The sequence below is a fragment of the Mycobacterium sp. 20KCMC460 genome (assembly GCF_022179425.1).
GTDB classification, from domain to species: domain Bacteria; phylum Actinomycetota; class Actinomycetes; order Mycobacteriales; family Mycobacteriaceae; genus Mycobacterium; species Mycobacterium kiyosense.
The window spans coordinates 1,032,450-1,145,590 of record NZ_AP025524.1; the positions used below are offsets into that span (position 1 = coordinate 1,032,450).

General features: G+C 67.6%; 107 protein-coding genes, 3 pseudogenes and 2 riboswitches (2 of these 112 cut by a window edge). Of the genes and pseudogenes, 58 read left to right on the top strand and 52 right to left on the bottom strand.

What is annotated here, in order from left to right:
- Together MKCMC460_RS04710 and MKCMC460_RS04715 are read right to left on the bottom strand one after the other, a co-directional pair.
- On the bottom strand, positions 1–544 hold the 5' portion of the coding sequence (locus MKCMC460_RS04710; protein ID WP_236980531.1) for a site-2 protease family protein. The gene continues 209 nt to the left of window position 1, outside the view; the window shows 544 of its 753 coding nt (coding positions 1–544); the start codon lies at positions 542–544; its stop codon lies beyond the left edge, outside the window.
- Positions 545–553: 9 nt separating this feature from the next.
- Positions 554–1,207, bottom strand: coding sequence for a peptidase M50 (locus tag MKCMC460_RS04715; protein ID WP_238305362.1), 654 nt, complete (start codon positions 1,205–1,207; stop codon positions 554–556).
- 105 nt (positions 1,208–1,312) lie between these two features.
- Here MKCMC460_RS04715 and MKCMC460_RS04720 point away from each other — a divergent pair, with 105 nt between their 5' ends.
- The 5 genes from MKCMC460_RS04720 (at position 1,313) to MKCMC460_RS04740 (ending at position 6,307) form a co-directional block, all read left to right on the top strand.
- Positions 1,313–2,611, top strand: coding sequence for an adenylosuccinate synthase (locus tag MKCMC460_RS04720; protein WP_236980535.1), 1,299 nt, complete (start codon positions 1,313–1,315; stop codon positions 2,609–2,611).
- Entirely contained in the window at positions 2,608–3,255 is a 648-nt protein-coding gene (locus tag MKCMC460_RS04725; RefSeq protein WP_236980537.1) for a PaaI family thioesterase, read from the top strand. The genes MKCMC460_RS04720 and MKCMC460_RS04725 overlap by 4 nt, the downstream gene beginning before the upstream one ends.
- A 165-nt stretch (positions 3,256–3,420) precedes the next feature.
- Positions 3,421–4,698, top strand: a complete 1,278-nt coding sequence (purT, locus tag MKCMC460_RS04730; RefSeq protein ID WP_238305364.1) for a formate-dependent phosphoribosylglycinamide formyltransferase — start codon at positions 3,421–3,423, stop codon at positions 4,696–4,698.
- A complete protein-coding gene (locus MKCMC460_RS04735) occupies positions 4,695–5,114 on the top strand; it encodes a rhodanese-like domain-containing protein (RefSeq protein ID WP_236980539.1) in 420 nt (139 codons plus the stop codon). The genes purT and MKCMC460_RS04735 overlap by 4 nt, the downstream gene beginning before the upstream one ends.
- On the top strand, positions 5,114–6,307 hold the full coding sequence (locus MKCMC460_RS04740; protein ID WP_236980541.1) for an O-succinylhomoserine sulfhydrylase: 1,194 nt from the start codon (positions 5,114–5,116) through the stop codon (positions 6,305–6,307). Before MKCMC460_RS04735 ends, MKCMC460_RS04740 begins: the two co-directional genes overlap by 1 nt.
- A 22-nt stretch (positions 6,308–6,329) precedes the next feature.
- On the opposite strand, the gene MKCMC460_RS04745 is transcribed toward MKCMC460_RS04740, so the two are convergent.
- The gene (locus tag MKCMC460_RS04745) at positions 6,330–6,446 is read right to left on the bottom strand and encodes a PE domain-containing protein (protein WP_236980556.1); all 117 of its coding nucleotides are present in this window, start codon (positions 6,444–6,446) and stop codon (positions 6,330–6,332) included.
- A 218-nt stretch (positions 6,447–6,664) separates the two neighbouring features.
- The gene (locus MKCMC460_RS04750; protein ID WP_236980558.1) at positions 6,665–8,077 is read right to left on the bottom strand and encodes an NAD(P)/FAD-dependent oxidoreductase; all 1,413 of its coding nucleotides are present in this window, start codon (positions 8,075–8,077) and stop codon (positions 6,665–6,667) included.
- 179 nt (positions 8,078–8,256) lie between these two features.
- On the opposite strand from MKCMC460_RS04750, the gene MKCMC460_RS04755 reads away from it, so the two are divergent.
- Positions 8,257–9,810, top strand: a complete 1,554-nt coding sequence (locus MKCMC460_RS04755; RefSeq protein ID WP_309297869.1) for a cytochrome P450 — start codon at positions 8,257–8,259, stop codon at positions 9,808–9,810.
- Between the two features lie 71 nt (positions 9,811–9,881).
- Here MKCMC460_RS04755 and MKCMC460_RS04760 read toward each other — a convergent pair whose 3' ends face one another.
- The 8 genes from MKCMC460_RS04760 to MKCMC460_RS04795 form a co-directional block, all read right to left on the bottom strand.
- Positions 9,882–12,815, bottom strand: a complete 2,934-nt coding sequence (locus MKCMC460_RS04760; protein ID WP_238305366.1) for a thiamine pyrophosphate-binding protein — start codon at positions 12,813–12,815, stop codon at positions 9,882–9,884.
- Positions 12,808–13,809, bottom strand: a complete 1,002-nt coding sequence (locus MKCMC460_RS04765; protein ID WP_236980570.1) for a histidinol-phosphate transaminase — start codon at positions 13,807–13,809, stop codon at positions 12,808–12,810. The genes MKCMC460_RS04760 and MKCMC460_RS04765 overlap by 8 nt, the downstream gene beginning before the upstream one ends.
- Positions 13,806–14,903 (bottom strand): UbiA family prenyltransferase, encoded by a 1,098-nt coding sequence (locus tag MKCMC460_RS04770; RefSeq protein ID WP_236980572.1) that lies wholly within the window; start codon positions 14,901–14,903, stop codon positions 13,806–13,808. Before MKCMC460_RS04770 ends, MKCMC460_RS04765 begins: the two co-directional genes overlap by 4 nt.
- Before the next feature lie 3 nt (positions 14,904–14,906).
- A complete protein-coding gene (locus MKCMC460_RS04775) occupies positions 14,907–17,411 on the bottom strand; it encodes an FtsX-like permease family protein (protein WP_236980573.1) in 2,505 nt (834 codons plus the stop codon).
- Positions 17,408–18,082, bottom strand: coding sequence for an ABC transporter ATP-binding protein (locus MKCMC460_RS04780; RefSeq protein WP_236980575.1), 675 nt, complete (start codon positions 18,080–18,082; stop codon positions 17,408–17,410). Before MKCMC460_RS04780 ends, MKCMC460_RS04775 begins: the two co-directional genes overlap by 4 nt.
- A gap of 79 nt (positions 18,083–18,161) precedes the next feature.
- Positions 18,162–19,295, bottom strand: a complete 1,134-nt coding sequence (locus MKCMC460_RS04785; RefSeq protein WP_236980577.1) for an FAD-dependent monooxygenase — start codon at positions 19,293–19,295, stop codon at positions 18,162–18,164.
- 202 nt (positions 19,296–19,497) lie between these two features.
- Positions 19,498–20,094 (bottom strand): hypothetical protein, encoded by a 597-nt coding sequence (locus MKCMC460_RS04790; protein WP_236980579.1) that lies wholly within the window; start codon positions 20,092–20,094, stop codon positions 19,498–19,500.
- 10 nt (positions 20,095–20,104) lie between these two features.
- The gene (locus tag MKCMC460_RS04795; RefSeq protein ID WP_236980581.1) at positions 20,105–21,286 is read right to left on the bottom strand and encodes an acyl-CoA dehydrogenase; all 1,182 of its coding nucleotides are present in this window, start codon (positions 21,284–21,286) and stop codon (positions 20,105–20,107) included.
- Between the two features lie 35 nt (positions 21,287–21,321).
- Here MKCMC460_RS04795 and MKCMC460_RS04800 point away from each other — a divergent pair, with 35 nt between their 5' ends.
- The 6 genes from MKCMC460_RS04800 to MKCMC460_RS04825 are packed head-to-tail and all read left to right on the top strand — an operon-like array spanning position 21,322 to position 26,616.
- Positions 21,322–21,693, top strand: a complete 372-nt coding sequence (locus MKCMC460_RS04800) for a DUF3054 domain-containing protein (protein WP_236980582.1) — start codon at positions 21,322–21,324, stop codon at positions 21,691–21,693.
- A gap of 13 nt (positions 21,694–21,706) precedes the next feature.
- Positions 21,707–22,621, top strand: coding sequence for an SAM-dependent methyltransferase (locus tag MKCMC460_RS04805; RefSeq protein WP_236980584.1), 915 nt, complete (start codon positions 21,707–21,709; stop codon positions 22,619–22,621).
- Between the two features lie 11 nt (positions 22,622–22,632).
- Positions 22,633–23,142, top strand: coding sequence for a GNAT family N-acetyltransferase (locus tag MKCMC460_RS04810; RefSeq protein ID WP_236980586.1), 510 nt, complete (start codon positions 22,633–22,635; stop codon positions 23,140–23,142).
- Positions 23,139–24,182, top strand: a complete 1,044-nt coding sequence (locus MKCMC460_RS04815) for an LLM class flavin-dependent oxidoreductase (protein ID WP_236980588.1) — start codon at positions 23,139–23,141, stop codon at positions 24,180–24,182. The genes MKCMC460_RS04810 and MKCMC460_RS04815 overlap by 4 nt, the downstream gene beginning before the upstream one ends.
- Positions 24,179–25,294 (top strand): LLM class flavin-dependent oxidoreductase, encoded by a 1,116-nt coding sequence (locus tag MKCMC460_RS04820; protein WP_236980590.1) that lies wholly within the window; start codon positions 24,179–24,181, stop codon positions 25,292–25,294. Before MKCMC460_RS04815 ends, MKCMC460_RS04820 begins: the two co-directional genes overlap by 4 nt.
- The gene (locus MKCMC460_RS04825; protein WP_236980598.1) at positions 25,291–26,616 is read left to right on the top strand and encodes an NtaA/DmoA family FMN-dependent monooxygenase; all 1,326 of its coding nucleotides are present in this window, start codon (positions 25,291–25,293) and stop codon (positions 26,614–26,616) included. Before MKCMC460_RS04820 ends, MKCMC460_RS04825 begins: the two co-directional genes overlap by 4 nt.
- Here the strand turns inward: MKCMC460_RS04825 and MKCMC460_RS04830 are convergent.
- On the bottom strand, positions 26,613–27,365 hold the full coding sequence (locus MKCMC460_RS04830) for an MBL fold metallo-hydrolase (protein ID WP_236980600.1): 753 nt from the start codon (positions 27,363–27,365) through the stop codon (positions 26,613–26,615). The two genes, MKCMC460_RS04825 and MKCMC460_RS04830, sit on opposite strands and share 4 nt — an antisense overlap.
- A gap of 300 nt (positions 27,366–27,665) precedes the next feature.
- Here MKCMC460_RS04830 and MKCMC460_RS04835 point away from each other — a divergent pair, with 300 nt between their 5' ends.
- From MKCMC460_RS04835 to MKCMC460_RS04850, 4 genes are read left to right on the top strand one after another with little or no spacing between them, the layout of a single operon-like run.
- The gene (locus tag MKCMC460_RS04835) at positions 27,666–30,431 is read left to right on the top strand and encodes a helix-turn-helix transcriptional regulator (protein ID WP_238305368.1); all 2,766 of its coding nucleotides are present in this window, start codon (positions 27,666–27,668) and stop codon (positions 30,429–30,431) included.
- Positions 30,432–30,451: 20 nt separating this feature from the next.
- On the top strand, positions 30,452–31,462 hold the full coding sequence (gene fgd / locus MKCMC460_RS04840; RefSeq protein ID WP_236980606.1) for a glucose-6-phosphate dehydrogenase (coenzyme-F420): 1,011 nt from the start codon (positions 30,452–30,454) through the stop codon (positions 31,460–31,462).
- Positions 31,463–31,472: 10 nt separating this feature from the next.
- Positions 31,473–33,551 (top strand): phosphate acetyltransferase, encoded by a 2,079-nt coding sequence (gene pta, locus MKCMC460_RS04845; protein ID WP_236984633.1) that lies wholly within the window; start codon positions 31,473–31,475, stop codon positions 33,549–33,551.
- 7 nt (positions 33,552–33,558) lie between these two features.
- Complete coding sequence (locus MKCMC460_RS04850; protein WP_236984635.1) at positions 33,559–34,692, top strand: acetate kinase; 1,134 nt, start codon at positions 33,559–33,561, stop codon at positions 34,690–34,692.
- Here MKCMC460_RS04850 and MKCMC460_RS04855 read toward each other — a convergent pair.
- Together MKCMC460_RS04855 and MKCMC460_RS04860 are read right to left on the bottom strand one after the other, a co-directional pair.
- Entirely contained in the window at positions 34,681–35,868 is a 1,188-nt protein-coding gene (locus tag MKCMC460_RS04855) for a DUF1501 domain-containing protein (RefSeq protein ID WP_236980608.1), read from the bottom strand. The genes MKCMC460_RS04850 and MKCMC460_RS04855 overlap by 12 nt on opposite strands.
- Before the next feature lie 11 nt (positions 35,869–35,879).
- Positions 35,880–37,196, bottom strand: coding sequence for a DUF1800 domain-containing protein (locus MKCMC460_RS04860; protein ID WP_236980610.1), 1,317 nt, complete (start codon positions 37,194–37,196; stop codon positions 35,880–35,882).
- 117 nt (positions 37,197–37,313) lie between these two features.
- Here MKCMC460_RS04860 and MKCMC460_RS04865 point away from each other — a divergent pair, with 117 nt between their 5' ends.
- On the top strand, positions 37,314–38,195 hold the full coding sequence (locus MKCMC460_RS04865; RefSeq protein ID WP_236980612.1) for a hypothetical protein: 882 nt from the start codon (positions 37,314–37,316) through the stop codon (positions 38,193–38,195).
- A gap of 1,201 nt (positions 38,196–39,396) precedes the next feature.
- On the opposite strand, the gene MKCMC460_RS04870 is transcribed toward MKCMC460_RS04865, so the two are convergent.
- The 3 genes from MKCMC460_RS04870 to glnX are packed head-to-tail and all read right to left on the bottom strand — an operon-like array spanning position 39,397 to position 44,002.
- On the bottom strand, positions 39,397–41,724 hold the full coding sequence (locus MKCMC460_RS04870; RefSeq protein ID WP_236980614.1) for a serine/threonine-protein kinase PknG: 2,328 nt from the start codon (positions 41,722–41,724) through the stop codon (positions 39,397–39,399).
- Positions 41,724–42,683 (bottom strand): glutamate ABC transporter substrate-binding protein, encoded by a 960-nt coding sequence (locus MKCMC460_RS04875; protein ID WP_236980616.1) that lies wholly within the window; start codon positions 42,681–42,683, stop codon positions 41,724–41,726. Before MKCMC460_RS04875 ends, MKCMC460_RS04870 begins: the two co-directional genes overlap by 1 nt.
- Positions 42,683–44,002: a protein kinase G-activating protein GlnX gene (gene glnX / locus MKCMC460_RS04880; RefSeq protein WP_236980617.1), complete on the bottom strand. Its 1,320-nt coding sequence runs from the start codon at positions 44,000–44,002 to the stop codon at positions 42,683–42,685. Before glnX ends, MKCMC460_RS04875 begins: the two co-directional genes overlap by 1 nt.
- 116 nt (positions 44,003–44,118) lie before the next feature.
- Here glnX and MKCMC460_RS04885 point away from each other — a divergent pair.
- Positions 44,119–44,604 (top strand): annotated as a pseudogene (locus MKCMC460_RS04885) (NUDIX domain-containing protein); the annotation flags it as partial.
- Positions 44,605–44,615: 11 nt separating this feature from the next.
- Here the strand turns inward: MKCMC460_RS04885 and thiE are convergent.
- A complete protein-coding gene (gene thiE / locus MKCMC460_RS04890; protein WP_370653073.1) occupies positions 44,616–45,293 on the bottom strand; it encodes a thiamine phosphate synthase in 678 nt (225 codons plus the stop codon).
- 30 nt (positions 45,294–45,323) lie between these two features.
- Positions 45,324–45,466: riboswitch (TPP riboswitch) on the top strand.
- Between thiE and thiO the strand changes: the two genes are divergently transcribed.
- From thiO to MKCMC460_RS04910, 4 genes are all read left to right on the top strand, one after another.
- Entirely contained in the window at positions 45,457–46,473 is a 1,017-nt protein-coding gene (gene thiO, locus MKCMC460_RS04895; RefSeq protein WP_236980619.1) for a glycine oxidase ThiO, read from the top strand. Its footprint overlaps the riboswitch before it by 10 nt.
- Positions 46,473–46,688, top strand: coding sequence for a sulfur carrier protein ThiS (thiS, locus tag MKCMC460_RS04900; RefSeq protein ID WP_236980621.1), 216 nt, complete (start codon positions 46,473–46,475; stop codon positions 46,686–46,688). Before thiO ends, thiS begins: the two co-directional genes overlap by 1 nt.
- On the top strand, positions 46,681–47,454 hold the full coding sequence (locus tag MKCMC460_RS04905; protein WP_370653074.1) for a thiazole synthase: 774 nt from the start codon (positions 46,681–46,683) through the stop codon (positions 47,452–47,454). Before thiS ends, MKCMC460_RS04905 begins: the two co-directional genes overlap by 8 nt.
- Before the next feature lie 11 nt (positions 47,455–47,465).
- A complete protein-coding gene (locus MKCMC460_RS04910) occupies positions 47,466–48,233 on the top strand; it encodes an SGNH/GDSL hydrolase family protein (protein WP_236980623.1) in 768 nt (255 codons plus the stop codon).
- A 10-nt stretch (positions 48,234–48,243) separates the two neighbouring features.
- Here MKCMC460_RS04910 and MKCMC460_RS04915 read toward each other — a convergent pair whose 3' ends face one another.
- Entirely contained in the window at positions 48,244–48,762 is a 519-nt protein-coding gene (locus MKCMC460_RS04915; RefSeq protein WP_236980625.1) for a serine/threonine protein kinase, read from the bottom strand.
- Positions 48,763–48,865: 103 nt separating this feature from the next.
- On the bottom strand, positions 48,866–49,366 hold the full coding sequence (locus MKCMC460_RS04920) for a serine/threonine protein kinase (RefSeq protein WP_236980628.1): 501 nt from the start codon (positions 49,364–49,366) through the stop codon (positions 48,866–48,868).
- Positions 49,367–49,848: 482 nt separating this feature from the next.
- On the opposite strand from MKCMC460_RS04920, the gene MKCMC460_RS04925 reads away from it, so the two are divergent.
- The 6 genes from MKCMC460_RS04925 (at position 49,849) to MKCMC460_RS04950 (ending at position 55,677) form a co-directional block, all read left to right on the top strand.
- Positions 49,849–50,172: a CD225/dispanin family protein gene (locus tag MKCMC460_RS04925; RefSeq protein WP_236980630.1), complete on the top strand. Its 324-nt coding sequence runs from the start codon at positions 49,849–49,851 to the stop codon at positions 50,170–50,172.
- 13 nt (positions 50,173–50,185) lie between these two features.
- Positions 50,186–50,608, top strand: a complete 423-nt coding sequence (locus MKCMC460_RS04930) for a DUF2752 domain-containing protein (protein WP_236980631.1) — start codon at positions 50,186–50,188, stop codon at positions 50,606–50,608.
- 39 nt (positions 50,609–50,647) lie between these two features.
- The gene (locus tag MKCMC460_RS04935) at positions 50,648–52,153 is read left to right on the top strand and encodes a M28 family metallopeptidase (protein ID WP_236980633.1); all 1,506 of its coding nucleotides are present in this window, start codon (positions 50,648–50,650) and stop codon (positions 52,151–52,153) included.
- Entirely contained in the window at positions 52,150–53,619 is a 1,470-nt protein-coding gene (locus MKCMC460_RS04940) for a M28 family peptidase (protein WP_236980635.1), read from the top strand. The genes MKCMC460_RS04935 and MKCMC460_RS04940 overlap by 4 nt, the downstream gene beginning before the upstream one ends.
- 127 nt (positions 53,620–53,746) lie before the next feature.
- Positions 53,747–55,201: a peptidase gene (locus MKCMC460_RS04945; RefSeq protein WP_236983747.1), complete on the top strand. Its 1,455-nt coding sequence runs from the start codon at positions 53,747–53,749 to the stop codon at positions 55,199–55,201.
- Between the two features lie 11 nt (positions 55,202–55,212).
- Positions 55,213–55,677: a DUF4190 domain-containing protein gene (locus MKCMC460_RS04950; protein ID WP_236980637.1), complete on the top strand. Its 465-nt coding sequence runs from the start codon at positions 55,213–55,215 to the stop codon at positions 55,675–55,677.
- A 179-nt stretch (positions 55,678–55,856) separates the two neighbouring features.
- Here the strand turns inward: MKCMC460_RS04950 and MKCMC460_RS04955 are convergent, their stop codons facing one another.
- The 5 genes from MKCMC460_RS04955 to thiC form a co-directional block, all read right to left on the bottom strand.
- The gene (locus MKCMC460_RS04955; protein ID WP_236980639.1) at positions 55,857–56,198 is read right to left on the bottom strand and encodes a hypothetical protein; all 342 of its coding nucleotides are present in this window, start codon (positions 56,196–56,198) and stop codon (positions 55,857–55,859) included.
- Between the two features lie 45 nt (positions 56,199–56,243).
- Positions 56,244–56,468, bottom strand: coding sequence for a hypothetical protein (locus MKCMC460_RS04960; RefSeq protein WP_236980641.1), 225 nt, complete (start codon positions 56,466–56,468; stop codon positions 56,244–56,246).
- A 99-nt stretch (positions 56,469–56,567) separates the two neighbouring features.
- Entirely contained in the window at positions 56,568–57,206 is a 639-nt protein-coding gene (locus MKCMC460_RS04965; protein WP_236980643.1) for an alpha/beta family hydrolase, read from the bottom strand.
- 24 nt (positions 57,207–57,230) lie between these two features.
- Positions 57,231–58,058, bottom strand: a complete 828-nt coding sequence (gene thiD, locus MKCMC460_RS04970; protein WP_236980645.1) for a bifunctional hydroxymethylpyrimidine kinase/phosphomethylpyrimidine kinase — start codon at positions 58,056–58,058, stop codon at positions 57,231–57,233.
- Entirely contained in the window at positions 58,055–59,683 is a 1,629-nt protein-coding gene (thiC, locus tag MKCMC460_RS04975) for a phosphomethylpyrimidine synthase ThiC (protein ID WP_370653142.1), read from the bottom strand. The genes thiD and thiC overlap by 4 nt, the downstream gene beginning before the upstream one ends.
- 21 nt (positions 59,684–59,704) lie before the next feature.
- A riboswitch (TPP riboswitch) is annotated at positions 59,705–59,815 on the bottom strand.
- Positions 59,816–59,922: 107 nt separating this feature from the next.
- On the opposite strand from thiC, the gene MKCMC460_RS04980 reads away from it, so the two are divergent.
- The 3 genes from MKCMC460_RS04980 to MKCMC460_RS04990 all read left to right on the top strand — a co-directional run bounded on the left by MKCMC460_RS04980 (position 59,923) and on the right by MKCMC460_RS04990 (position 62,693).
- Positions 59,923–60,642 (top strand): PAS and ANTAR domain-containing protein, encoded by a 720-nt coding sequence (locus tag MKCMC460_RS04980; RefSeq protein ID WP_264960795.1) that lies wholly within the window; start codon positions 59,923–59,925, stop codon positions 60,640–60,642.
- A gap of 87 nt (positions 60,643–60,729) precedes the next feature.
- Positions 60,730–61,080, top strand: coding sequence for an STAS domain-containing protein (locus tag MKCMC460_RS04985; protein ID WP_236980649.1), 351 nt, complete (start codon positions 60,730–60,732; stop codon positions 61,078–61,080).
- Positions 61,077–62,693 (top strand): SpoIIE family protein phosphatase, encoded by a 1,617-nt coding sequence (locus MKCMC460_RS04990; RefSeq protein WP_236980651.1) that lies wholly within the window; start codon positions 61,077–61,079, stop codon positions 62,691–62,693. The genes MKCMC460_RS04985 and MKCMC460_RS04990 overlap by 4 nt, the downstream gene beginning before the upstream one ends.
- Here the strand turns inward: MKCMC460_RS04990 and MKCMC460_RS04995 are convergent.
- Positions 62,690–62,971: a hypothetical protein gene (locus tag MKCMC460_RS04995; protein WP_236980653.1), complete on the bottom strand. Its 282-nt coding sequence runs from the start codon at positions 62,969–62,971 to the stop codon at positions 62,690–62,692. The two genes, MKCMC460_RS04990 and MKCMC460_RS04995, sit on opposite strands and share 4 nt — an antisense overlap.
- Positions 62,972–63,031: 60 nt before the next feature.
- On the opposite strand from MKCMC460_RS04995, the gene MKCMC460_RS05000 reads away from it, so the two are divergent.
- Positions 63,032–63,217, top strand: a complete 186-nt coding sequence (locus MKCMC460_RS05000; RefSeq protein WP_238305369.1) for an Rv1535 domain-containing protein — start codon at positions 63,032–63,034, stop codon at positions 63,215–63,217.
- On the opposite strand, the gene MKCMC460_RS05005 is transcribed toward MKCMC460_RS05000, so the two are convergent.
- The 4 genes and pseudogenes from MKCMC460_RS05005 to MKCMC460_RS05020 form a co-directional block, all read right to left on the bottom strand.
- A complete protein-coding gene (locus MKCMC460_RS05005; protein ID WP_236980655.1) occupies positions 63,210–63,653 on the bottom strand; it encodes a hypothetical protein in 444 nt (147 codons plus the stop codon). The genes MKCMC460_RS05000 and MKCMC460_RS05005 overlap by 8 nt on opposite strands.
- A gap of 93 nt (positions 63,654–63,746) precedes the next feature.
- A complete protein-coding gene (locus MKCMC460_RS05010) occupies positions 63,747–64,553 on the bottom strand; it encodes an exodeoxyribonuclease III (RefSeq protein WP_236983751.1) in 807 nt (268 codons plus the stop codon).
- 143 nt (positions 64,554–64,696) lie between these two features.
- A pseudogene (locus MKCMC460_RS05015) lies at positions 64,697–65,197 on the bottom strand (GNAT family N-acetyltransferase); the annotation flags it as partial.
- Positions 65,197–65,793 (bottom strand): peptide deformylase, encoded by a 597-nt coding sequence (locus MKCMC460_RS05020; RefSeq protein WP_236980659.1) that lies wholly within the window; start codon positions 65,791–65,793, stop codon positions 65,197–65,199. The gene MKCMC460_RS05020 and the pseudogene MKCMC460_RS05015, both read right to left, overlap by 1 nt.
- 217 nt (positions 65,794–66,010) lie before the next feature.
- On the opposite strand from MKCMC460_RS05020, the gene MKCMC460_RS05025 reads away from it, so the two are divergent.
- The 5 genes from MKCMC460_RS05025 to MKCMC460_RS05045 all read left to right on the top strand — a co-directional run bounded on the left by MKCMC460_RS05025 (position 66,011) and on the right by MKCMC460_RS05045 (position 69,560).
- The gene (locus tag MKCMC460_RS05025; RefSeq protein WP_236980661.1) at positions 66,011–66,319 is read left to right on the top strand and encodes a DUF3263 domain-containing protein; all 309 of its coding nucleotides are present in this window, start codon (positions 66,011–66,013) and stop codon (positions 66,317–66,319) included.
- A gap of 52 nt (positions 66,320–66,371) precedes the next feature.
- The gene (locus tag MKCMC460_RS05030; protein ID WP_236980663.1) at positions 66,372–66,836 is read left to right on the top strand and encodes a LytR C-terminal domain-containing protein; all 465 of its coding nucleotides are present in this window, start codon (positions 66,372–66,374) and stop codon (positions 66,834–66,836) included.
- Positions 66,837–66,990: 154 nt separating this feature from the next.
- Complete coding sequence (locus MKCMC460_RS05035) at positions 66,991–67,707, top strand: superoxide dismutase family protein (protein WP_236980665.1); 717 nt, start codon at positions 66,991–66,993, stop codon at positions 67,705–67,707.
- Between the two features lie 13 nt (positions 67,708–67,720).
- The gene (locus tag MKCMC460_RS05040) at positions 67,721–68,851 is read left to right on the top strand and encodes a glutamate--cysteine ligase (protein WP_236983753.1); all 1,131 of its coding nucleotides are present in this window, start codon (positions 67,721–67,723) and stop codon (positions 68,849–68,851) included.
- A gap of 88 nt (positions 68,852–68,939) precedes the next feature.
- Complete coding sequence (locus tag MKCMC460_RS05045) at positions 68,940–69,560, top strand: LON peptidase substrate-binding domain-containing protein (RefSeq protein WP_236983755.1); 621 nt, start codon at positions 68,940–68,942, stop codon at positions 69,558–69,560.
- On the opposite strand, the gene MKCMC460_RS05050 is transcribed toward MKCMC460_RS05045, so the two are convergent.
- Genes MKCMC460_RS05050 through MKCMC460_RS05060 form a run of 3 tightly spaced genes read right to left on the bottom strand, consistent with a single transcriptional unit; the run spans position 69,557 to position 73,294 of the window.
- Entirely contained in the window at positions 69,557–71,728 is a 2,172-nt protein-coding gene (locus MKCMC460_RS05050; RefSeq protein ID WP_238305370.1) for an AAA family ATPase, read from the bottom strand. The two genes, MKCMC460_RS05045 and MKCMC460_RS05050, sit on opposite strands and share 4 nt — an antisense overlap.
- Before the next feature lies 1 nt (position 71,729).
- Positions 71,730–72,590 (bottom strand): CDP-diacylglycerol--serine O-phosphatidyltransferase, encoded by an 861-nt coding sequence (gene pssA / locus MKCMC460_RS05055; RefSeq protein WP_236980674.1) that lies wholly within the window; start codon positions 72,588–72,590, stop codon positions 71,730–71,732.
- Positions 72,587–73,294 (bottom strand): phosphatidylserine decarboxylase, encoded by a 708-nt coding sequence (locus MKCMC460_RS05060; protein ID WP_370653075.1) that lies wholly within the window; start codon positions 73,292–73,294, stop codon positions 72,587–72,589. The genes pssA and MKCMC460_RS05060 overlap by 4 nt, the downstream gene beginning before the upstream one ends.
- Positions 73,295–73,331: 37 nt before the next feature.
- Here MKCMC460_RS05060 and MKCMC460_RS05065 point away from each other — a divergent pair, with 37 nt between their 5' ends.
- Positions 73,332–74,513 carry an MFS transporter gene (locus MKCMC460_RS05065; protein ID WP_238305955.1) on the top strand — a complete coding sequence of 394 codons (1,182 nt, stop codon included), beginning with the start codon at positions 73,332–73,334 and terminating at the stop codon, positions 74,511–74,513.
- Here the strand turns inward: MKCMC460_RS05065 and glp are convergent.
- Together glp and MKCMC460_RS05075 are read right to left on the bottom strand one after the other, a co-directional pair.
- Positions 74,510–75,709 (bottom strand): gephyrin-like molybdotransferase Glp, encoded by a 1,200-nt coding sequence (gene glp / locus MKCMC460_RS05070; RefSeq protein ID WP_236980678.1) that lies wholly within the window; start codon positions 75,707–75,709, stop codon positions 74,510–74,512. The genes MKCMC460_RS05065 and glp overlap by 4 nt on opposite strands.
- A 1-nt stretch (position 75,710) precedes the next feature.
- Complete coding sequence (locus MKCMC460_RS05075) at positions 75,711–76,652, bottom strand: SDR family NAD(P)-dependent oxidoreductase (protein WP_236980680.1); 942 nt, start codon at positions 76,650–76,652, stop codon at positions 75,711–75,713.
- A 238-nt stretch (positions 76,653–76,890) separates the two neighbouring features.
- Between MKCMC460_RS05075 and groL the strand changes: the two genes are divergently transcribed.
- Positions 76,891–78,516: a chaperonin GroEL gene (groL, locus tag MKCMC460_RS05080; protein ID WP_236980689.1), complete on the top strand. Its 1,626-nt coding sequence runs from the start codon at positions 76,891–76,893 to the stop codon at positions 78,514–78,516.
- A gap of 78 nt (positions 78,517–78,594) precedes the next feature.
- The gene (locus MKCMC460_RS05085) at positions 78,595–79,419 is read left to right on the top strand and encodes an SDR family oxidoreductase (protein ID WP_236980691.1); all 825 of its coding nucleotides are present in this window, start codon (positions 78,595–78,597) and stop codon (positions 79,417–79,419) included.
- On the opposite strand, the gene MKCMC460_RS05090 is transcribed toward MKCMC460_RS05085, so the two are convergent.
- The 4 genes from MKCMC460_RS05090 to MKCMC460_RS05105 all read right to left on the bottom strand — a co-directional run bounded on the left by MKCMC460_RS05090 (position 79,416) and on the right by MKCMC460_RS05105 (position 83,640).
- Complete coding sequence (locus MKCMC460_RS05090; RefSeq protein WP_236980693.1) at positions 79,416–79,964, bottom strand: carboxymuconolactone decarboxylase family protein; 549 nt, start codon at positions 79,962–79,964, stop codon at positions 79,416–79,418. The two genes, MKCMC460_RS05085 and MKCMC460_RS05090, sit on opposite strands and share 4 nt — an antisense overlap.
- Complete coding sequence (locus MKCMC460_RS05095; RefSeq protein WP_236980695.1) at positions 79,961–80,368, bottom strand: pyridoxamine 5'-phosphate oxidase family protein; 408 nt, start codon at positions 80,366–80,368, stop codon at positions 79,961–79,963. Before MKCMC460_RS05095 ends, MKCMC460_RS05090 begins: the two co-directional genes overlap by 4 nt.
- Positions 80,369–80,377: 9 nt before the next feature.
- Positions 80,378–81,820, bottom strand: coding sequence for a PPE family protein (locus MKCMC460_RS05100; RefSeq protein WP_236980697.1), 1,443 nt, complete (start codon positions 81,818–81,820; stop codon positions 80,378–80,380).
- 86 nt (positions 81,821–81,906) lie between these two features.
- The gene (locus MKCMC460_RS05105; protein ID WP_238305371.1) at positions 81,907–83,640 is read right to left on the bottom strand and encodes an amidohydrolase family protein; all 1,734 of its coding nucleotides are present in this window, start codon (positions 83,638–83,640) and stop codon (positions 81,907–81,909) included.
- Positions 83,641–83,725: 85 nt separating this feature from the next.
- Between MKCMC460_RS05105 and MKCMC460_RS05110 the strand changes: the two are divergent.
- The 3 genes and pseudogenes from MKCMC460_RS05110 to MKCMC460_RS05120 form a co-directional block, all read left to right on the top strand.
- Positions 83,726–83,809, top strand: a pseudogene (locus MKCMC460_RS05110) (VOC family protein); the annotation flags it as partial.
- Positions 83,810–83,819: 10 nt separating this feature from the next.
- Complete coding sequence (locus MKCMC460_RS05115; protein ID WP_236980698.1) at positions 83,820–84,329, top strand: mycothiol transferase; 510 nt, start codon at positions 83,820–83,822, stop codon at positions 84,327–84,329.
- A gap of 9 nt (positions 84,330–84,338) precedes the next feature.
- The gene (locus MKCMC460_RS05120) at positions 84,339–85,193 is read left to right on the top strand and encodes a hypothetical protein (RefSeq protein WP_236980700.1); all 855 of its coding nucleotides are present in this window, start codon (positions 84,339–84,341) and stop codon (positions 85,191–85,193) included.
- Here the strand turns inward: MKCMC460_RS05120 and MKCMC460_RS05125 are convergent, their stop codons facing one another.
- The 4 genes from MKCMC460_RS05125 to MKCMC460_RS05140 form a co-directional block, all read right to left on the bottom strand.
- Positions 85,194–85,892: an anti-sigma factor gene (locus MKCMC460_RS05125; RefSeq protein WP_236980702.1), complete on the bottom strand. Its 699-nt coding sequence runs from the start codon at positions 85,890–85,892 to the stop codon at positions 85,194–85,196.
- On the bottom strand, positions 85,889–86,449 hold the full coding sequence (locus MKCMC460_RS05130; RefSeq protein ID WP_236980704.1) for a sigma-70 family RNA polymerase sigma factor: 561 nt from the start codon (positions 86,447–86,449) through the stop codon (positions 85,889–85,891). Before MKCMC460_RS05130 ends, MKCMC460_RS05125 begins: the two co-directional genes overlap by 4 nt.
- A gap of 126 nt (positions 86,450–86,575) precedes the next feature.
- A complete protein-coding gene (locus MKCMC460_RS05135; protein ID WP_236983759.1) occupies positions 86,576–89,404 on the bottom strand; it encodes an RND family transporter in 2,829 nt (942 codons plus the stop codon).
- 71 nt (positions 89,405–89,475) lie between these two features.
- A complete protein-coding gene (locus MKCMC460_RS05140) occupies positions 89,476–89,865 on the bottom strand; it encodes an MmpS family protein (protein WP_236983761.1) in 390 nt (129 codons plus the stop codon).
- Positions 89,866–90,216: 351 nt separating this feature from the next.
- Here MKCMC460_RS05140 and MKCMC460_RS05145 point away from each other — a divergent pair, with 351 nt between their 5' ends.
- From MKCMC460_RS05145 to MKCMC460_RS05165, 5 genes are all read left to right on the top strand, one after another.
- Positions 90,217–90,903 (top strand): TetR family transcriptional regulator, encoded by a 687-nt coding sequence (locus MKCMC460_RS05145; RefSeq protein ID WP_236980706.1) that lies wholly within the window; start codon positions 90,217–90,219, stop codon positions 90,901–90,903.
- A gap of 193 nt (positions 90,904–91,096) precedes the next feature.
- Positions 91,097–91,657, top strand: coding sequence for an MmpS family transport accessory protein (locus MKCMC460_RS05150; RefSeq protein WP_236980708.1), 561 nt, complete (start codon positions 91,097–91,099; stop codon positions 91,655–91,657).
- A gap of 68 nt (positions 91,658–91,725) precedes the next feature.
- Positions 91,726–94,590 carry an RND family transporter gene (locus tag MKCMC460_RS05155; protein WP_238305956.1) on the top strand — a complete coding sequence of 955 codons (2,865 nt, stop codon included), beginning with the start codon at positions 91,726–91,728 and terminating at the stop codon, positions 94,588–94,590.
- A 104-nt stretch (positions 94,591–94,694) separates the two neighbouring features.
- On the top strand, positions 94,695–96,248 hold the full coding sequence (locus MKCMC460_RS05160; RefSeq protein ID WP_238305372.1) for an arylsulfatase: 1,554 nt from the start codon (positions 94,695–94,697) through the stop codon (positions 96,246–96,248).
- A 3-nt stretch (positions 96,249–96,251) separates the two neighbouring features.
- On the top strand, positions 96,252–97,166 hold the full coding sequence (locus MKCMC460_RS05165) for an HAD family phosphatase (RefSeq protein ID WP_236980710.1): 915 nt from the start codon (positions 96,252–96,254) through the stop codon (positions 97,164–97,166).
- Between the two features lie 13 nt (positions 97,167–97,179).
- On the opposite strand, the gene MKCMC460_RS05170 is transcribed toward MKCMC460_RS05165, so the two are convergent.
- The 6 genes from MKCMC460_RS05170 to MKCMC460_RS05195 form a co-directional block, all read right to left on the bottom strand.
- Positions 97,180–97,503, bottom strand: coding sequence for a hypothetical protein (locus MKCMC460_RS05170; RefSeq protein WP_236980712.1), 324 nt, complete (start codon positions 97,501–97,503; stop codon positions 97,180–97,182).
- Positions 97,504–97,816: 313 nt separating this feature from the next.
- On the bottom strand, positions 97,817–98,065 hold the full coding sequence (locus tag MKCMC460_RS05175; protein ID WP_236980714.1) for a hypothetical protein: 249 nt from the start codon (positions 98,063–98,065) through the stop codon (positions 97,817–97,819).
- A 2-nt stretch (positions 98,066–98,067) separates the two neighbouring features.
- Positions 98,068–98,517, bottom strand: a complete 450-nt coding sequence (locus MKCMC460_RS05180) for a DUF5078 domain-containing protein (RefSeq protein ID WP_236980716.1) — start codon at positions 98,515–98,517, stop codon at positions 98,068–98,070.
- A 65-nt stretch (positions 98,518–98,582) separates the two neighbouring features.
- Positions 98,583–99,506 (bottom strand): crotonase/enoyl-CoA hydratase family protein, encoded by a 924-nt coding sequence (locus tag MKCMC460_RS05185; protein WP_236980718.1) that lies wholly within the window; start codon positions 99,504–99,506, stop codon positions 98,583–98,585.
- A gap of 32 nt (positions 99,507–99,538) precedes the next feature.
- Positions 99,539–100,162: a DedA family protein gene (locus tag MKCMC460_RS05190; protein WP_236980720.1), complete on the bottom strand. Its 624-nt coding sequence runs from the start codon at positions 100,160–100,162 to the stop codon at positions 99,539–99,541.
- A 76-nt stretch (positions 100,163–100,238) separates the two neighbouring features.
- Positions 100,239–102,275: a prolyl oligopeptidase family protein gene (locus MKCMC460_RS05195; protein WP_236980722.1), complete on the bottom strand. Its 2,037-nt coding sequence runs from the start codon at positions 102,273–102,275 to the stop codon at positions 100,239–100,241.
- Between the two features lie 50 nt (positions 102,276–102,325).
- On the opposite strand from MKCMC460_RS05195, the gene MKCMC460_RS05200 reads away from it, so the two are divergent.
- From MKCMC460_RS05200 to MKCMC460_RS05230, 7 genes are all read left to right on the top strand, one after another.
- Positions 102,326–103,849, top strand: coding sequence for an aldehyde dehydrogenase family protein (locus MKCMC460_RS05200; protein WP_238305373.1), 1,524 nt, complete (start codon positions 102,326–102,328; stop codon positions 103,847–103,849).
- On the top strand, positions 103,849–104,349 hold the full coding sequence (locus MKCMC460_RS05205) for a DUF779 domain-containing protein (protein WP_236980726.1): 501 nt from the start codon (positions 103,849–103,851) through the stop codon (positions 104,347–104,349). The genes MKCMC460_RS05200 and MKCMC460_RS05205 overlap by 1 nt, the downstream gene beginning before the upstream one ends.
- A gap of 11 nt (positions 104,350–104,360) precedes the next feature.
- Positions 104,361–104,639: a putative holin gene (locus MKCMC460_RS05210; protein WP_238305374.1), complete on the top strand. Its 279-nt coding sequence runs from the start codon at positions 104,361–104,363 to the stop codon at positions 104,637–104,639.
- Complete coding sequence (locus MKCMC460_RS05215) at positions 104,632–105,270, top strand: hypothetical protein (protein WP_236980729.1); 639 nt, start codon at positions 104,632–104,634, stop codon at positions 105,268–105,270. Before MKCMC460_RS05210 ends, MKCMC460_RS05215 begins: the two co-directional genes overlap by 8 nt.
- A 56-nt stretch (positions 105,271–105,326) precedes the next feature.
- Positions 105,327–106,724 carry a dihydrolipoyl dehydrogenase gene (lpdA, locus tag MKCMC460_RS05220; RefSeq protein WP_236980737.1) on the top strand — a complete coding sequence of 466 codons (1,398 nt, stop codon included), beginning with the start codon at positions 105,327–105,329 and terminating at the stop codon, positions 106,722–106,724.
- A 168-nt stretch (positions 106,725–106,892) separates the two neighbouring features.
- On the top strand, positions 106,893–107,336 hold the full coding sequence (locus tag MKCMC460_RS05225) for a hypothetical protein (protein WP_236980739.1): 444 nt from the start codon (positions 106,893–106,895) through the stop codon (positions 107,334–107,336).
- A 65-nt stretch (positions 107,337–107,401) separates the two neighbouring features.
- Positions 107,402–107,695, top strand: coding sequence for a hypothetical protein (locus MKCMC460_RS05230; protein WP_236983765.1), 294 nt, complete (start codon positions 107,402–107,404; stop codon positions 107,693–107,695).
- Here MKCMC460_RS05230 and MKCMC460_RS05235 read toward each other — a convergent pair.
- Together MKCMC460_RS05235 and ramB are read right to left on the bottom strand one after the other, a co-directional pair.
- Entirely contained in the window at positions 107,686–108,261 is a 576-nt protein-coding gene (locus MKCMC460_RS05235) for a carboxymuconolactone decarboxylase family protein (protein WP_236980741.1), read from the bottom strand. The genes MKCMC460_RS05230 and MKCMC460_RS05235 overlap by 10 nt on opposite strands.
- Positions 108,258–109,676: an acetate metabolism transcriptional regulator RamB gene (gene ramB / locus MKCMC460_RS05240; protein WP_236980749.1), complete on the bottom strand. Its 1,419-nt coding sequence runs from the start codon at positions 109,674–109,676 to the stop codon at positions 108,258–108,260. The genes MKCMC460_RS05235 and ramB overlap by 4 nt, the downstream gene beginning before the upstream one ends.
- A 153-nt stretch (positions 109,677–109,829) precedes the next feature.
- Between ramB and MKCMC460_RS05245 the strand changes: the two genes are divergently transcribed.
- From MKCMC460_RS05245 to MKCMC460_RS05255, 3 genes are all read left to right on the top strand, one after another.
- Positions 109,830–110,624 carry an acyl-[acyl-carrier-protein] thioesterase gene (locus MKCMC460_RS05245; protein ID WP_236980751.1) on the top strand — a complete coding sequence of 265 codons (795 nt, stop codon included), beginning with the start codon at positions 109,830–109,832 and terminating at the stop codon, positions 110,622–110,624.
- Positions 110,625–110,899: 275 nt separating this feature from the next.
- Positions 110,900–112,186: an isocitrate lyase gene (gene aceA, locus MKCMC460_RS05250; protein WP_238305376.1), complete on the top strand. Its 1,287-nt coding sequence runs from the start codon at positions 110,900–110,902 to the stop codon at positions 112,184–112,186.
- Between the two features lie 152 nt (positions 112,187–112,338).
- Positions 112,339–113,141: the 5' portion of a 3-hydroxybutyryl-CoA dehydrogenase gene (locus tag MKCMC460_RS05255; RefSeq protein WP_236980753.1), read on the top strand. The gene runs 61 nt beyond the window's last position; only the first 803 of its 864 coding nucleotides appear in the window; its start codon is at positions 112,339–112,341; the stop codon falls past the right edge of the window.

The window sequence follows — 113,141 nt, forward strand, 5'->3', positions numbered from 1 at the left end:
GCGCGTCATAGCCGTCCAAGCCCGGAATCGGCAACAGGTTCAGCACTACCGCGGTGACCTGCAGAAAACCCAGAAACGCCAGACCCGCCGCCAGCACCCAGTGCGCCGGATCGTAGAACACCCGTGTCGCCGTCAAAAGCAGCACTGCCAGAACAAGATTCATCGTCGGGCCGGCCAGGCTGACCAGGGTCCGGCGTGCCGGCGTCATGAACGAGGTCTGTAAATACACCGCGGCGCCCGGCAGCCCGATCCCGCCCAGCGCGATGAAGATCATCGGCAGCACCAGCGACAGCCCGGGGCTGGCGTAGCGCCGCGGATCCAGGTCCAGGTAGCCGCGGACGGCCACATCGTGGTCGCCGAAGCGCCAGGCGGTGTAGGCGTGCCCGAACTCGTGTAGGCACAGCGACACCAGCCACCCGGCGATGACGAGGATGAACACCCCCGCGTACGCCATCGGCCGCACCGATGATCCGGCGGTCCAGGCCAGCGCCGCACCCACGGCCGTCGCTCCGATCAGGCCGAGGAAGACCGGGCTGGGGCGCACCGGTCGAAACTACCGAACCTGTAGCCACCCTTCGACGTTGCGGTAGAACGTCGAGCGTCGCACCGCCCGCGGCGCCGGCACCCCGTCGCGCAGCACGGTCGCTCCGGTGGTGCCGAGCTGGGCCGCGCGCCCGCCGACCCAGCGTCTGATCCAGCGGCCCGGCAGACAGGCCCGCAGGCCCGGCACCGCCAGCGTCGGCTCGACCCACAGCTCGGCGGCCTCGCCGTCGAACAGCACCGCGTCGTCGACCACCGCCTCGCCGCGGATCGTCGTGGCCCCCTCGACCGGCAGCCAGCGGGCGCGCCCGACCAGCACCGTGCCGGTCTCGTCGCGGATCAACGGCACCCGGCTGGCGCTGCCGTGCCGCGCCCGACGCGCCGCACGCCGACCGGCCGGCAACCGGTAGGCGCGGGTGGCACGGGTCCGCCGCCGGGGCGCATACGCCACCTCGACATCCAGCCGGTCGGCGCGCAGCAGGCGACGCAGCACCATGGCCAGGTCGGCGTCGGAACCCACCACCACCAGCCGCTGGCAGTCGGCCAGCAGCGCGTCGACGCCGTCGGACGTCGCAGCGCGGTGGGTGGGCAGATCAGCCAGGCCGCGCGGCACCGGCTTGTCGTCGAACAGCAAGACGGCGGCGGGCGGCTGATGGTCGGCTTTCATGCGTTTTGGCAGCATTTTTGAGGTTCTCGGGGCACCGCAGGATAGGGTAGGTCACCGGCTGGACCACAATATGCGGGCACAACCCCGCCAGAGCAGGAGCAAGTCATGCCGGCAATCGTCCTTATCGGCGCCCAGTGGGGCGACGAGGGCAAAGGTAAAGCCACGGATCTGCTCGGCGGACGCGTGCAGTGGGTGGTGCGCTATCAGGGTGGCAACAACGCCGGGCATACCGTGGTGCTGCCTACCGGTGAGAACTTCGCCCTGCACCTCATCCCGTCGGGCGTATTGACGCCCGGGGTCACCAACGTGATCGGCAACGGCGTGGTGATCGACCCCGGTGTCCTGCTCGACGAGCTCAAAGGCCTGCAAGACCGCGATGTGGACACCTCCAAGCTGCTGATCTCCGCCGACGCGCACCTGCTGATGCCCTATCACGTGGCTATCGATAAGGTCACCGAGCGCTACATGGGCAGCAAGAAGATCGGCACCACCGGGCGCGGTATCGGACCCTGCTACCAGGACAAGATCGCCCGGATGGGCATCCGGGTCGCCGACGTGCTGGACCCGGATCAGCTCGCGCACAAGGTCCAGGCCGCGCTCGAGTTCAAGAACCAGGTGCTGGTCAAGATCTACAACCGCAAGGCCCTCGAGCCCGAGCAGGTGGTCGAGGCGCTGCTGGAGCAGGCCGCCGGGTTCCGGCACCGCATCGCCGACACCCGGCTGCTACTGAACAACGCGTTGGACGCCGGCGAGACCGTGCTACTGGAAGGCTCGCAGGGCACCCTGCTCGACGTCGACCACGGCACTTACCCGTATGTGACGTCGTCGAATCCGACCGCGGGCGGCGCGGCGGTGGGTTCGGGCATCGGCCCGACCCGGATCGGCACGGTGTTGGGGATCCTCAAGGCCTACACCACCCGGGTGGGTTCGGGCCCGTTCCCCACCGAGCTGTTCGACGAGAACGGCGAGTACCTGTCCAAGACGGGTGGGGAGTTCGGGGTGACCACCGGCCGGCGGCGCCGCTGCGGCTGGTTCGACGCCGTCATCGCGCGCTATGCCACCCGGGTCAACGGCATCACCGACTACTTCCTGACCAAGCTGGACGTGCTGTCCAGCTTGCAGACGGTGCCGGTCTGCGTCGGCTACGAGGTCGACGGCAAGCGCACCGACGAGATGCCGATGACCCAGCGCGAGCTCTGCCACGCCAAGCCGGTGTACGAGGAGCTGCCCGGGTGGTGGGAGGACATTTCCACCGCCCGCGAGTTCGACGATCTGCCGGCCAAGGCGCGCGACTATGTGCTGCGACTGGAAGAGCTTGCCGGAGCACATGTTTCGTGCATCGGTGTGGGGCCGGGGCGGGACCAGACCATCGTGCGACGCGATGTGCTGCGGGCTCGCCCGTGACCGAGGTTCCCGACAACCCCACCGATCTAGACCCCGAATACGAGCACCACGGCGGCTTCCCCGAGTACAGCCCGGCCACTCCGGGTCCCGGGTTCGGCAAGTTCGTGGCGGCCATGCGCCGTGTCCAGGACCTGGCGGTGTCCGCCGACCCCGGCGACGACGTCTGGGACGAGGCGGCCGAGCGCGCCGCCGCCCTGGTGGAGTTGCTCAGCCCGTTTCAGAGCGCCGACCCGGGAAAACCGCCGGCCGGTCGCACGCCCGAGCTGCCCGGGATGGGCAGCCTGCTGCTGCCGCCCTGGACGTTGACCCGTTACGGCGCCGACGGCGTCGAAATGGAGGGCCACTTCACCCGTTTCCACGTCGGCGGCAACTGGGCGGTGCACGGCGGCGTGCTGCCGCTGCTGTTCGACCACATGTTCGGCATGATTTCGCATGCCGCCGGGCGGCCGATCAGCCGCACGGCCTTCCTGCACGTCGACTATCGCAAGATCACCCCGATCGACCGGCCGCTGCGGATCAGCGGCCGGGTCACCCGTGTCGAGGGACGCAAGGCGTTCGTCTCCGCCGAACTGTGCGAGGACGACGGCACCCTGCTGGCCGAAGGTCACGGCCTGATGGTCCGCCTGCTGCCCGGCCAGCCCTGACAGCGCCCTAACGCCGCCCTGGGGTCCGGCGCGGTGATACGTCGCGGCTGGTCTCGAAGCACATTTGGCACTCATATGCGTCGCGAAATGAGTCAAGACGCGGCGTTCTCGCCCCCCGCACCTATCCTTGTCGGCGAGACAACTCACGACGGAGGGGGTGACTGCTTGACCGAGCGGCAGGAGACCGGCGCGCAGGATCGCCCAGCGGCTGAGGGTGCTACGGCGATCTGGTCCGTCGAGAAACCGACGGAAGCGCCCGCGACAGCCGAACCGCTCGAGCCGCAAGACCCGGAACCGGAAAACGAGGCCGGGCCGAGATTGCTGCTGCTGGGCACCGACGACGCCGGCGAGGAGTTGACCGTCGCGCTGCAGCGGCTTGGCGCGGAGGTAATGACCGCCGACGCCGAGACGCTCACCGACGCCGAGGAGCTCACCGCGGTGCTGGTTAGCCTGCAACCTGACTTCGTGGTGACGCGCACCGATGCGGTCGTGTTCGGGGCCCTCGAAGCGTTCGAGTCGGCCGAGGGCCAAGACGTCGAGTGGGTACCGAGTTTGCGTGCGGCCCGGCTCATCGCCGACCGCGAGGGCCTGCGCCGCCACGCCGCCGATGAGCTGGGCCTGCCGACTGCGCCGTTCTGGTTCGTCGACTCGCTGGCCGAACTGGAGGCGGTGGCCGCGCACGCCGGCTTCCCGTTGCTGGTCAAACCGGTCGCCGGTCCGAGCGGGCAGGGCCGATCGGTGGTGCGGACGCCCGAGGAGGTCGCGCCGGCCTGGGAGCGCGCGGGCCGGGGTGGCCGGGTGTGGGCCGAGACAGTGGTCGATGTCGAGTTTTTGGTCACGCTGATCGTTGTCCGCAGCGAAGGCCCGTCCGGGCCGGTCATCGAGTTCTGCAGCCCGATCGGTCATCGCAGCAACGGCGCCGACGGGCTGGAGTCCTGGCAGCCTCAGCAAATGAGCACCGCCGCGCTGGACGCGGCCAAGTCGATCGCCGCGCGCATCGTTAAGTCCTTGGGTGGGCGCGGCGTCTTCGGCGTCGAACTGATGATCAACGGGGACGAGGTGTACTTCAGCGAGGTCGCTGCGGGTCCCAGCGACAGCGCCTGGGTGACGCTGCGTAGCCAGCGGCTTTCGGCGTTCGAGTTGCAGGCCCGGGCGATTCTGGGGGTAGCGGTGGACACCATGATGGTGTCGCCGGGCGCCGCCCGGGTGATCACCCGTGGCCCCTCCGCGCCGGGCGCCGCGCCCAGCGGCGATTTGCTCGCCGCGGCCCTGGCCGTGCCCGAGAGCGACGTGCGGGTGTTCGATCCGGCCGCCTCGGCTGGCTCGGATGCGGCGCCGCCCAGCTGGGGGCTGGCGCTGGCCACCGCGCCCGAGTTGGCCGTCGCCCGGGACCGCGCCCGGCAGGTCGCTGCCAGGCTGAATGTGCGAGACTCGCGCGCGTGAGTTACGCAGGAGACATCACGCCGCTCGAGGCCTGGAAAGTGTTGACCGAGAATCCGCACGCCGTGCTGGTGGACGTGCGCACCGATGCCGAATGGAGTTTCGTCGGCGTCCCGGATCTGTCCAGCCTCGGCCGTGACGTGGTGTTCGTCGAGTGGAACAAGTCCAGCGGTCAGCACAACGAGAATTTCCTCGCCGAGCTCCAAGAGCAGATCCCGGACTCCGGCGAGACCGAGCGGCCGCTGGTGTTCCTGTGCCGTTCGGGTAACCGGTCCATCGGCGCCGCCGAGGTGGCCACCGAGGCGGGCCTGACGCCGTCGTACAACGTGCTGGACGGCTTCGAAGGTCAGCTCGACGCCCAGGGCCATCGTGGCGGAACGGGGTGGCGCGCGGTCGGACTGCCGTGGAAGCAAGGTTGATGAACGGGCTGCCGGACGGTGTCAGCCAGGCCACTCTCGGGGTGCGCGGCGGCCTGACCCGCTCGGGGTTCGAAGAGACCTCCGAGGCGATGTTTCTGACGTCGGGTTACGTGTATCCGTCGGCGTCGGTGGCCGAGCAGTCGTTCACCGGCGAGGTCGACCACTACGTCTACTCGCGCTACGGCAATCCGACGGTGAACATGTTCCAGGAACGCCTGCGGCTGATCGAGGGCGCTCCGGCGGCGTTCGCGACGGCCAGTGGGATGGCCGCGGTGTTCGTGTCGCTGGGTGCGCTGCTGGGCGCCGGTGACCGGTTGGTGGCCGCGCGCAGCCTGTTCGGCTCGTGTTTCGTGGTGTGCAACGAGATCCTGCCGCGCTGGGGCGTGCAGACCGTGTTCGTCGACGGCGACGACCTGTCCCAGTGGGAGCAGGCTCTCTCGGTACCCACCCAGGCGGTGTTCTTCGAGACGCCGTCCAATCCGATGCAGTCGCTGGTCGACATCGCCGCGGTGACCGAGCTGGCGCATGCCGCCGGAGCAAAGGTGGTGTTGGACAACGTCTTCGCCACTCCTTTGCTACAGCAGGGTTTCCCGCTCGGGGTGGACGTGGTGGTTTATTCCGGCACCAAGCACATCGACGGGCAGGGCCGGGTACTCGGTGGCGCCATTCTGGGCGACAAAGAATACATCGACGGCCCGGTGCAGAAACTGATGCGGCACACCGGCCCGGCGATGAGCGCCTTCAATGCGTGGGTGCTGCTCAAAGGCCTTGAGACGCTTGCGGTTCGAGTCCAGTACAGCAACGCTTCCGCGCAGCGCATCGCCGAATTCCTGGAAGGTCATCCGGCGGTGAGTTGGGTGCGCTACCCGTTCCTGCCGTCACATCCGCAGTACGACCTCGCCAAGCGGCAGATGTCCGGCGGCGGAACGGTTGTCACGTTCGAACTTAAGGCCGACGACGGCGACTACAAGCAACGCGCCTTCGAGGTGCTGGACAAGTTGCAGTTGATCGACATCTCCAACAACCTCGGTGACGCGAAATCGCTTGTGACGCACCCGGCTACGACAACGCACCGGGCGATGGGACCAGAGGGCCGGGCCGCGATCGGGCTCGGCGACGGCGTGGTGCGCATCTCGGTGGGCCTGGAGGGCACCGACGACCTGATCGCCGATATCGATAGGGCGCTGCGTTAGCCCGCGTTGGACCGCGCGAGAGTCAGCCGTGCGTCGCTTCGGATGCCGCGGTATTGGCAGAACCCAATGTCGAACCGATGTCGGCGATCGTGCGCGACGCGGCGGCGAGCGCGTCGGGCGCAGCATTCAGAAAGGACATGTCATCCCCAGCCCGCTGTAAGCGATTGTGAACACCGTCCCGAAACGGTGAGCTGACGTTAAGCGCCGTCCGCGTTGCAAATGTCCGATTTCCGAACCTGGCAGGCTATCTCAAGCTGATTCACAGCAAACTGCCAAAGGCTCGGTCGGCCACGTTCCCGCGGTCCACCGCCCGTCGCAGGATGTGCAGGCGAACACCAGGCCGGCGGCGGGAGCGAGCTACCCCGCCGCCTTGCGTTCGGCCTCGTCGGTTTGTTCGGCGGCGGCCAGCGCCCCCTGCTCGGCTTGCTCCTCCATCCAGTTGGTCACCACGCGGGCGTAGATCATCTGGCTGGTGATGGCCATCTGCCCGCGGGTGCGGCCCAGGAACGAGATGCCCCAGGAGAACATGGCGGCGAGTCGGTTGCGGTGGCCGACCAGGTAGATGAGGTGCAGCAGCAGCCACGCCAACCAGGCGAAGAAGCCGGCGAACTCGATCTTGCCGATCTGCGCGACGGCGCTGTACCGCGAGACCAGCGCCATGCTGCCCTTGTCGTGGTACTTGAAGGGCTCGCGGGTGGCGGGATCGTCGTGGCCCTTGACGATGTGTTTGATGACATTGGTGACGTAGCGTGCGCCCTGGATGGCGCCCTGGGCCATGCCGGGCACCCCGGGTACCGAGGTGAGGTCGCCGACGACGAAGACGTTCGGGTGTCCCTTCACGGTCAGGTCGGGCTCGACGATCACTCGTCCGGCGCGGTCGGTTTCGGTGCCGTCGGACTGCTCGGCGAGCATCTTGCCCAGCGGGCTGGCTTGCACGCCGGCCGCCCAGACTTTGCAGGCGCAGCCGATGCGACGCTCGGTGCCGTCTTTGTCCTTGACGGTGATGCCCTGGTAGTCGACGGCGGTCACCATCGCGTTGAGCTGGACCTCGACGTCCATCTTCTCCAGCCGCCGCTGCGCTTTGAGGCCCAGCTTCTCGCCCATCGGCGGCAGCACCGCGGGTGCGGCGTCGAGCAGGATCACCCGGCAATCCGTGGGGGTGATGGTGCGAAACGCCCCGGCCAGGGTGCGCTCGGCGAGCTGGACGATCTCGCCGGCCAACTCGACGCCGGTGGGCCCGGCGCCGACCACCACAAAGGTCAGCCGTCGTTCCCGCTCGGCCGGGTCGAGCGCGACCTCGGCGGCCTCGAACGAGCTCAGGATGCGGCCGCGCAGTTCCAGGGCGTCGTCGATGGTCTTCATGCCGGGGGCGTAGGTGGCGAATTCGTCGTTGCCGAAGTAGGACTGCTGCGCACCCGACGCCACGATCAGGCTGTCGTAGGACGTCACGGTCCACATGCCCATCAGGTGCGACGTGACCGTCTTCGCGTTCAGATCGACCTCGCTGACCTCGCCCCACAGCACCCGCACGTTCTTCTGCTTGCGCAGGATGAGCCGGGTGGTGGGGGCGATGTCGCCTTCGGACAGAATGCCGGTCGCCACCTGGTACAGCAGCGGCTGGAACAGGTGGGTGGTGGTCTTGGAGATCAGTGTGACCCGCACGTCGGCCCGCTTGAGATTCCTGGCCGCGTTCAAGCCGCCGAACCCGCTTCCGATGATGACGACGTGATGGCGTTTGTCGGCCGAGGGTTCGCTGGCTACGGGCGTCATGGTCCTCCTTGGAGTCGCATCGGGTGACTGCGGCGCAGTTACACCGTACGTCGCCGCGCCGAGTGCCGTCTGCAGGCGGGTGCGCTCATATGGCCCGGTCCGGCCGGGCGGCGACGCGATTCGCGGCGGACTTCGCCGACACGGTAACTTAGGCATGCCTAACGAAAGGGTGTGACACGTTGACCGCTGCGGAAGAGCCGCTGTATCGGCCGTTCGAGCCGGCGGGCGAGGACACTCACGCGGACCTGCCGCCGGTGATCGCGCCCGTCGTGCCGGATGAGGGCCGGTTGTCCAGCGGCCGGCTCAGCGTGGTCGGTGCGCTACGGGAAGATCCGCTGTGGCCCACCCGGCTGTCGGTACCCACCCTGCTGGGCGCCGTACGCGGGTACGGGCGTCCGTTGCCGTTGCCGCCGGGACCGGCCGGGCTGCCGGTCGTCGGCTCCTTCTTCGAGCTGCGCCGCGACCCCTTCGAGCTGATCAGCCGCGGCGCCGCCACTTACGGCGACATGTTCCGCATCCCGATGCCGCTGCTGGACATGGTCGCGGTCACTCACCCGGACCTGTTGCGCGAGTTCATGGACGACGCCGACGGCCGGTACAGCCGCTACGACCTGCTGGGTCCGCTGCTGAAGGTGATCGGCGCCAACAGCATCATGCTGGAAGGCCCGAAATTGCGGGAGCGCCGCAAGATGCTGATGCCGATGTTCACCCGTCGGCACCTGACGACGATGGCCGACGTGTTCTGCAGCGAGTTCGACGAACGCCTCGCCGGCTGGTCGTCGTTCGCCGGGACCGGTCAGCCGGTGGACCTGCAGTACGAGATCTCGCTGATGACGTTGAAGGTCTACCTGAAGACGTTGTTCTCCGCCTCGATCGGGGAGCAGGAGTTGCGCCGGCTCGACGCCGACATGCGGGCCATCACCGGACTGCTCGGCCTGACCACGCTGATGGTCCCGTTCCCCAATCTCCTTCCGCGCAAAGGCCGTTCGAGTCTGCTGCCGGCGTTGGCACGGATCTACCGGCTGGTCGGCCGGCTGATCAAGGACCGCAAGAAACACCCGTCGGAGACGCCGGACTTCCTGGACACTTTGCTCGACGCGCGGTACGAGGACGGCTCGCCGATCAACCGGGCCGACCTGGCGGCCGAGATCGTCGGCCTGCTCGGCGGCGCCTACGACCCCACCGGCGCGGCCCTGACCTGGACGGTGGCCCTGCTGCTGAAGAACCCCGACAGCCTGACCAGGCTGTACGGCGAGGTCGACGCGCTGAACGGCGCGTTGCCCAACTTCGACGACGTGTCGCGGCTGAGCTGGACCAAAGCGTGCTTCGACGAGGGTCAGCGCATGCAGGGGCACCCGTTCTTCCCGCGGTTCTGCATGGCCGACAACGAACTCGGCGGCTACCGGCTGCCGAAACTCACGCTGGTGGGGGCCTCGATGTCGGTGGTGCACCGCGACCCGCGCTGGTGGCCGGAGCCCGACCGCTTCGACCCGATGCGGTTCCTGGACCCCGAGCAGGTGCGGGCGCGGCCGAGGCTGGCGTTCATGCCGTTCAGCTCCGGCCAGCATTTCTGCCTCGGCACCACCATGGCCTATATGGCGGCGCAGTTCTTCCTGACGATGCTGTTCCAGCGTTTCCGGCTCAGCGTGCCCGACGGCTGGCAGCCCGAGCCGCAGTTCACCTTCTCGGTGATGGTGAAGGGCGGTCTGCCGGCGGTCTTGACCCGCGCTTGATTTATCCCGCGAGTGTGACGATCCCGACGCACGCGCGGCGGGTTGCGACGTGAAATTCGCTGTCGGCCAGGCTAATCCGCTGGTTTCCACTCGTCCAGCTTGCCGCGGACGACGGCGCGGGTCACCTCGCCGAACGTCGCGGCGCCCGGCCGCCCCTCTTTCGACCACGCCACGAAGAACCCGATCACCTGTCGCCAGTGCTTGCGCCCGGCCTGCACCGGTGCGTCGTTCAGCACACAGCGTGCGTCGATCAGGTAGGGCCGTGGCGCGCCGATAGCCTCTTGGAAGGCGGCCCGGAAATCGCGAAGTGTGTCGACGCGGCGCGACTTGATCTCGACGGATGCGGCGTACTGCGCGAAGTTGATGTCCGGGATAGCCGAGCCGCGGTCCGGCCAGCCCATGATCTCGCTCTCGAACTTGATCGCGGCGAGCGCCAGATTGTTGACGACGACGAACACCACCGGTTTGGTGACGTTCACTGCCGACTGAATCTGGCTGAGTGTCACCGAGGTTCCGCCGTCGCCGGCCACCGCGACGGCCACCCGCGTGTCGGTGTTCTTCGCCGCCGCGATCGCCGCGGGCACCGCGAAGCCCATGGTCCCGAACGACGCCGACCAGATACTGCGCGTCATCGACGTGAGGTACCGGTACACCCACAGCGTATTCACGCCGACGTCCGCGCAGACCGTGCTAGAGCCGTCGAAGTCGGCCAGCTCCTCATCGATCGCCCGGGTCAGCCGCGAGGCCCGCAGCGGGGCCCGTTCGGCCCATCGGCTGCGCCTGCTGCGGCGGGGCGCCCGGGTAGCCCGTTGGGCACGTGGGGGTTCGCGCAGCGCACCGACCATCGTCTCCAAAGCCGCCATCGCGTCGCCCAGCACGCCGATATCCCGATCTCCCAGGCGCAGCATCGAATTGGGGTCGACGTTGACCACGATGGTTCGGCCGGCGGCGCCCAGATCGAACGCCGAGCCCCGGTTCGACACCCCCACCAACAGCAGCACGCCGGCCTTGGCAACGTCGTGGTACGCCCGCAGATCGCCCGAGCCGCCGACCCTGCCGTGCGCGCGCAGGCCAGGGTCGTCGACCACCGAATCGCCACCCATCGTCAGATGCACCTTGCAGTCCAGCGCAGCGGCCAGTTCGGCGAGCAACTCCGAGCAACCCGCGGCGCCGCGACCCGCGACGATGGCCACCCGTTCGGCGTCCCGCAGCGCGGTGATCGCCTCGGTGACCGCCGATTCGTCGGGCGCCGGTGGTCGGAAAGCAGCGGGTTGTCCTGCAGCGAAACCGATTTCAGGCCACGCTGAATTCAGCGCCGTGCCCCGCACCCGCAGATGCACCACGCCCGACCCCGGCGCGGCCGCGGCGGCGCAGGCCCGACGCACCGTGGCGGCGGCGGTCGCGGGGTCCTCGACGAGATAGGTTGCCAGGCTCACTTCGTCGAGCAGTCGACCGGCGTCGAGTTGCCAGCTCTGCGTTTCCACCGTGACAACCAGGATCGGGGCATGATCGAGTGCCGCATCGTAGATCCCGTTGAGCTGCAACAGAAGTGCGGTCCCGCTGGCCACCACGGTTGCCGCTGACACGCAGCCCGCCTTGCGCAGCGCGGCGGCACTCATCGACGGTGCCTGCGCGTTGGCGCTGCGCTGGGCGGTGTCGAAACCGGGCAGCAACGGTGCGCAGAATTGGCTGATCTGCACCGGCGCCGCCAGATTGGCGTCCAGGCAGCGGGCCAGCGAACGTTCGCCGGGTCGCGGCTCGCGACGAGTTGTCACCACCTCCCGAGGCACTGCGATGATGTCTTGCTGCAGTCCGAACGCGGTCCCCAGTTTGCTTAGGCCGCTGAGCTTTTCGGCGCGGTCGACACAGCGGATCTGCACGTCGGCGTCCGCGCTGACCAACGTGGCGATTTCGGCGACGAACTGGCCCAGCTGGGCATGGTCGGTGACGACCACGCTGCGCGTATCGCCGGCCAGGGCGGCGCCGATCCCCAACGGCAGTGCCGCGCTGGGAATGCCCGCCATGCTGGCAGCCTCATCGAGGTCACTGAACACGGTTTCGGCGACGTTCTCGAGGGGTTGCGGTTGGGAGTCCAGGATCGTGTGCAGGGTCGCTTCGACGTCACAGACGACCTGCCTGATGTAGGGCAGCCGTCTGCTGGTGAGGCGACGGTCGGTGAGCTCCAACAGGTTCGCGTGTGCCGGCACGCGTTGGTTGAGTAGCGGGCTGACGCGCCCCACCACCAGCACGTCGCCGGCGCTGAGTACACCGGTGTCGCGGACATCGGACAGTGGGCAGGCCAGGCGTTGCGAAAGCTGCTGAGCGAGTTGGGTTTGGCCGACCTCGGCACAGGACAGCACGATGGCCAGATCGTCGGATTCCAGGAACTCGGCGACCAAGCCCAGCTCTTCCTTGCTCGCCAGTCGCGGCTCCGGCGGCTTGGGGACGTGCCAGCCGGTGTCCGCCGCGCTGATCGGAGCGTAGAGCACGTCGCCGGGGATGGCCACATGGCATGCGGTGGACTCGTGCATTGCCAGCACGGCCGAACGGGCCAGGCGCTCAAACTGACTGGTGGCCTGGATCTGTACCGAGGACGCGGTGCACGGCTTGAACAGTGCTTCGGAGTCGATCTCCTGGAACGCGTCCCGGCCGATACTGGCAACCGGGACCTGACCACTGATGGCCAGCAACGGGACTCGCCCGAGATACGCCTCGTAGGCGCCCGCGACCAGGTTGGTGGCGCCCGGCCCGGCGGTGCCGAAGCACACCCCCAATCGCCCGGAAGCCTTGGCGTAACCGACCGCCATCAGGGCGGCGGCCGTCTCATGCCGGGTGGTGACCACCCGTATCTCGGTGCGCTGGCTCGCCGCGTGCACCAACGAATTCACCGACTCCGCAGGCATTCCGAAGATGTACTCGACACCGAGCGCGATCAGGTAGTCCACCAGCTCGTCGGCGAACCGCCGCCGCCCGAGCGCATTGGAGAACAGGTGCCGGTTATGCATTGACGCGACTATGCGTTGTCAGCGACCCGATGACGGCATCCACGGATGCTTCGGATTGCACGGTGATCCGCACGCCCAACCCCGGATACTCCCGCACCAGGATGCCGTCGGCGAGCACTTGCTGCGCCAGCGCGTGCGAGTCCGGGGTGGGCACCCACACGAAGTTTCCCTGCGAGACGACCCCGCTGAACAGGCCGTGCCGAAGCAGGAAGGCTTCCAGCCGTTTCCGGCTGCCGATCACGCGGGTTACCCGCTCGCGTAACTGCCGCTGATGCCGCAGCGACTCCGTGGCCGCGGTGATGCCGACCGAGTTGACCGCGTATGTCGGGACGGCGGCGCGGACCCGCGCGGCCAGTGCCCCACTGCTGAACACACCGAAACCGATCCGCAGCCCGGCCAGCCCGTAGGCTTTGGAGAAGCTCCGCAGCACCACCACGCCGTCCATATCGGTCACCAGTCGGCGCACAGCGCCGTCCGGCAGTGTCTCGTCGAACTCCGCGTAGGCCTGATCCACAACCAGCAGAACCGGTTTCGGCAACAACCGCCGGAACTCGACAAGCTCGTCCACTGTCACCGCGGCGCCGCTCGGGTTGTGCGGCGTCGCGATGATCACCTGCCGCGTGGACTCGTCGACTCGAGCCAGAATGGCCTCGAGCGACTGACCGCCAGGCGGGTCGCTGACCGCCCCGACCGGGAGACCCCCGGCCCGCGACACCAGGCTCGCGTACTCGTCGAACGTGGGTGTTCCGAATACCGTGGCGCCCTTGGCTTCCGCATGCAGCACCGCGTCCAGCACGCCGACACTGCCGGGTCCGACGACCACCCTGTCCTGCGGAACACCGTGCAGCTCGCCGATCTGCGCCGTCAACTGCATGACGCACTCGTCCTCGGGATAACAGCGGATCCTGTCCGCGCTGGACTCGAGGATGCTGCGCACCTGCGGCAGCGGGTCGAACGGCAGCTCGTTGCGCGACAGATCGAAATCGATTCTCATGGCACGTCGAAGTCTTCGGTTCTTCTGGTGTCCAGCCGCAGCCGGTCGGTGAGCAACATGATCGCGATGCCGACGACTACCACCGTCACCGACACAACCGAGATCCGCTCGATCAGGACGAGGGTCGACAGGTAGCCGACGGAGACGAACATGTCGTCGCGCAGCATGTCGTTCGACGATTTCTGGTCGACGGTGTGCACCAGACGCCAGGCCTGAAAACAGGCCACCGGCAACCAGATCAGGGCAAGAAGGTATTTCGGAGCGAGAAAGCCGAACACTACCGGGAGTACGACGGCGCCGTAGACCACGACCGTCGCCACCGCCGCGATGATCGCCGCGCGGCGCCGAGTGGCGCTCAGCGTCGCCGACGTGGTCACGTTGACTCGTTTGTCGCCTTCGTAATCGGGCACGTTCTTGGTCAGACCCTTGGCGCAGAACCAGCCGAACAGGTAGAGCGCCAGCGCGCAGTACTCGCGATTGGTCAGCACCTGCCACTTGAAATCGGATGCCAGCACCGCGCTCACGTACGGGTAGGCCACCGCGTTGGCGAAGTACAGAATCCCGATCCGGGGCCGCGCCTTCATCCGCAAGGGCCGGAACGAATACTGTTGGCAGCCAATCAATGCCAGGAAAGTCAGACCCGCGAACCACGGGTTCACCAGCAGGGACAGCAAGAAGTTGAAGGCGGCCAGCAGATGGGCGTGCCGCAGCAGCCGGTCGCGGCCGTAGCGGCTGAGTTCGTATACCCGCGACGGGATGTTCTCGTTGTCCTCGCTGATGTCGGTGTAGATGTTGTACAGGTTGGCGATCGCGGCGATGTGATAGGACACCACCATTCCCACCGCGAGCGCCAGCGGTGAGACGCCTCCGGCGACGACGCTGGCCAGGTAGAAGCCCAACATGCCCGGAATGCACGTCCTGGGGCGGGAGAACGCCACGAATTGTGCGAGCCGCCACGCGGGTGGCAGCGCGATGCCGGGGGATGTCTGGACCCACGCCAGCCGCTGTTCGCTGCTCATCCGCAGGAATCCGGGCAGCGAACTCGGTTGTGCCGGTTCGGTCCCGGTGCCGGACAACAGTTGACTCTTCTCCATTGGTCACTCCACTTCCAGCGCGTCCACGATCGTCGACTTCGCGGCCCGAGACGCGGGTAGCAATGCCCCGCTCCAACAAAGGATCACCGCCACCAGGACGGTGAGAAGGTCGAGAGGGGAGAACGAATACCGCACCGTGATGGCGGTCACCGAACTCATGATCAGCGTGCCCAACCGGTGCACCACCACGCTGGTCAGCATGCCGAGCACACCGCCCAACAGCGCAATGCTGGTGGCCTCCACCAGAATCGACTTCGTCACGTAGCGTCGCGAGGCACCCATGGCGCGCAGCACGCCGATCTCCCGGGTGCGCTCGATCACCGAGATCATGAACGCGTTGAACAGCGCCATCGCCGCCAGCAGTGCGACGATCCACTGCACGAAGACGGCCAGGGATCCGATCTGGGCGACTGCGCCCTTGCCCGAGTCCACTGCGTCCTGACCGCTGAATGCGTACAGCCCCCTTGCGGCAGCGATCTTTTCGAGTTGGTTCAGGATTGCGGGCGCATTCTTCGGGTTGTCGACGTGGACTTCCAGGTAGGTCGCCCCGTCGCGCTGGAACCATGACTTCATGTGATCCAGCGACATCGCGATCATGCCGCGCTCGGTGGTGAGATAGTCGACCACGCCGAGGATGGGCACCGCCTGCTCGCCGGAGGGGGTGCTCAGCGTCAGTTTGTCGCCGACCCCGCGGTGCAGGTGTCGGCTGAGTTGGCGGGAGATCACCACGCCGTCACCGGCTTCGACCTGGGCCCGCACCGACTTGTCCATGGCGGCGAAGGCGGGTGTCACGGTGCCGGGGTCGGAGCCCACCACCAGTACCCGGTCGCTGCCGACGTTGACGTAGGCGTACTGGACGGGCTTCACGGCGACGACGCCCGGGATGGCCCGAACTTCGCCGTCGGTGCCGTGGGGAATCAGCGGACTGATCGGGACGACGTCCTTGGACGCGGCGGACAGGTACATGTCCGCACCGGCCAGCGAGGAGAAGAAGCCACCGGTCGAGTCGACCACGTCGGTCAGCACGCCGCTGGTCACACTGCCCAGTGCCACGGCGATTGTGACGATCATCAGGTTCGCCCAGGTCCGCTTGGCCGACGCGGTCATGGTCGAGCGACTGACCTGACCGCTGGGCCCCATCAGCGCCGCGATCCGGCTACCGAGTACCACCAGCGTGGGCCCCAGCGCCCAACACAGTGTCAGGATGCCAGCCAGCACCAAAATGCCTGCGGCGAAAGTTTTTTCGTCGTGCAGCCGGGTTGCGGTGAAAAACGCCAGCGCCATCAGCAGCACGCCGACCGCCACGCCGGCCCGGTGCGGTTTGGTTCGATCGTCGCCCAGGCTCTCCAGCTCGACCGGGCGCATCGCGGCGATGGGCGAAGCCCGGAAGACCATCATCGCCGGCCAGGCGGCGCCCAGCACGCAGGCCACCACGCCCAAAGCGACCACCACGGCGATCGCGCTGCCCGGGAAGAAGTAATCCGGCTTGACGTCCACCGACTGCAGCATCAGCGGGGGCAAACGCTTGATCGCGAGGTAGCTCATCGCGGCACCCAGCGGCGCGCCCAGCAGTCCGCCGAGCAAGCCGAGCAGTGTCACTTCGGCCAGCAGGTCGCGGGCCAGGTCACCGCGTTTGGCGCCGAGCGCCCGCAGCGTGGCGATCATCGGGCGGCGTTGCACCACAGCCATGTTCATCGTGTTGAACACGATGAACATCGCGACGACCAGCGCGATCGACCCGACCAGCAGCAACGTGTCGCGGGTCAGCGAGACCGAGTTGTCGGTCTGGGCAACCCGGAACTGCGGTTCGGCCACCACTGCCCGGTGGTCGACCACCCGCACCAGGTCGGTGCTCAACGCGTTGAGGTCGGCGCCGGGCTTGGCCACCACGAACACCGACGTCACCCGGCCGGGCTGGTGTAAGAGGTTCTGCGCCAACGGAAGTGGGACGATCACGTAGTCGCCGGCGTTGTACTTCTCGGCGAGGTCGCCCTTGGGCACGAACACCACGTTGACGCGGACGCCGTTGACCTCGACCTGGCCGCCCGGCGCCGTTCCGAGGCCGGGACCGGCGATAGCCCCGTCCGCCAGCGAGCCGTGCGACTTGTCCTGATCCGCCTGCTGCACCAGCTCGTTGCCCACCCGGTTGTCCAGCACCCGGATGTCCGGGCCGACACCCAAAAGCGTTGTGCCGGAACGGGGAGTATTCACCGTGGCTTTCACGATCGGCTCGGCCGCGGCCACCCCGTCGACGGCGCGCAGCTGCGCGACCAGCGAGTCGGGCATGCCGCTGTCGGCCGCGCCGGTGACCTCGAAAGCGGCCTTGCCGTAGAGGTCTTCGGACATCGTGGCCACCGACTTGGTCAGCGAGCTGTAGATGCCGGCGATGGCCACCAGCAGCGCGGAGGCGATCATCACCGCAGCCACGCAGCTCAGCGATCGCTTCCAGTGCGCAACCGCGTACCGCAGGTTGAGCAGTTTGAAGCGGACGGCCGCCGAGGCGATCATGCGTGTTCGACGACCTTGCCGTCGCGCATCACGATCTCGCGGTCGGCCGCGGCCGCGATGTTCGGGTCGTGCGTGACCATGAGCACCGAGCACGCGCCGTCGTCGGCGATCTTGCGCAGCAGCGCCAGGATGTTGCGGCCGGACTCGGAGTCCAGGTTCCCGGTCGGCTCGTCGGCCAGCACCACGCCCGGCTTCATGATCAGCGAGCGGGCGATTGCGACGCGTTGCATCTGACCGCCGGACAGCTGCGAGGGTTTGTGGTCGATGCGGTCGCCCAGCCCGACCATCGCCAGCAGTTCGCAGGCGTCGTTGCGGGCCTCCTTGATCGAGGACCCGTCCAGAACCCGGGGCATCGCCACGTTCTCCCAGGCGGTCAGGGTGGGCAGCAGGTTGAAGAACTGGAAGATGAACGACACCTTGCGGCGGCGGTACTCGGACTGCTCGTCGTCGCTCTTGCGGGACAGCTCCTCGCCGTCGACTTTGATGGAGCCCTCGTCGGGCCGGTCGATGCCGCCGATCAGGTGCAGCAGCGTGCTCTTGCCGGAACCGGACTGACCGGTGATGGCGACCAGCTTCTCGTTGCCCAGCGTGAGGGTGACGTTGTCGACCGCCTTGACCAGTTCCTGGCCCCGTTGATAGGTCCTGCTCACCGCCGCGATCTCGATAAGCATGCAGCAGCCCCTGAGGTGTAAGTGACGAAGGTAAAGGCCGTCCCGGACGCGCAGGACAGGCTAACCTAACACACCTGCGTTACTTGCCGGAGCGAAATTGCCACTCCTGTAAACGAGTGGTTCGGCGACTGAAGACCCAGTTCGGGGCCAGCGTCATGCCTGTTTTGCGGCACCAGACCAGCACCGGGTTGCTCCACTGGCCGGCGATCCCGATGTTGTGCGATTCGCGGGCGATGCGCTGGGTTCGGGGCCGGCGCAGCCGGTCATAGCGGTGCAGCGCCGGTTCGATTTCGGTGCGGTCCTGCACCGGTGCCAGCAACGCGCAGAGGGTTGCTGCGTCTTCGAGCGCCTGGTTGGCGCCCTGGCCGAGGTTGGGTGACATCGCGTGCGCCGCGTCGCCGATCAACACGGTGCGGCCGTGCACGTAGGACCGCAGCGGGCCGTCGAGCTCCTCGCTGTGGGTGTAGTGCACGGCTTCGGGCTCGGTGGCGTCGATCAGCTCGGCGATCGGCTCGTGCCAGCCGCCGAACAAGGACCGGACCTCGTCGAGGGCGGCGGCGCCGGTTTCGTTGCGCGCGCTGGTCACCACGGCGAACCAGTAGACCCGGCCGTCCTTGAGCGGCACCAGACCGAACCGTTGGCCGCTGCCCCAGGTCTCCCCGCCGGCTCCCACGGGTACCGGCCGCGCGGTTATGGCCCGCCAGACGCCGTAGCCGCTACGCCGGGTCGGACGGTCCTGCGGCAGGCTGGCGCGGACGCGGCTGCGGATCCCGTCGGCGCCGACGATCAGGTCGGCTTCGGCGTGGTGCCCGTCGTCGGTGTGGACGCCGTCCGTTCCGGCTTCGGCTACTCGCTGTCCCCAGTGCACGGAGCCTGCACGCAGGGTGGCCAACATCGCCGCGTGCAGCTCGGTGCGGTCGACGGCGCGCAGGTTCTGATACGTCGTCGGGGCGAACGTGACCAGAAACCGGCCGTTCGGCTTGCGGATGCCCGACTTGGTGTAGGGGGGTTCGTCGGCGCTTATCGCCCGCACGGCAGAGCCCAGACCGAGCTCGTCGAGAGCGCGAAAACCGTTGCCGAATATGGATAATCCGGCCGGAGCCGGTTGTGAATCGGCCGCTCGCTCCAGTACGGAGACATCCCACCCGGCGCGCTGCAGTCCGCTGGCCACCGCGAGTCCGGCGATTCCCGCGCCCACCACGACAGCTTTCATGTGCCGAGAGCGTAATCAGTGGTTGGAGGTGCGCTGGCTCAGGGGCGCCTGCTGAGCTGCGGGTGCGGGCAGGACGACTGCCCGGCCGGGGCCACGGCCACCGCGCAGGACGCGGCCGAACTCTCGGCGGACTGGGTCCCCCGTTTACGGCCCTCCGGAACCCCTGCCCGACGACCCGCCGTTTTAGTGGACGGCCCGCCCGCTAAGTGGGCCAGGAACTCGCGGTGGTCCGCAGGTTCGCGTTCGGACCGGTGCAGAAGTCCGAGTTGGTTCCGGCCAGCAGGACGTAATAGCCCTCGCCCTTGCGACCGCTGAACGGGGGATAGGTCCACCCGCTGTTACACATCGACGTCGGCGTGCCAACCGAAGCCTTGCGCCAGCTGGATTTGGCGCAGGCGTTCAGCGCGTCGACGTCGGAGACAGCGCTCTTGGCGATCACCAACATCCCGCCGCCCCACTGCCCGTCGTTGCGACGATAGGCCCGCGCCCCGAACCCGGCCCCGTTCACCTGGCACCCCAGCATCCGTTGCAACGGCTGGAAGGGCGCGGCGAGGTCCCGATTGCTGACACCCGTTGCCGCATTGAAGAATTGGGCCGCGTCCGACCCGTCGACCTCCTGGATATTGGGGTCGTGGAAACTGAACAGCTGCTGGCCGATCGCCCCGCCGCTGCCCCCGCCGCCGATCACCGGGCCACCGCCGGTGGAGTTCATCGGGGGCAGCGTGGGGTCGGCCGTCGCAGCGGGCGCCATCGTCACCAGTACCGGCAGCAGCGCAGCGGCAAACACAAGAGCTTTCATGATCTGCTTTCTACCTGAACGCGGACAGTCCGGTAAACGCCTGCCCGAGGACCAGTTGGTGCATCTCCGGGGTGCCCTCGTAGGTGAGCACCGACTCCAGGTTCACCATGTGCCGGATCACCGGATACTCCAGCGATATTCCGTTGCCGCCGAGGATGGTTCGGGCCGTCCGGCAGATCTCGAGTGCTTCCCGGGTGTTGTTCAGCTTGCCGAAGCTGACCTGCTCGGGCCGCAGGCCCACGCTGTCCTTCAACCGGCCCAGGTGCAGCGACAGCAGCTGTCCCTTGTGCAACTCGACGGCCATGTCGACCAGCTTGGCCTGGGTCAGCTGAAATCCGGCGATCGGACGGTCGAACTGGGTGCGCTGGGTCGCGTAGTCCAATGCGGCCTGCCACGCCGAGCGGGCCGCACCCATCGCGCCCCAGACGATCCCGTACCGCGCCTCCGACAGGCACGACAGCGGTCCCTTCAAACCGCTGGCGCCGGGCAACATCGACTCGGCGGGCAGGCGCACGTCGTCCAGCACCAATTCACTGGTGATCGACGCCCGCAACGACAGCTTGTGATGGATGGTGTTGGCGGAGAAGCCCGCGGTGTCGGTCGGGACCAGGAAACCGCGCACGCCGTCATCGGTGGCGGCCCACACCACGGCTACGTCGGCGATCGAGCCATTGGTGATCCACATCTTGCGGCCGTTGAGCACCCAGTCGGATCCATCGCGCCGGGCCCGGGTTTTCATCGCGGCCGGATCGGAGCCGGCGTCAGGCTCGGTCAACCCGAAGCAGCCGATCAACTCACCGGCAGCCATCCCCGGCAACCACTGTTGCTTCTGCTCCTCCGAACCGTTGTTCCAGATCGCGAACATCGCCAGCGAACCCTGCACCGACACCAGCGACCTGATGCCGGAATCCGCAGCCTCCAATTCCAGACACGCCAGCCCGTAATGCACCGCCGAGGCCCCGCCGCACCCGTACCCCTCCAGATGCATACCGAGCAGGCCCAATTCGCCGAACTGCTTGGCCAGCTCGCGCGCCACCGGCAGGTCACCGTCCTCGAACCACCCGGCCACGTGCGGAAGTACGTGCTCGGCGCAGAACGCGCGGACGGTGTCGCGTACGGCGACCTCATCGCTGGACAATGATGCGTCCAGGCCCAGCGGGTCGTAGGGATCGAACGACGGCGGTGTGCTCATCCCTTAATCCTGCCCGGTGCCGGTAGTCTCGCTGCATGCAACCGCGGCGATCCCCGGCCTGGCTCGGGGTGGATGTGGTGGCCGTGGTGGTCTTCTGCGCCCTCGGGCGTCGCAGCCACGACGAGGGTGTCACCGTTTCTGGCCTGGCGACCACCGCCTGGCCGTTCCTGAGTGGGACCCTGGTCGGCTGGTTGCTGTCCCGCGCCTGGCGCCGGCCCACCGACGTGGCGCCGACCGGTGTGGTTGTCTGGGCGTCGACCGTGCTGGTCGGCATGTTGCTACGCAAGGCCAGCTCGGCCAGCGTGGCAGGGGCCTTCGTGATCGTCGCATCGACTGTGACCGCGGTGTTGCTGCTCGGGTGGCGCGCCACCGCGACACTTGTCAGACAGCGTCGCTCGGATAGCTGAGCGACGGACCCAGATGGCACGCACCGACGGCGACACCTGGGACCTGACCACCGGCGTCGGGATCACCGCTACCTTCAGCGCCGCCGCCCGGGCGGTGGCCACCACAAAAGGCCTGATCAACGACCCGTTCGCCGAGTCGTTGGTGCGCGCCGCCGGGGTGGAATATTTCGTCCGGCTGATCGAGGACCATGCGTATTCGACCGACGGCGGCATCGACCCGGTGACGACCGGAATGATCAATGTGCTGGCCGTGCACGGCCGATTCCTGGACGGGTTCCTGACTCAATCCGTGCGGGCCGGCATTCGTCAGGTGGTGAACCTGGGTGCGGGCCTGGATACCCGCGCGTATCGGCTGTGGTGGCCAGTGGGCACGACGGTGTACGAGCTGGACCGGCCCGACGTGACTGACTTCAAGGTTCGGATGATGCGCGAGTTGGGCGCCAAGCTGTCGGTGAACCGGTGCGCCGTGGGCGTGGACCTGCGGGACGACTGGCTGACCGCGCTGCTGCGCACCGGCTTCGACCCCGTGCAACCCACCCTGTGGATCGCCGAGAATCTGCTGCTCGGCTACCTGCCGCCGGATGCGCAGGACCGGCTGCTGCGCGACATCACCGGCGTGAGCGCCGCCGGGAGTCAATTTGCCGCCGATCACCTGCCCTGGACTCAGTTGCAGTTGCAGGAGGGACATGCCTTCATCGACTTGTGGCGTCGGCAGGGCTTGGACGTGGATTTGACCAAACTCACCTACACGGCCGAATTCCCTTCGGTCCCAGAGAATCTGGCTGCCCAGCGCTGGCAGATCTGCGACCGCGACATCGTCGAGTTGCTGGGGGTCGTGGGTCTGGGGGGACGCCGTCGGATGCGGCCCCGCGATATCGCGGCCAGCCCGCGCTACGTCACCGGAATGCTGCCAGGCGACACGCGTTAGACAGTTACGTGATGTCCGCACCGTCTTCACCTCCCACCGATTCCGACGCTGTGCAGTTCGTGCCCGTCGCGCTGGACGACCCGCTGGCGCAGCCGCTGCTCGAGGAGTTGGCCGACGAGTACGCGCAACGCTACGGCGGGGAGCGCCGGCTTTATCGGCAATGGATTGTCAGCGGGCCGGACGGCCAGTTCACCGCTCCGCACGGCGGAATGCTGATCGGTGTGCTGGATGGCACTCCGGTGACCGGGGGTGCCTTCTGCCGCTACGACGCCGAGACCGCCGAACTCAAACGGGTGTGGACGCACCGCGACCATCGGCGCCGGGGCTACGCAAAGGCACTGCTGCGGCAGCTGGAAGCCGAGATTGCGATCTGCGGTTACAAAAGGGTGTACCTCGTCACCGGTGACCGCCAACCTGAGGCCGTGGAACTGTATGCGTCGACCGGTTACACCCGGCTGGCCGAACCGCTGCCCGCCCGCGGCCCGGTACTCCCGATCGCCTTCCTGAAAGCGCTGGCATGACGTTTCACCTCGGTGTCGCGCTCGACGGCTACGGCTGGCACACGCAGGCGTGGGAGCTCTTCGACGAGCCGCGGTCGGTGCTCAGCGGCCGCTACTGGACAGATCTCGCCGCCACGGCCGAGCGCGGGCTGCTGGACTTCCTCACCATCGACGACACCCTGATGCCGCAGCCGGGACGGCGGGAACGGATCGACCCGAAGCGGCTGGCCGGACGCGGCGACGCGGTGCTGGTCGCTGCCCGCATCGCTCCGGGCACACGGCACATCGGGTTGATCCCGGTGGCCACCGTCACCCACACCGAGCCATTCCACATCTCCAAAGCCATTGCCACCCTTGACTTTGTCTCGCACGGGCGGGCGGGCTGGCAGCCTCGGGTCAGCGCCACCAGCCACGAGGCGGCGCTGTTCGGCCGCCGCACCGTCGATCCCGCCGAGTTGTTCGCCGAAGCCCGCGACTACGTCGAGGTGGTACGCAGACTCTGGCACAGCTGGGAGGACGACGCGGTGATCCGCGACGCAGCGACCGGACGCTACATCGACGTCGACAAGGTGCACTACATCGACTTCACCGGAAAGTACTTCTCGGTGAAGGGACCCTCGATCACGCCGCGCCCGCCGCAGGGTCAGCCGGTGGTCGCGGTGCTGGCACACGCCGGCCCGGTGTACGAATTCGCCTCCGACACCGCCGATCTGGTGTTCATCACGCCCGCTGACGCCTCGATAAGCGACCTCCTGAAGCAGGTGCGGGACGTCTCGGAGAAGCTAAAGGTCTTCGCCGACATCGTGGTTTCATTCCACGGTCAGGACGACTTCCGCTCCGACACCTGGGTGTGGTCGGGCAACGCTGCCGAGTTGGTCGACCTACTGCTGCAGTGGCAGCGCGTAGGTGTCGACGGCGCCCGGCTGCGTCCCGCCGTGCACGCCACCGACCTGCCGGTGATCGTCGACGAGGTGGTGCCGCTGCTGCAGCGCGCAGGCGAGTTCCGCGACAGTTACCGGGACGGCGAGACGCTGCGCGAAAGGCTGGGTCTGACAGCATGATTCCGCTCTCGATCCTGGACCTGGCGCCGATCAGCGCCGGCAGTGACCCGGCTACCGCGTTGCGCAACACCATCGAACTGGCTCAGCACGCCGAATATCTGGGTTACCGTCGCTACTGGGTCGCCGAGCATCACTTCGTCGCGGTCGCCAGCGCGGCACCTGCGGTGCTGATCGGACAGATTGCGGCCAATACCAAGCGGATTCAAGTGGGCGCCGCGGCGGTCCAGCTGGGTTACACCACCGCCGTCGCGGTGGTCGAAAGCTTCGGCATGCTCGACGCGTTCTACCCTGGCCGGATCGATCTCGGGATCGGCCGATCCGGGCAGCGTCGTTCCGAGGAGCGCAAACCGAAGCCACCCAGGGAGCACAGGCCGCCGCGTCGGTGGCACGAAGTCGACGGGGTGGTGGTGCCAACGCCTTTCGACGTGCGTGAGCTGCTCGACCTGGAACGGCTGCAGGCCACCATGGAAATCCTGCAACAGCCCGAAGCGCTGTCGCCGGACTTCGCCGAGCAGGTCGGCGACATCCTAGCGTTGCTCGAAGGCCGCTACCGGGTAGGCGAATTCGACGTGCACGCGGTACCCGGCGAAGGATCCGGACTGCGGCCGTGGATTTTCGGCAGCACCCGGGGGCAGAGTGCGCGGGTGGCCGGGGCGCTGGGGTTGCCGTTCGTGGCCAGCTATCACATCACACCCGCCACCGCCTTGGAAGCGATCGAGGCCTACCGCGACACGTTCCAGCCGTCGGCAGCCCTGGCCGAGCCCTACGTGGTGGTTTCGGCCGACATCGTGGTAGCCGAGGACACCGCGACCGCCCGGCAGCTGGCCACCGGCTACGGCCATTGGGTGTACTCGATCCGCACGGGCATCGGGGCCATGCCCTACCCCGCCCCCGAGGACTGCCCACCGCTGACCGACGAGCAGTACGAGGTGGTGAAAGACCGGCTGGCAACACAATTCGTCGGCGATCCCGACGAGGTCGCCGACCGGCTCGCCGCGCTGGCGCGGGTCTGTGGGGCCGACGAACTGGTCGTCACCTCGGTTACTCACCGGCATCAAGACCGACTTCGCTCCCATGAACTGATCGCCCGGCGATGGGGGTTGAACCCATGAGTCGCAAGCCGATTCACCTGGCCGCGCATTTCCCCGGTGTCAACAACACCACGGTGTGGACCGACCCGACAGCGGGCAGCCAGATCGAGTTCGAATCGTTCGTGCATCTGGCCCGGACCGCTGAGCGTGGTTTGTTCGACTTCTTCTTCTTGGCTGAGGGACTGCGGTTGCGCGAGCACCGCGGCCGCATCTACGACCTGGACGTGGTCGGCCGCCCCGACACCTTCACCGTGCTGGCCGCGCTGGCCGCCGTCACCGAGCGGATCGGTCTGACCGGCACCATCAACACCACCTTCAACGAACCCTTTGAAGTGGCAAGGCAATTCGCCACCCTGGATCACCTGTCCGAAGGAAGGTCCGGCTGGAACATCGTCACCTCGTCAGATGCCTTCACCGGGGCCAACTTTCGGCGCGGCGGTTTTCTGGCGCACTCCGACCGATATGCGCGTGCCGAAGAATTCGTCGAGGTGGCGCGCAGGTTCTGGGACAGCTGGGCCCCGGATGCGGTGGTGCGGCGTAACGGCGTCTATGTGGACCCGGCCGGGATTCGCAGGGTCGAATACCAGGGTGCGCATTTCGACGTCAGCGGTTTCGCGACATTGCCTGCCGGCCCGCAAGGCCATCCGGTGTTGTTGCAGGCCGGCGATTCCGACGAAGGGCGCAACTTCGGTGCCCGGTATGCCGACGCGCTGTTCACCCTGCACGGGTCGCTGGAAGACGGTCAGCGGTATTACGCCGACGTGAAGGGCCGGGCCCGGCGATTCGGCCGGGATCCCAACCAGCTCAAGGTTTTTCCGGCAGCGACGTTCGTGCTCGGTGACACCGCCGACGAGGCCCGCGAGAAGGCGCACCACGTGCGGCGCCAACAGGTGAGCGGTCCCACCGCGATAGCCATGCTGGAGCAGATCTGGGGTCGTGAACTGTCCGGCTACGACCCGGACGGTCCGCTGCCGGACTTCGATCCGGTGATCGACAGCGACATCACCCAGGGCCGGGTCCGGCACGGCGACCCGGTCGCGGTGGCGCGACGCTTCCGGGAACGCGCCGAGGCCGCGAACCTGTCCATTCGGGAAGTGGTGATCGCGATGACCAGCCGAGAGCAATTCGTCGGCACCGCAACGCATATCGCCGACGAGATCGACCGTTACGTCCAAGCTGACGCCTGCGACGGGTTCATCCTGGTGCCGCACCTCACCCCGCACGGCCTCGACGAATTCGTCGACAAGGTAGTGCCGCTGCTGCAGGAGCGCGGCGCCTACCGCACCGAGTACAGCGGTCAGACGCTGCGCGAGAACCTGGGCTTGGGTGCCCGGAGCCGCTAGATCGCGCCGGCCTTACGGAGCGCGGTGTCGGTGGCCTCGCGGATCGGGCCGCGCCACAGCGGTCCGTGCCCGGGAGCCAGGATCTCCGATTCCACCTGCGCCAGCGCCGACAGGGTGCGGATGCACTGTTGCTGGCTGTAGCTGAAGATCGCGGGCAGCAGCTGCGGCCCGTCGTGGACGATCAGCGGATGCCCGGTGATCAGGGCGTCACCACTGACCAGCACCCCGTCCACCAGATACGAGCAGTGCCCGTTGGTGTGACCGGGACTGAATACGGCGCGCGGGCGGCCGGGCAGTCCGGCGGCGACGTCGTCGGTCAGCGGCAGGGCGGTCGGGATGCCGGTGCGGTTCAGGCCGCCGCTGCGCACCACGTGCAGGGTCCACAACGCCCAGCGCGGCCGCCACAGTCGCAGTGCGAGCGCCGGTATGGACACCTGCTCCAGGTATTCGCGCTTGACGTGACCCACCTCGTCGGCGTGGCAGTACACCGGGGTGCGGTGCTCGCGGGCGAACCAGATCGCGGTGCCCAGGTGGTCGATGTGGGCGTGGGTGAGCAGGATGGCGCGCACGTCTGCGGGCCCGTAGCCGAGCCTGCGCAGCGAGGCCAGCACCTCTTCGCGGTCGCCGGGGTAGCCGGCGTCGATCAGCATGACCCCGGTGTGGTCGGCGACCAGCGTCCAGTTGACCGCGGGTCCCTGCGCGAGATGAACCCTGTCGGTGATCTGCACCAGCTGTGTCTGCTCACCCATTCCGGAGAGTGTAGGAGCGATCGCGAGCGCGGCGTAGCCGGGCGTAGCGGGTCGCGACCATGGGGGTAGGAGCGATCGCGAGCGCGGCGTAGCCGGGCGTAGCGGGTCGCGACCATGGGGGTAGGAGCGATCGCGAGCGCGGCGTAGCCGGGCGTAGCGGGTCGCGACCATGGGGGTAGGAGCGATCGCGAGCGCGGCGTAGCCGGGCGTAGCGGGTCGCGACCATAGGGGTAGGAGCGATCGCGAGCGCGGTGTAGCCGGGCAGTGCGGGCCGGTGCTGGTTCCTGCGAGGATTGCTGGGTGGCGGGGAACATCGTGCAGCGGTTGGCTGAGGACCGGGCCGTCACGGATCTTCTCGTGCGTGCACAGAGTGGTCCTGCGACGTTGCTGGTCGAGGGCGAGGCCGGTATCGGCAAGACAACCCTGATGCTCGACGCGCAAAGCCAGGCCGAGCGCCTGGGCTTTCGGGTCCTCTCGGCGCGCGGCTCGGCCGCGGAGGTGTTCTACGCCTATGCCGCGGTCGCGGACCTGCTGACGGATATCGACGCCGCGGTGGTCGCCGAACTGCCCGCGGTCCAACAGCTGGCGTTGAATCGTGCCCGCACCGGCGAGGCCGGTTCGAGCGGACCAGCAACCGACGAGCGCACCCTGGCGACCGCGTTCCTATCCGTGGTCGAACGCATCGGCGCGCAGTCTCCGGTGCTGTTGGCCGTCGACGACGCGCAGTGGCTGGATGCGTCGAGTCGTGCAGTGATCGGGTTTTGCGCGCGCCGGCTCCGCGGCTCCGTCGGGATGATGCTGAGTTTTCGGACCGAGGAGCCGGGCGCGGCGCGCTCGAACTCGTGGCTGGACTTTCGTAGTCCCGAGACCACCACTCGGGTGTGTCTACGGCCATTCAGCCTCGGGGGTGTGCACGCGGTGGTGGCGGCGCGGCTGGGTCGTACGCTGCCGCGCCCGGTGATTACCCGGATCTACGAAATGTCTGGTGGTAACCCGCTTTTCGCGATCGAGCTGGCTGCGAGCACGTTCGCCGACCCGACGTCCTCCGCGCCGGGCATGCCGAGCAGTCTGGCGGCGATGGTGCGCCGCAGGATCGGGGATGTCGGCGAGGACGTCGGGCAGGTGTTGCTGGCCGCGGCGACCGCCGCCGAGCCGACGGTGGAGCTGGTGAGTCGGGCGGCCGGCATGTCGCCGTTGCAAGTAATGCAGCTACTCGAGACTGTGGAAAGCCGCGGCGTGATCACCCTGGATGGACATGCGCTCAGGTTCACCCATCCGCTGTTCGCCGCCGGTGCGTACGCCACAGCCGGTCCAGCGCGCCGACGAGCCATGCATCGAACGCTCGCCTCGCTAGTCGAACAGCCAGAGCTCAGGGCACGCCATCTGGCACTGGCCGCGGTCACCGGCGATCCCGCCACGCTGTCAGCTCTGGATGCGGCGGCCGAGGCCAGCGTCTCCAGGGGCGCCCCCGCCGCGGCTGCCGAATTGCTGGAACTGGCTCTGAAACTGGGCGGAGACACCCCGCCCCGGCGCATCCGCGCGGCCGAGCATCATTTCCGCTCGGGCGACCTAGACGCGGCGCGCGCGCTGCTGGAGCCGACCATCGACAGCCTGCCGAGGGGCGCGATGCGCTGCCTCGCGCTGATGCTGCTCGGTGCGGTCCAGGGCTACGGAGATGACACGGTGGGAGCCGTGCAGACGCTGACCCAAGCGGCCGACGAGGCCGAAGACGGCACCGAACTGCGGCTGCATTGCCTGCTGCGGGTGGTGCTGGCCACCGTGATGATCGGGCGCGTCGGCCGAGCGGTCGACCACGCCAGGACCGCGGTTGCCCTGGCCGACCGGCTCGATGTCCCCGATCTGCGCAGCCGGGCGCTGTCGATCTGGGTCAGCGCCGCGTTCGTGTACGGGTTGGGGGTGGATGAGCCGGCATTGCGGACCGCGCTGGAGTTGGAGGATCCGGCTGCTGGCGCGACCACCTGGTATCAGGCCAGTGCGGTGCGGGCAATAGTCTCCGCCTGGACCGGCGACCTGGCCGAGGCGCGCGATCAGATGAGCGCGGTGTGTCGCCGAATGCTCAACGGCGGCACCGAAATTGACATCATTTGGGCGTTCAACCACCTCGCGACCATCGACGTGTGGTTGGGGCGCTACGCCGACGCGGCGGAGGCTTCCCGCGAGGCGGTCGAGCGCGCGGAACAGACGGGCGGACGGCATCTGCTGGTCACGGCTTGGGGATGGCGGGCGGCGGTCGCCGCCTACCGCGGCCTCGAGGACGAGGCGCGAACCGCTGCCGGCGCGGCGGTCGCCGCGGCAAACGAGATCGGCGCGATCTACCTTGCCGACGCGCCGTCGGCGACGCTGGCGTTCGTGGAGGTGTCCCTGGGCCGCTACGACCAAGCGATGACGGTGTTGGAACCGCTGTTGGCGACCTTCGACCCCGCCCACGACACCGAGATCATGCAGGGTGGCTACCTTCCCGACGCGATCGAGGCACTCGCCGGCCTGGGTCGTGTCGACGAGGCTGAACAGTTGTCAAATGCGTTGGCAGAAAACGGTACTCGACTGAATCGTCGGTGGATGCTGGCCATGGCTGCACGGGGCCGCGCGCTATGCCTGGCCGCGCGGGGCAACCTCGCCGCCGCAGAGGAAGCTGCCGTCGCTGCGATCGCGCATCATCAACTGCTTGCCATGCCGTTCGAGACCGCTCGTAGCCGGCTTCTCCTCGGCCAGGTACAGCGACGCCGCCGGCGCAGGCAGGATGCTTCGGCCTCGCTGCGTGCGGCTCTGCAGACCTTCGAGCAACTCGGCACGCCATGGTGGGCATCGCGGGCACGCTCGGAACTCGCCCGTCTGAGCAGTACCAGCGGGGGCAGCGATGGGCTGACCCCCGCCGAGCGGCGTGTCGCCGAACTCGCCGCGACGGGACGATCCAACAAGGAGATCGCCGCCGAGCTGTTCATCTCGGATAAGACCGTCGAGATGGCGCTGAGCCGCGTGTACCGCAAGCTCGGAATACGGTCCCGCGGCGGTCTGTCGATGGCGCTCCGATCCGGCGACATTTAGCAGGGGAGTAGAAAGAACACGTGGCTGAACTGAAACTCGGATACAAAGCGTCCGCCGAACAATTCGCACCTCGCGAGCTCGTCGAACTGGCCGTCCTCGCCGAAGCGCACGGCATGGACAGCGCCACCGTCAGCGACCACTTCCAGCCGTGGCGGCACGAGGGCGGGCACGCCCCGTTCTCACTGGCCTGGATGACGGCGGTGGGGGAGCGCACCAAGCGCCTACAGCTGGGCACCTCGGTGCTCACCCCGACCTTCCGGTACAACCCGGCCGTCATCGCCCAAGCCTTCGCCACCATGGGCTGCCTGTACCCGGGGCGCATCTTCCTGGGCGTCGGCACCGGCGAGGCGCTCAACGAGATAGCCACCGGCTACCAGGGCTCCTGGCCGGAGTTCAAGGAGCGGTTCGCGCGGCTGCGTGAGTCGGTGCGGTTGATGCGCGAATTGTGGCGCGGCGACCGGGTCGACTTCGACGGCGAGTACTACCGGCTCAAAGGCGCCTCGATCTACGACGTGCCCGAGGGCGGTGTGCCGATCTACATCGCCGCCGGCGGCCCCGCGGTGGCCAAGTACGCGGGCCGGGCCGGCGACGGTTTCATCTGCACCTCCGGGAAGGGCGAAGAGCTCTACACCGAGAAACTGATGCCGGCCGTCCTGGAAGGGGCGGCGGCCAACGACCGCAACCCCGACGACATCGACAAGATGATCGAGATCAAGATCTCCTACGACACCGACCCCGAGCTGGCGCTGAACAACACTCGGTTCTGGGCGCCGCTGTCGCTGTCGGCCGAACAGAAGCACAGCATCGACGACCCGATCGAGATGGAGAAGGCCGCCGACGCGCTGCCGATCGAGCAGATCGCCAAGCGCTGGATCGTGGCCTCCGACCCCGACGAAGCCGTCGAAAAAGTGGGCCAGTACGTGCAGTGGGGACTGAACCACCTGGTGTTCCACGCGCCCGGACACGACCAGCGCAGGTTCCTGGAACTGTTCGAGAAAGACCTCGAGCCCAGGTTGCGCAGACTTGGCTGACGCGGGGGCCCTGGCGAAGGCGATCTACATTGCCGCTCCCGAGGCGGAGACCGGCAAGTCCACGATCGCACTGGGCTTGCTGCACCGGCTGGCCGCCACCGTCGCCAAAGTCGGTGTGTTCCGGCCGATTACGCGGCTCGGGGAACAGCGCGACTACATCTTGGAGTTGCTGCTCGACCACGCCACCGCGGGCCTGTCCTACGAGCAGTGCGTCGGCGTGAGCTACCAGCAGGTGCACGACGACGTCGAGGCCGCGATCGCCACCATCGCCGACGCCTACCACGCGATGGCCGAGCAATGCGACGCCGTGGTGATCGTCGGCAGCGACTTCACCGATATCGGCGGGGCGACGAGCCCGGCCGGGTTCGCGACGAACGCCCGGATCGCGGTCAACCTGGGTGCGCCGGTGCTGCTGATGGTGCGCGGGTGGAACCGCACGCCGCAGGACGTCGCCGACGTCGTCGAGGCATGTCTGTCTGAGCTTTCAGCGCTGCGTGCGCACGCCGCGGCGGTGGTGGTCAACCGGTGCGCGCCCGACGAGCTGGACGCGGTTCGTGAGGCTTTGCGCAAGTTCACCCCGCGCGGCTACGTGCTGCCCGAGGCGCCGCTGCTGGCCGCGCCGACGGTGACCGAGCTCAAGGACGCGGTACAGGGGACGCCGGTAAGCGGAGACATCTCGCTGCGCGACCGCGAGGTGATGGGTGTGATGGTCGCCGGGATGACGGCCGACCACGTGCTGGAACGGCTGCGCGACGGCATGGCGGTGATCACCCCGGGCGACCGGTCCGACGTGGTGCTCGCGGTGGCCAGTGCCCATGCGGCCGAAGGGTTTCCGTCGCTTTCGTGCCTCATCCTCAACGGCGGCCTCGAGCTGCATCCCTCGATTGCGGCGCTGGTGGCCGGTCTGCACCTGCGATTGCCCATCATCGCCACCACACTGGGCACTTACGACACCGCCAGTGCGGCGGCATCGTCCCGCGGCCGGGTCACCGCGAGGTCGCAGCGCAAGATCGACACCGCCCTGCAGCTGATGGACCGCAACGTCGACATCGACGATCTGCTGGCACAGCTGGCCATTCCGATACCCACCGTCATCACCCCGCAGATGTTCACCCGTCGGCTGCAGCAGCAGGCCCGCGCCGACCGCAAGCGCATCGTGCTGCCCGAAGGTGAGGACGACCGGATCCTGCGCTCGGCCGGCCGGCTGCTGCAGCGTTCGGTCGCGGACCTCACCATCCTGGGCGACGAGACCCAAGTCCGTTCCCGGGCAGCTGAACTCGGTGTCAGCCTGGAAGGCGCGGCGGTGATCGATCCGCGCAGCAGTGAGCTGCACGAACAGTTTGCCGAGAAGTACGCCGAACTGCGTCAGGCCAAGGGTGTCACGGTTGAACATGCCCGTGAAATCATGAACGACGCGACCTATTTCGGCACCATGATGGTCTACTGCGGCATGATCGACGGCATGGTGTCCGGTGCCGTGCACACCACCGCGCACACCGTGCGCCCAGCGTTGGAGATCATCCGGACGGTGCCCGACGTGTCGACGGTGTCCAGCATCTTCCTGATGTGCCTGCCGGACAAGGTACTTGCCTACGGCGACTGCGCCATCGTCCCGAACCCGACGCCCGAGCAGCTCGCCGACATCGCGATCTCCTCGGCGCGTACCGCCGCGCAGTTCGGCATCGAACCCCGGGTGGCCATGCTGTCCTATTCCACCGGCGACTCCGGTTCCGGCGCGGATGTCGACAAGGTCAGGGCGGCAACGGAATTAGTGCGGTCCCGGGAACCGGAACTGGCCGTCGAAGGGCCGATTCAGTACGACGCCGCCGTGGACCCGTCGGTGGCGGCAACCAAAATGCGCGACTCGCCCGTCGCCGGCCGCGCCACCGTGCTGATCTTCCCCGACCTCAACACCGGCAACAACACCTACAAGGCGGTGCAGCGCTCGGCGGGTGCCATCGCGATCGGGCCGGTGCTGCAGGGACTGCGTAAACCGGTCAACGACCTGTCTCGGGGCGCCACGGTCGAAGACATCGTCAATACCGTTGCCATCACCGCCATTCAGGCGCAGGGCGTGTCCCGTGGGTGATCGTCTGGTGCTGGTCATCAATTCCGGCTCCTCGTCGCTGAAGTTTCAGCTCGTCGACCCCGACTCCGGGGAGTCGCGGGCCACCGGCGTGGTGGAGCAGATCGGCGAACCCGCCTCGCCCGTCGCCGATCACGAAGCGGCGCTGCGGCGGGCATTCGAGATCCTTGCCGACGACGGCATCGACCTGGGCGAGTGTGGCCTGGTGGCGGTCGGTCACCGGGTGGTCCACGGCGGCAAGCGCTTTCACCGCCCGACCAAGCTGGACGACGACGTGATCGAACAGCTCACAGAGCTCTCCCCGCTGGCCCCGCTACACAACCCGCCCGCTCTGCAAGGCATCGAGGTGGCACGCAAGCTGCTGCCCGACGTGCCGCATATCGCGGTGTTCGACACGGCCTTCTTTCACCATCTGCCCGCGGCCGCCGCGACCTATGCGATCGACCGCGAGGTGGCCGAGACCTGGCAGATTCGTCGGTACGGATTCCACGGCACCTCACACCAATATGTCAGCGAGCAGGCCGTGTCGTTCCTCGGCCGGCCGCTGGAGGGCGTGAATCAGATTGTGCTGCATCTGGGTAACGGCGCGTCCGCGTCGGCGGTGGCAGGTGGCCGGCCGGTGGAGACGTCGATGGGCCTGACACCGCTGGAAGGTCTGGTCATGGGCACCCGCAGCGGCGACATCGACCCCGGCGTGATCAGCTACCTGTGGCGCACCGCGAAGATGAGCGTCGACGACATCGAGTCGATGCTGAACCGGCGCTCCGGGGTGCAGGGCCTGGCCGGCGAGCGCGACTTCCGCCGGCTGCGTACCATGATCGAATCCGGTGACGCGGCAGCGAAATTGGCCTACGACGTATTCATCCATCGGCTGCGCAAGTACATCGGCGCATACTTGGCGGTGCTGGGCCACACCGACGTGCTGAGTTTCACCGCCGGTATCGGTGAGCACGACGCGGCGGTACGCCGCGACGCGTTGGCCGGGCTGGGAGAATTGGGCATCGAATTGGACTTGGAGCGCAACGGTTCCGGGACTGGTGCGCGGCGGATCTCGTCGGATCGTTCGCCGGTCACGGTGCTGGTGATACCGACCAATGAGGAGCTGGCAATCGCCCGCGACTGCCTGGGCGTGCTAAGCGGCTAAGAAGCCCAAGGCCTTTCGTCCAGTCCCCACCGACGGCGTCGGATCGGTTCCGACCGTGCGCGCGAGCACTTCGTAGTAGATGTCGCGAAAGTCTGTGGTGTACTTGAGGTCTCCGTTGTCGAGATCTTTCAGGCTGGGCTCGTCGCCGTAGAAGCCGCCCCGCACGGGAGCGCCCGCGACGAACATCGGGCCCGCGGTGCCATGATCGGTGCCTTGGGAGGCATTGGCCCGCACCCGACGCCCGAACTCGGAGTAGGCCATCAGCACCACATTGGTACCCGCGACCTGGCGCAGGAATCCGGTTACGGCCTCGTCGAAGGTCTGCAGCAGCCGCTGTTGGGTCTCTCGTTCGCCGGAATGGGTGTCGAATCCGCCGAGCTGCACGATGTACACCCGGGTCGGGACCCGGGCCTTGACGGCCGCGGCCACCATGTCCAGCTGTTTGGCCAGCGAGTTATGGTCCTCGCCAACCGGTTTGACCGACTTGAAGGTCTCGTCGGTGGTGCGGGCGGCACGGTAGGCCTTGGCGACGGCCGCCATGGCGGGTGTGTCACCGGGGTCGTCACGACCCAGCGCCGCCATGATCGAGGCAAATTCGTCGGCTTCGCGGGCGTCGCCGGAGTTCGTGGAAAGTGCTGCCGCCGTGTACTTCTGGCCCACCGCGAGCGGCGGCAGCACCGGCCCGATGTTGACCGCCCGCAGCGGGTCGTCGCCGGTGGCGTCGAGCCAGCGGCCGATCCAGCCGGTCGAGACGGGTTCGGCGGGCGAGGCCGTCTGCCAGATATCCATGGAGCGGAAGTGGCTGTGGTCGGGCTTGGGATAGCCGACGCCGCGCACGATCGCCAGCTGGTGTTGGTTCCACAGTTGGGCCAGGCCCTTCATCGCCGGATTGAGCCCCAGCTGCTGGTCGAGGTGCAGCACGTCGCCGGGAGCATAAGCGAGCTCGGGTCGGGCATCGTGATATGCGTTGTCGCCGTACGGAATCAGGGTGTTGATACCGTCGTTGCCGCCGTATAGGGACACGATCACCAAGACGCCGGCATTGGCCGGCAGCGGTCGATCCTGCGCCGCCTGCAGCAAGTCGGGCCAACTGGCCGCCACCGCGCCGGACAGCAGGCCGGCGGCGCTGATACCGGCGCTGGCGATCAGAAATCTGCGGCGATTCAACTCGGGCATGTGCACTCTCGCTAAGACGTCAGGTATTCGGGCGTGTTGACGGCGACCGCCACCAGCTGCGGCGGTCTGGCCACCACAGACGCGAGCACGCTCGCGCTTCGGTCGGACCATTTGCCGACGCCGATCAGGTACCCGACCGCGTCGACGCGATCACGGGGGGCGGTGCGCTCGATGGCGGACAGGTCGGCGGCGCGGGCCAGCTGGGACGCGGCACGCAACCGGGTACCCGCGCTGGCGGTGGACAGCCACACCTGGCCGCCCGGCCAGCCCCCGACACTGGGCGGATAGAACGGGCGTTGCCCGAGCGCGCGCATCGTCGCCTCGGCGGTCTTGAGGTGCTTGGCGTCATTCATCGGCACCCGCAAGGTGCGGATCACGCCGACGAGCCACTCCACCGGCGTGTTGACTCTGGCACTTGGGGTGCCGATGAATTCCGGATCGGTCAGGATCGCCGTGGTCAGCGCGCGCAGGTCGCGTCCCGGGCCGTACGCCGCCACAATGCGGCCCAGCGCTTGCGGGGACGGCGGATCGTCGGAGGCCAACTGCTGCCACAGCCGACCCGCGACGTACTCCGACGATTTGGGCTGCGCCAGCACGGTGTCGCAGAAACCGGCCGCATCGAAGTTGCGGGCCTGGCCGAACAACGTCTTGACGCCGGCGTCATGGCGTTTGGCCGTCAGCGACGTCTGGCCACTGCGGTCGACGACCCAGCCGGTGAGTGCTCGGGCGCCGTTGCGCACGTCTTCCTCCGTGTAGCCGTTGCCGTGTCCCAGTGCGAACAACTCCATGAATTCGCGGGCGAGATTCTCGTTGGGCGCTTTGGCGGTGTTGGTTTGACCGTCCAACCAGTGCAGCATCGCGGCGTCGGTCAGCATCGCGTAGGCCAGGGCGCGGAAGTCGCCCGTCGCCATGGTGCGAAGTTTCTGGTTCTGCGCGGCCATCTGCCCCGCCGTCCGCACCTTTGCCGCGGAGGTGGCAAAGTGGTTGTGCCACAACAACGTCAGCTTCTCGTGGATCGGCTGCCGGACTGCGACCATCCGCTGTAGCCACCAACGCGACAGCGTGTCCAACTGCTCGCCCAACTGCCGGTTGTACTCCTTGTGCGACGCCGGCGTCGCCTTCTTCCCGGGCGGCTGCAGCGGGGGGAACGTCGGCATCGGCGTCGCCGCCGCGCCGGGGTCGGCATCGGGGTTGCTCGCCAGCGCGGCATCGACATAGGAGGCCCAATCCTGGCCGGCCACCGCGTCCACCTGGGCGCCGGTCGTCCCGAACCCGGCGCGGCGCAGGGCGCGAGCCGTGGTGATCCACTGCGCGGACTCTCCGACCATGGGTTTGAGTGTCCACACGAACCTTTGAGCCAGCTATGACGCAGGCCGTGCGCGCCTGCGGGTTGCCTGTGGATATCTGAACGCGCCGGGTGCGGCAGTCGTGCGACTCTTCGCGGCGTGCAGGAACCTTTCGTCGGCTGCGACGCGCTGCAGCGTGGCGTGTTGAACCGCCACCAGTTGCGCACGCGGTATCGGGCACTGCTCCCCGGCATCTATCTGCCCGCGGCCGGTCAGGCTTCGCTCGAGCAGCGGATCGCGGCGGCCTGGCTGTGGTCGAAGGGCAGGGCGACCATTGCGGGTGCGGCTGCGGCGGCGCTGCACGGCACAAAGTGGATACCACGGGACGTGCCGATTGAGTTGGTATCCGGCAACTCCCGGCCGCCGACCGGTGTCCTGACCCGGCGTTGTCTGCTGCTGGACGGGGAAACGCAGGTGATCGATGGGCGGTCGGTCACTACCGCTGAGCGCACCGCGTTCGACATCGGCCGGGGTGGAGCGCTGCATTCGGCGGTGGCCCGGCTGGATGCACTCGCAGCCGCAACGGGTTTCAAGGTCGAAGATGTGCTGGATGTCGTGCGGCGGCACCCCCGCTCACCTGGGCTGCGGCGGTTGGAGACCGCACTCGAACTCGTCGACGCGGGTGCTCAGTCGCCCCGGGAGAGTTACCTTCGGCTGCTGCTGATCGAAGCGGGCTTTCCGCGACCGCAAACCCAGATTCCGGTATTGGGTGCGGACGGGATTCCGTTCGCTCACATCGACGTTGGCTGGGAGGAGTACAAGGTCGGTGTCGAATACGAGGGCGTGCACCATCAGACGGTTCGGGGCCGCTACGTTTACGACATTCAGCGGTTGGAGATGATCGAGCGGCAGGGCTGGCTCATTGTCCGGGTGGTGGCGGAGGAGCGGCGGGTCGGCATCATTGCGCGAGTGCGGGTGGCAATGGTGGATCGGGGTTGGGATGCGCCGGATGCGGATGTGTGTCCGGGGCTTTGGGTGTGAGTCTGCGGTTTTCGTTGTGAGCGTCGGGCGTTCGGTGTGAGGCTGTGGCGGGATTTTGGGCGATTTTGCACCCAGGGTTCACGTTTGGCGCCGAGGCTTCACGTTTGGCGCCCAGGGTTCACGCGCAACGCCGAGGGTTCACGCTCGACGCCGAGGGTTCACGCGCAACGCCTAGGGTTCACGCGCATCGTTCTGGGCTTCGCTTCTAAACTTGGGGCGGTGGCCGGTGTAGGCGCTTGCCGCATTGAGTGTGAATCCATGGCTTTGGTTGTGAAGCAATGGTTTTGAGTGTGAGCACAGGGCGGGATTTCGGGCGGATTGCCGCCCAGGCTTCACGCTCGACGCCCAGGGTTCACGCGCAACGCCGAGGCTTCGCGCGCATCGTCCTGGGCTTCGCTTCTGATCCTGGGGCGGCGGCCGGTGTAGGCGCTCAATGCATTATGTGTGAATCCATGGCTTTGGTTGTGAAGCAATGGTTTTGAGTGTGAGCATATGGCGGGATTTCGGGCGGATTGCCGCCCAGGCTTCACGCTCGACGCCCAGGGTTCACGCGCATCGCCGAGGGTTCACGCGCAACGCCTAGGGTTCACGCGCATCGTTCTGGGCTTCGCTTCTAAACTTGGGGCGGTGGCCGGTGTAGGCGCTTGCCGCATTGAGTGTGAATCCATGGCTTTGGTTGTGAAGCAATGGTTTTGAGTGTGAGCATATGGCGGGATTTCGGGCGGATTGCCGCCCGGGCTTCACACTCGACGCCGAGGCTTCACGCGCATCGCCGAGGGTTCACGCGCAACGCCTAGGGTTCACGCGCATCGTTCTGGGCTTCGCTTCTGATCCTGGGGCGGTGGCCGGTGTAGGCGCTCAATGCATTATGTGTGAATCCATGGCTTTGGTTGTGAAGCAATGGTTTTGAGTGTGAGCATATGGCGGGATTTCGGGCGGATTGCCGCCCAGGCTTCACACTCGACGCCCAGGGCTCACGCGCAACGCCCAGCCTTCACGCGCAACGCCCAGGCTTCACGCGCGACGCCCAGGGTTCACGCGCAACGCCGAGGGTTCACGCGCAACGCCGAGGGTTCACGCGCAACGCCCAGCCTTCACCCCCACCGCCCAGACACCGAGGCTTCACGCCCGAAAGCCCGAAAGCCCGAAAGCCCGAAAGCCCGAAAGCCCGAAAACCCCATAAGGGAGAACGCCAGACAGATCAAAACGTACTTGTCGGCCGGACGTTGTTGGCCATATCCACCAGGGTGTACCGATGCCGCTGGGTGGGCGCCACTCGGGCCAGACTGCGCAGCGAGGCCTCCACGCCCAACCGCAAACCGTGGTCGGTGAACGGAAACCCCAGGATGTGGTTGGTGCTGGGCTGCTTCTCAGCAGCGTTGTCCTGCAGCCAGTCCATCGCGCCGCCCAGCACCAAAGCCCTGATCTGCAACACCCGCGGTTCGGTGGCCGGCAACGCCTCCACCCGTCGGGCGGCGTCGCGGATCTGCTCCTCGGTGATCTCGCTCTGCGAGCGGCCGGACAGCAGGGTCACCGCGCTGGTCAGCCGCGCCGTGGTGAAATGCCTTGAGGTGGGCGGTACTTCGTCGAGCACCTGTACCGCGCCGTCGCGGTCGCCTGCCGCCGAGAGGGACCGGGCCAACCCGAAAGCCGCCGAGATCACACCGTCGTTGGTGCTCCACACTGTCCGGTAGAACTTCTGCTCGTCGGGTTCGCCGGCCAGCTCGGCGGTCGCGGCCAGCGCCAGTTTGGGCGCCAGCTCGCCGGGGAAAGTGTCCAGCACATCGGTGAAATCCTTGATCGCCGATTCGTAGTCGCCGGTGAGCAACTCCGACACCGCCCGGTACCAGACCAGCCGCCACTGCCAGCCCACCCGGGCCGCCAGGTCGTTGAGCTTGCGGGTGGCCTTGCTGACATCGCCCAGGTCCAGCAACGCCCGCACTTCCATCAGCGGCAGCTCCACCGACTCCGAGACATCGGCCCCGTCGGCGTCCAGCGAGCCGTGTCGCGCCGCCCGCAGCGAATCCAGGGTCTGCACCGGCTGCGACAGCACGGTGGCCTGCAACACCGGTGCGGCCACGTCGGCCGGATCCACCAGCGGCACCGACAGCGCCGTGACGATCTCCTTGGCGGTCAGCTTCTCGGAGTGCACCTGGCCGTCCAGGTACACGTCGGTGTGCGCGACCAGCAGGTCCACCCCGAACGTGGAGCGACTGGGGCTGAAGATCGTCGACAACCCGGGCCGCGGCACCCCGGTGTCCTGGGCGACCACTTCGCGCAGCACGCCCATCAACTGCCCGGACATCTCCTCGGCGGTGGCGAACCGCCGCCGCGGGTCGGGGTCGATGGCGCGCCGCAGCAACCGGCCGAAGGAGTCGTATTTGGCCAGCACCGGGTCGTCGTCGGGCAGTCCGTCCACGTAGCGGCCGTTGCGGGTGCGCAGATTCAGCGTCAGCGCGGCCAGCGTCCGTCCCACCGTGTAGATGTCGGTGGCGACGGTGGGGCCGGTCCGCACGATCTCGGGCGCCTGGTAGCCAGGTGTGCCGTAGAGGTAGCCGAACGAATTGATCCGCGACACCGCGCCGAGGTCGATCAGCTTGAGCTGCTCCTCGGTGAGCATGATGTTCTCCGGCTTGAGGTCGTTGTAGACCAGGCCGATGGAATGCAGGTAGCTCAGCGCGGGCAGGATTTCCAGGATGTAGGCGATCGCCTCGGCGACCGGCAGCTTCTGGGCTTTGCCGTTTCTGCGGCTGCGTTTGAGCGACTGCCCGCCGATGTACTCCATGACGATGTAGCCGACCGGATCGCCGTGCTTGTCGTTGTGCTCGACGAAGTTGAAGATCTGCACGATCGAGGGGTGCACGACCTCGGCCAGGAACTGCCGTTCCGCCATCGCGATGGCCTGCGCCTCGGCATCACCGGAATGCACCAGGCCTTTGAGCACCACCGGGCGGTCGTTGACGTTGTGGTCCACGGCCAGGTAGACCCAGCCCAGCCCGCCGTGCGCGATGCAACCCTTGACCTCGTACTGGCCGGCCACGATATCGCCGGGATTCAGTTGTGGCACAAAGGAATACGGGCTACCGCAGTACGGGCACCAGCCTTCCGAGGCACCCTTTTCCTCCGGACCGGACCGGCCCACCGGGCGACCGCAGTTCCAGCAGAACCGCTTGGATTCCGGGACCACCGGATTCTTCATCAGGGCGGTGAGCGGATCGATGTCGGGGACCCGGGGAATCTCCACCAACCCGCCGCCGAGCTGCCGGACCGCCGGCAACGCGCGCGTCGCGCCCGCGATCCGGTCCTGCGGCTGCGTGTCTATCGACCCCAGCGAGAAGGCGAACTCGTCGTCGTCATCGTCGTCGTCGAAATCGGGCCGGAACAGGGCCTGGGTGGCCTGCGGCCGGCCCGTCCTGGCCGTCGCACCCGTCTGGGCGTCCTCCGGCGGCGAGGCAGGCTGGCTACCGGGGGAGCCCTCCTCCTCCAGAACCGCTTCGCCCAGTTCGTCTTCCTGCACCGGCTTGCCCATCAGTCCACGTATTTCGGTTGCGGCGGCAGCGGCGCCGGCCCCAGAACCGTCAACCACTTGCGGTACAACGTATTCCAGGTGCCGTCGCCCCGGATGCGTTCGAGTGTCCCGTTGACGAACCGGACCAGGCCGGTGTTGTCCAGGTTGATCCCGATGCCGTAGGGCTGGGTCGCCATGTTCGGTCCCACGATGTGCAGGTAGGGGTCTTCCTCCACCAATCCGGCCAGGATCGAGTCGTCGGTGGACACGGCGTCGATCTGACGCTGCTGCATCGCGACCAGGCAGTCGGCCCAGTTCACCACCGACACGATGACCGGTGGCGGCGAGATCTCCCGGATCCGGCGTAGCGAGGTGGTTCCGCGGGCCACGCAGACCCGCTTACCGGACAGGTCGGACACCTTCGCGATCGGCGAATCGCGCGGGGCCAGGATGCGCTGGTTGGCATCGAGGTAGACGGTGGAGAAGTTGACCAGCTTGCGGCGCTCGCAGGTGATGGTCATGGTCTTGACGACGATGTCGACCTGAGACTTCTGCAGTGCGGTGATCCGCTCGTCGGCGGACAGGATCCGGTACTCGACGTGATTCGGGGCGCCGAAGATGTCGCGCGCGACCTCGCCCGCGATGTCCACGTCGAACCCGGTGATCTCCCCGGTGATCGGGTCGCGGAAGCTGAACAGGTTGCTGCCGATGTCCAGCCCCACGATCAGCCGGCCACGGGTGCGGATGGGCTCCACTGCGGCGTCGGCGTCGGCCCTGTTGGGAAACGGCCGCAGGCTGGCCGTGGGATTGCAGTCCTGGCTGTTGGAGTCGGGCGGCAGCGGGGACTCCATCTGCAGTTCCTGCATCCCCACCGGGGTCGGCAACGGCAGCGTCGGGGCGATCTCCACCTTCAGCGACTCGGAGTGACCGCAGCCGGCCAGCAACAGAGCCGCCAGCAGGAGACCTGCGCCACGGCGCATCACCGGTACTCCTTGAGCCGCGGCCACAGCCCCAGCGCGACCGCGATGGCGGCGCCCAGGCTCAGCACCACCGCGCCGACCTGCGCCCCGGCCAGCCCGCGCTTGGCGTTGAGGACGTCGTTGCGCAGGTGGTTGCGGCTTTGGATCATCGCCTTGTTGAGCGCTTCGTCGAGCTTGTCGAACGCGGGGGTGGAGTCGTCCTCGCCCTTGCCGAGCGCCACCTGCGTGGCGGCCCGGTAGTTGCCGACCGAGATGTAGGCGTTGATCCGGTCGTTGGCCTGCTGCCAGCGGACCAGCAGCTGGTCGGCGCCCTGCAAGTCGGGCTTGTCGACGGCGTCGTGGCGGGCCATGTACGCGTCGAGTTGGTGGTGCATGGCATCGATGCGCTGGTAGAACGCCTGCTTGCGCACCTCTTCGTCGCCGCGCCGGATCAGCGACAAAGTCTCATCGGCGCGAGCCTGTTGGGCGGTGATCGCCAGGTTGGTCACGGTCTTGAGCGACTCGGCGGCAGTGTCCTTCGCACTACGACTAGCTGTAGTGGAAATAGCCAACGCGGTTCCGACCCACACCACCATGACGAGGATACCGAGACCGCCGACGACCAGGCCTGGATTGATACGCCGCCGGGTGCGCCGGGCCAGCCAGCGGTGCGAGAACGCGCCGAACATCACCGTGGTCGCGACCACCAGGATCACCGGCGCCGGGATCTGGGTGGACGCGGTGGTTTCACTGTCCACCCGAGCCGACGTGGCCTGGTAGAGCTGCTGCGCGTCCGGCAGGATCCGGGACTGCATCAGCCCGGACGCCTCCGACAGGTACGACGAGCCCACCGGGTTGCCGGCCCGGTTATTTGTCCGCGCGATCTCGATCAGCCCGGTATAGACCGCCAGCTCGGCATTGATCCGGCCCAGCAGCTGCACCAGCGACTCGTCGGTGAGCCCGCTGGACGCGCGGGTCACCGCGCTCGCGGCGTCGGTGATGGCCTGCTCGTAGCGCACCCGGACACTGCGCGGCTCGGCCTGGGCGATGAACGCGGTCGCCGCCGCCGCGTCGGCCACCGACAGCGTGGTGTAGAGCCGGCCGGCCGCGAAGGACAGCGGCTCGGTGTGGTCGAGCACGGTGGTCAGCACCTGCTGGCGGTGGTTGATGGTGGTGGAGGTGGCGAACGCGCTGGACACACCGAGAGCCGCCAGCACGATGCCGATGGTCAGGATACGGCCGGGCGTGGTGGAGATGAACCACCAGCGCGGGTGGGCCGGTTCGGCGGGCGAGCGCAATCCCTGTGGCTCGGTCGACGGGTGCGCGAGCTCAACCGTCACGTCTGTTCCGACCTCATCTTTCGGCCATACCACGAACCTCTATAAGCGAAGTCTAAGAGCATTGCGCGGAGGATGTGGGGAGGCGGCACCAATCCGGGCGTGCATATCCTGAATCGGTGCAGGGTGACGGTGACGGATGGGTGATTTCCGAGCGCGGCATCCATTACTGGGGCAGGTTCGGCGCGGCCGGACTGCTGTTGCGGGCGCCGCGGCCCGACGGCACCCCCGCGGTTCTGCTGCAACACCGGGCGGTGTGGAGCCACCAAGGCGGCACCTGGGGCTTGCCGGGCGGTGCCCGCGACAGCCACGAGACCCCCGAGCAGACCGCGGTGCGCGAGGCGCGGGAGGAGGCCGGGCTGGACGCCGAACTGCTGACCGTGCGGACGACGTTGGTCACCGCCGAGATCGCGGGACTGCGCGGTACGCGCTGGAGCTACACCACCGTCGTCGCTGATGCCGCCGAACTGCTGGAAACCGTGGCGAACCGGGAGAGCGCGGAGTTGCGCTGGGTCGGCGAGGACGACGTCGCCGAGCTGCCGTTGCACCCGGGATTCGCGGCCAGCTGGGAGCGGCTGCGCGGTGTCCTGGCCGGGTTGCCGCTGCGGGCGTGAGCTCAGCAGACCGCGCTGAGCGCCGAGGCGAGTTCCGTGGCAGCCGCCCGCGGGTCGTCGGCGGCGGTGATGGCGCGAACCACGACGATCCGCCGGGCGCCGGCTTCGAGCACCTCCGGCAGCCGCGCGGCGTCGATGCCGCCGATGGCGAACCAGGGCTTGTCGGTGTCCAGGCCGGCGACGGCGCGGACCAGCTCCAGCCCCGGTGCCGGGCGGCCCGGCTTGGTGGGGGTGGGCCAGCACGGGCCGACGCAGAAGTAGTCGGCGGCTCCGCCGGCCGCGGCGGCAGCTTCGCCCGGAGTGTGACTGGACAGGCCGAGCAGCGGGCCCGCTCCCACGATCTCGCGGGCCACCTTGACAGGCAGGTCGCGTTGGCCCAGGTGCAGCACGTCGGCGCCGGCCGCGCGGGCGATGTCGGCGCGGTCGTTCACCGCGAACAGGGCGCCGTGCCGGTGGGCCGCGTCGGCCAGGACCTCGCAGGCGGCCAGCTCGTCGAGCGCCTCCAGCGGACCGAACCGCTGCTCACCGGGCGACCCTTTGTCGCGCAGCTGGATGATGTCCACCCCCCCGGCCAGCGCGGCGTCGGCAAACTCGGCCAGGTCGCCGCGTTCCCGGCGGGCGTCGGTGCACAGGTATAACCGGGCCTTCTGCAGCGCGGGACCGAGGCGGGGCTGATGCACACCGCGACGTTAGCGCGCTAGCGTAGAAGCCGAACAACACACGGGAGTCCCGGGTACCAGCGGGGCTGAGAGTGGGCTGACGAAGTCGCAGACCGGTCTGCGGGCTTGGACCTGCCCTTACCGTCACACCTGATCCGGGTCATGCCGGCGAAGGGAGGCAAGGATGTCAAGCACGCCCACCGGGACGGTCGCCGTGATCGGCGGCGGCGTCATCGGGTTGTCGGTGGCACGCCGCGCGGCCCAGGCCGGGTTTTCGGTGCTGGTGCACCGCGATTCCGATTTCGGTGCTTCCTGGGTGGCCGGCGGCATGCTGGCCCCGCACAGCGAGGGCTGGCCCGGCGAGGAGCAGTTGCTGCGGCTGGGCCTGGAGTCGCTGCGGCTGTGGCGCGAGGGCGGTTTTCTGGACGGGCTGGACCCGCAGGTGGTGACCGCGCGCGAGTCGCTGGTGGTGGCCGTCGACCGTGCCGACGTCGCCGATCTGCGGACCGTGGCGGACTGGCTGTCGGCCCAAGGCCATCCGGTGGTTTGGGAATCGTCCATGCGCGACGTCGAACCGCAACTGGCCCAAGGCATTCGGCACGGGTTCCGGGCGCCGACCGAGCTCGCGGTGGACAACCGCGCGGTGCTCGAGGCGCTGATCGGTGACTGCGAGCGACTCGGGGTCCGGTGGGCCGGTCCGGTGACCGAACTCGGTGCGGCGCAGGGCGAGACGGTGGTGATCGCCAACGGCATCGACGCCCCCGCGTTGTGCCCCGGGCTGCCGGTGCGTCCGGTGAAGGGCGAGGTGCTGCGGTTGCGCTGGCGCAAGGGCTGCACACCGTTGCCGCAGCGGGTGGTTCGGGCCCGGATACACGGCCGTCAGGTGTACCTGGTGCCCCGGGCCGACGGGGTGGTGGTCGGCGCGACCCAGTACGAACACGGGCGGGACACCGCGCCGGTGGTGTCGGGGGTGCGTGACCTGCTCGACGACGCGTGCGCGGTGCTGCCGGCGCTGGGGGAGTACGAACTGGCCGAGTGCGCCGCCGGCCTGCGGCCGATGACCCCGGACAACCTGCCCATCGTGCGGCGACTGGACGAGCGGACGCTGGTGGCCACCGGGCACGGCCGCTCCGGGTTCCTGTTGGCGCCGTGGACAGCTGAACAGATTGTGTCCCAACTCATTCCAATCGGAGTGCACTGATGATCGTGGTTGTCAACGAACAGCAGCTCGAGGTCGACGAGCAGACCACCGTGGCCGCGCTGCTGGAGTCGATGGGTTTTCCGGACCGCGGGGTCGCAGTGGCGGTGGACGCGGCCGTGCTGCCCCGATCAGCGTGGGCCTCACGGCTCGCCGAGTTGTCGGGGTTGAGCGGGCCGATGCGGCTCGAGGTGGTCTCGGCGGTGCAGGGTGGTTAGGCCGGACGACGGTACGGGCAAGCTGACGATCGCTGACCGTAGTTTCGCCTCGCGGCTGATCATGGGCACCGGCGGGGCGACCAGCCTGGCGGTGCTGGAGGAGGCGCTGGTGGCCTCTGGCACCGAGCTGACCACCGTCGCGATCCGCCGCGTCGACGCCGAGGGCGGCACCGGGCTGCTCGAGTTGCTCAACCGGCTCGGTATCACGCCGTTGCCCAACACCGCCGGCTGTCGTAGCGCGGCCGAGGCGGTGCTGACCGCACAGCTGGCCCGCGAGGCGCTGGACACCAACTGGGTCAAGCTGGAGGTGATTGCCGACGAGCGCACGTTGCTGCCCGACGCAATCGAATTAGTCAGGGCTGCAGAGCAATTGGTTGACGACGGGTTCGTGGTACTGCCCTACACAAACGACGACCCGGCGCTGGCCCGCCGCCTGGAGGACACCGGATGCGCGGCGGTGATGCCGTTGGGTTCGCCGATCGGCACCGGCCTGGGCATCGCCAACCCGCACAACATCGAGATGATCGTGTCCCGGGCGGGTGTCCCGGTGGTGTTGGACGCGGGGATCGGCACCGCCAGTGACGCGGCGCTGGCCATGGAGCTGGGTTGCGACGCAGTGCTGTTGGCCACCGCCGTCACCCGCGCGGCCGATCCGCCGACGATGGCCGCGGCGATGGCCGCAGCGGTCACCGCCGGATACCTGGCGCACCGCGGCGGCCGCATCCCGAAACGCTTCTGGGCCCAGGCGTCCAGCCCGGCGCTATGACCGGAAATGGTATGAAACGCTATGTCGCACTGGGTAGTTCGATGGCAGCCGGTCCCGGAATCCGGCCCCGGGCGGCGGGGGCGCCGCGGCGGGCCGGACGCTCGGCGCGCAACTATCCGCATCTGGTCGCCGGTCGGGCCGGCCTGGACCTGACCGACGTCACCTACTCCGGCGCCACCACCGCCCACGTGCTCGCCGACCGCCAGCACGGTGCGGCACCGCAGATCGCCGCACTGGACGGCACCGAGAGCTTGGTGACGGTGACCATCGGCGGCAACGACGTCGGCTATGTCCCGCTGTTGATGGCGGCGTCGTTGCCGTCGCCGCTGCGGTGTCTGCCGTTGCTGGGTAGCCGCCTGAACGAACTGCTGGATCCCGATGCCCGCGAGCGCGCGCTGGCCGTGGTGTTCGATTCGCTGTGCGATGTGGGCCGCAGCCTGCGCCGGCACGCGCCGCGGGCGCGGATCTTCTTCGTGGACTACCTGACGATCCTGCCGCCCGCCGGCGAATCGGCGCCGCCGCTCGCCGACGAGCATGCCGGACTGGGCCGGCATGTGGCGAGCGAGCTGGCCCGGCTGACGGCCGAGGCCGCCGCGGCCACCGACTGCGAAGTGGTGTCGGCGGCCGCGGCCAGCCGCGATCATCACGCGTGGTCGGAGCAGCCCTGGACCACGACGCCGGCCAGAACCGTTGTGCCACTACCGGGTCGGCCCGCACCGCTGCACCCGAACGGGGCAGGGATGCGGGCCGTCGCCGATCTCGTGTTGCAGGAGCTGTAGCCCCAGGGCGTCAGCCGTTGGCTTGCCACCACTTGTAGAGCGCGGCCGTGTCGCCGCCCGATCCGCGGACGAACGCCACCACGTTCTTGGCGTCCACGGTCCAGATGACCTCGGCCTTGCCGTCATCGGTTCCGCAGGCGACCTGCCCGGCCGAGTCGGTCGAGCTGCCCTGGTGCCAGGTGGTCGGCGACTTGGCGTCCCCGCAGTTCGCAAGCGTGTCGCCGGCGATGAGTTTGGTGAACGCGCTGGCCATGTCGGAGCTGTTGGGGAACAGGAAGTACTTGGCCCCCGACGGTCCACTGCTGTCGGAGTTCTGCCCACAGACCAGTACCGACTGCACCGTCGGGAAGGCGGACTGCACCTCCGAAACCGATTGGGAGGAGCAGTTACTCGAGTTGTAGCCCTTGGACAGCGATCCGGCGAACGCGTCGGTCGGGTCGGCCGACGCGGTGCCGGCACCGAAGCAGCCGAAACTGGCTACCACTGCCGCGGCGGTGATGCCGCGCAGTGCGTTGGCGCGATGAGTCATTGTTAGCTCCTTGCTTGTCGTTGGATTGAGTAACTATTGGACGAGTGATCCGGCTGCGCTGCTTGACGAAACAGAACAGTCCTTCGCGGCCCGAACGGAAAAATCAGCCGTTGGTGCGCCACCATTGGTAGAGCGCGGCGGTGTCGGTGTTCGAGGCGCGGATGAAGCTCAGTACGTTCTTCGCGTCGGTGGTCCAGATGACCTCGGCCTGGCCCTGGTAGGTGCCGCAGGCCACCTGCCCGGCTGATGTGGTGGCATTGCCCTGATGCCAGGTGGTGGGCGAGTCGGCGTCGCCGCACTTGGCCAGGGTGTCGTCTTTGATGCTGGCGGTGAATGCACTGGCCAGGTCGGTGGTGTTGCCGAACAACATGTACTTGCCGACCACGGGCCCACCCTCGAGCGAGTTCTGGCCGCATTCCATGACCGCGACCATGCCGCTGGACGGGTCTTTGGCGCTGCAGTTGCTTGTCGAGTAGCCCTTCGACAGCACGCTGACCAGCGTTTCGTTGGGGTCGGCATTGGCTGCGGCCATACCCGCGTAACTGACACTGCCCAGCACTGCCGCGGCGGTGGCGGCCCGCAACAACTTCGATAGGGGGGACATCGATGGACTCCTCGGTGGTTTGTGGGACCGGTGGTGCAACTGTGCCGATATCGGGGAAGTGTATTTGCGGTATACGACTTAAAACAGGGTTTTGCCAACATGGATAGTAGAGCGATGCCGCGCCGGCGCAATACATTCCGTTGCAAACTATCTTTCTTGGCATTAGTTTCCCATAAATCCCCGGTGCCGAGTCGATGGCGGACGCAGCCCTGCGATTTCGGGGTGAGGCCGCTTTCGGGCCGAATATGCTTCGGAGCGGTCTTATTCCGATGCGGCGCAGGCCGGCCGGGACCGGACGGATTTGGCGGCTAAAGAATATTGAAATCTGCAGTCTCTCAATAATTTTCACCCGCGCCGCAGTGGCTCGTCGGCAATTTGCGGAATCGGCTGATGGCCGCGCAGGTTGGAGAGCCGTGGCGACGGATTTCGGGTATGGTAAGCGTCGCTTCACGCCAGCTAACTTCTTCTGATCAGGAGAATTCATGACGCAACCACCTCCCGGTTACCCGCCGCAGCAGCCGGCCGGATCGCCGCCGAACAACTACTTGGTGTGGTCGATTTTGGCGACGCTGTTCTGCTTTCCCATCACCGGGATCATCGCGATCGTCAAGTCCAGCCAGGTGTCCGGATTGTGGGCGCAAGGGCTGCACGCCGAGGCGCAGGCGTCCGCCGACGCCGCCAAGAAGTGGGTGAAGTGGTCGGTCATCATCTGGGTGGTATCCGTCATCGTCTACGGAATCCTCATGGTCGTACTCGCGTCGAACACCCCGGACAACAGCGCTGCGATGGCCGCCGCGCTGTTCTGAGTCCCGGCTCGACATGACCCGCCACGTCGCGGAGCCCGCCCAGCTGGGCGCACCACTGTTGGTGGCCGGCGCCTCGGTGCTGGTGTGCTCCGCGATCTGGCTGGGCGACCCGACCACCCCGGGTGGGCCGCTGCCGACCTGCCCCACCAAAGCGCTGCTGGGTATCGACTGCCCCGGCTGTGGCAGCATGCGAATGCTCTACAGCCTGATGCACGGTGATCCGTTGGCGGCCGCGAGGTTCAACGCGCTGGGTCTGGTGGCTCTGGTGCTCCTGGTGTGGGCCTATCTGGGCTGGGCGTACGGCCGCGCGACGGGTCAGCGCATCCGGAGCTGGCAGCACGGGCGCTGGGCTCCGGCGGTCACCTTGACGCTTGTGATGGCCTGGTTTGTGGTGCGCAACCTGCCGTTCGCTCCGTTCACCGGGTTGTTCGTGTGATCGGGCCCGATCGCGCCACGCTGGTCTAGTCTGGGCGCGATGGCGAACAAATCGAAGACGATTCCTGCCGCGCTGGCTTTGTGGGTCGTGGTGGCCCTCGTTGCATTCCTGTCCGGTTGCACGCGCTGCTCGAACGACGCGCAGCCCGCCGGCAGCAACACCGCCGCGACCGAGTTCGCCACCATGATCCGCGGCAAGGTCACCACCGACGCGATGATGGCGCACCTGAGAAAACTGCAAGACATCGCCAACGCCAACAACGGCACCCGCGCCGTCGGCACGCCGGGCTACGACGCCAGCGTCGACTACGTCGCTGAAACGTTGCGCAGCAAGGGTTTCGAGGTTCAACTCCCGGAGTTCTCGGCGCGGGTGTTTCACGCCGACAAAGGTTCGTTGACCGTCGGCGACCTGACCGCCGAGGCGCGCGCGCTGGAATACAGTCGCAGCGCCCCCGACGGAGTGACCGGGCCGCTGCTGTTCGCGCCCGAGGGGGACAGTCCCGGCTGCACGCCCGGTGACTACGACCGGCTGCCGGTACAGGGCGCCGTGGTGGTGGTCGGTCGCGGCGCCTGCCAGTTCGCGCAGAAGGAAGACGCCGCCGCCCAGCGCGGCGCCGTCGCCCTGATCGTCGTCGACAACGTCGACGAGCAGTCGATGGGCGGCACGCTGGGGGCGAATACCGACGTCAAGATCCCGGTGGTCAGCGTCACCAGGTCCGTCGGCTACCAACTGCGCTCCAAGTCCGGCCCGGCGACGATCAAGCTGAACGCGGAGACCAAAAGTTTCAAGGCCCGCAACGTGATTGCCCAAACCAAGACGGGATCGTCGACCGACGTCGTGATGGCCGGAGCGCACCTGGACAGCGTCCCGGAGGGCCCCGGCATCAACGACAACGGTTCCGGGGTGGCCGCGGTCCTGGAAACCGCAGTGCAGCTTGGCAATTCGCCGCAGGTGCACAATGCGGTCCGGTTCGCGTTCTGGGGCGCCGAGGAACTCGGGCTGATCGGCTCCCGCAATTACGTGGAGTCGCTGGATCTCGAGGGGCTCAAGAACATCGCGCTGTACCTGAACTTCGACATGCTGGCCTCGCCCAATCCGGGTTACTTCACCTACGACGGCGACCAGTCGCTGCCGCTGGACCAACGCGGCCAGCCGGTGGTGCCCGAAGGGTCGGCGGGTATCGAGCGAATGCTGGTCAACTACCTGAAGTTGTCCGGCAAGACCGCGCAGGACACCTCGTTCGACGGCCGCTCCGACTACGACGGATTCACCTTGGCCGGCATTCCGTCCGGCGGGTTGTTCGCCGGCGCGGAGGCCAAGAAATCCGACGAACAGGCCAAGCTGTGGGGCGGGACCGCAAACGAGCCCTTCGATCCCAACTATCACCAGAAGGGCGACACCCTCGAGCACATCGACCGCACCGCGCTGGGCATCCAGGGTGGCGGCGTCGCCTACGCCGTGGCCCTGTACGCGCAGGACATCGGCGGACGAAACGGAGTTCCGGCCATGGCGGACCGCGTCCGTCACGTGCTCGCGAAGTCATGATCGGCCGGCTCGCCGCCCTGCTGCTGACCCTGCTGCTCGCGGCGTGCTCGACTCCGCATTCGTCCCCCACCCCGGCTGCCGTGCCGGATCCGGCCCGCGCGCTGGCGGCCAAGGTGACCGCCGACGCGATGTTCACCCATCTTCGGGCCCTGCAGAATATCGCCAACGCCAACAAGGGCAGTCGGGCTTCGGGAACGCCGGGTTATGACGCGAGCGTGGACTATGTGGCGAACACACTGCGCGGCAAAGGTTTCGAGGTCTCCACGCCGCAGTTCGAGCGGTTGCGCAACACCTCGCAGGGCAAGCCGACACTGACGGTTGCCGGGCGGAGCTTTCCCGTCGACCAGGCCTCGCTGCTGGTCAAGACGCCGGCGGGCGGGCTGAGCGGACAACCGGTCCGGCCCGCCCAGCCGGCCGGCTGCGCCGCCGCCGACTACCCGGCCACCCTGCCCAAGGGAGCCATCGCAGTCACCGACGACACCGGATGTTCGGTGGTCGACAAGCAGAACACGGCGGCGGCCAAGGGTGCGGCGGCGCTGATCGTGACCAGCCAGCCAGGCGGTCGCGGCGCTCCGCCCACCCTGTTCAACCCCGGCTACTACAACCAGCTGACCGTTCCGGTCGCCGTCGTCGGCGCCGAGGGAGCCGCCGCGTTGAGCCGTGCCACCGGGACGGTGCGCCTGGTGCTGGACGCGGAGAACCTCAAAGTCATCTCGCGAAACGTGCTGGCGCAGACCAGGACCGGAACAGGCAAAGACGTCGTGATGGTCGGCACCCACCTGGACAGCGCACCGGACAGCCCGGGCATCAACAACGCGGGGACCGGGGTGGCGGCGGTGCTCGAGACCGCGCTGCAGCTCGGGCCGCTGCCGGCGGTGACCAACGCCGTCCGGTTCGCGTTCTGGGGCGCCGAGGAGAACGGCACCAACGGTTCCATGGACTACGTGTTCGGGCTGGACAACGACGCGCTCAACGATATTGCGCTGTATCTGAACTTCGACATGCTGGGCTCGCCCAACCCGGGATTCTTCACCGACGACGGCGACCAGTCGGGTCCGCCCGGGACCGCGGTGGCATCCAGCGACGTGCCCGAAGGCTCGGCCGGCATAGAACGCACCCTGGCCGGTTACCTGAACCTGGCCGGCAAGCGACCGGACGACATGCCGTTGAACACCCGCACCGATTACCATCCGTTCCTGGCGGCGGGCGTGCCGGTGGGCGGCATGAACACCGGAGCCTCGCAGCTGAAAACTACTGTGCAGGAACGGTTCTGGGGCGGGCAGGCCGGTGCCGCGTTCGACCCGAACTATCGGAGCGCCCGCGACACCGCCGACGCCGTCGACCGGGAAGCATTGGCGGTCATGGGGTCTGGCGTGGCGTTCGCGGTAGCGACCTATGCGGCGTCGATCACCGGCGTCAACGGTGTAGCTCCGCGCGACAAGCGCCATCGGACGCGGATCTCCTGACGCCGATAGAGCCGTTGAGCCACAGGCATTTCAGCTGGCCGCGGCGCATTCGACTCAGTACCCCGCGCCGCGCTGTCTAGACTAAGGTTCCTCGCATGCAGGCCGGTCGGGACGGGGTTGTCAGATGATGTTGCGCTCACGCAGGGTGCTCGGGTCGCTTCGGGTCGTGACGGCCTGCCTGGGTGCGGTGCTGATGGTGGCCGGGTGTTCACCGACCGTGGTATCGGGCCGCGCAGTGTCGATTCTCAACGATCCGTTCCGGGTAGGCGGGCTGCCCGCTACCAACGGGCCCAGCGGTATCCGGCCGAACGCGCCGGCGCCCACCGGGACGGTGGTCAACACCGACAACGGGGCCATCGACAAGTTGGCGTTGTTGTCGATCAACGACATCGAGGACTTCTGGAAGGCCAACTACAAGGCGCCGCTGAAGGGTTCGTTCAAACCGGTCGACAAGTACGTGTCGTATGACTCCGAGGCCCGCAACGGCCCCACCGTGTGCCGCACCGAGACCTATCAGAACGTCAACGCGTTCTTCACCTCCCGATGCAACCTGATCGCCTGGGACCGTGGCGTGTTCATGCCGACCGCACAGAAATACTTCGGCGACATGTCCGTCAACGGTGTGCTGGCCCACGAGTTCGGCCATGCCCTGCAGGCCATGGCCAAACTCGTCACCCGACGAGACCCCACGATCGTCTATGAACAACAGGCGGACTGCTTCGCCGGTGTCTACCTCTTCCACGTCGCCGAGGGGAAGTCGCCGCGGTTCACACTCAGCACCGCAGAGGGACTCGACCACGTGCTCGCCGGGGTGATCACCACCCGCGACCCGGTGATGGACTCCGACGAGTCCAACGACGACGAACACGGCTCGGCCCTGGACCGGGTCAGTGCGTTCCAGATGGGCTTCGTCACTGGCACTTCGGCTTGCGCGACCATCACCAAAGCCGAGATCGAACAGCGGCGCGGCGACCTGCCGACCGCGCTGCGGGTGGACACCGGCGAGACCGGGGAGGTCCAGATCAACGAAGACACACTGAAAACGCTGATGGAGTTGATGGGCAAGATCTTCGCGCCCAAGAACCCACCCACCCTGTCGCTCAAGCAGGGCGGCTGCTCGGACGCCAAACCCAGCCCGCCGGCGTCCTACTGTCCGGCTACCAACACCATCGCGGTCGACCTGTCCGACCTGGCGGCGATGGGGAAGGTCGCCGGTGAGAAGCAGCACAGCCTGCCGCAGGGGGACGACACCGCGCTGTCGATCGTGATGTCGCGCTACGCACTGGCGGTGCAGCACGAGCGCGGCCTGCCGATGCAGAGCCCCTGGACCGCGCTGCGTACCGCGTGCCTGACCGGCGTCGCGCACCGCAAGATGGCCGAGAACATCGAACTGCCGTCGGGCAACTCGCTGGTGCTCACCGCCGGTGACCTCGACGAAGCCGTGGCCGGTCTGCTCACCAACCACATCGTCGCCAGCGACGCCGACGGCACCAGCGTGCCCGCCGGCTTCACCCGGATCGCGGCGTTCCGCTCCGGCGTAGTCGGCGACTTGGACGGTTGTTACTCGCGCTATCCAGGGTAGAGTTTGCCCCTGTGACCGACCAGCCACCGGGCTACCCGCCGCCACCGCCGGGTGGCTATGGGTATGAACCGATGCCACCGCAAGGCGGGTACGGCTACGAGCCGCCGTCACCGCCGATGTACGGTTATCCGCCGCCGATGGGCGGCTACCCCGTGCAGCAGGGCACCAACGGGATGGCCATCGCCGCGCTGGTGTGTGCCCTTGCCGGGCCTTTTCTTTGCGGCATCCCCACCATCTTGGGACTGATCTTCGGGTTCCTCGGGCTCAGTCAGATCAAGACGAGCGGACAGCAGGGGCGTGGCTTGGCGATAGCCGGGATCGTCATCAGTGCGGTCACACTCGTCGCCGGGATCATCCTCTCCATCGCATTGGTGGCCCTCAACCAGTCGGAATCGCGGCACCGCCACCAGCACGATGACGACTACTACAACAGCGCCCCCGCTGCGGCGATGATCTTGCCACGCCTGGGCGGTTAGCTCGCTTTCGCAATGCCGGAGAACGTCTCGAGTTCGGCACCCGCTGGCTCAGCGCCGAAAAGTTCGGGACCGCTTTCCGGTCGTGGCCGTGGTCGGCGGTGTGACAAATCTTCAGCTGTTCATCACGTTGGCAGCAGAGTTGAGCGGCCAGCTCGGCTGAATCTCACTTCCGTTGTAAGTCAATAGATCTCGGGGTGGGGCACCATGTGCTCGGGCTCATCGCTGAGCTGCTGGCCGTTGTGCACCCACATGATCGCCGCCCAGGTGAGCAGCAGCCAGCCGAGCGCGACCGTCGGGATCGCCCAGGCCCGCCGGATCAGCAGCGCTTTGCCGCATCCGGCAGTGGAGGCATTAACGTCGTGAGAGATGTGGGCGAGTTGGAAGCCGATGCCGTTCCCGCAGCTGATCTTGATGCCATAGGCGTCGTACTGATCCAGGTAGACCGGGAACCACAGCGCGGCCAAGCCGACGAAAGCGAGCAGCAAGCCGACGATTGCGACGTAGATCTGACGATGACTCACAGCTTCTCCAAGACGAATGTTAATTGTCGATTCGTTGCTCAACGCTCAAGTCATGCATACGTTGGAGAACAACAGCACGGGCCACGAGACGATGGACCCCAGGAACGACACCGCCAGGTCGGCACCCTGCATCTGGTGCAGGTGTTCGGTGTGCGTCGTCGACCATATCGCTCCCACCAGCAGGTATGGGGTCCCGACGATAATTCCGACGGCGATGAGCTGGGCCACACTGAGCTGAACACTCAGCACCCGGCGAATTGTGTCCAACACCTTGCCCCGCCAACCATCGGACCGCCCCTCGAATGCCGAATATGTTAATCGACATTCCGGCGGGATGGAAGTTCGGCCAGGTTTTCCCGGGCGCCAGGATCAGGCTCGTCGACCCCGGTCGCGGGGCAGCAGCCGAAGCGCCGCAGCCACCGCCAGGGCGGGGACGTCGAGCGTCTTCGAGCCCAGGTCGTGGCGTCCGCCGGTGATTTCGACGATCTCGGTCGGCGCTGAAATCAGCGCCGCCGCCGCGCGCAACTCCGACAGGGTGCCGAAGGCGTCCGACGAGCCGTGCGTGAACACGGTGGGCACCGTGATGCCCGGCAGGTGCTCGGTGCGGGCGCGTTCGGGCTTGCCGGGTGGATGCAGGGGATAGGACGACAGCGCCAACACGTCGACGGACGCGTCCCCGTCCGCGACCACCATCGACGTCTGCCGGCCGCCGTAGGAATGACCACCGGCGACCAGCGGACCCGCGGCGAGACCGCGGCACAGCTCGATCGCCTCGACGATGCCGGCTCGGTCGGCTGCCGCCGACCCGGACGGCGGGCCCTTCGGGCGGCGCCGCCGGTAGGGCAGGTTGTAGCGGACCGCCAGCCAGCCGTGACGCGCCCACTCGTCGCAAAACTGTTGCAGCAGTTTGGCATCCCGGTTTCCACCGGCGCCGTGAGTGAGCACGGCGATCCCTTTCGGCGTGCCCGCTGGTTCGTGCGCGATCCCGGCGATGGCTTCGAGATTCATAACCCGAGATTCATAACCCGAGACTCATATCCCGAGCCGAAACAGCGGCGAGACCGGGCCGTGGCCGTGGCCCAGCGGGTAGGCGGCGCGCAAAGATTCGGTGACCCAATGCTTCCCGAACCGGACGGCGTCGGGCACGGTGTAGCCGTGCGCCAGCGCACACGCCACCGCGCTGGCCAGCGTGTCACCACCGCCGTGGTCGCAGGCGGTGGCTACTCGTGCCTCGTGGAACTCGTAGAAATCCGCGCCGTCATACAGTAGGTCGGAGCTGAACTGCGAGCTCCGCAGGTGCCCGCCCTTGACCAGCGCCCACCGCGGGCCCAACGCATGCAGCGCCTTGGCCGCCGCCCGTTGAGATTCGTCGTCGACGACATCGATGTCGACCAACAGTCGCACCTCGTCCAGGTTGGGTGTCACCAGCGTGGCCAACGGAAACAGTTGGGAGCGAAGCGAATCCAGTGCTTCGTGGGCCAGTAGTCGATCGCCGTGCATGGACGCGCACACCGGATCGACCACCAGCGGCACCGTCAGGCCCAGCCGACGCCAGGTGTCCGCCACCGTTGCGATGATGTTCGACGACGCCAGCATCCCGGTCTTGGCGGCCTGAATGCCGATGTCCGTCACCACCGCTTCGATCTGGCCGGCCACCACGTCGTCGGGAACCTCATGAAAGCTCTTGACGCCCAACGTGTTCTGCACGGTGACCGCGGTGACGGCGACGCAGGCGTGCACGCCGAGCAGCGCCATCGTGCGCATGTCGGCCTGGATGCCCGCGCCGCCGCCGGAGTCGGATCCGGCGACGGTCAGCACCCGCAGCGGCGTCGCACCCGGCGCCGGCAGCGGCAGCGTCACTGCTGAGCGAGCGGGAGATACACCCGGTTGCCGTGATCGGCGAACTCGCGTGACTTCTCCTCCATGCCCGCGGCCAGCATGGCTTCGACATCCTCCTCGGTTTCCAGCCCGTGCTTGGCGGCGAAGTCGCGCACGTCCTGGGTGATCCGCATCGAGCAGAACTTCGGCCCGCACATCGAGCAGAAGTGCGCGGTCTTGGCGGGCTCGGCCGGCAGCGTTTCGTCGTGGTATTCCCGCGCCGTGTCGGGGTCCAGCGACAGTGCGAACTGGTCGTTCCACCGGAACTCGAAACGCGCGGTGCTCAAAGCATTGTCACGCTCCTGGGCGTGCGGGTGCCCCTTGGCCAGATCACCCGCATGCGCGGCGATCTTATAGGCGATCACACCGTCCTTGACGTCCTTGCGGTCCGGCAGTCCGAGGTGTTCCTTGGGGGTGACGTAGCACAGCATCGCGGTGCCGGCCTGGGCGATGATGGCCGCACCGATCGCCGAGGTGATGTGGTCGTAGGCCGGCGCGATGTCAGTGGCCAGCGGCCCCAGCGTGTAGAAGGGTGCTTCCTCGCACCACTCTTCTTCCAGGCGCACGTTCTCCACGATCTTGTGCATCGGGACATGTCCCGGGCCTTCGATCATCACCTGCACGCCATGGGATTTCGCGATCTTGGTCAACTCACCCAGGGTGCGCAACTCGGCGAACTGGGCGGCGTCGTTGGCGTCGGCGATGGAACCCGGCCGCAGGCCGTCGCCCAGCGAGAACGTGACGTCGTAGCGGGCCAGGATGTCGCAGAGTTCCTCGAAGTTGGTGTACAGGAACGACTCCCGGTGGTGCGCCAGGCACCAGGCGGCCATGATCGACCCGCCGCGGGACACGATGCCGGTGACCCGCTTGGCGGTGAGCGGCACATACCGCAGCAGCACCCCGGCGTGCACGGTCATGTAGTCCACACCCTGCTCGCACTGCTCGATTACGGTGTCGCGGTACAGCTCCCAGGTGAGTTGGGTCGGGTCGCCCTTGACCTTTTCCAGCGCCTGATAGATCGGCACCGTGCCAACCGGCACCGGCGAGTTGCGCATGATCCACTCGCGGGTCTCGTGGATGTTCTTGCCGGTGGACAGGTCCATGATGGTGTCCGCACCCCAGCGGGTGGCCCACACCATCTTGTCGACCTCCTCGGCGATCGAGGACGTGACGGCCGAGTTACCGATGTTGGCGTTGACCTTCACCGCGAACGCCTTGCCGATGATCATCGGCTCGCTCTCGGGATGGTTGTGATTGGCCGGGATGACCGCGCGGCCCCGGGCCACCTCGTCGCGCACCAATTCCGCGGGCATGCCCTCGCGGACCGCGATGTAGGCCATCTCGGCGGTGATCTCCCCGGCACGGGCACGCTGCAGCTGAGTGCCGCGGTCGCGAACCACGCCCGGACGCGGCGGCAGGCCCGCGCTCAGGTCGATCACCGCGTTGTCGTCGGTGTACGGCCCGGAGGTGTCGTAGAGGTCGAAATGATCCCCGGTGGACAGGTGTACCCGACGGAACGGCACCCGTGCGCCGGGGACCCCCTCGACCTCCCGGTAAGTCTTTCTGCTGCCCGCTATGGGGCCGGTTGTCACTGCGGCGCCGGCCATCTCCGGGGTCGTCGAAATCAGATCGGTCATCTTGGTTCTCCCTACGCCGGCATTACCCGGTCAGGTTCGTACGGTCGACGGCCCCGAGCCGTCCTCTCAGCGCACCGGGCGTGCGCTCCCGTGTGATTTTCGGTTGGGCGTCTTCCACGCTAGCGCAGCGCGGCGTCGGAAGGCAGCGGACGCGATGCTCAGCCGTGGGATGGCCACCGAGGTGGCCGCCCCGACTGCCGGGTGCGATGATGCCAAACGTGCAGCGTGCCGAGAACGACGCCGCGGCGCCGGGGGGCCGCGAGCAGTCCCCCGATCCCGTGCTCGCCCCCGGGGCCGGCCCGTATCTGAACGTGGGCAGCTTCCGGTTCTGGTTCGTCGGGCAACATTGGGAGTGGTCCGACGAGGTGGCCCGGATGCACGGCTACGAACCCGGCGACGTGCAGCCCACCACCGAACTGCTGTTGTCCCACAAACATCCCGACGACCGCGCGCACGTGCAGGATCTGCTCGACTATGCGCTGCGGTCGGGCGAGCCGTTCTCCAGTCGGCACCGGTTCATCGACACCGCCGGCAACGTGCACGACGCGATCGTGGTGGCCGATCGCATGGTCGACGACTCCGGCGCGGTGTTGGGCACCGCCGGGCACTACATCGACCTCACCGAGACCCTGGACGAGACGCGTCAGGAGGTGCTCGACGAGGCCCTGCCCGACCTCTTCGACAACCGCGCGGTGATCGAGCAGGCCAAGGGCGTGCTGATGTTCGTTTACCGGGTCAGTGCTGATCAGGCGTTCCGCGTGCTGCAGTGGCGATCGCAGGAGACGAACACCAAACTGCGCGGGCTGGCTACCCAGCTGCTCGCCGAGGTCGCCCGGCTGGAGAGCCCGTCGGCGTCCGTGCAGGGTCAGTTCGACCACCTGCTCCTGACGGTGCACGAGCGCATTCCTGCGGAGACCGAAACCGGCTAGGCTCGGAATCTGGGACGGGAGAGACAGCGGATTCGGGCTGGTGTGGCTCAGGCCTCCGGCCGATCCGACTCGAGGTGGGCTAAAGCGATGGAACTGTTGGAAGTCGCTCACGAGTCTGGTGAGGCGGCGGTGATCGTGCATGTCAGAGGCGACGTCGACACCAGCACGGTGGATCAGCTCAGGCAGGCGGGCACTGCCGCGCTCCGGATGGCCGCCGGCCACCCAGCGCGGCTGCTGATCCTGGACTTACAGGCGGTCAACTTCTTCGGCAGCGCCGGCTTGAACGCCGTCCTGGACTGTCATGAGGCGGGTGCGACTGCCGGCACCACGGTGCGGGTGGTCGCCGACCATAGCCGGGTGCTGCAACCGATCCAGGTCACCGAACTGGACCGTGTCCTCGACATCAGCCCGAGTCTGTCCGACGCCCTGCGACGATGACCGAGCTCCCGATGCGCGACTTCGCGGTCCAGGCCGCCGACTCGGTCACCGGGATCCTGACCGCCGTGCTGGCCTCGCCGCACGGGTGCGGCGGCGCCACCGCGGCTGCGGTCGGCGTGATGGTCGACGGTGAAGAGCACGTCCGCTTCGAATTCGCCGGCGCGCTCCCTGCCGAGCTCAAGGACCGGTACCACGTCGCCCGGCTGGACAGTCCGCTGGTGGGCGTCGACGTGATCACCAGCGGCCGGCGAATGATCATCCCCGACACGTTCGACCTGCCCCCGCGGTACGACCATGCCGTCCGCGACATGGCGGGTTCGGTGCGTGCCTGCGTGGCCCATCCATTGCACTCCGGCAGCGGAAATGTCATCGGCGTGCTGTTACTGCTGTGGTCGAGTGCGCGTACGTTCAGCGAGGCTGAACTCGACATGTTCGCCCGGATAGCCGATGTCGCCCAGGAGGTGCTGAACCGGCTCCTGCTGACTGCACGCGAACACCGCATCGCCGCCGACTTCCAGGACCACCTGCTCGACCTCGACCACGGGTCGACGGACGCCGTGGTGGCAGCCGTCTACCAACCGGCCGACGACGCCGCCCGGGTCGGCGGCAACTGGTATTCGGCGACCAAGCTGACGCCCGGCCGGATCGGTGTCTCGGTCGGCGACGTCGACGGCCACGGGCTGCCCGCCGCGATCGTGATGAGCAGGCTGCGTGCCGCAGTAACCGTATCCGCGCTGACCGCGGCCGACCCGGCCGCTGTGCTGGAAGCATTGGACAAATACGCGGCCACCGTCGCCGGCGCCCGTTGCGCGACGCTGGCATACGCCGTCGTCGACAGCACCGGTGAGCGGGACCGCATCAGCTATTCGTGTGCGGGCCACCCGCCTCCGCTGCTGGTGCCGCCGGAGGAGCATCCGGTCTTCCTCAGCGAAGGGCGGCGGCCGCCGATTGCCAGCGGCGCGGACCCGGTGCCCGGGCGGACCGCGACGGAGTACCTGCCGCCTGGCAGCCTCGTGCTGCTCTATACCGACGGACTGATCGAGCGGGCCGAAGAGAGCCCCAGCTACGGGTTCGACCGGCTGCGTGCCGCGGCGGCCGAGTGCGCATGGCTGCCGGTGGGATCGGTGTGTGCTGAGCTGCTGGCCCGGATGAAGCCACCCGGTGGCTACCGCGACGACGTCGTGGTACTCGCGCTGCGGCCCACCCACACCTGTGCGCGCAGTTTCGCCGTGGCGCTGCCCGCCACACCGGACCACATCCCGGTGGGGCGCGGCGCGCTGCGCGATTGGCTGCGGCTGATCACCGTCGACCCGGAACGCGAGCAGGACATCCTGTTGGCGACGGGGGAAGCGGTCACCAACGCGATCGAACACGGCAGTCGCTGCGAGTCGCGCCTGACGGTGACGATCGAGGCGTTCCATTCGCACGGAACGGTGTCGGTCACCGTCAGCGACTCCGGGTGCTGGACCGGCGACTCGTCCGCCAGTCAGCGCAGTCGACGGCGCGGCCGTGGCCTCACCATGATCAGCAGGCTGGCCGACCAGGTCGACACGATCCGGACCGCCAACGGTACCCGGGTGACACTGCGGTTCGACCGTGCCGTCGCCGGTTAGTCGGCTTCCTCCAGGGCTTCGCCTATTTCCTCGAGAATCTGATTGCGGTGGTTGCTGGCCAGCAGGTGTCCGGTCGCGATGACCAGCGCCACCGGCCAGTCGATCAGTTCGAAGGCCGTCAACGCGGCGATACCGGCGTAGTACGCCAGCTGCTCGGGGTGGGGGACCTGAAGTTTGCCCACCACCGGCAGGTTGATTGCGAACGTGTGGCCGGCCCGGACGTGTTGCACCGCTTCTCGCTGCGTGGTACCGCTGGAAGCCTTCTTTTCGGCCATCATTTGCCTTTCAGTAACGAAGGGTTTCCCGTCACGCCGGGTGATGGGGTCACCGTCGGAAATATGACGACGACAGATGCTCGGCTCGACCCGCTCGCCGCGTCATTAGCCGTTTTACTCAGGCGGCCCCTGACCGAACTCTATGCGCTGCTGTGGCGGGTGGGCGTGCTCGAGGTCGGCACCCGGGCGCAACGGGACGAGTTCCCCGGCCGATCCGCACCCGTATACCAACGCCGCCTGTCTAGTTAGTGCTGCGTAGATCGCTGGCGCCGGCGCGCCGGCCGGCGGTCTTCTTCGCGGGGGCCTTGCGCACCGCCTTCTTTGGCGCTTCCTCGGCGGCCGGCTCGGTGGGAACCGAGGCGAGCTTGGCCGGTGTGGCCACGGCACCCTGCTCGGGCTTCTTGTTCATCCGGCGCAGCAACAGCGCACCGCCACCGACGGCCAGCAGGATGGGCCACTCGACCAGCCCCGCCGCGCCGATGGCGCCGAGGGTCAGGGCCGCCGCCGGCGTCGACTTGCTGCCGGTGCTGATGCCGTGCTGGATTCCCTCGGCGGCGCCTTTGACCCCGCCGACGATGCCGTCGACCGCCGCTCCGCCGACCGCACCGGCGGCCGCCGTGGTAGCCGACGCCGCACGGCTAACCGTGCGCCCCACAGCGCGAAACGTTCCGTCGACGACACCCATGTTCACTCCCTGACCTCGGTTCTCCTGCTTGTATACCCCTCGGCCGCCGACTTCACCAGAAATTACAATGTGGTTCACAGAAGTTTGGGAGCATCACGGGGCCCGCAGGTCGACCAGCACCGGTGCGTGATCGCTGGGCGCCTTGCCTTTGCGTTCCTCCCGGACGATCTCCGCGTGAACCACTTTCTCGGCCAGCGCCGGCGAGCCGAGGATGAAGTCGATGCGCATGCCCTGCTTCTTCGGGAACCGCAACTGGGTGTAGTCCCAGTAGGTGTAGACGCCCGGCCCAGGAGTGAAAGGCCGCACCACGTCGGTGAATTGGGCTTCGACAATCGCTTCGAAAGCCTTGCGTTCCGGTTCGGAGACGTGCGTGCAACCTGCGAAGAACTCGGTGCTCCAGACGTCGTCGTCGGTCGGGGCGATGTTCCAGTCCCCGACCAGTGCGATCGGGGCCGACGGGTCTTCGCGCAGCCAGGATTCAGCCGTATCCCGCAGCGCGGCAAGCCAATTCAACTTATAGGCGTAGTGCGGGTCGTCCAGCGTCCGGCCGTTGGGCACATAAAGGCTCCACACCCGCACGCCCGCACAGGTGGCAGCCAGGGCGCGGGCCTCGGCCGCGGCGGCGACGTCGGGTTTGCTGCTCCAGCTGGGCTGGCCGTCGAAACCGACCTGCACGTCGTGCAGTCCGACTTTGGAGGCGATCGCCACCCCGTTCCACTGGTTGAAGCCGACGTGGGCGACCTCGTAGCCGAGTTCGTAGAACGGCAGCGCGGGGAACTGCGCGTCCGAGCACTTGGTCTCCTGCATGGCCAGCACATCGACCTCGGCGCGCTCCAGCCAGCTCAAGACGCGGTCCAGCCGGGAACGGATCGAGTTGACGTTCCAGGTGGCCAGTCGCAGCGTGTCGTGGGGCACGGCTCCTCCTATCTACTTGCGGGTGGGCTTGTGGGTGGACCACCGGGTGGCGCGAAGTATCGACGGCGATGATGCAGCCAATAGCCACCGGGCACGGGCGGCGACGCGTCGTCGGGCACGACCAGGAATTCGCCGGATGCCGCCTCGCGCAGCAAGAACCGTTCGGTGTGTTCGAGTACCCAGCCCGGCGGCGGGTCCAGCAGCCGGTCGGGCAGCGCCAGGCGCGGCGTCAGCCCACGGCTCGCAAACCAGTCGACGATCGCGGGCAGCGCGCCGATGTTTGCCGAAATATCCAGCGGCACAGCTGAATTGGTAGCAAGGTCGACGCCGCCGGCCGCGCGCAACAGCCAGCCGTCCAGCCAGATTTCCTCGGCGCCCGCCCGCGCCGCGGCGTCGGCGCGCTCGAGTGCCCGGATGTCCGCGGTGCGCACCGGCGCGTCGGTCAGCACGCGCAACGACACCACGTCGGCGGGCGAGACCTCGACGATCGCGCCCGACTTGGTTTGCAACCGCACCGTCGGGTCGAAGGCCAACAGGCGCCCGATCGCGTCGGTCAACGGCGGAACCGATCCGGGTGACCGGCGGTAGCGCAGCGCGATGCGGGTCCCGAGTTCCGGCCACGACGCCATCAGTGACCGAACGGGTCGGGCCCCTCGCCGGGCAGCCACGACAACCCGGGGACACCCCAGCCGTGCGCCTTGATCGCACGCTTGGCGGCCCGGGCGTGCCGGCCGATCAGGCAATCCACATACAGGAATCCGTCGAGATGCCCCGTCTCGTGCTGCAGCATGCGCGCGAACAGACCGGTGCCCTCGATGCTGACCGGTTTGCCGTCGGCGTCGAGCCCGGTGACCCGGGCCCAGTCCGCGCGGCCGGTCGGGAACGACTCACCCGGCACCGAGAGGCAGCCTTCGTCATCTTCGTGGCCCGCCGCCGGCATGGTCTCGGGGATTTCGGAGGTTTCCAGCACCGGGTTGATCACCACCCCGCGACGATGGTCGGTGAGTCCCCGGTCGTCGGCGCAGTCGTAGACGAACAGGCGCAGACTGTGGCCGATCTGGTTGGCGGCCAGGCCGACGCCGTGGGCGGCGTCCATCGTGTCGAACATGGTCTTGATCAATTCCGGCAACTCGGCAGGCAGCGATCCGTCGGCTCCGACGGGCACCGGCGTCGTCGCAGTGTGCAGGACGGGATCTCCCACGATGCGGATGGGTACGACTGCCATGGTCGGCTAGCTTACGGCCCGGCCGGGTGTCACCTTCGTCACGCCGTGTGACCAGCGTCGAGGCACGGCAACTCGACGACAATTCGGCCGACGCGCGGGTCTGCTTTCCGGCGCAACACATTGCGGCGTGGTTCAATATTCGCGCACGACAATGCCCGTATATAGGTCAAGTACCACGAGTAATCGACATTCGCCGGAAGGGTCCAGGGGAAGCAATATGGACAGCGCCATGGCGCGGGCAGAGCGAGCGGGCGACGACTCGGAAATTCCCGAAGGGCTGACCCGTCGCGAGCACGACATTCTGGCCTTCGAGCGGCAGTGGTGGAAGTTCGCCGGGGTCAAGGAAGACGCCATCAAAGAGTTGTTCTCCATGTCGGCAACCCGCTACTACCAGGTGTTGAACGCACTCGTCGACCGGCCCGAAGCGCTGGCCGCCGACCCGATGCTGGTGAAACGACTGCGGCGGCTGCGCGCCAGCCGCCAAAAGGCCCGCGCCGCACGGCGCCTCGGCTTCGAGGTGACCTGACGGCTCACGCGGCTTTGCAGGTTCCGGCCATCCGCTGGTTACAGTGGCTTCGATGAACGAGCGCGTACCCGACTCTTCGGGCCTTCCCCTGCGGGCCATGGTGATGGTGCTGCTGTTCCTGGGCGTCATCTTTCTGCTGCTCGGCTGGCAGGCGCTGGGGTCCTCCGGAAAGGCGGACGAGGACTCGTCGTCGGTTAGCACCGCGTCCAGCTCCGCCTCGCCCACCTCGACCAGCGCCAAGCCCGCGGCAGACGCCGAGGTGCGGGTGTACAACATCTCGTCGAAAGAGGGCATTGCCAAGTCCACGGCCGACGAACTGAAGGCCGCCGGGTTCAAAGTCACCGACGTGACCAACCTTTCGGTCTCCGACGTCTCGGCCACCACCGTCTACTACGGCGAAGACAGCGAGAAAGCCACGGCCGAAGCGGTGGGCAAGAAGCTGGGAGCTCCCGTCGAGAAGCGCATCCCCGCCCTCGCCGACCAGCCGCCGGGCGTCATCGTTTTGGTAATGGGTTGAGGCTGAACCCGCATCGTCGTCACGCTGGGTCGATTGCGCGACTCCTCAGCGGGTCATCGTTTCGACCCGCATCGTCGTCACGCTGGGTCGATTGCGCGACTCCTCAGCGGGTCATCGTTTCGACCCGCATCGTCGTCACGCTAGGCTCTCCGCTATGCCTAAGCCCGCCGCTCCCAAAGTTGCAGCCGTCACCGCCGCCCTGTCCGCGGCCGCCAGCGTCGCGCTGTTGAGCGCGTGTTCGTCGCCTCAACAGGCGTCGACGACACCCGGTACCAACCCGACGGTCTGGACGGGGTCGCCCGGCCCGTCCACCTCCGGTCACGCCGAGGCGGCGCCCAGCACCCAGGAGGCGCCCCCGGCCGGGCAGACGCTGACCACCGTGCTGAAAGGCCCCGGCGGCAACGAGGTCGCGACGGCCAAATTCGAGTTCGCCAACGGCTACGCCACCGTGACGGTCACCGCCAACAGCGGCAGCGGGCTCGCCCCCGGCTTCCACGGCATGCACATCCACAAAGTCGGCAAGTGTGAGCCCAATTCGGTGGCCCCCAACGGCGGTCCGACGGGTGACTTCCTTTCCGCCGGTGGGCATTTCCAGGCTCCCGGGTCCAGCGGCCACTCCAGCGGGGACCTGACCTCGCTGCAGGTCCGCAAGAACGGCGCGGCGATGCTGGTCACCACCACGGACGGCTTCACCATGGACGACCTGATCTCGGGCGCCAAGACTGCGATCATCATCCACGAAGGCCCGGACAACTTCATGAACATCCCGGACCGCTACCAGGTCAACGGCGTGCCCGGCCCGGACGAGACCACGATGACAACCGGTGACGCCGGCAAGCGGGTGGCCTGCGGTGTCATCGGGTCCGGGTAACGGCCCGGCCAGCCTGCCACCCAGCCGGGCCGCCAGTCGCATCGACTTCGCCCGCTCGGCGCGGCCCACCGTGGGCGTGGAATGGGAGTTCGCGCTGGTCGACGCGCAGACCCGCGACCTGAGCAACGAAGCGACCGCGGTGATCGCCGAAATCGGTGAAAACCCCCGCGTGCACAAGGAATTGCTGCGCAACACCGTCGAGATCGTCAGCGGGATCTGCGTGAACGCGGCTGAGGCGATGCAGGATCTGCGCGACACCCTGGCCCCGGCTCGACGCATCGTCCGCGACCGGGGCATGGAGCTGTTCTGCGCCGGCACCCATCCCTTCGCGCAGTGGTCCAGCCAGAAACTCACCGACGCGCCGCGCTACGCCGAGCTGATCAAACGCACTCAGTGGTGGGGCCGGCAGATGCTGATCTGGGGTGTGCACGTGCACGTCGGGATCTCCTCGCCCAACAAGGTGATGCCGATCATGACGTCGTTGCTCAACCAATATCCCCACCTGCTCGCGCTGTCGGCGTCGTCGCCCTGGTGGGCCGGCGTGGACACCGGATACGCGAGCAACCGGGCCATGATGTTTCAGCAACTACCCACCGCCGGATTGCCGTTCCAGTTCCAGAAATGGTCGGAATTCGAAGGATTCGTCTACGACCAGAAGAAAACCGGCATCATCGACCACGTCGACGAAGTCCGTTGGGACATCCGGCCTTCCCCGCACCTGGGCACCATCGAGGTGCGCATCTGCGACGGCGTGTCCAATCTGCGCGAGCTGGGCGCCCTGGTGGCGCTGACGCATTGCCTGATCGTCGACCTGGACCGCCGGCTGGAAGCCGACGAGTCGTTGCCGACCATGCCCCCGTGGCACGTCCAGGAGAACAAATGGCGGGCGGCCCGCTACGGCTTGGACGCGGTGATCATCCTGGACGCCGACAGCAACGAGCGGTTGGTCACCGAGGATCTCGACGACGTGCTCAACCGGCTCGAACCGGTCGCCCGCGCATTGCACTGCACCGACGAACTGGCCGCCGTCGCCGACATCCCGCGCCTGGGTGCTTCCTACCAACGGCAGCGCCGGGTGGCCGAAGAGCACGACGGCGACCTGCGCGCGGTGGTCGACGCGTTGGTCGCCGAACTGGAGGTTTGAGCAGGATGTCGCTGCCGTGGCCACTTCGTTGCTGCATAGTGGTCGCAGGGGGTGTACGTCCGTGAACCGTGACACAGTCGAGCTGCCGATGTTCCCGCTCGAGTCGGCGTTGCTGCCCGACGAGACGCTGCCGCTGCGCATCTTCGAGCCCCGCTACACCGCGCTGGTGCGCCACTGCATGGAAAGCGAGCGGCCCCGCTTCGGCGTGGTGCTGATCTCGCGTGGCCGCGAAGTCGGCGGCGGCGACGCGCGCAGCGACGTCGGGACGCTGGCCACCATCACCGAGTACGTGGACGGCGGCTCGGGCCAATTCGCGCTGCGCTGCCGGATCGGCGAGCGGATCCGGGTGCGGGAATGGCTGCCCGACGACCCGTTCCCGCGGGCCCGCGTGCAGGTCTGGCCCGACGAACCGGGGCTGCCGGTGACCGCCGCACAGTTCCGCGACGTCGAGGACCGGGTGCTGGCGCTGTACGAGCGGATCGCCGCGGTGCGCGGAATCGAGCTGCCGGACCGCGACGTGCTGTTCGATTATCCGCGCGATCCCGACGACAAGTCGAACATGTTGTACGCGTTGGCCGCTCGCGTACCGATGGGTCCGGCGGACCGCTATGCCGTGCTGGCCGCACCGTCGGCCGCCGATCGGTTGGCCGCCCTGCTGGAAGCCGTGGATTCGGTGACCGCGATGGTCGAGTTCCAGCTGTCCGATTAACCACGCGAGTCGTTGGCGAACGCGCGCAACGATTCCAGCTGCAGCGGATCCAGTGAGGGGCGCACCTTCTCGCGGGCCGCGGCCAGATCGGCCGCGGTGACGTCGGAGGCATCGATGGAGCGGCGCATCGCGGTCAGCGCCGCTTCGCGCAACAGGGCCACGCAGTCCGCGGCGCTGTAGCCGTCCAGGCCCGCGGCCACCTGATCCAGATCGACGTCATCGCTCAGGGGGATGGATTTGCCTGCGGTGCGCAGGATTTCGCGTCGGGCCTGCGTGTCGGGCGGTTCGACGAACACCAACCGCTCCAGCCGGCCGGGGCGCAGCAGCGCCGGGTCGATGAGGTCCGGACGGTTGGTGGCACCCAACACGACGACGTCGCGCAGCGGGTCGATGCCGTCCAGTTCGGTCAGCAGCGCGGCCACCACGCGGTCGGTAACGCCCGAGTCGAAGCTCTGGCCGCGCCGCGGCGCCAGCGCGTCCACCTCGTCGAGGAACACCAGCGACGGCGCGGAATCGCGTGCCCGCCGGAACAATTCGCGGACGGCCTTCTCCGAGGACCCCACCCACTTGTCCATCAACTCGGAGCCCTTGACGGCATGCACGCTCAACTGCCCGGTGCTGGCCAGCGCGCGGACCACGAACGTCTTGCCGCAGCCGGGTGGGCCGTAGAGCAACACCCCGCGCGGCGGATCCACACCCAGCCGCGCGAACGTGTCGGGGTGCTGCAACGGCCACAGCACCGACTCGGTGAGAGCCTGCTTGGCCTCAGCCATGTCGCCGACGTCGGCGAGTGTGACGCTGCCGACGCTGATCTCTTCGCTGCCCGAGCGGGACAGCGGCCGGATGACGGTAAGCGCGCCGAGAAGGTCCTCCTGGTTCAGGGTGGGAGCCCGACCGTCGGCGCTGGCCCGCGACGCGGCCCGCAGCGCCGCCTCGCGCATCAGCGCGGCCAGGTCGGCGACAACGAAACCCGGTGTCCGGGAAGCGATTTCGTCGAGGTCGAGGTCGCCGGTGGGCACGTTGCGCAGCAGCGCCTCCAGCAGCGCCTTGCGGGTCGCCGCATCGGGCAGCGGCAGCGTCAGCTCGCGGTCGCACAACTCCGGGGAGCGCAGCCGCGCATCGATCTGATCGGGACGCGCCGTGGTGGCGATCAGCGCCACGCCGTCACTGGCCACCGCCTTGCGCAGCTCGGTGAGGATCAGCGCGGCCACCGGCTCGGCGATCTCCGGCAACAGCGCGTCGACATCGGTGATCAGCAGCACCGCGCCGCCCTGCGCACCGGCACCACGCACGTCCGCCACCGCCGCCGCCACCGACTTGAGGCGGTCGTCGGCCGCCAGCGCGCCGGTGGCCGGACCGTCCAGTTGCACCAGCCTGCGACCGGCGCACACCGCCCGCACCAGCGTCACCTTGCCGACCCCGGCCGGACCCGACACCAGCACACCCAGGTTGGTGCCGGCGCCAAGGCTCTTGAGCAGGTGCGGCTCGTCGAGGGCGAGTTTGAGCCATTCGGTGAGCTTGGCGGCCTGCGGTTGAGTGCCCTTAAGTTCCTCGACCTGCATCTCCGGGGTGGAGACGTCGACGGGCGGGATGATGCGTACCGAGTCCGGAATCCCCGGGCCCCAGCCGACCAGCGTGTTCGGCTGCACACTGACCGGCCCGTCCGGGTCGACCCCGGTCACCGTCAGCAACTCGGAGGTCCAGCTGATTCCGACCGAGGAAGCCAGCGCGCGGGTGGCGTCCGACGTCGAAGTGCCCGGCCCCAGGTCACGCGGCAGCAGCGACACCGCATCGCCGACCGTCATCACCTTGCCCAGCAACGCCTGGCGCAGCGTGGCCGGCGACAGCGATCGGGTGGCCAGGGTCGAGCCGCTCAGCGTCACCGTTCGGGCGCCGTACACGGTGACCGCGCTGACCAGCACCTCGGTGCCCTCGCGCAGACCGGCGTTGGACAGCGTGACGTCGTCGAGCAGCACCGTCAGCACTGGGATGTCCACGGTCGCCATGCCAGCCACCGCGGCGGTGGTCCGAGAACCGGTGAGCGACACCGCATCCCATTCCCGGATGCCCAGGGCGGCGATGGCGCTGGGGTGCAGGCGCACCACACCGCGGCGCGAATCGACCGCCGAGGTGTTCAGTCGCGCGGTGAGGGTGAGTTGCTGAGCCAACTCACGGCCGCCCGCCGGGCTTGCGCAGGCCGAGCCGTGCCACCGAGTGCCGGTTCGGCTGTGCCCGTCGGGTCGCGCGCCGGGCGGCGCGTCGTTCCTTGTTGTTGTCGTCCCACGCCTCGGGGTGCTTGGCCAGCCAGCGCTTGCTGCGCATCGCAAACGGGATGTGGCAGACGTAGGAGATGATGATCACCCAGATCAGGATGTAGGGGTAGACGACCGCGGCGGCCGCGGCCAGCGCCAGCACAGCCAGCAACGGGGCGGCCCAATTAGGCGGCACCGCCAGGGTGTGGAACTTCTTCATCGGCAGCGCGCTGACCATCAGCAGCGAGGTTCCCGCTATCCACAGCGACAGCGCCCAGACCGATGTCCACCAGCCCTCGCCGAACTGCAGTTTGAGGCCGATGGTGCCGATCATGGACACCGCCCCGGCCGGTGCCGGCATGCCGACGAAGTATTCCTTCGCGTACGGGGGCATGGTTCCGTCGTCCAACTGCGCGTTGTAGCGCGCCAGTCGCAGCACCACGCACACCGCGTACAGCAGCACCACCGGCCAGCCGACCGGAAACTTCGACAGCAGCGTCACGTAGACCACCAGCGCCGGCGCCACTCCGAAGTTCACCGCGTCGGCCAGCGAGTCGATCTCGGCGCCCATGCGGGACTGAGCGTCCAGGATGCGGGCCACCCGCCCGTCCAGGGCGTCCAGGATCGCGGCGACCGCGATCAACGCCATCGCCGGTATCGGCTTGTGGTCGAGGGCGAATTTGATCGAGGTCAGGCCCGCGCAGATGGACAGCACGGTCATGGCGCTGGGCAGCAGATGCAGGTCGACGGTTCGCCGGCGCGGCGGCTTGTTGATCATGACAGCTGGGCCAGTACGGTCTCGCCGCCGACGGCGCGCTGGCCGACCTCGGCCAGTGGTTGCGTTCCCGGCGGCAGGTAGGTGTCCAGCCGGGAGCCGAACCGGATCAGTCCGTAGGTCTGGCCGATGGCGAGTTTGTCGCCGACGTGGGCGTTGCACACGATGCGGCGTGCCACCAGACCGGCGATCTGCACGGCGACCACTTCGGCTCCGGTGGCGGTGCGGATCCGCACGCTGGTGCGTTCGTTGGCCTCGCTGGCCTCGGGCAGGTCGGCGGACAGGAAGGCGCCGGGCCGGTGCTGGACGGCGACCACCTCGCCACCGACCGGGGCGCGTTGTACGTGCACGTCGAAGATGGACAGGAAGATGCTGACCCGGGGCAGCGGTGTGGTGCCCATGCTGAGCTCGGCGGGCGGGACCGCGGTGTCGATCACGCAGATCGTGCCGTCCGCGGGTGCGACGACCGCGCCGGCCGCGCTGGGTGACACCCGCGCTGGGTGCCGGAAGAATCCCGCGCACGCGCCCGCCGCCAGCAGCCCCGTGCGGCGCACCCAGCGGTGCCGGTACCCCGCTGCCGCCACCGCCAGACCGGCCGCGACGAACGGCAGGCCGGCCGGGTGCAGCGGGGGAACGGTGGAGCGCACGAGTTCGATCAGGTGCGCCGGTCCTTCGGTGGAGCCAGGGCGTTTTGCCACGCGGGTCATCTTACGGAAGACGCTAGGCTCGCCGGAGGGGTCCGATCTGAATTCCACACAACATCCGCGCTCGCCGGAGCTTCGCCGCGCCAAGGTGGCCGTCACTGCAGCGTTCCTCGCCCACGCTGTGGTGTTTTCGTCGTGGGCCGCGCATATTCCGCAGGTGAAAGGCGATCTGGGGCTCGACGACGGGCAGCTGGGAACCGCGCTGTTCGGGGCTCCGCTGGGCTCGGTTGCGGCCACAGTGTGTTGCCACTGGGCGTTGCCACGCTGGGGCAGCCGCCGGTTGGTGCCGGTGCTGGTCGCCGGCTACGCCCTGGCGGCGATGACGGTCGGCCTGGCCACCTCGGGTCTGTGGTTGTTCGCGTCGCTGGCGCTGTGGGGCGCCTTCCAGGGCGGTCTGGACGTCGCGATGAACACCTCGGCAGGCACCGTGGAGCGCCTCGCGGGCTCCCCGATCATGGCCCGCTTCCACGGTATGTGGAGCGTCGGCGCCCTGCTGGGCGCGTTGATCGGCGCCGCATGCGTGACGGCGGGCATTGGGCTGGAGCCGCAACTGGTGTTCCTCGGGGTACTGGTCCTGGTGGTGGTGCGACCACTCACCCGGCACCTGGTCGCGGGGGAGGCGGTCGCTGCGTCGCCGGAGGCGCGTGGCCGCGCCCGGATCACCCCGACCGTCGCGATCCTGGCCGCGGTGGCCTTCGCCTCCTTTCTCTGCGAGGGCGCTGCCACCGACTGGTCGGCCAACTACGTGCACGACGTCATCGGTGCTGGGCCGGGTCTGTCGGCGCTGAGCTATGCGGCCTACACCCTGGCGATGGTCGCGGTCCGGTTCGGCGCGCTGCGGCTGCATGCGCGGGTGCCGGCCCGCCGGTTGCTGCCCGCGCTGGCGCTGATCGCCGTCGTCGCAATGGGCGTGACGCTCGCGACGGCCAACCCGGTGCTGGGTGTGATCGGGTTCGCCGGCCTGGGGGTTGGGGTGGCGCTGCTGGTGCCGACGGCATTCAGCGCCGCGTACGGGGCCGGCGGTGGGGGATCGGCGATCGCGATCGTGGCCGCGACCGGCTGGGTGGGTTATCTGCTCGGCCCGCCGCTGATCGGCCACCTCGCCCAGTGGGCCGGACTGTCGGCGGCGCTGGTCGTCATCCCGGTGGTGCTTGCAGTCACCGCGATTGCGATCCGATTCGGCACGGCGTTCGACGCGGCCGACGAGTTCCACCGGTCTTAACTCAGGTCCCACACCTGCAGCTCGGTTCCGGCGGGCACCTCCACGACATCCTCGGGAATGTCGAGTAGCCCATTGGCCGACGCCAGCCAGCGCAGATGGTGCGACGCCGGGGGGCCGTAGCTGGTGACGCGCCCCTCGTCGAGGACGGCCCGACGGAATTGCCGCTTGCCCCGCGGAGAGGTCACCGGCTCGGTGAGCACCGCGGTGCGCAGGGGCCGGTGCGGGTGCGGCAAGCCCATCGCCGCGCGCAGCGCGGGCCGGATGAACACCTCGAAGGACACCAGCGCGCTCACTGGATTGCCGGGCAACGTCACGATCGTGGTGCCGGCCACCGTGCCGACACCTTGCGGCATACCCGGCTGCATCGCCACCTTGACGAATTCGACACCCGCATCGCCGGCTCGGCCGAACGCGTCCTTGACCACCTCATAGGCACCGGCGCTGACGCCGCCGCTGGTGATGATCAGGTCGGCATCACCGGCGTAGCGGTCCAGCACCGCATTGAACTGTGCGATGTCGTCGCCGGCGGTCTGGGTCGCAAGCACCTGCGTGCCGGCCTCGCGCAGCGCGGCAGCCAGCATCACCGCGTTGGACTCGTAGATCTGCCCGGGTTGCAGTTCGGTGCCCGGCGCCACCAGCTCCGACCCGGTCGAAATCACCAGCACCCGCTGCCGCGGAGTCACCGTCAGCTCGGCCAGGCCCAGCGCCGCCACCAGGCCGAGCGCGGCCGGCGTCAGCACCGCGCCCGCGTTCAGCACGGTGGTGCCGGCCGCGACGTCCTCCCCGGCGCGGCGGATGTGCCGGCCGGGGGCGGCGGGCTGGTGGATCGCGACCGAGTCGACGCCGCCGTCGGTGGCCTCGACCGGCACGATGCCCGTCGCGCCCGCCGGCAACGGGGCCCCGGTCATGATCCGGTGCGCGGTGCCGGGCCGCAGCGTCAACGAATCGGTGCGCCCGGCCGGGATGTCCTCGGTGACCGGCAGCACCACCGGCTGCTCGGTAGTGGCGGCGGCGGTGTCGTCGGCGTACACGGCGTATCCGTCCATCGCGGAGTTGTCGAAAACCGGCAGCGACAGCGGGGCGACGACATCGGCGCCCAGCACCAGGCCCAGCGTTTCGGCGAGCGGGACCGTCGCGCCGGGCCTGGCCCGGATCAGTTCGGCGACGATGCGCTGGTGTTCGGCGACCGAGCGCATGTCAGACCGGGAAGCTGACGCCGGTGAGCTCTTCGGAGACCGCCCACAACCGTCGCTGCAGGTCTTGGTCGTGCGACTGGGCGCTGGACTGGACCAGCTTGGGGTGGCCGCGCTGCTCGGCGAAACCGTCGGGGCCGTAGTACTGGCCGCCCTGCACGCCCGGATCGGTGGCGGCCCGCAGCGTCGGCAGGGCACCCATTTGTGCGCTCTGGAACAGCAGCGGCCCGAGCGCGTTGAGCGGCCGCAGCAGCCGCGGGATGTTGCGGGCCAACTCCGTACTGGAGCCACCGGGGTGGGCGGCGACGGCGATGGTGGACACCTCGCGCGCCTTGCCCGCCGCTTCCAGTCGCCGCTGCAATTCGTAGGTGAACAGCAGATTGGCCAGCTTCGACTGCCCGTAGGCGCCGATCCGGCTGTAGCTGTGTTCCCACTGCAGGTCGTCGAAGTGGATCGCGGCGCGCAACCGGTGGCCGAGGCTGCTGACGGTCACCACCCGGGATCCACGGACCCCGAGCAGGTGATCGAGCAACAACCCGGTGAGGGCGAAATGACCGAGGTGGTTGGTGCCGAACTGCAGCTCGAAACCGTCCTCGGTGAGTTCCTTGGGCGTCCACATCACCCCGGCGTTGTTGATCAGCAGGTCGATGCGGGGGTGGCTGCCCCGGAGCGCGTCGGCGGCCCGGCGGACCGATTCCAGCGAGCTGAGGTCCAGTTCCTGCAGCCTCAGGTCGGCGTCGGGCTTAGCGGCCCGGATCTTGGCCAGCGCGGCGTTGCCCTTCTCCTGGTTGCGCACCGCGAGCACCACCTGCGCGCCATGAAAGGCCAGCTCAGCAGCGGTGTGATAGCCCAGGCCGGTGTTGGCGCCGGTGATGATGACGGTGCGGCCGTGCTGGTCGGGGATGTCGGCGGCCGTCCAGTTGCGGCCGTTCTCGCGGGAGCCCATGGCCCGAACATAGCTCAGCCCTGGGCGAACGGCGGTGGGCGATCTTGCACTCGGCATAGGCGAGTGCTAAGAATGACGTTGGCACTCGCGACCGGCGAGTGCTAGGTCGGGACGGTGAGGTCCAGCGCAAAGCCGCTTGGGTCGTCCGTCGCGGGCACTGCGCCCGGCCAGCGTAAGTAACGGGGTTGTCGTCACCCGGTAACCCCTCTCATTCCCAATCCGGAGGAATCACTTCGCAATGGCCAAGACAATTGCGTACGACGAAGAGGCCCGTCGCGGTCTCGAGCGGGGCCTCAACGCCCTCGCCGACGCGGTAAAGGTGACGCTGGGACCCAAGGGTCGCAACGTCGTACTGGAGAAGAAGTGGGGCGCCCCCACGATCACCAACGATGGTGTGTCCATCGCCAAGGAGATCGAGCTGGAGGACCCCTACGAGAAGATCGGCGCCGAGCTGGTCAAGGAAGTCGCCAAGAAGACCGACGACGTCGCCGGTGACGGCACCACCACGGCCACCGTGCTGGCGCAGGCACTGGTCAAGGAGGGCCTGCGCAACGTTGCTGCCGGCGCCAACCCGCTGGGTCTCAAGCGCGGCATCGAGAAGGCCGTCGAGAAGGTGACCCAGACCCTGCTGGCCTCGGCCAAGGACGTCGAGACCAAAGAGCAGATCGCGGCCACCGCGGGCATCTCGGCGGGCGACCAGTCGATCGGCGACCTGATCGCCGAGGCGATGGACAAGGTCGGCAACGAGGGCGTCATCACCGTCGAGGAGTCCAACACCTTCGGCCTGCAGCTCGAGCTCACCGAGGGCATGCGGTTCGACAAGGGTTACATCTCGGGCTACTTCGTCACCGACGCCGAGCGTCAGGAAGCGGTCCTGGAGGACCCCTACATCCTGCTGGTCAGCTCCAAGGTGTCGACCGTCAAGGACCTGCTCCCGCTGCTGGAGAAGGTCATCCAGGGCGGCAAGCCGCTGCTGATCATCGCCGAGGACGTCGAGGGCGAGGCGTTGAGCACCCTGGTCGTCAACAAGATCCGCGGCACCTTCAAGTCCGTCGCCGTCAAGGCCCCGGGCTTCGGTGACCGCCGCAAGGCGATGCTGCAGGACATGGCCATCCTCACCGGTGGTCAGGTCATCAGCGAGGAGGTCGGTCTCTCGCTGGAGAACGCCGACATCTCGCTGCTCGGCAAGGCCCGCAAGGTCGTCATCACCAAGGACGAGACCACCATCGTCGAGGGCGCCGGCGACTCCGACGCCATCGCCGGCCGGGTGGCCCAGATCCGCGCCGAGATCGAGAACAGCGACTCCGACTACGACCGCGAGAAGCTGCAGGAGCGCCTGGCCAAGCTGGCCGGCGGTGTTGCGGTGATCAAGGCCGGAGCCGCCACCGAGGTGGAGCTCAAGGAGCGCAAGCACCGCATCGAGGACGCCGTCCGCAACGCGAAGGCCGCCGTCGAGGAGGGCATCGTCGCCGGTGGTGGCGTGGCCCTGCTGCAGTCGGCTCCGGCGCTCGAGGACCTCGGCCTCAAGGGCGACGAGGCCACCGGTGCCAACATCGTGCGCGTGGCGCTCGAGGCTCCGCTGAAGCAGATCGCCTTCAACTCCGGGCTCGAGCCCGGTGTGGTGGCCGAGAAGGTTCGCAACTCGCCCGCCGGGACCGGCCTGAACGCCGCCACCGGTGAGTACGAGGACCTGCTCAAGGCCGGCGTTGCCGACCCGGTCAAGGTGACCCGCTCGGCGCTGCAGAACGCGGCGTCCATCGCCGGGCTGTTCCTGACCACCGAGGCCGTCGTCGCAGACAAGCCGGAGAAGGCCGCCGCTCCCGTCGGCGACCCGACCGGCGGCATGGGCGGGATGGACTTCTAAAGCAAGTCCACCGCAGCGAAAAAGCCCGGTCCCTCACGAGGGGGCCGGGTTTTTTCGTCGGCCTTGTAGGTTCGCAGTGTGGCACTTCCGACTCCGACACCAAGCAGCACCGCCGTCGTCACGGGCGCATCATCAGGCATCGGCGCCGACATCGCACGTGAGCTCGCCGGCCGCGGCCACGGCGTCACGCTCGTCGCCCGTCGCGAGGACAAGCTGCGGGCACTCGCCGAGGAACTCGCCGCCCGCGGCGGCAACGTCGAGGTGGCAGCCTGCGACATCGCAGACCCGCACGCCCGCGCCGGCCTGTTCGACGAGATCGGCGGGCGCGGCCTGACCGTCGACATCCTGGTCAACAACGCCGGCATCGGCACCATTGGGGCGGTGGCGAAAACCGACGTCGACAAGGAGACCGCTCAGGTCCGGCTCAACGTCGAGGCCCTCGTCGACCTCACCACCCGCGCCGTCCAGCAGATGGTGCCGCGCGGCCGCGGAGCGATCCTCAATGTCGGGTCCACCGCCGGCTTTCACCCCTTCCCCGGTCAGGTGTGCTACTCGGCCACCAAGGCGTTCGTGCATACCTATACCGAGGGCCTGCGCGGCGAATTGGCCGGCACCGGTGTCACCGTCGCGCTGCTGTGCCCCGGGCCGGTGCGCACCGAGTTCCTGGTGCGGGCGGGCATGGACGAACGCACCTTCGCCGACGCCTTCCCCAAGTTCATGTGGATGCCGTCCCGGGACGTGGCGCGGACCGGCGTCGACGCCCTCGACGGCGACCGCGGAACGGTCATCCCCGGACTGCCCAGCCGGCTCAGCACAAGGCTGTTCCAGTTCATGCCCCGGCGACTGTTGTTGCCGTTGCTGAACAGCCAGCACCCCGGCCTGAAACGGGACCGCTCGGCCTAGCCCGGCCAGCGCCGCATCCAGCCCTCCACCGGCAGCGCCAGGGCGTTGCACAGGGTGCAGATGGTGCGGTACCAGCCGACCGCGGTCAGCAACTCGATCCGTTGCTCGTCGGACAGGAAACCGCCCAGCGCCACCCAGGTGGCGTCCGTCCAGGAGCCGGTGCGCTCCAGTTCGTCGACTGCCTCGATCAGCGTCCGCTCGTCGGCACTCCAGCGCACGGCGCCGCCGGTGACCAGGGCGTCGCACTCGGTGTCACTGACGCCGGCGATCGGACCCCAGAACGCGGCTTGTCCACCCCACTCGTACCGGCAACCCAGCAACGCACAAATGCGCAGGATCGCGATGGTGCGGGTGCGCGGCGGCAGCAGCGCTGCCACGTACAGCGCCTCCCCGAGCTTGCGCAGCCGGGCGGCCAGCGCCGGATGGCGCTGCAGGCAGCGCACCAGCAGCAGCGGCTCATAGCTGCGGTCCGGATGCCCCCAGCTGTTGATACCGGCGGCGTCGTCCTCGCTCCACGGCGGAGCGAGTGGTTCGACGCGGCTCACGTGACCGGCAGGCTGAACACGACGCAGTCGTGCAGGCAGCCCTTGGCCGCGGACGGGTGGTCGGCGTTGCGGTGCAGCAGGGCTCGGGTGGGCGTGACTTCGCAGCGCACCGCGCCGGCGCCGGCCTCGCTGAGCTGGGCGCGGCCGTCGACGATCAACGAGTATCCGCCCGGCTCGGACGGCGGCCAGAGCAGCGTGACCCCGCCGCGGCGGGCCAGGTTGGTGCGGGTGCCGCCGCCGATCAGCCCGACGTCCAGGACGGTTCGGTCGCGCAGCACGGGTTCGACCGTCACGGTGTGCGCCCGATAGTCGTCGTCGACGGTGATCAGATAGGCGAACGGATAGTCCGACAGCGCGGCGGCCAGTCGGTCGAAGTCGACCTTCTTCGCGGTCTTACGGGTCATGGACCCTTACTACTCCGACCGCACCGGGAACTTGATGACCCGGTTCGCGCCGGCGGTGTCGCGGTCGATCTCGGGGTAGAAGTTCGACTTCGGGATGCTTGGTGTGCCCGGCCGCGCGGTCGGGTCGGTGGGCGGGCTGTAGAAGCCGGTCACGTTGCTGGCGCTGGCCCGCAGACCCGAATTGGCGGCCGCGCTGCTGGTCGGGTTGGCCGACACCGGGCTTGGGCCGGCGGAGTCCAGCGGGGCGGCCGGGGCAGGGGCCGCGGCGACGACCGGCGCGGCGCCGATTCCGGAGCTCAGTGCGCTCGCCAGACCGGTATGCAAGCCGCCGGTACCGGCCAGCGCCGAACCCAGCAGGCCCGAACCCAATGCTGCCGTTCCCAGGCCGCCGGTCGCGTAGTGCGCGGTGTTCGTCAACACGGCTTCGGCACCGCCCGGCACGCCGTTGTACATGCCCGACGCCCACGGGGTGAGACCGCCGGCGAAGCCGGTGGTGGCGCTTCCGGAGTTGCCGACGCCGGCGTTGAAGACTCCTGAGTTACCGATGCCGGCGTTGTCGACCCCAGAGTTGAAGAAACCGGTGTTCCCGGTGCCCGAGTTGCCGAACCCGACGTTGCCGCTGCCCGAGTTGAAGCCACCGAAGCCGACGTCGTGGTCACCGGTCAGCCCGAACCCGAAGTTCATGCTGCCGGTGTTGGCGAAGCCGAGGTTGTTGCTGCCGAAGTTGCCGAAACCGATGTTGCTGTTGCCGGTGTTGCCGATGCCGAAGTTGTAGCTGCCGGTGTTGCCGACGCCGATGTTGCCGCTACCGCTGTTGCCGCCGCCGACGTTGTAGTTGCCGGCGTTGTTGTTGCCGATATTGCCGAAGCCGCTGTTGCCGAAGCCGAAGTTGATGCCGTTCTTGCCGATGTCGATGCCGAGGTTGCGCAGCACCTGCTGCCACGGCGCCAGCTGCGAGGCGGCCATCGACGCGTCGAAGTGATAGTTAGCCATGGCGGCGACGTCGGCGGCCCACATCTGTTCGTAGGCGGATTCGGTGTCCATGATCGCGGGCCAGTTCATGCCGAAGAAGTTGGTGGACGCCAGCATCTGCACCAAGCCGCGGTTGGCGGCCACCACCGCCGGCTGCACGGTGGCCGCCACCGCCGCCTCGAACGCCGCCGCCGTCGCGGTGGCCTGCGCCGCGGCCTGGTCGGCTTGAACCGCGGCAGCGCTGAGCCATGCCATGTACTGCGTCGCGACTTCCATCATCGCCGCGGCCGACGGGCCCAGCCACGATGAGGTGGTCAGCTCTTGTGTGACAGCGGTGAACGAGGCCACCGAGGACGCCAGATCTTCGGCCAATCCGCCCCACGCCGAGGCAGCCGCCAGCAACGGTCCCGCGCCGGGACCGGCGAACATCAATGCCGAGTTGATCTCAGGCGGCAACCACGCGAAATGCGGGCTTGTCACCACCCAAACTTACCCGCCACATACTTTTGCCGTGGGCATATCGACTAACCGGTAGGCCCAATTCTCAGTCGCTTGACAGCAAGGTGTCAGGCCGGGACGGGCGCCGCTTGTCGCCCGCGTACCAGTTTGCCGGGGCGGGCCGAAGTGGGCACTCCGTTCTCGGCGATCACCTCGCCGGAAACCACCGTAGCGACGTACCCCTGCGCCGTCTGGTCCAGCCGGCGTCCACCGGCGGGCAGGTCGTAGGTGATGGTCGGTTTGTGCAGCCGCAGCCTCGCGTGGTCGATGACGTTGAGGTCGGCTTTGTAGCCGACGGCGATGCGGCCGCGGTCGGCCAGGCCGGCGATGCGCGCCGGCACCGACGTCAGTTCGCGGACCGCTTCGGGCACACTGAAGCGGCCCGTCGCGCGATCGCGCGCCCAGTGCGCCAGGAAGTACGTGGAGTAGCTGGCGTCGCAGATCATGCCGTAGTGCGCGCCGCCGTCGCCGAGCCCGAGCACCACGTCGTCGCGGTGCAGCAGTTCGCCCACGGTGTCCAGCGAGTTGTTCTGCAGGTTGCTGGTTGCGACCAGCAGCATGGCCCGGCCGTCCTCGTCGAGCATCCGGTCGTAGGCCTCCTCGATGGGCTCCACCCCGCGGGCCCGCGCCCGGGCCCCGATGCTTGTCGACATGTCCGGTTCGTAGCTGGGATTGTCGTCCAGCGGGAAGATCCAGTCCCACATCTGGGCGGCGTACAGGATCGGGTGACCCGCGCCGGGCTTGTCGGCCAGGATGCGGGCGCGCACTTCCGGCTTGCGCATTTCGGCGACGCGTTCGGCCAACGGCAGGTGCGCGATCTCGCGGTAGCTCGGGTAGAGCACGAACGGGTTGGCCGACAGCTGCAGCCCGATGATCAACCCGATGGGACGCGGCAGCAGCTGTGCGGTGACGCGGAGTTCGCCCGCGGCGCTGTTGGCCTTCTCGATCATGGTGATCGCCTCGGGCCAGGTGGGTTCGCCCGTGCTGGCGATCACCAGGGTGAAGGTCAGCGGCAGGCCGACGTCTTCGGCGACGTCGAAGACCGTCTGCAGGACGTGCTGATAACCCCTGGTCGGGATGTCGGGCACGAACTGCAGCAGCCCGCCGCCGCCGTCGACGACGCCGCGGGCGATCGCCTCGATCTCCTCGCGTCCCGCTTCGTAACTCGGAATCGGAGCGCCGCTTTCGGTTTTATGGATCATCAGCCGCGACGACGCGAAACCCAGCGCCCCGGCCTCGACGGCCTGCTTGGCCAGCGCGCGCATCCGGGCCAGATCCTCTTCGGTGGCGGGTTCGCGGTCGGCGCCGCGCTGGCCCATCACATACACCCGCAGCGGAGAGTGCGGCAGGTAGGCCGCGACGTCGATGTCCCGCCGTCGCGACTCCAGGGCGTCCAGGTATTCGGGGAAGGTCTCCCAGGTCCAGGGCAGGCCGTCGGTCATCACCACCCCGGGGATGTCCTCGACACCGGCCATCACGTCGACCAGCACGTCGTGGTCCTCCTGGCGGCACGGCGCGAACCCGACGCCGCAGTTGCCCATCACCACCGTGGTCACCCCGTGCGCCGAGGACGGCGTCAGCCGGTCCGACCAGATGGCCTGGCCGTCGTAGTGGGTGTGCAGGTCGACGAAGCCCGGCGTGACCAGCAGCCCCGTCGCATCGATCACCCGCGCCGCCGTGGCCCCCTCCGGCGGGCCGACCGCGGCGATCACGCCGTCCCGCACCGCGACATCACCGACGAACGGCTCACCCCCCGACCCGTCGACGATGGTGCCGTTGCGGAGGAGAAGGTCGTAGGTCATCTAAACAATCTACGACCCGTTCGGCGGGTGGTGCCAGAATCGCCGACGGCTCCGCCACGGGCCCCAACGGGAAGTCCACGTCGCATTCCACCCCGGCTACTTCGGTGCGTTCGTGCGTGATCCGCACGGCAACAACGTCGAAGCCGTCCGGCACGGCGCGACAGGGTAGCGTCGCCGCCATGGCAGCAAGCGACGAAGCGGCCCGGGAACTGCTCCGGGACGCGTTTACCCGGCTGATCGAACACGTCGACGAGCTCACCGACGGCCTGACCGACGAGGTCGCCGATTACCGGCCGACGCCCGAAGCGAACAGCATCGCGTGGCTGATCTGGCACAGTGCCCGCGTCCAGGACATCCAGCTGGCGCACGTCGCCGGCGTTGAGCAGGCGTGGACCGACTGGGTGGACCGGTTCGGGCTGGACTTGCCGCGCAATGACACCGGTTACGGGCACAGCGCGCAGGACGTGGCCAAGGTGCGCGCACCGGCCGATCTGCTGGCCGGCTACTACCGCGCCGTGCATCGGCTGACGCTCGAGTACGTGGCGACGGTGACCGCCGACGAACTCGCCCGTGTCGTCGACACCAACTGGGATCCGCCGGTGACCGCCAGCGCTCGGCTGGTCAGCATCATCGACGACTGCGCACAACATCTGGGCCAGGCCGCCTACCTGCGGGGCATGCAGCAGTAGGAGTCAGTCGTGCGATTGCTGGCCGGGCTCGTCAAGGCGTTGTGCTGGCTGCTGGCCACCCTGGCGCTGGCGGTGGCGGTACCGGCGGGCTGGGCGCAGGCCGACATCGTGGACGAGGACGGCTACGCGCGGCTGGCCGAGCGGGCCGCCCGCGACCCGGCGCTGCAGGCGGCGATGGCATCCGAACTCACCACTCGGGCGGCGGCGCTGATCAACGAACACAGATTCCAGGTTGACAGTGCGACGGTGCACGACGTTGCCGCCGCGTTCACGGCCGGCCCATCGTTCCCGCCGCTGTTCGCCGAGACGAACCGCGCCGCGCATGCCTGGCTGTTCACCGCCCCGTCGTCCGGCGGCGAGCGATGGACGGTCGACGTGGCCCCGATGCTGCGGGAGACGTCGATTCGGCAATTGCTGAACTCCTACCACGTGCAGGTGCCCGACACGTTGCGGGTGCCGGTGACCGTCTCCGGGCCGGTGCACCAGGGCGAGTTGCATCGCGCGGCGGTGTGGGGCCCGTGGGTCAGCCTCGGCGCCGCACTGGGCTGCGTGGTGTTCGCGCTGATCACCCTCGCCGCCGCCCGCGGCCGGGGCCGTGCGCTCACCAGCCTCGGGGTGTCGGCGCTGCTCGTCGGTGCGGCGGGCTGGGCCGGGATCGAGATCGGCCGGGGCTATCTGAACGAGCAACTGAACCGGACGACCGGTGACATCCGCCGGATGGCCGACGTGCTGGTCGGTCATGCCGAAGACAGCCTGCACCGGTGGCTGAACGTGACGCTGGCCGCCGGCGCCGCACTGGTGGTGGTGGGGTTTCTTGTCGCGATGATCGGCGGCGTGCTGGGGAAATCCCGGCGCACCGGCTGATCAGCCCAGCGGCAGCTGCGCCAGGATCGCCCCAGTAGGCTGCGGCGACCCGCTGCCCGATTCCACCGTGAACGCCAGCGCGCTCGCACCACCCAGGTTGTCCAGCGTCGCCTTGGTGGACGGCGCCACGGCCGCGGCATCCATCGTTCCCGCCGAGGCCGGACCGTTGCTGCGCATCAGCCACATCTGGTAGACGGTGCCCGGTGCCGGCGGAGCCACGTTGTTCATCACCAGCACCCCCGCGTTGCGCTCGCGGGAGAACATCACCGTGGCCGTCCCGGTGCCCAACGTGCCCGACACCGTGCGCACGTCAGGTGCGGCCAGAACCTGCTCGGCGACGCTCGGTGTAAGGGACGGCCGGCTCAGCACCCCGACGCCGAACGCACCCAGACCCACCACGATTGCCGCTGCGGCTGCGAAAAGCGCTGTGCGCCAGCGTGATCGGCTCTCAGCGCGAGCCGGGGCGGCCAGCGCCAGCACCGCTGCGCGCAGCCGATCCGGCGGTTCGACGGCGTCGGCCGACGACAGTGCCGCCATCGTCTCGCGAACGGCGCGCACCTCGGCGGCGAACTCGGCCGCCAGCGCGGCGGGCGCGTCCGCGACCCGGGCGTCGATCTCGGCCCGCTCCGCGGCCGACAAGGCGTGCAGCGCGTAGGGGGTGGCCAGCTCGAGCAGGTCGAAGTCGTCCGGTTCGGTCATGACACGTCCAGGCAGCTGCGCAGGCCGCGCAGCGCGTCCCGCATGCGTGACTTGATGGTGGACAGGTTAGCGGCCAACCGCTGCGACACCTCGGCGTAGGTGAGCCCGCCGTAGTAGGCCATCTCGATGCACTGGCGCTGGGCGTCGGTCAACGCGTCCAGGCAGCGGATCACCCGGCGGCGTTCGTCGCCGGCGATCGCCGAATCGGCGACGACGTCCGCGGCGGGGTCGACATTGGCTGCCCCGTAACGGGATTCGCGTTGTGTGCCGGCCTGCTCGCTGCGCACCCGGTCGACCGCCCGGCGGTGCGTCATGGTCATCAGCCAGGCCAGCGCGGAACCCCTGGCGGCGTCGAAGCCGGCCGCGGTCCGCCACACCTCGAGGTAGATCTCCTGGGTGGTCTCTTCGCTGTAGCCGGTATCCCGCAACACCCTGGTCACCAGTCCGTACACCCGGCTCTTGGTCTGGTCGTAGAAGTCGGCGAATGCCGCGTTGTCGCCGTCGGCGATCCGGCGCAGCAAGGCGTCCAGGTCGCGAGCCTGTTGCGGTGCGGTCATCGTCGGTAGCCTAACGCCAGGTCGCGTCCGCGCGAGCGGCCCGGCCATCACCCGGGCGCCCGGGTACGAATCAAGCAGTGCACCTTGGGTATTCGGAGTCCCAGGTCGGCCGGACGGGTACCTGTCTCAGCGTTCGCTGCTGAGCGCCATCGGCCGGGTCTGCTCGTCGGCGCGCAGCAGCGCGGGACTGCGCGCCGGACGTGTCCGCACCCGCAGCGGCCACCAGAACCAACGGCCCAGCAGTGCGGCGATCGACGGCGTCATGAACGCTCGCACGATCAGCGTGTCGAACAGCAGACCCAAACCGATGGTGGTGCCGACCTGGCCGATCATCCGTGCGTCGCCGATGATCATCGAGGCCATGGTGAACGCGAACACCAGGCCCGCGTTGGTCACGACCTTCCCGGTGCCGCCCATCGACCGGATGATGCCGGTGTTCAGGCCGGCGTGTATCTCCTGTTTGAAGCGGGACACCAGCAGCAGGTTGTAGTCCGATCCGACCGCCAGCAGCACGATGACCGACATCGCGATCACCAGCCAGTGCAGGGGAATGCCGAGGATGTGCTGCCAGACCAGCACCGACAGTCCGAAGGAGGCGCCCAGCGACAGCGCGACCGTGCCGACGATCACGGCGGCCGCGACGAAGGCCCGGGTGATGATCAGCATGATGATGAAGATCAGGCACAGCGAGGAGACGCCGGCGATCACCAGGTCCCATTTGGCGCCGTCGGAAATGTCCTTGAACACCGCCCCGGTGCCGGCCAGGTAGATCTTGGCGTCCTCCAGCGGGGTGCCTTTGAGTGCCTCCTCGGCCGCGGTGTGGATCTTGTCGATGCTGGCGATGCCCTCGTCGGAGGCGGGGTCACCGCGGTGCAGGATGATGAACCGCGCCGCGCGCCCGTCGGCGGACAGGAAGTTCTTCATGGCGCGCTTGAAGTCGGCGTTCTTGAACACCTCGGGCGGCAGGTAGAACGAGTCGTCGTTCTTGGCGGCATCGAACGCATGGCCCATCGCCGTCGCGTTCTCGCTCATCTCGTCCATCTGGTCGAAGATCCCCGACATGGTGCTGTGCATCGTCAGCATCATCGTGCGCATGCTGACCATGGTTTCGATCATCGGCGGGAAGGTGGCGATCATCTGGGGCATCAGCGTGTCCAGTTGCTTGATGTCGCCGACCAGCACGTCCAGTTTCTCGGTCAGCTGGTCGATGCCGTCCAGCGCGTCGAAGATCGAGCGCATCGTGAAGCACACCGGGATGTCGAAACAGTGCTTCTCCCAATAGAAGTAGGAACGGATCGGCCGGAAGAAGTCGTCGAAGTTGGCGATCTTGTCGCGCAGGTCGTTGGTGATCTGCTGCATCTCCTCGGTGTCGCCCACCATCTTGTGGGTGACACCGACGAGCTTGGTCATCAGCGCGTACATCTGCTGCATCAGGCCGATCGTCTTGGTCATCTCGTCGGCCTGTTTGAGCATGTCGTTCATCCGGTCGCGCTGGTACTTCATGGTCTGTACCTGGCCGGCGTTCTGCATGCTCATCTGGAACGGAATCGAGGTGTGGTCCATCGGCGTGCCGTCGGGCCGGGTGATCGCCTGCACCCGGGAGATTCCCGGCACCCGGAAGATGCCCTTGGCCAGCTTGTCCAGCACCAGGAAGTCCGCCGGGTTGCGCATGTCGTGATCGGACTCGATCATCAGGATCTCCGGCTTCATGCGGGCCTGGGAGAAGTGGCGATCGGCGACGGCGAAGCCGGTGTTGGCCGGGATGAACGCGGGCAGATAGGCGCGGTCGTCGTAGCTGGGTTTGTAGCCGGGCAGGGTGATCAGGCCGACGATGGCGATCGCCATGGTGACGGCCAGGATCGGCAGCGGCCAGCGCACCACGGCCGTTCCCACCTGGCGCCAGCCGCGCACTGACAACACCCGTTTAGGGTCGAACACCCCGAACTTGCCGGCGACCACCAGCACCGCCGGACCCAGCGTGAGTGCGACGAGGACCGCGACCAGCATGCCCACCGCGCAGGGGATGCCCAGTGTCTGGAAGTAGGGCATCCGGGCGAAGTGCAGGCAGAGGGTGGCGCCGGCGATGGTCAGCCCGGAGCCCAGGATCACGTGCGCGGTGCCGTGCCACATGGTGTAGAACGCTGTTTCGCGGTCCTCGCCCGCTTGGCGGGCCTCCTGATATCGGCCGATGATGAAGATGCCGTAGTCGGTGCCGGCCGCGATCGCCAGCGAAGTGAGCAGGCTGACGGCGAACGTGGACAGGCCGATGAGCCCGCTGTGACCGAGGATGGCCACGGTTCCCCGCGCGATGCTCAACTCGACGCCGACCGTGATGAGCAGCAGGAGCACGGTGAGGAAGGACCGGTAGATGAAGATCAGCATCGTGAAGATCACCACCACGGTGGTGATGGTGATCTTCGCCATGGATTTGTCGCCGCTGTCGTGCAGGTCGGCGGCCAGCGCCGACGCTCCGGTGACGTAGGCCTTGACCCCGGGCGGCGCCTTGATGCCGTCGACGATCTTGCGGACGGCCAGTACGGATTCGTTGGCCAGCGGTTCGCCCTGGTTGCCGGTGAGGATGACCTGGACCGTCACCGCCTTGGCGTCGTTGCTCTGGGCGCCCGCGGCGGTCAGCGGATCACCCCAGAAATCCTGGATGCTCAGGACGTGTTTCTTGTCGTCTCGCAGCTTGCGGACCATCTCGTCGTAATAGCGGTGCGCCTCGTCGCCGAGCGGTTTGTCGCTTTCCAGCACGATCATCGCGTAGCTGTCGGTCTCACCCTCGTTGAACGCCTTGCCGATGTGGCGCATCGCGACGAACGACGGCGCGTCTTTGGGGCTCAAAGAGACCGATCGCTCTTGCCCGACGACTTCCAGTGAGGGTACGAACAGGCTAAGCAGGATCACCACCCCGACCCAGAACAGGATGACCGGCACGGCCAGGGCGTGCAGCATGCGCGGGATGAACGGCCGGTGGCCGTTTTCGGCGGCGGCCGGGCCGTCGAAGCCGCGGGAGTAGGTGGTACTCACGCGGACTTCACCAGGCAGAAGGTGAAGGCGTTGACCGAGTTGGATATCCGCTCGGCCTTGACCACGTCGTCGACCAGGATCCGGCAGCCGATGCTGTCGCTATCGCCTTGTGCCACAAGGTTACTCACCATCGCCGCCTTGGTGGTGCTGATGTGTAGCGACCACGGCAGCCGCGCCCCGTCGACGCGTTGTGGGTCGGAGTTGACGTCGAAATAACTGATGTCCGCGACGGTACCCGGCGGTCCGAACACCTCGTAGGTGATGCGTTTGGGGTTGAACGGCTCGGGATTCTGCAGGTTGCTGTCCGCGTAGGACGGCCGCTTTTCCGAGCCGAAGTAACCGTGCACGCGGTACACGATGAAGGCGCCGACGGCCACCACCACCATGACGACCAACGGGATCCACACGCGCGACAGCAGCTTGAAAATCGCAAATCCCTTTCTCGGTCGTCATTTTCATGTCGTGGGTGGTCTGTGACCCGACGTGCTCGACCGCCCCGATGCCGTGGTGCGTCGCCGGGGACGGCCGTCCGGCAACCAAGGATTACCTAAGTAAAACATGTCGCCGTCGAGGGTCGAACAGCCGTTGCTCGCCGGCCGATCGGTCGGATGTCGGGGCCCGGTCGCTACTCCTTCTCCTCGCGCCAGATTGTAACGCATATCACGTGCGTAACGGGGGCTGTCGGACGGCCGCTACCTGCACAAATCACGCTCTGTGCGTTATGCAAATCACATCGTGTGCGTTATCCTCAGCCGGTGGCGCAACTCGCTTTCCGACGCGCCCGCACCGCGGAGAACAAGCGCCAACGTGCGGCGGCACTCGTCGAAGCCGCGCGCTCGCTGGCCCTCGAGACAGGAGTCGCCTCCGTCACGCTGACGGCCGTGGCCAGTCGGGCCGGCATCCACTACTCCGCGGTGCGCCGATACTTCACCTCGCATAAAGAGGTGTTGCTGCAGCTGGCCGTCGAAGGCTGGGCGCGGTGGTCCACAACGGTGTGCGAGAAATTGGCCGAGCCCGGCGAGATGACGCCCGCGCGGGTCGCCGAGACGCTGGCCAACGGATTGGCCAGCGACCCGCTGTTCTGCGACCTGCTGGCCAACCTGCACCTGCACCTCGAGCACGAAGTCCAGATCGAGCGGGTCGTGGAGAACAGGCGGGCCATCTCGGCCGCGGCGATCGCGCTGGCCGGCGCCGTCGAGCAGGCCCTGCCCGACCTCGGGCGCTCCGGGGCCTTCGACATGCTGATCGCCGCCTACTCGCTGGCCGCGGCGTTCTGGCAGATCGCCAATCCGCCCGAGCGGCTCTCCGACGTCTACGCCGAAGAGCCCGGGGCGCTTCCGCCGGAATGGAACATCGACTTCGATTCCGCGCTCACCCGGGTCCTCACCGCGACTTGCATCGGTTCGCTCGCGGGGTCCCGATGACAAGCGCATGGACGCGGCGGTCCGAACCCGGCAGGCCGACGGCGACGTCTCGGGCGGTGGCGAAGGCCTTGAGGCACAAGGTTTTTGTGCACTACGCCGAGATTTTTCGCCGATCGTGCATTAGGTTAGAGGACCTAAGTTGACAAATAGGCTAAGTAATTGGCGGCTCAGGTCACAGGTTAGGAACGCGCCCATGACGACGACCGAGCCAAGGACCGACCCGGCGGCGGCTCCGGAGTCGGCTGACGGCAGGAACGCCACCGCGACTCGCCAGGGGGCCGAGCGGCGCGGAGGTCTGTGGAGCCTCGTCACCCGGTTCTGGCTCATCCTCACCGTGCTGGCCGTCGTCGCGCTGTCGGGATTCGTCGTCCACCGCCTGCACGGCGTCTTCGGCGTTCGCAGCGGTTCGTTCGGTGGCGGCTCATCCGGAGACGTCATCGACCAGTTCAACCCCAAGACAATCACGCTCGAGGTCTGGGGTGCACCGGGCAGCACCGCCACCATCAACTACCTCGACGAAAACTCCCATCCCCAGCAGGCTCTTAACGTGCCCCTTCCGTGGAGGACAGAATTGAAGTCAACCAAGCCCGGAATCCCGGCCAACCTGATGGCGCAGGGAACCGGCAGCTGGATCGCCTGCCGGTTCCTGGTCAACAACAACGACGGGCGCGGTGACGTCGTCAAGGCGCCGAATCATTCGCCGCCCGACCAAACGGTGAATGCCTTCGTCTACTGCTTGGACAAGTCGGCGTGAGCGAGACCACCGAGGCTCCGCCTCCGCCGCGCGTCGAGCAACCGCTGATCCCGCCGTTCCTGCCGCGAATGATCCACCGGCTGGCGCTGCCGATCGTGCTCGTCTGGCTGGGCATCGTCTTCATCACCAACACCGTGGCCCCGCAGCTGGAAGTCGTCGCCAAGACGCACTCGGTGTCGATGAGTCCGACCGACGCAGCGTCCTTCCAGTCGATGATGCGCGTCGGGTCGACGTTCAAAGAGTTCGATTCCGACAACTCGGCCATGATCCTGCTGGAGGGCGACAAGCCGCTCGGCGCCGAGGCGCACAAGTACTACGACGAGATCGTCCGGCGCATCGAGCAAGACAAGAAACACGTTCAGCACGTCCAGGATTTCTGGAGCGATCCGCTGACCGCCGCGGGCTCCCAGAGCCACGACCAGAAGGCCGCATACGTTCAGGTCTACCTCGCCGGCAACATGGGCAGCGGCCAGGCGAGCGAGTCTTCCGAGGCCGTCCGCAAGATCGTGGACTCGGTGCCCGCGCCCCCGGGAATCAAGGCCTACGTCACCGGCGCGGGTCCGCTGTTCGCCGATCAATCCCACGCGGGTGAGAAGGGCGTCGCCGTGGTCACCCTCATCACCCTGGTGGTGATCGTGGTGATGCTGCTGTTCGTTTACCGGTCGGTGAGCACGGTTGCGATCATGCTGGCCATCGTGTTCATCGAGCTCGCCGCGGCCCGCGGCGTCGTCGCGACGCTGGGCAACTACGGGATCATGGGGCTGTCGACCTTCGCCAACAACATGCTGGTGCTGGTGGCGATCGCCGCGGGAACGGACTACGCGATCTTCGTCGTCGGCCGCTACCACGAGGCCCGTGGTCTGGGCGAATCCCGCGAAGAAGCGTTCTACACCATGTTCCACAGCACGGCGCATGTGGTGCTGGGATCCGGCCTGACGATCGCCGGCGCGATGTACTGTCTGAGCTTCTGCCGGCTGCCGTACTTCGAGTCGCTGGGGGTGCCGTGTGCCGTCGGCATTCTGGTGGCCGTTCTCGCGGCGCTGACCCTGGGTCCCGCGATGCTGACGGTGGCGTCGTTCTTCAAGCTGATGGATCCCAAACGCAAGCTGCAGACCCGGGGCTGGCGCCGCATCGGCACCGCAGTAGTCCGCTGGCCCGCACCGGTTCTCGCGGTGACGATCGCGGTTGCGCTGGTAGGTCTGCTCGCCCTGCCCGGGTACAAGACGGACTACGACAACCGGCACTATCTGCCGTCGGACACCCCGGCCCAGATCGGCTATGCGGCCGCCGACCGGCACTTCGACCAGGCTCGGCTCAATCCTGAGCTACTGATGATCGAAACCGATCACGACCTGCGCAACTCGGCCGACTTCCTGGTCCTGGACAAGGTCGCCAAGGCGGTTTTCCACGTCCCGGGCATCGGCCGCGTGCAGACCATCACCCGGCCGCTGGGCACCCCACTGGACCACAGCACCCTCGGTTTTCAGATGAGCGCTCAAGCCGCCGGACGCATCCAGACCCAGCACTATCAGGAGCAACAGGCGAACAATCTGCTCAGCCAGGCCGACGAGCTGCGCAAGACGATGGCAACCCTGCATCAGCAGATGCAGGTCACCCAGGACCTGAGCAATACGACGCACGAAACCACCCGGCTGACCAAGGAAACGGTGCAGATCACCGAGAAATTGCGCGACGACATCGCCACTTTCGACGACTTCTTCCGGCCGATTCGTAGCTACTTCTACTGGGAGAAACACTGCTACGACATTCCGATCTGCTGGGCGCTGCGGTCCATCTTCAATGCGCTGGACGGGATCGACCAGGTGGCGCAGAACATCGTTGCCCTCAGCGCGAACCTGGACAAGCTGGACCAGATTCAGCCCCAGCTCGTCGCGTTGATACCCCCGCAGATCGAGAGCCAGCAGCGCAATCTCGACACCATCATGTCGAACTATGCGACCACTGCGGGTCTCAACGACCAGGCGAGAGCGCAGTCCGACAACGCCACCGCCCAGGGGGACGCCTTCGACAGGGCGCGCAACGACGACACGTTCTACCTTCCGCCGGAAGCGTTCCAGAGCCCAGACTTCGCGCGGGGTCTCAAACAGTTCATCTCGCCGGACGGGCACGCTGTCCGGTTGATCATCTCCCATGAGGGCGACCCGGCGACGCCCGAAGGCATCAACCTCATCCAGCCGATCCAGCGGGCTGTCCACGAGGCGATCAAAGGCACGCCGTGGGAGGGCGCCAAGGTCTACCTCGGCGGTACCGCCGCCACGTACAAGGACATGCACGACGGGTCCAACATCGACCTGATGATCGCCGGAATATCCGCGGCCACACTGATTTTCATTATCATGCTGATCATCACCCGCAGCGTGGTGGCGGCGTTCGTGATCGTCGGCACCGTGTTGCTGTCGCTGGGCGCCTCGTTCGGTCTCTCGGTGCTGCTGTGGCAGTACATCCTCGGCTTCAAGCTGCACTGGATGGTGCTGGCGATGGCGATCATCCTGCTGCTCGCGGTCGGCTCGGACTACAACCTGTTGCTGATATCGCGGTTCAAGGAGGAAATCCGCGCCGGGCTGAAAACGGGGACGATCCGCGCGATGGCCGGCTCGGGCTCGGTGGTGACCTCGGCAGGTCTGGTGTTCGCCGCCACCATGGCCACCTTCATGTTCAGTCCGCTGCGGGTGATGGCCCAGGTGGGTACGACGATCGCGCTGGGCCTGTTGTTCGACACCTTGATCGTGCGGTCGTTCATGACACCGGCGCTGGCCACCCTGCTCGGGCGGTGGTTCTGGTGGCCGCAGCACGTGCGCCCGCGCCCGGCCAGCACCATGCTGCGACCGTACGGACCGCGTCGCGCGGTGCGCGAGCTGATTCTCAACGACGTCGACGAGCATCCGCCGGGCGGGCTGGTGCAAAAGCGCTAATACGCTGGTAGACAAGCGCATTAGCGAGTCCGAACACCGGCGAACACCGGTCGCTTCCCGGCCGCGCTACTGACTTCGCGGCCGCGGGGGTTTACCGTTGGCCTATGCCTCACGGTAAACCCAACATCCTGGTGATCTGGGGTGACGACATCGGGATCACCAACCTGAGTTGCTACAGCGACGGCCTGATGGGCTATCGCACGCCCAACATCGACCGCATCGCCACCGAGGGCATGCGCTTCACCGACTCCTACGGTGAACAGAGCTGCACGGCGGGGCGGGCGGCGTTCATCAGCGGGCAGAGCGTCTACCGCACCGGGATGAGCAAGGTCGGCGCGCCCGGGTTCGACATCGGTTGGGCCGCAGAGGATCCCACCATCGCAGAGTTGCTCAAGCCGCTAGGCTACGCCACCGGCCAGTTCGGCAAGAACCACTTCGGCGACCTGAACAAGTACCTGCCGACGGTGCACGGGTTCGACGAGTTCTTCGGCAACCTGTACCACCTCAACGCAGAGGAGGAGCCCGAGCAGTACGACTACCCGCACGCCGCCGAGTTCCCTCGTCTCTACCAAGCGGCGCTGCCCCGCGGGGTGCTGAATTGCCGGGCCACCGACACGGTGTCCACCGAGCCCGACCACCCGAAATTCGGGCCGGTCGGCAAGCAGACCATCGAGGACACCGGGCCGCTGAACACCAAGCGGATGGAAACCGTCGACGACGAGATCACCGCCCGCACCGTCGACTACATCAAACGTCAAAATGATTCGGGCACACCGTTTTTCGTGTGGATGAACACCACCCACATGCATCTGTACACGCACCCCAAACCGGAGAGCCGAGGCCAGGCCGGACTGTGGCAGTCGGCCTACCACGACACCATGATCGACCATGACCGCAACATCGGTCAGGTGCTGGACTGTCTCGACGAACTCGGCATCGCCGAAGACACCATCGTCCTCTACTCCACCGACAACGGGCCGCACCGCAACAGCTGGCCCGACTGCGGGACCACGCCGTTCCGCAGCGAGAAGAACACCAACTGGGAGGGCGCCTTCCGGGTGCCGGAGATGATCCGCTGGCCCGGCAAGATCAAGGCGGGATCGGTATCGAACGAGATCATCCAGCACCACGACTGGTTGCCGACGCTGCTGGCCGCCGCCGGCGATCCCGACATCAGCGAAAAGCTCAGAGCGGGCTACCGGGTGACGCTGCAGGGTGAGGAGAAGGAATTCCGCGTCCACATCGACGGTCTCAACCTGCTGCCGTACCTCACCGGCGAAGTCGAGACCAGCCCGCGGCGCGGGTTCTTCTACTTCTCCGACGACGGCGACCTGATCGCGATGCGGTTCGAGAGCTGGAAAGCGGTGTTCATGGAGCAGCGCCTGCCGGGCACCATGGGGATCTGGGCCGAACCGTTCATCGCGCTGCGGATGCCGAAGCTGTTCAACCTGCGCACCGATCCCTTCGAGTACGCCGACATCACGTCGAACACGTATTACGACTGGCTGATTCACCACGCGTATTTCATCTTCTACATGATCGCGATGGCCACCAAGTTCCTCGAAACGTTCAAAGAGTTCCCGCCCCGGCACCCGCCGGCCAGCTTCACCATCGATCAGGCCGTCGAAAAGCTCAATCAGTACCTGGCCGCCGACTAGCTGATGCTGGACTCCTGGAACGACGGTCCTGCGAAGGAGGCGATCACCGACTTCGTCCGGCGCGTCGCCACGCCGGACGGGCCCGACTTCGTGGCACCCGAGGGGCGGGTGGCGGTGTTCGACAACGACGGCACGCTGTGGTGCGAGAAGCCGGCCTATATTCAGCTTGATTTCCTGGTGCGCCGCCTGGCTGAGCAGGCGTCAGCCGACGAGGGTCGCTCGCTGCGCGACACTCAGCCCTACCGGGCCGCCGTCGACGGCGACCTGGCCTGGTTCGACGACGCCGTCACCAAGCACTACCGCGGCGACGATTCGGCGCTATCGGTGCTTGCCGAAACCATCCTGAGGGCTTTTGAGGGATTCACCGTCGAAGAGCACGCCGAACGGGTACGGCGATTCTTCGCCGATGCCATGCACCCCAGCCTGAACCGCCCGTACCGCGCGTGCGGATATGCGCCGATGGTGGAGTTGCTGCGTTTCCTGGAGGCCAATGCGTTCGCCACCTACATCGTCTCGGGCGGCGGGCGCGACTTCATGCGACCGGTGACGCCGCAGCTGTACGGATTGGCGCCCGAGCGAGTGATCGGCAGTTCGGTGGGTCTGGACTACCGGGACGGTCAGTTGCGGACGACGTCGCGGCCGGAATTCTTAGATGACGGCCCGGTCAAGCCGGTGCGGATCTGGGGACGCACCGGCCGGCGCCCGATCCTGGCGGTGGGAAACTCCAACGGCGACATCGAAATGCTCGAGTACGCGCACGGGAGCAGGCCGGCTCTGTGCATGCTGGTCTGCCACGACGACGCCGACCGCGAATTCGCCTACGCCGCGGGTGCGGAGCGTGCCGGGGACCTGGCCAGGGAGAAGGGATGGACCGTGGTCAGCATGCGCGGCGACTGGCGCACCGTCTTCGGCGACTGAGCTGGAATCTGAGCTATAGAACGGCGACGTCGCGCATGATGTCGCGCAGTTCGGCCACCGGCGCTCCGCAGGTCAGGCAGTAGGTGCCGGAGGTGCGTCGGAGCTGACCGACCTGGACCAGCACTTCGGCCTCGACGCGCCACAGGCAGGCGATGCAGAGGATCTCGACGGTGTTGCCGAACGGATCCAGGTGCGGGTGGTTGCATTCGTCGACTGCGTGCCGATGGACGACGTGGGTGGCCCGGTTGGTACACCCGCCGTCGGACTGGCAGGTGATCGTTTGCCAGTCGAGGGCCGCAATCGTGCCAGGGATCTCGTTGCCAGTCGTTTGGCTCATGCGTGACCTTCCAGCTTCCGGAACGCAGTCGCATCCGTACTTGCTGGTCTTGCGGATGTTCGGCTGGCCGGAAGTCCCATTATGGATACCTGAGGCCCGCCGCGGCAAGAGTCGAGCGGATGTATTTGGCTGCGGTCCGGTAGTTACGGCACCCTGAGGAAACCGTACTTTTGTGTTCCGTTTCCCATATTCCCCTGGGTGCGGGGTTTGAAACATCCCCTAAACGGTCACCATGAGGATCAATTTCGGCTACTCCGATCGGGGGAACGCGGACACCGCAACCGACCGACGGAACCTGTCCCCCGAGAGCGGTCTAGGGACCGCCGAACGGGTCGTTCACGCAGAACGCCACACACATTGCGTTGGCGGGAATGGACACCCATTGCAGCTGTCCGTCCGGCTGTCGGGCGCAGAAGATCGGTCCGGGATTTCCCCACACCTTTGCCCCCTCAGGCGAACACTGCTTGCCGAGGTCGGTATCGGCGTGCGCCGAACCGCTGCCGAGGGCAACCACGATCGGGGCGATCGCCGCGGCTAACGACAACCCGATGAACTTGCGCACGGCTAGCCCGCCCAGTTCCAGACCGACATGTCGCCGGGCGGGTATTGGTTGCACACGTCGGTGCCTTTGGCGACGACGCCCTTGTTGTTGAAGAAGATCTTCATGTGGTTGACCCACGCGAAAGTCAGCGGGTCGCCGTTGTAGAAGTTCTCGGAGTAGTCCCTGCGCTCCGCCGGCGTCAGCGAGTAGAACCAGTGCGCCTTGTTGATCGTCGCTTCCTGCAGGTTCGGGTGGTTGTTGAAGTCGATCATGTACCGCTGGTAGTACACCGGGCTGGTGTCGCGCACCGCCGCAAGATACTGCTCGGCGTCGCAGGTGGTGGCGATCTGCCGCCGCGGGATCGGGAAGTCTTCGGTCGAGTCCGCCGAGGCGGTCGCGGGGAACATGGCAGCGGCCAGACCGAGGAGCATAGCGAAAGCGCCTGTGCGCAGGCTGTTATTTAGCCGAGACATATCGATAACCGTAGCACTTTCCGCGCCGTGACGGGCGGCCGGGTAAAAATCTGTAGCTGATCTCACTACCCATCGCGATCAGGAATTATCACGTGCGACGGATCCGGCCGTAGCCCCGGCGGGGCCTGGCTGTAATCGCCGAACGGGCCGTCGCGGTGCTGCACCGCGGCGCGCACGCCCTGCGTCTGGGCGGTGCGGATGAACTCGAGCGCGTCCGGGGTGTTGCGCATCAGTCCGTCCAGGATGCCGCCCAACAGCTGGGTGGACGCCAAGCCCATGTTCTCGTAGGCCTGGTTGACGATCAGCTTCTGCGCCCGCAGCTGCGACAGCGGGATCTGCGCCAGCTCGGCCGCGATCTCGGCGACCCGGGCTTCCAGACGCTCGAACGGCACCGCCTCGTTGATCAGTTCGACCTCGGCGGCCTGCACGCCGGTCAGCGGCCGGCCGGTCAGCGAGTGCCACTTCACCTTCGCCAGGCTCAACCGGTACAACCACATCCCGGTCAGGTAGGCGCCCCACATCCGGCTGTAGGGGGTACCGATCACCGCGTCTTCGCTGGCGATCACGAGGTCGGCGCACAGCGCGTAGTCGCTGGCTCCGCCCACGCACCAGCCGTGCACCTGGGCGATCACCGGTTTGGAGGCACGCCAGATGGCCATGAACTTCTGCGTCGGCCCGGTCTCGCGGGCGCTGACCATGGCGAAGTCCTTGCCGGGATCCCACTGGCCGTCGGTCGTCATCGACTCACCCCAGTGCTGGAATCCGCCGCCGAAGTCGTAGCCGCCGGAGAAGGCCCGCCCGGCGCCGCGCAGCACGATCACCTTGATGCCATGGTCGCGTTCGGCCAGGCCGATCGCGGCTTCGATCTCGTCGGGCATGGGCGGAACGATGGTGTTGAGCTGCTCGGGCCGGTTCAGCGTGATCGTGGCTACCGGGCCGGCGGTCGTGTACAGCAGAGTCTGGAAGTCGGGCGTCGCAGCGGCAGGCATAGCCGAAGCGAAGTCGCTGCACGGCGCGGGTGTCAAGCGTGGGCGGCGCGGCGTTTGAGCGCCCAGCCGGTCAGGCCCGCGGCCACGATCACCACGGCAGCGGCCAGCAGGTAGGGCTGGTATTGCTGGAATCCGCGGTAGAGCGCTCCGATGTGGTCGCCGGCCAGGTACCCGGCGAACACCCAGACGAGGACCCACACCGCCGAGCCCAATGCGTTGTAGAGCAGATAGCGGCGCCACCGCATCCGCGCCAGCCCGGCCGCGATGCCGCTGGCCTGTCGCAGGCCGTCGACGAACCGCCCCAGCGGCACCACGAGGCCGCCGCGCCGCTCGAAGAAGCGTTCGGTCTTGGCCAGCCGATCCTCGGTGAGAAACACATAGCGCCCGAACCGCAGCACCAGCTCCCGCCCGCCGTACCGGCCGATCGCGTAACCGGCGTTGTCGCCGCCGACCGCCGCCAACAGCCCGACCAGCAGCACCAGGATCAGATTCAGATTGCCGGTACCCGCATACATTCCCGCGGTGATCAGCACGATCTGGCCGGGCAGTGGAATGCCCACGCCCTCCAGTCCGACCAGCACCAGCACCGCCGCATAGCCGTACTTGTCGAGGGTGGGTGCAAGCGACTGCAGGGCTGCGGGCAGCTGGGAGGACATTGGCTACTGGGTGCCCAAAGTCGCCACGCAATAGACGTATCGGGCGTCACAGGCCCACCGGAGTCGTCCGGGCAGGTCAAGCCGGACCCAGCATCCGCCACAAGAACGAGTACGTCAGCGCCGACTTGAACGCGAGCTGCTCGTTGTCGGCCGCGCCGCCGTGGCCGCCCTCGATGTTCTCGTAGTACCAGACCCGGTGGCCGGCGGCCTCGAGCGCGGCGGCCATCTTGCGGGCGTGGCCGGGATGTACCCGGTCGTCGCGGGTGGAGGTGGTCAGCAGGATCGGCGGGTACCGGCGGTCGGCCGAGATGTTCTGGTACGGCGAGTACTCGGAGATGAACGCCCAATCGTCGGGGTTGTCGGGGTCACCGTATTCGGCCACCCACGAGGCTCCGGCCAGCAACAGGTGATAGCGCTTCATGTCCAGCAGTGGCACGCTGCACACCAGGGCGCCGAACTTCTGCGGGTACTTGGTCAGCATGATCCCCATCAGCAGGCCGCCGTTGCTGCCGCCCTGGGCGCCGAGTTGTGCGACGGTGGTGATGCCGCGGTCCACCAGATCGTCGGCTACGGCCACGAAGTCTTCGGCCACCTTGTGCCGTCCCTCGCGCATCGCCTGGGTGTGCCAGCCCGGTCCGTACTCGCCGCCGCCCCGGATGTTGGCCAGCACGTAGGTGCCGCCGCGGGCCAGCCACAACCGGCCCAGCACACCGCTGTAGCCCGGGGTGTTGGCCGTCTCGAACCCGCCGTAGCCGTACAGCAGCGTGGGACCCGGGGTGTCGCGGTCGGCGGGCCGCACCAGGAAGTACGGTATCGGCGTCCCGTCCGCCGAGTTCGCGAAATGCTGTGAGACGGAGATGTTTTCGGCGTCGAAGAAGGCCGGCGCGGACTTGATCGGCTCGAGCTCCGCGGCCGCAGTACCGCGCAGCAGCCGCGACGGCGCGGTGAATCCGCTGGAGTCCAGGAAGAACTCGTCGCCGCTCTCGTCGGCGGTGACGATCACCGTGTTGGTCGACGGCGGCAGCCCGGCGACGGGTTCGCGGACCCAACTGCCCCGTCCCGAGGGCGGCGTGACGATCTCCACCCGGCTGGCCACATCGGCCAGCGAGACGATCAGCAGCCGATCGCGCGTCCAGGCGTACTGGTACAGGCAGGTGTGTTCGTCGGGTTCGAAAATTACCGCGAAATCTCTTGCGCCATCGAGGAATTGGTCGTAATCGGTGGCGAGCAGCGATCCGGCCCGGTAGGTCTTGTCCCCGACGGTCCAGTCGGTGCGCAGCTCGATCAGCAGCCACTCGCGGTGCACCGACATGCTGCTCACGTCGGAGGGCACCTCGATCGGAATCAGGTCCGCGCCGCGCAGCTCGTAGCGCTGCCGGTTCCAGAAGTCCAGGGAACGGGCAACGAAGGTGCGCTCGAAACCCGGGGTGCGATCGGTGGAACCGCCGACGCTGACATCGGTGGGCTCGCCTTCGAAAACCGTGTCGGCCTCGGACAATGGGGTGCCCCGACGCCAGCGCTTGACGATGCGCGGGTACCCCGATTCGGTCATCGAGCCGGGCCCGAAGTCGGTGCCTACCAGAACGGTGTCCGGGTCGTCCCAGCCGATCTGCGACTTGGCCTCCGGCAACGCGAAGCCGTCGGCGACGAACTCTCTTGTCACCATGTCGAATTCGCGGACCACCACGGCATCGGACCCGCCGGGGGAGAGGCTGATCAGGGCGCGGGTGAACTCGGGCTCGATCACCTCGGCGCCGGCCCACACCCAGTTCTTGTCGTCGGCGCGACCCAATGCGTCGACGTCGATGAGCACATCCCAGTGCGGTGTGTCGGTGCGGTAGCTCTCCAGCGTGGTGCGCCGCCACAGCCCGCGCGGATTGTCCGCGTCGCGCCAGAAGTCGTACAGGTGCTCCCCGCGCCGGCGGACGTAGGGAATACGGGCGTCGGTGTCGAGCACCTCGAGCGCCTCGGTGCGCATCCGCTCGAAGTCGCTCCCGCAGAACTCGGCCTTGGTGGGTTCGTTGCGTGCCCGCACCCAATCCAGTGCCTCGTCGCCGGTGACGTCTTCGAGCCAGAGGTACGGGTCGTGAGCAGCAGATGCCATGAAAGTCATTGTGGCCCCAGCGGTAGTGTGAGCTGTATTACATGAACGAGGAGAAGCGAATGCCTGTCTTTGCCCGCCCGGGTTCGTCCGGAGCGTTGATGTCCTACGAATCCCGGTACGGAAACTTCATCGGCGGCGAATGGGTGGCGCCCGCAGCCGGCCGGTACTTCGAAAACCCGACGCCGGTGACCGGTGAATCGTTCTGCGAAATCCCGCGTTCGGACGAAACCGACATCGAGAAGGCGCTTGACGCCGCCCACGGTGCCGCGCCGGCCTGGGGCAAGACTTCGCCGGCCGAGCGTGCGGCGATTCTGAACAAGATCGCCGACCGCATCGACGAGCACACGCCGGCGCTGGCGGTCGCCGAGGTGTGGGACAACGGCAAACCGATCCGGGAGGCCCTCGGTGCCGATATCCCGTTGGCCGCCGATCACTTCCGCTACTTCGCCGCCGCGATCCGCGCCCAGGAGGGTGCGCTGTCCCAGATCGACGAGGACACCGTGGCCTACCACTTCCACGAGCCGCTCGGCGTGGTGGGGCAGATTATCCCGTGGAACTTCCCGATCCTGATGGGCGCCTGGAAGCTGGCGCCGGCGCTGGCGGCCGGCAACGCGGTGGTGCTCAAGCCGGCCGAGCAGACCCCGGCCTCGATCCTGTACCTGATGTCGCTGATCGGTGACCTGCTGCCGCCGGGGGTGCTCAACGTCGTCAACGGCTTCGGCGCCGAGGCCGGCAAGCCGCTGGCTTCCAGCAACCGGATCGCCAAGGTCGCGTTCACCGGCGAGACCACCACCGGCCGGCTGATCATGCAGTACGCGTCGCAGAACCTGATCCCGGTCACGCTGGAGCTGGGCGGCAAGAGCCCCAACATCTTCTTTTCCGACGTGATGGCGGCCAACGACGACTTCCAGGACAAGGCCCTGGAAGGCTTCACCATGTTCGCCCTCAACCAGGGCGAGGTGTGCACCTGCCCGTCGCGCAGCCTGATCCAGTCCGACATCCACGACGAGTTCCTGGAACTGGCCGCCATCCGCACCAAGGCCGTGCGGCAAGGAGACCCGCTGGACTCGGAGACCATGCTGGGTTCGCAGGCCTCCAACGACCAGCTGGAAAAGATCCTGTCCTACATCGAGATCGGCAAGGCTGAGGGTGCCAAGCTGATCACCGGCGGGGAGCGCGCCGAGCTGGGCGGGGACCTGTCCGGCGGCTTCTACGTGCAGCCCACGATCTTCTCCGGCAACAACAAGATGCGGATCTTCCAGGAGGAGATCTTCGGCCCCGTCGTCGCGGTCACCCCGTTCGACAGCTACGCCGAGGCGATGGACATCGCCAACGACACGCTGTACGGCCTGGGCGCCGGAGTGTGGAGCCGCGACGGCAACACCGCCTACCGGGCCGGCCGGGAGATCAAGGCCGGCCGGGTCTGGGTGAACTGCTACCACGTGTATCCGCCGCACTCGGCGTTCGGTGGCTACAAGCAGTCCGGCTTCGGCCGCGAGGGCCACAAGATGGCGCTCGAGCACTACCAGCAGACCAAGAATCTGCTGGTGTCCTACTCCGACAAGGCGCTCGGGTTCTTCTGATGGACGCCGCCCCGCCGGGGGCGGTGATCACCACCCCCGCCGCCGAATTGCTGGCGCGGTTGCAGGACCGGCACGGTCCGGTGATGTTCCACCAGTCCGGCGGTTGCTGCGACGGCTCCTCGCCGATGTGTTACCCGCTCGGTGACTTCTTGGTCGGCGATCGCGACGTGTTGCTCAGTGTGCTCGACGTCGGTGCCGACGGGGTGCCGGTGTGGATCTCCGGTCCGCAGTACGAAGTCTGGAAACACACCCAGCTGGTCATCGACGTGGTGGCAGGCCGGGGCAGCGGGTTCAGCCTGGAAGCGCCGGAAGGCATCCGGTTCCTCAGCCGCGGCCGGGTGTATTCGGACACGGAAAGCGCACTGCGGCAAGGCGAGCCGGTGATCACGGGTGCGGCCTATGAGCGTGGCGAGCGGCCGCCGACTCGTGGTCATGTTGTGACCTGGAAACCCGAAGGGCGCGCCGCAAACGTGCCCGAACCCGGCAAGGCGACTCGCTAAGGTCGTACACCGTGATTCCCCTTCCGCGCGCCTGGCTGCTTGCCGGCGGCATGCTGATCGGCAGCGCGGTCGGTCAGATCCTCGCGGTGGCGTGCAGCGTGCTGAGTCCGGCCCGGATACGCCCGGACGTGGCGATCGCACTGGTGGTCAGCGTGCCCAGCGTGATCGGTCTGGCGGTGATCCTGTTCTCCGGACGCCGCTGGGTCACCCTGCTCGGCGCCGCCATCCTGGCGCTGGGACCCGGCTGGTTCGGCATGCTCGCCGCCCTACAGGTGGTCTCGCGTGGCTGAGCAGGAAAGCGAATCCAACCCGGGTACCGAACCGTTCGTCCCGGATTTCGACACCGGCGACGTCCCGGTGTCACCGAAGTACGACGCGGGCGAACCGTCGGTGGCGTTCGTGCCGAACTTCGACGACACCGACTCGCAGCCGTTTCTGCCGTTGGCCGGCCTGACGGCCGAGCAGATGAAGCCGGATGCGCCGCAGCAACCCGAGCAGCCGGAGTCCGCAGCGGCCACGATCACACCGCAGGACGGGCCGGCGGAACCGGCGGAACCGGCGGAGCCGCCCGGGCCGGTCACCGTGCCGGGGCGCTACGTCTACCTGAAGTGGTGGAAGTTCCTGCTGGTGCTGCTGGGCGTGTGGGCGTTCGCCGCGGTGTTCGGGCTCAGCCTGTTCTACTGGTGGTATCACGACCTGGACAAGACCCCGTCGGTGTTCGCGGTGTTCGGCTACGTCGTCGCCTGCACCGTGGCCGGGCTGATCCTGGCGATGGTGGAGTCCAAGCCGCTGATCGCGGCGCTGGCGATCGCGGTGATGTCGGCGCCGTTCGCCTCGGTGTGGGCCGCGGCCCCGCTGTACGGTTCGTACTACTGCGACCGGGTGACGACACCGTGCCTGTTCGGCGTACTTCCGTATTAGCCGCTTGAGATTGGCTGCCGGTGGCGACCGCGCCACCGGCCGTTAGGGTAGGGTCCGTGACCCACTATGACGTCGTCGTTCTCGGAGCAGGTCCCGGCGGATATGTCGCAGCCATTCGTGCCGCGCAGCTCGGGTTGAACACCGCCATCATCGAACCGAAATACTGGGGCGGCGTCTGCCTCAACGTCGGCTGCATCCCGTCAAAGGCGTTGTTGCGCAATGCCGAGCTCGCACACATCTTCACCAGGGAAGCCAAGGTTTTCGGCATCAGCGGCGAGGTCACCTTCGACTACGGTGCCGCCTTCGACCGCAGCCGCAAAGTGGCCGAGGGCCGGGTGGCGGGCGTGCACTACCTGATGAAGAAGAACAAGATCACCGAGATCCACGGATACGGCAAGTTCACCGACTCCAACTCGATCTCGGTGGAACTCAACGACGATGGCGGGACACAGGAAGTCACGTTCGACAACGCCATCATCGCCACCGGCGCCAGCACCCGGCTGGTTCCCGGCACGTCGTTGTCGGAGAACGTGGTGACCTACGAGAAGCTGATCCTGACCCGGGAGCTGCCCAAGTCGATCATCATCGCCGGCGCCGGCGCCATCGGCATGGAGTTCGGCTACATGCTGAAAAACTACGGCGTCGACGTGACCATCGTGGAATTCCTGCCGCGCGCACTGCCCAACGAGGACGCCGACGCGTCCAAAGAGGTCGAGAAGCAATTCAAGAAACTGGGCGTCAAGATCCTCACCGGCACCAAAGTCGAGTCCATCAGCGACGACGGGTCCCAAGTGACGGTGACGGTCAGCAAGGACGGCAAGTCCGAGGAACTCAAAGCCGAAAAAGTGTTGCAGGCCATCGGTTTTGCGCCGAACGTCGAGGGCTACGGACTGGACGCGGCCGGCGTGGAGCTGACCGACCGCAAAGCGATCGGCATCACCGACTACATGCAGACCTCGGTGCCGCACATCTACGCGATCGGCGACGTCACCGGTAAGTTGCAGCTGGCCCATGTGGCCGAGGCCCAAGGCGTGGTCGCTGCCGAAACCATCGGCGGAGCAGAGACTTTGGCGCTGGGCGACTACCGCATGATGCCGCGGGCTACATTCTGTCAACCCAACGTGGCCAGTTTCGGGCTCACCGAGGAGCAGGCCCGCGACGAGGGTTACGACGTGGTGGTGGCCAAGTTCCCGTTCACCGCAAACGCCAAGGCGCACGGCGTCGGGGACCCGAGCGGGTTCGTGAAGCTGATCGCCGACGGTAAGTACGGCGAACTGATCGGCGGGCACCTGGTCGGCCACGATGTGTCCGAGCTGCTGCCCGAGCTCACCCTGGCGCAGAAATGGGACCTCACCGCCACCGAGTTGGCCCGCAACGTGCACACCCACCCGACCATGTCCGAGGCGCTGCAGGAGTGCTTCCACGGGCTGATCGGCCACATGATCAACTTCTAAGAGTCCCGACTCCCGGGTGCCCCACCGGGTCGGCGCCGCACGCGAAACTCATTGATTGCAAGCGGTTGCTATGAATTGCGCTGTCGTGCGCGCAGCTTTGTAGAACAACGAGTCTCCGGAAACTAATGTCCGCATCAGGTGGGGACACAACCCGGAGGACGGAACCCCATGACAATCAAGGCTTTTCCCGCGGTGATCGCGCTAATGGCCGGACTGGGCCTGATTGCGGCCCCTGCCCCGGCGCAGGCCGAAGCCCTGATGGCGGACGGCACATACCACTACGCCGACGACGACGGTGACACCGGGACCTGGACCATCCGGACCACCTGCGCCCCGCACTGCGTCGCCCACGTGACGACCGCATCGGGACGAAGTTTCGATGCCCGATTGGAGAACGGCCGTTTCGTCAGTTTCCGGTTGATCCCGGACGGTCTGGAATGCCCGACGTACCTGGCCTCGGAAGTCGTGCTCGGCGGCGGAACGCATCCGGTGCTCGTCACGCAATGGTGGGATCCCATCACGCTCAGCGGGGAAGTCGAGTTCTCGCACAGCGCCCCGCCGTGCGCCCTCGACGATCAACACGACCGATTCACCCTGACCCGGATCGGCTGATCGGGGACCCAAGCCGTTCCGCGGGTGGCGCAGGCGGCCGCGCGAGATACCATCGCCAGGTGTTCATGTCCCGCAACGACGAGCCGCGGTACCCCGCCGTGGCGGTAGGCGTGATCGGCGGGTTGATCGTCGGCTACGTGCTGTGGCTGATCGCCATCACCGTCGGCGACGACGTCACCACAGTCGCCAAATGGAGCCTGGCGGTGCTGATCGGGTCGGCCGCGCTGGCCGTCGGGGCGGTTATCGGGGGCCTGGTGATGCGCCTGCGCCGCAAGCACGGCTGGGCGGCGTTCGCGTTCGCGGTGCCCGTGCTTCCGGTGTTGTTGACGCTGGCGCTGCTGGCCAACGTCTATTTGTGATCGGCCGGGTTGTCCAGCGGGATTCCCAGCGCCGAGATGGTCGCGGCCAGCCCGTCGTATTGCGTTGCTAGCAAGCAGAATTCGATGAGCCGGGGCCGGTTGAGATGCGCGGCCAGCTGCTGCCAGGTCCCGGCGCTGATGGTGCGGTCCTTGATCAGCTCGTCGGTCGCGTTCAGCAGCGCCTGCTGGCGGGCGCTGAGCACCTTGCGGGGTCCTTCGCCGTCCGGCGCGTCGGGCCAGGCGAAGATCGCGGCTTGGGCCTGAGCGTCCAGACCGGCCTTGCGGGCCATCCCGCGATGGTGCTGCAGTTCGTACTCGCAGGAGCGCAGATGCCCGACCCGCAGGATCACCAACTCGGTGTCGATGGTGGGCAGCCGGCCACGCATCAACCGACCGGAGTACACCGCCCAGGTCCAGAACAGCGCCTGGCGCGAACCCAGGGTGGTGAACAGGTGCATCTCCGGCGCCCGCACCTTGCGCGCGGCCAACTTCGCGACGACCCAGTTGAGCGGTCCCAGCTCACGCAGCCGGCCCGGTGGGATGCGCGCGACCTCGTTGCCGGTCATGCCTGCTGCACCAGGTAGGGCGACACCGTGCTGCGGTGCTCGTCTAGGTCCAGTGCGCGCCCGAGGGCCGGGAAGGCGCGCTGCGGGCAGTTGTCGCGTTCGCAGACCCGGCAACCCGTGCCGATCGGTGTGCTGACATTGCCCGACAAGTCGAGTCCTTCCGAGTAGACGAGCCGGTTGGCGTGGCGAAGTTCGCAGCCGAGCCCGATCGCGAAGGTTTTCCCGGGCTGACCATACCGGGCCGCCCGCCGCTCGACGGTGCGGGCCACCCACATGTAGTTGCGGCCGTCGGGCATTTGCGCGATCTGCACCAGGATCTTGCCCGGGTTGGCGAAGGTCTCGTAGACGTTCCACAGCGGGCAGGTGCCGCCGGTGGAGGAGAAGTGAAATCCGGTGGCCGACTGGCGTTTTGACATGTTGCCGGCCCGGTCCACCCGCACGAACGACAGCGGCACGCCGCGCATCGAGGGCCGCTGCAGGGTGGAGAGCCGGTGCGCGATGGTCTCGTAGCTGACCGAGTAGAAGGCGGACAGTCGCTCGACGTCGTAGCGGAAGTTCTCCGCCACGTCGTGGAACTGGCGGTAGGGCAGCACGGTGGCGGCGGCGAAGTAGTTGGCTAGCCCTAGCCGGGCCAGGGTGCGCGACTCGTCGCTGGTGAACTTGCCCTGCTCGACCAGGCTGTCGATGAGCTCGCCGAACTCCAGGTAGGCCAGTTCGGCGGCCATCTTGAACACCTGCTGCCCGGACGCCAGGTGGTTGCTCATCTCCAGCGTCTTGGTAGCAGGGTCGTAACGATGCAGCACGTTCTCGCCCAAATCGATGCGCCGGGTGACGTGCACCCCGTGCACCTCGGTGAGCCGGCGGGTGAGCTCGCGGGCCAGGTCGCCGTGGTGCATCCGCATCTTGACGGTCAGCTCTTCGGCGGCGGTGTCGAGTTCGTGCAGATAGTTCTGGCGCTGGTAGAAGTAGTCGCGCACCTCTTCGTGCGGCATGGTGATCGATCCGCTGCCGCTGCTGCCGTCGAAATAGCGCTCCTCGGTGGCGGCGGCCAGCTGGGCGGCGGTGATCCGGTAGCGCCGGTGCAGGTTCACCATGGCGCGGGCCAGGCTCGGGTGGGAGTTGACCAGCTCGGCGATCTCGGTGGGGTCGACGTCGATGTCCAGGTCGCGGTCCATCGTCACTTCGCGCAGCTCGGCGACCAGGCGGGTGTCGTCCTGGGAGGCGAAGAAGGTGGCGTCGACCCCGAACACCTCGGTGATCCGCAGCAGCACGGCCACCGTCAGCGGCCGGACGTCGTGCTCGATCTGGTTGAGGTAACTCGGTGAGATGCCCAGCATCTGGGCCAGTGCGGCCTGGCTGAATCCGCGCTCGCCGCGCAGCTGGCGGATCCGCGAGCCGACGTATGTCTTGGACACCCATCGGAGCCTAAAGGAACCCGAACCGGTTTGCGAAGGCCGTCTTCGCAGAGTTTGCAGTTGGTGTTTGCGCCCCGCCGTTTGGCATGATTCGCATCGGCTTTCCTGGGTAAACCCGAGGAGCACTACGAGGAGGGGACAGGGACCACCGCCATGAGCCTGGACAAAGAGTTGATGCCGGTGCCCGACGGTCACCCCGATGTGTTCGACCGCGAATGGCCGCTGCGCGTAGGCGACATCGACCGGACCGGGCGGCTGCGGCTGGACGCCGCGTGCCGGCACATCCAGGACATCGGCCAGGACCAGTTGCGGGAGCTGGGTTTCGAGGAGACCCACCCGCTGTGGATCGTCCGGCGCACCATGGTCGACCTGATCCGGCCCATCGAGTTTCAGGACATGCTGCGGTGTCGGCGCTGGTGTTCGGGTACCTCGAACCGGTGGTGCGAGATGCGGGTGCGGATCGACGGCCGCAAGGGCGGCTTGATCGAGTCCGAGGCGTTCTGGATCCATGTCAACAAGGAGACCGAGATGCCGGCGCGCATCGCCGACGACTTCCTGGCCGGTTTGCACAAGACCACGTCGGTGGAGCGGCTGCGCTGGAAGGGTTACCTGAAACCGGGCAGCCGGGACGACGCGGCCGAGATCCACGAGTTTCCGGTCCGGGTCACCGACATCGACCTGTTCGACCACATGAACAACTCGGTCTACTGGAGTGTGGTCGAGGACTACCTGGCTTCCCACACCGAGCTGATGAACGGCCCACTGCGGGTGACCATCGAGCACGAGGCGCCCGTCGCGCTGGGCGACAAGCTGGAGATCATCTCCCACGTCCACCCGGCCGGTTCCACCGACAAGTTCGGTCCCGGGCTGGCCGACCGGACTGTTACAACGCTCACATATGCGGTTGGCGACGAGACGAAAGCGGTCGCCGCGCTGTTCGCTCTCTAACAGTACGAGCGTCCCGTTAAAGCGTCCGTGACCTGCGGATTTGGGGTTACTGACCGGTAGCTTCTGAACCGGTTCAGTTCGTTGCCGCCTTCGCAATATTCGCAAAATGACCACAAGTCATAGCCGAAATTCGCAAGTGAAATGGGTGGACCAGCAGGAATGGGCTATGCCAAGGTCGTGTTAGCACACGAGTGAAGTCGAGGCTGGCACACCGCCGGGCAGCGGTCGCGGCCTCGAAAGATTCGGCAACGCAATCACCGGTAAGGAGCCGTCCAATGTCTGTCGTTGGAACCCCCAAGAGCGCTGAGCAGATCCAGCACGACTGGGACCACAACCCCCGCTGGAAGGGTGTCACCCGCACCTACACCCCGCAGGACGTCGTCGCGCTGCAAGGCCACGTCGTCGAGGAGCACACCCTGGCCCGCCGCGGCGCAGAGGTGCTCTGGGAGCAACTGCACGAGATGGACTTCGTCAACGCGCTCGGTGCGCTGACCGGCAACATGGCCGTACAGCAGGTCCGCGCCGGCCTCAAGGCCATCTACCTGTCCGGTTGGCAGGTCGCCGGTGACGCGAACCTGTCCGGCCACACCTACCCCGACCAGAGCCTCTACCCGGCCAACTCGGTCCCGCAGGTGGTGCGCCGGATCAACAACGCGCTGCTGCGCGCCGACGAGATCGCCAAGATTGAGAACGACCGCTCGGTGGACAACTGGCTGGCCCCGATCGTGGCCGACGGTGAGGCCGGCTTCGGCGGTGCCCTCAACGTCTACGAGCTGCAGAAGGCGATGATCGCCGCCGGTGTCGCCGGTTCGCACTGGGAGGACCAGCTGGCCTCGGAGAAGAAGTGCGGCCACCTCGGTGGCAAGGTGCTGATCCCCACCCAGCAGCACATCCGCACGTTGACGTCTGCCCGGCTCGCGGCTGACGTGGCCGGTGTCCCCACCGTCGTCATCGCGCGGACCGACGCCGAGGCCGCCACGCTGATCACCTCCGACGTCGACGAGCGGGACCGCCCGTTCATCACCGGCGAGCGCACCAACGAGGGCTTCTACCGGGTCAAGAACGGCCTCGAGCCCTGCATCGCCCGCGCCAAGGCCTACGCGCCGTACGCCGACCTGATCTGGATGGAGACCGGCACCCCGGACCTGGAGCTGGCCCGCAAGTTCGCCGAGGGCGTCAAGAGCGAGTTCCCCGACCAGCTGCTGGCCTACAACTGCTCGCCGTCGTTCAACTGGCGCAAGCACCTCGACGACGACACCATCGCGAAGTTCCAGAAGGAACTCGGTGCGATGGGCTTCAAGTTCCAGTTCATCACGCTGGCCGGCTTCCACGCCCTGAACTACTCGATGTTCGATCTGGCCCACGGCTACGCCCGCAGGCAGATGAGCGCCTACGTCGAGTTGCAGGAGCGCGAGTTCGCCGCCGAGGAGCGCGGCTACACCGCCACCAAGCACCAGCGCGAGGTCGGTGCGGGGTACTTCGACCGCATCGCCACCACGGTGGACCCCACTTCGTCCACGACGGCGCTGGCCGGCTCGACCGAAGAGGGCCAGTTCCACTGATCCGGTAGTTCGCCGAGCAGAGTCTGCTCGTGCGGGAAGGCCAGTGGCGAGCCGGGCGACCCCCGGTTCGCGCTGAAGTAGCATAGGCCCCGCCCGGTCACCCTGGGCGGGGCCTATTGCGGTGCAAGATAATTCGGGCGACGGAGATGACAGTGAGCGATGCAGCAATCCAGCGGGTAGGAGTGGTCGGGGCCGGGCAGATGGGTTCCGGGATCGCCGAGGTGTCGGTGCGGGCCGGTGTCGCGGTGACGGTGTTCGAGACCACCGACGCATTGATCACCGCAGGCCGCAACCGCATCGTCAAGTCGCTGGAACGCGGCGTCAGCGCGGGCAAGGTCACCGAGCGCGAACGCGACCGCGCCCTGGACCTGCTGACCTTCACCACCGACCTCAGTGACCTGGCCGACCGGCAACTGGTCATCGAGGCCATCATCGAAGACGAGTCGGTCAAGGCCGGCGTCTTCGCCGAGCTGGACCGGGTGATCACCGACCCCGATGCGGTACTGGCGTCGAACACGTCGAGCATCCCGATCATGAAGCTCGCCGCCGCCACCGAGAACCCGAAGCGGGTGCTGGGCCTGCACTTCTTCAATCCGGTCCCGGTGCTGCCGCTGGTGGAGTTGGTCAGCACCCTGGTCACCGACGAAGGCGCCCTGGCCCGCACCGAGCAGTTCGCCAGCGGGGTGCTGGGCAAGCAGGTGGTGCGCTGCTCGGACCGTTCGGGCTTCGTGGTCAACGCCCTGCTGGTGCCCTACCTGCTGTCCGCCATCCGCATGGTGGAGGCGGGCTTCGCCACCGTCGCGGACGTCGACAAGGCCGTTGTCGCGGGGCTGTCCCACCCGATGGGCCCGCTGCGGCTCTGCGACCTCGTCGGCCTGGACACCCTCAAGCTGATCGCGGACAAGCTCTACGAAGAATTCAAGGAGCCGCACTACGGAGCGCCGCCGCTACTGCT

Bases quoted from the DNA above. Each gene is read 5' to 3' on its own strand.
- MKCMC460_RS04715 (WP_238305362.1), bottom strand. From the start codon at position 1,207: ATGAAAGCCGACCATCAGCCGCCCGCCGCCGTCTTGCTGTTCGACGAC.
- MKCMC460_RS04720 (WP_236980535.1), top strand. From the start codon at position 1,313: ATGCCGGCAATCGTCCTTATCGGCGCCCAGTGGGGCGACGAGGGCAAA.
- MKCMC460_RS04740 (WP_236980541.1), top strand. From the start codon at position 5,114: ATGAACGGGCTGCCGGACGGTGTCAGCCAGGCCACTCTCGGGGTGCGC.
- MKCMC460_RS04745 (WP_236980556.1), bottom strand. From the start codon at position 6,446: ATGTCCTTTCTGAATGCTGCGCCCGACGCGCTCGCCGCCGCGTCGCGC.
- MKCMC460_RS04750 (WP_236980558.1), bottom strand. From the start codon at position 8,077: ATGACGCCCGTAGCCAGCGAACCCTCGGCCGACAAACGCCATCACGTC.
- MKCMC460_RS04760 (WP_238305366.1), bottom strand. From the start codon at position 12,815: ATGCATAACCGGCACCTGTTCTCCAATGCGCTCGGGCGGCGGCGGTTC.
- MKCMC460_RS04765 (WP_236980570.1), bottom strand. From the start codon at position 13,809: ATGAGAATCGATTTCGATCTGTCGCGCAACGAGCTGCCGTTCGACCCG.
- MKCMC460_RS04770 (WP_236980572.1), bottom strand. From the start codon at position 14,903: ATGGAGAAGAGTCAACTGTTGTCCGGCACCGGGACCGAACCGGCACAA.
- MKCMC460_RS04775 (WP_236980573.1), bottom strand. From the start codon at position 17,411: ATGATCGCCTCGGCGGCCGTCCGCTTCAAACTGCTCAACCTGCGGTAC.
- MKCMC460_RS04780 (WP_236980575.1), bottom strand. From the start codon at position 18,082: ATGCTTATCGAGATCGCGGCGGTGAGCAGGACCTATCAACGGGGCCAG.
- MKCMC460_RS04785 (WP_236980577.1), bottom strand. From the start codon at position 19,295: ATGAAAGCTGTCGTGGTGGGCGCGGGAATCGCCGGACTCGCGGTGGCC.
- MKCMC460_RS04790 (WP_236980579.1), bottom strand. From the start codon at position 20,094: ATGAAAGCTCTTGTGTTTGCCGCTGCGCTGCTGCCGGTACTGGTGACG.
- MKCMC460_RS04795 (WP_236980581.1), bottom strand. From the start codon at position 21,286: ATGAGCACACCGCCGTCGTTCGATCCCTACGACCCGCTGGGCCTGGAC.
- MKCMC460_RS04800 (WP_236980582.1), top strand. From the start codon at position 21,322: ATGCAACCGCGGCGATCCCCGGCCTGGCTCGGGGTGGATGTGGTGGCC.
- MKCMC460_RS04805 (WP_236980584.1), top strand. From the start codon at position 21,707: ATGGCACGCACCGACGGCGACACCTGGGACCTGACCACCGGCGTCGGG.
- MKCMC460_RS04810 (WP_236980586.1), top strand. From the start codon at position 22,633: ATGTCCGCACCGTCTTCACCTCCCACCGATTCCGACGCTGTGCAGTTC.
- MKCMC460_RS04815 (WP_236980588.1), top strand. From the start codon at position 23,139: ATGACGTTTCACCTCGGTGTCGCGCTCGACGGCTACGGCTGGCACACG.
- MKCMC460_RS04820 (WP_236980590.1), top strand. From the start codon at position 24,179: ATGATTCCGCTCTCGATCCTGGACCTGGCGCCGATCAGCGCCGGCAGT.
- MKCMC460_RS04825 (WP_236980598.1), top strand. From the start codon at position 25,291: ATGAGTCGCAAGCCGATTCACCTGGCCGCGCATTTCCCCGGTGTCAAC.
- MKCMC460_RS04830 (WP_236980600.1), bottom strand. From the start codon at position 27,365: ATGGGTGAGCAGACACAGCTGGTGCAGATCACCGACAGGGTTCATCTC.
- MKCMC460_RS04855 (WP_236980608.1), bottom strand. From the start codon at position 35,868: ATGCCCGAGTTGAATCGCCGCAGATTTCTGATCGCCAGCGCCGGTATC.
- MKCMC460_RS04860 (WP_236980610.1), bottom strand. From the start codon at position 37,196: ATGGTCGGAGAGTCCGCGCAGTGGATCACCACGGCTCGCGCCCTGCGC.
- MKCMC460_RS04870 (WP_236980614.1), bottom strand. From the start codon at position 41,724: ATGGGCAAGCCGGTGCAGGAAGACGAACTGGGCGAAGCGGTTCTGGAG.
- MKCMC460_RS04875 (WP_236980616.1), bottom strand. From the start codon at position 42,683: ATGCGCCGTGGCGCAGGTCTCCTGCTGGCGGCTCTGTTGCTGGCCGGC.
- thiO (WP_236980619.1), top strand. From the start codon at position 45,457: ATGTCAAGCACGCCCACCGGGACGGTCGCCGTGATCGGCGGCGGCGTC.
- thiS (WP_236980621.1), top strand. From the start codon at position 46,473: ATGATCGTGGTTGTCAACGAACAGCAGCTCGAGGTCGACGAGCAGACC.
- MKCMC460_RS04910 (WP_236980623.1), top strand. From the start codon at position 47,466: ATGAAACGCTATGTCGCACTGGGTAGTTCGATGGCAGCCGGTCCCGGA.
- MKCMC460_RS04915 (WP_236980625.1), bottom strand. From the start codon at position 48,762: ATGACTCATCGCGCCAACGCACTGCGCGGCATCACCGCCGCGGCAGTG.
- MKCMC460_RS04920 (WP_236980628.1), bottom strand. From the start codon at position 49,366: ATGTCCCCCCTATCGAAGTTGTTGCGGGCCGCCACCGCCGCGGCAGTG.
- MKCMC460_RS04925 (WP_236980630.1), top strand. From the start codon at position 49,849: ATGACGCAACCACCTCCCGGTTACCCGCCGCAGCAGCCGGCCGGATCG.
- MKCMC460_RS04930 (WP_236980631.1), top strand. From the start codon at position 50,186: ATGACCCGCCACGTCGCGGAGCCCGCCCAGCTGGGCGCACCACTGTTG.
- MKCMC460_RS04935 (WP_236980633.1), top strand. From the start codon at position 50,648: ATGGCGAACAAATCGAAGACGATTCCTGCCGCGCTGGCTTTGTGGGTC.
- MKCMC460_RS04940 (WP_236980635.1), top strand. From the start codon at position 52,150: ATGATCGGCCGGCTCGCCGCCCTGCTGCTGACCCTGCTGCTCGCGGCG.
- MKCMC460_RS04945 (WP_236983747.1), top strand. From the start codon at position 53,747: ATGTTGCGCTCACGCAGGGTGCTCGGGTCGCTTCGGGTCGTGACGGCC.
- MKCMC460_RS04965 (WP_236980643.1), bottom strand. From the start codon at position 57,206: ATGAATCTCGAAGCCATCGCCGGGATCGCGCACGAACCAGCGGGCACG.
- thiC (WP_370653142.1), bottom strand. From the start codon at position 59,683: ATGGCCGGCGCCGCAGTGACAACCGGCCCCATAGCGGGCAGCAGAAAG.
- MKCMC460_RS04980 (WP_264960795.1), top strand. From the start codon at position 59,923: ATGCCAAACGTGCAGCGTGCCGAGAACGACGCCGCGGCGCCGGGGGGC.
- MKCMC460_RS04985 (WP_236980649.1), top strand. From the start codon at position 60,730: ATGGAACTGTTGGAAGTCGCTCACGAGTCTGGTGAGGCGGCGGTGATC.
- MKCMC460_RS04990 (WP_236980651.1), top strand. From the start codon at position 61,077: ATGACCGAGCTCCCGATGCGCGACTTCGCGGTCCAGGCCGCCGACTCG.
- MKCMC460_RS04995 (WP_236980653.1), bottom strand. From the start codon at position 62,971: ATGATGGCCGAAAAGAAGGCTTCCAGCGGTACCACGCAGCGAGAAGCG.
- MKCMC460_RS05000 (WP_238305369.1), top strand. From the start codon at position 63,032: ATGACGACGACAGATGCTCGGCTCGACCCGCTCGCCGCGTCATTAGCC.
- MKCMC460_RS05005 (WP_236980655.1), bottom strand. From the start codon at position 63,653: ATGGGTGTCGTCGACGGAACGTTTCGCGCTGTGGGGCGCACGGTTAGC.
- MKCMC460_RS05020 (WP_236980659.1), bottom strand. From the start codon at position 65,793: ATGGCAGTCGTACCCATCCGCATCGTGGGAGATCCCGTCCTGCACACT.
- MKCMC460_RS05025 (WP_236980661.1), top strand. From the start codon at position 66,011: ATGGACAGCGCCATGGCGCGGGCAGAGCGAGCGGGCGACGACTCGGAA.
- MKCMC460_RS05030 (WP_236980663.1), top strand. From the start codon at position 66,372: ATGAACGAGCGCGTACCCGACTCTTCGGGCCTTCCCCTGCGGGCCATG.
- MKCMC460_RS05035 (WP_236980665.1), top strand. From the start codon at position 66,991: ATGCCTAAGCCCGCCGCTCCCAAAGTTGCAGCCGTCACCGCCGCCCTG.
- MKCMC460_RS05045 (WP_236983755.1), top strand. From the start codon at position 68,940: ATGTTCCCGCTCGAGTCGGCGTTGCTGCCCGACGAGACGCTGCCGCTG.
- pssA (WP_236980674.1), bottom strand. From the start codon at position 72,590: ATGATCAACAAGCCGCCGCGCCGGCGAACCGTCGACCTGCATCTGCTG.
- MKCMC460_RS05060 (WP_370653075.1), bottom strand. From the start codon at position 73,294: ATGACCCGCGTGGCAAAACGCCCTGGCTCCACCGAAGGACCGGCGCAC.
- glp (WP_236980678.1), bottom strand. From the start codon at position 75,709: ATGCGCTCGGTCGCCGAACACCAGCGCATCGTCGCCGAACTGATCCGG.
- MKCMC460_RS05075 (WP_236980680.1), bottom strand. From the start codon at position 76,652: ATGGGCTCCCGCGAGAACGGCCGCAACTGGACGGCCGCCGACATCCCC.
- groL (WP_236980689.1), top strand. From the start codon at position 76,891: ATGGCCAAGACAATTGCGTACGACGAAGAGGCCCGTCGCGGTCTCGAG.
- MKCMC460_RS05095 (WP_236980695.1), bottom strand. From the start codon at position 80,368: ATGACCCGTAAGACCGCGAAGAAGGTCGACTTCGACCGACTGGCCGCC.
- MKCMC460_RS05105 (WP_238305371.1), bottom strand. From the start codon at position 83,640: ATGACCTACGACCTTCTCCTCCGCAACGGCACCATCGTCGACGGGTCG.
- MKCMC460_RS05115 (WP_236980698.1), top strand. From the start codon at position 83,820: ATGGCAGCAAGCGACGAAGCGGCCCGGGAACTGCTCCGGGACGCGTTT.
- MKCMC460_RS05125 (WP_236980702.1), bottom strand. From the start codon at position 85,892: ATGACCGAACCGGACGACTTCGACCTGCTCGAGCTGGCCACCCCCTAC.
- MKCMC460_RS05130 (WP_236980704.1), bottom strand. From the start codon at position 86,449: ATGACCGCACCGCAACAGGCTCGCGACCTGGACGCCTTGCTGCGCCGG.
- MKCMC460_RS05135 (WP_236983759.1), bottom strand. From the start codon at position 89,404: ATGCTGCACGCCCTGGCCGTGCCGGTCATCCTGTTCTGGGTCGGGGTG.
- MKCMC460_RS05140 (WP_236983761.1), bottom strand. From the start codon at position 89,865: ATGGTGGTGGTGGCCGTCGGCGCCTTCATCGTGTACCGCGTGCACGGT.
- MKCMC460_RS05150 (WP_236980708.1), top strand. From the start codon at position 91,097: ATGACGACGACCGAGCCAAGGACCGACCCGGCGGCGGCTCCGGAGTCG.
- MKCMC460_RS05155 (WP_238305956.1), top strand. From the start codon at position 91,726: ATGATCCACCGGCTGGCGCTGCCGATCGTGCTCGTCTGGCTGGGCATC.
- MKCMC460_RS05160 (WP_238305372.1), top strand. From the start codon at position 94,695: ATGCCTCACGGTAAACCCAACATCCTGGTGATCTGGGGTGACGACATC.
- MKCMC460_RS05165 (WP_236980710.1), top strand. From the start codon at position 96,252: ATGCTGGACTCCTGGAACGACGGTCCTGCGAAGGAGGCGATCACCGAC.
- MKCMC460_RS05170 (WP_236980712.1), bottom strand. From the start codon at position 97,503: ATGAGCCAAACGACTGGCAACGAGATCCCTGGCACGATTGCGGCCCTC.
- MKCMC460_RS05180 (WP_236980716.1), bottom strand. From the start codon at position 98,517: ATGTCTCGGCTAAATAACAGCCTGCGCACAGGCGCTTTCGCTATGCTC.
- MKCMC460_RS05185 (WP_236980718.1), bottom strand. From the start codon at position 99,506: ATGCCTGCCGCTGCGACGCCCGACTTCCAGACTCTGCTGTACACGACC.
- MKCMC460_RS05190 (WP_236980720.1), bottom strand. From the start codon at position 100,162: ATGTCCTCCCAGCTGCCCGCAGCCCTGCAGTCGCTTGCACCCACCCTC.
- MKCMC460_RS05195 (WP_236980722.1), bottom strand. From the start codon at position 102,275: ATGACTTTCATGGCATCTGCTGCTCACGACCCGTACCTCTGGCTCGAA.
- MKCMC460_RS05200 (WP_238305373.1), top strand. From the start codon at position 102,326: ATGCCTGTCTTTGCCCGCCCGGGTTCGTCCGGAGCGTTGATGTCCTAC.
- MKCMC460_RS05205 (WP_236980726.1), top strand. From the start codon at position 103,849: ATGGACGCCGCCCCGCCGGGGGCGGTGATCACCACCCCCGCCGCCGAA.
- MKCMC460_RS05225 (WP_236980739.1), top strand. From the start codon at position 106,893: ATGACAATCAAGGCTTTTCCCGCGGTGATCGCGCTAATGGCCGGACTG.
- MKCMC460_RS05230 (WP_236983765.1), top strand. From the start codon at position 107,402: ATGTCCCGCAACGACGAGCCGCGGTACCCCGCCGTGGCGGTAGGCGTG.
- MKCMC460_RS05235 (WP_236980741.1), bottom strand. From the start codon at position 108,261: ATGACCGGCAACGAGGTCGCGCGCATCCCACCGGGCCGGCTGCGTGAG.
- MKCMC460_RS05245 (WP_236980751.1), top strand. From the start codon at position 109,830: ATGAGCCTGGACAAAGAGTTGATGCCGGTGCCCGACGGTCACCCCGAT.
- aceA (WP_238305376.1), top strand. From the start codon at position 110,900: ATGTCTGTCGTTGGAACCCCCAAGAGCGCTGAGCAGATCCAGCACGAC.